91 protein-coding genes, 1 tRNA gene and 1 pseudogene (1 of these 93 cut by a window edge) are annotated in these 100,947 nt (G+C 34.8%); 15 read left to right on the forward strand and 78 right to left on the reverse strand.

Annotated elements, in window-relative coordinates; translation table 11 throughout:
* From tnpA to GON26_RS17485, 5 genes are all read right to left on the reverse strand, one after another.
* Positions 1-344: the 5' portion of an IS200/IS605 family transposase gene (gene tnpA, locus GON26_RS17465; protein ID WP_160376056.1), read on the reverse strand. 118 nt of this gene lie to the left of the window's left edge; the window shows 344 of its 462 coding nt (coding positions 1-344); the start codon lies at positions 342-344; its stop codon lies off the left edge, out of view.
* Positions 345-428: 84 nt separating this feature from the next.
* Positions 429-2,819, reverse strand: coding sequence for a 3-hydroxyacyl-CoA dehydrogenase/enoyl-CoA hydratase family protein (locus tag GON26_RS17470; protein WP_160376057.1), 2,391 nt, complete (start codon positions 2,817-2,819; stop codon positions 429-431).
* A gap of 48 nt (positions 2,820-2,867) precedes the next feature.
* A complete protein-coding gene (locus GON26_RS17475) occupies positions 2,868-3,332 on the reverse strand; it encodes a MarR family winged helix-turn-helix transcriptional regulator (RefSeq protein WP_160376058.1) in 465 nt (154 codons plus the stop codon).
* Between the two features lie 246 nt (positions 3,333-3,578).
* Positions 3,579-4,592 (reverse strand): helix-turn-helix transcriptional regulator, encoded by a 1,014-nt coding sequence (locus GON26_RS17480; RefSeq protein WP_160376059.1) that lies wholly within the window; start codon positions 4,590-4,592, stop codon positions 3,579-3,581.
* Between the two features lie 299 nt (positions 4,593-4,891).
* Complete coding sequence (locus tag GON26_RS17485) at positions 4,892-5,506, reverse strand: HD domain-containing protein (protein WP_160376060.1); 615 nt, start codon at positions 5,504-5,506, stop codon at positions 4,892-4,894.
* A 93-nt stretch (positions 5,507-5,599) separates the two neighbouring features.
* On the opposite strand from GON26_RS17485, the gene GON26_RS17490 reads away from it, so the two are divergent.
* A complete protein-coding gene (locus GON26_RS17490) occupies positions 5,600-7,021 on the forward strand; it encodes an RtcB family protein (protein ID WP_160376061.1) in 1,422 nt (473 codons plus the stop codon).
* Between the two features lie 844 nt (positions 7,022-7,865).
* Complete coding sequence (locus GON26_RS17495) at positions 7,866-9,878, forward strand: AAA family ATPase (RefSeq protein ID WP_160376062.1); 2,013 nt, start codon at positions 7,866-7,868, stop codon at positions 9,876-9,878.
* A gap of 118 nt (positions 9,879-9,996) precedes the next feature.
* Here the strand turns inward: GON26_RS17495 and GON26_RS17500 are convergent, their stop codons facing one another.
* From GON26_RS17500 to GON26_RS17510, 3 genes are all read right to left on the reverse strand, one after another.
* A complete protein-coding gene (locus GON26_RS17500) occupies positions 9,997-10,785 on the reverse strand; it encodes a sensor histidine kinase (protein WP_160376063.1) in 789 nt (262 codons plus the stop codon).
* 637 nt (positions 10,786-11,422) lie between these two features.
* Positions 11,423-12,079 (reverse strand): hypothetical protein, encoded by a 657-nt coding sequence (locus GON26_RS17505; protein WP_160376064.1) that lies wholly within the window; start codon positions 12,077-12,079, stop codon positions 11,423-11,425.
* 4 nt (positions 12,080-12,083) lie between these two features.
* Positions 12,084-12,713: a response regulator transcription factor gene (locus GON26_RS17510; RefSeq protein WP_160376065.1), complete on the reverse strand. Its 630-nt coding sequence runs from the start codon at positions 12,711-12,713 to the stop codon at positions 12,084-12,086.
* A 254-nt stretch (positions 12,714-12,967) separates the two neighbouring features.
* Here GON26_RS17510 and GON26_RS17515 point away from each other — a divergent pair, with 254 nt between their 5' ends.
* Both GON26_RS17515 and GON26_RS17520 read left to right on the forward strand, forming a co-directional pair.
* Positions 12,968-13,180: a hypothetical protein gene (locus GON26_RS17515; protein ID WP_160376066.1), complete on the forward strand. Its 213-nt coding sequence runs from the start codon at positions 12,968-12,970 to the stop codon at positions 13,178-13,180.
* Positions 13,181-14,124: 944 nt separating this feature from the next.
* Positions 14,125-15,222 (forward strand): slipin family protein, encoded by a 1,098-nt coding sequence (locus tag GON26_RS17520; RefSeq protein WP_160376067.1) that lies wholly within the window; start codon positions 14,125-14,127, stop codon positions 15,220-15,222.
* Between the two features lie 54 nt (positions 15,223-15,276).
* Here the strand turns inward: GON26_RS17520 and GON26_RS17525 are convergent, their stop codons facing one another.
* From GON26_RS17525 to GON26_RS17560, 8 genes are all read right to left on the reverse strand, one after another.
* Positions 15,277-17,055 (reverse strand): AMP-dependent synthetase/ligase, encoded by a 1,779-nt coding sequence (locus GON26_RS17525; protein ID WP_160376068.1) that lies wholly within the window; start codon positions 17,053-17,055, stop codon positions 15,277-15,279.
* Between the two features lie 157 nt (positions 17,056-17,212).
* Positions 17,213-17,656: a hypothetical protein gene (locus GON26_RS17530; protein ID WP_160376069.1), complete on the reverse strand. Its 444-nt coding sequence runs from the start codon at positions 17,654-17,656 to the stop codon at positions 17,213-17,215.
* Positions 17,657-17,870: 214 nt separating this feature from the next.
* The gene (locus GON26_RS17535) at positions 17,871-18,491 is read right to left on the reverse strand and encodes a hypothetical protein (protein WP_160376070.1); all 621 of its coding nucleotides are present in this window, start codon (positions 18,489-18,491) and stop codon (positions 17,871-17,873) included.
* Between the two features lie 109 nt (positions 18,492-18,600).
* Positions 18,601-19,356, reverse strand: coding sequence for a LuxR C-terminal-related transcriptional regulator (locus tag GON26_RS17540; protein WP_160376071.1), 756 nt, complete (start codon positions 19,354-19,356; stop codon positions 18,601-18,603).
* An 87-nt stretch (positions 19,357-19,443) separates the two neighbouring features.
* The gene (locus GON26_RS17545; RefSeq protein WP_160376072.1) at positions 19,444-19,905 is read right to left on the reverse strand and encodes a hypothetical protein; all 462 of its coding nucleotides are present in this window, start codon (positions 19,903-19,905) and stop codon (positions 19,444-19,446) included.
* 344 nt (positions 19,906-20,249) lie between these two features.
* On the reverse strand, positions 20,250-23,903 hold the full coding sequence (gene purL / locus GON26_RS17550; RefSeq protein ID WP_160376073.1) for a phosphoribosylformylglycinamidine synthase: 3,654 nt from the start codon (positions 23,901-23,903) through the stop codon (positions 20,250-20,252).
* A gap of 100 nt (positions 23,904-24,003) precedes the next feature.
* Positions 24,004-25,779 (reverse strand): endonuclease, encoded by a 1,776-nt coding sequence (locus GON26_RS17555; protein ID WP_160376074.1) that lies wholly within the window; start codon positions 25,777-25,779, stop codon positions 24,004-24,006.
* 307 nt (positions 25,780-26,086) lie between these two features.
* Positions 26,087-27,601, reverse strand: a complete 1,515-nt coding sequence (locus tag GON26_RS17560) for a hypothetical protein (protein ID WP_160376075.1) — start codon at positions 27,599-27,601, stop codon at positions 26,087-26,089.
* 128 nt (positions 27,602-27,729) lie between these two features.
* Here GON26_RS17560 and GON26_RS17565 point away from each other — a divergent pair, with 128 nt between their 5' ends.
* The 5 genes from GON26_RS17565 (at position 27,730) to GON26_RS17585 (ending at position 32,376) form a co-directional block, all read left to right on the forward strand.
* Positions 27,730-28,158 (forward strand): PaaI family thioesterase, encoded by a 429-nt coding sequence (locus GON26_RS17565; RefSeq protein ID WP_160376076.1) that lies wholly within the window; start codon positions 27,730-27,732, stop codon positions 28,156-28,158.
* Positions 28,159-28,185: 27 nt separating this feature from the next.
* Positions 28,186-30,246: a M48 family metallopeptidase gene (locus GON26_RS17570; RefSeq protein ID WP_160376077.1), complete on the forward strand. Its 2,061-nt coding sequence runs from the start codon at positions 28,186-28,188 to the stop codon at positions 30,244-30,246.
* Positions 30,247-30,291: 45 nt separating this feature from the next.
* Positions 30,292-31,371, forward strand: a complete 1,080-nt coding sequence (locus GON26_RS17575) for a chorismate-binding protein (protein ID WP_160376078.1) — start codon at positions 30,292-30,294, stop codon at positions 31,369-31,371.
* Between the two features lie 149 nt (positions 31,372-31,520).
* On the forward strand, positions 31,521-32,237 hold the full coding sequence (bshB1, locus tag GON26_RS17580) for a bacillithiol biosynthesis deacetylase BshB1 (RefSeq protein ID WP_160376079.1): 717 nt from the start codon (positions 31,521-31,523) through the stop codon (positions 32,235-32,237).
* Between the two features lie 65 nt (positions 32,238-32,302).
* A tRNA-His gene (locus tag GON26_RS17585) sits at positions 32,303-32,376 on the forward strand.
* Between the two features lie 288 nt (positions 32,377-32,664).
* On the opposite strand, the gene ypfJ is transcribed toward GON26_RS17585, so the two are convergent.
* From ypfJ to GON26_RS17620, 7 genes are all read right to left on the reverse strand, one after another.
* Positions 32,665-33,519, reverse strand: a complete 855-nt coding sequence (ypfJ, locus tag GON26_RS17590; RefSeq protein WP_160376080.1) for a KPN_02809 family neutral zinc metallopeptidase — start codon at positions 33,517-33,519, stop codon at positions 32,665-32,667.
* Positions 33,520-33,612: 93 nt separating this feature from the next.
* Positions 33,613-37,656: a PAS domain S-box protein gene (locus GON26_RS17595; protein ID WP_160376081.1), complete on the reverse strand. Its 4,044-nt coding sequence runs from the start codon at positions 37,654-37,656 to the stop codon at positions 33,613-33,615.
* A gap of 76 nt (positions 37,657-37,732) precedes the next feature.
* Positions 37,733-38,524 carry a hypothetical protein gene (locus GON26_RS17600; protein ID WP_160376082.1) on the reverse strand — a complete coding sequence of 264 codons (792 nt, stop codon included), beginning with the start codon at positions 38,522-38,524 and terminating at the stop codon, positions 37,733-37,735.
* Between the two features lie 118 nt (positions 38,525-38,642).
* Complete coding sequence (locus tag GON26_RS17605) at positions 38,643-39,971, reverse strand: aldehyde dehydrogenase (protein ID WP_160376083.1); 1,329 nt, start codon at positions 39,969-39,971, stop codon at positions 38,643-38,645.
* A gap of 75 nt (positions 39,972-40,046) precedes the next feature.
* Entirely contained in the window at positions 40,047-40,742 is a 696-nt protein-coding gene (locus tag GON26_RS17610) for an RluA family pseudouridine synthase (RefSeq protein WP_160376084.1), read from the reverse strand.
* Between the two features lie 345 nt (positions 40,743-41,087).
* Positions 41,088-41,906, reverse strand: coding sequence for a 3-methyl-2-oxobutanoate hydroxymethyltransferase (gene panB / locus GON26_RS17615; protein WP_160376085.1), 819 nt, complete (start codon positions 41,904-41,906; stop codon positions 41,088-41,090).
* A gap of 93 nt (positions 41,907-41,999) precedes the next feature.
* Positions 42,000-43,427: an L-serine ammonia-lyase gene (locus GON26_RS17620; RefSeq protein WP_160376086.1), complete on the reverse strand. Its 1,428-nt coding sequence runs from the start codon at positions 43,425-43,427 to the stop codon at positions 42,000-42,002.
* Positions 43,428-43,747: 320 nt separating this feature from the next.
* Between GON26_RS17620 and GON26_RS17625 the strand changes: the two genes are divergently transcribed.
* Genes GON26_RS17625 through GON26_RS17635 form a run of 3 tightly spaced genes read left to right on the forward strand, consistent with a single transcriptional unit; the run spans position 43,748 to position 46,753 of the window.
* Positions 43,748-45,895: a cation:proton antiporter gene (locus tag GON26_RS17625; protein WP_160376087.1), complete on the forward strand. Its 2,148-nt coding sequence runs from the start codon at positions 43,748-43,750 to the stop codon at positions 45,893-45,895.
* 37 nt (positions 45,896-45,932) lie between these two features.
* Positions 45,933-46,361, forward strand: coding sequence for an SMI1/KNR4 family protein (locus GON26_RS17630; protein ID WP_160376088.1), 429 nt, complete (start codon positions 45,933-45,935; stop codon positions 46,359-46,361).
* Positions 46,362-46,390: 29 nt separating this feature from the next.
* A complete protein-coding gene (locus GON26_RS17635) occupies positions 46,391-46,753 on the forward strand; it encodes a VOC family protein (RefSeq protein WP_160376089.1) in 363 nt (120 codons plus the stop codon).
* 1 nt (position 46,754) lies between these two features.
* Here GON26_RS17635 and GON26_RS17640 read toward each other — a convergent pair whose 3' ends face one another.
* The 45 genes and pseudogenes from GON26_RS17640 to truA all read right to left on the reverse strand — a co-directional run bounded on the left by GON26_RS17640 (position 46,755) and on the right by truA (position 83,326).
* The gene (locus GON26_RS17640) at positions 46,755-47,438 is read right to left on the reverse strand and encodes a 2'-5' RNA ligase family protein (protein ID WP_160376090.1); all 684 of its coding nucleotides are present in this window, start codon (positions 47,436-47,438) and stop codon (positions 46,755-46,757) included.
* Entirely contained in the window at positions 47,439-47,807 is a 369-nt protein-coding gene (locus GON26_RS17645) for an iron chaperone (RefSeq protein WP_160376091.1), read from the reverse strand. It abuts the gene before it with no gap.
* Positions 47,808-47,901: 94 nt separating this feature from the next.
* Positions 47,902-48,366 (reverse strand): SRPBCC family protein, encoded by a 465-nt coding sequence (locus GON26_RS17650; RefSeq protein WP_160376092.1) that lies wholly within the window; start codon positions 48,364-48,366, stop codon positions 47,902-47,904.
* A gap of 27 nt (positions 48,367-48,393) precedes the next feature.
* Positions 48,394-49,071: a DUF2490 domain-containing protein gene (locus tag GON26_RS17655; protein WP_160376093.1), complete on the reverse strand. Its 678-nt coding sequence runs from the start codon at positions 49,069-49,071 to the stop codon at positions 48,394-48,396.
* A gap of 100 nt (positions 49,072-49,171) precedes the next feature.
* Complete coding sequence (locus GON26_RS21585) at positions 49,172-49,753, reverse strand: LOG family protein (protein ID WP_202110898.1); 582 nt, start codon at positions 49,751-49,753, stop codon at positions 49,172-49,174.
* Positions 49,754-49,840: 87 nt separating this feature from the next.
* A pseudogene (locus GON26_RS21590) lies at positions 49,841-50,275 on the reverse strand (GNAT family N-acetyltransferase); the annotation flags it as partial.
* Positions 50,276-50,286: 11 nt separating this feature from the next.
* Complete coding sequence (locus tag GON26_RS17665; RefSeq protein ID WP_160376095.1) at positions 50,287-51,414, reverse strand: lactonase family protein; 1,128 nt, start codon at positions 51,412-51,414, stop codon at positions 50,287-50,289.
* A 10-nt stretch (positions 51,415-51,424) separates the two neighbouring features.
* Positions 51,425-51,757, reverse strand: coding sequence for a DUF6150 family protein (locus GON26_RS17670; RefSeq protein WP_160376096.1), 333 nt, complete (start codon positions 51,755-51,757; stop codon positions 51,425-51,427).
* A 5-nt stretch (positions 51,758-51,762) separates the two neighbouring features.
* The gene (locus tag GON26_RS17675) at positions 51,763-52,287 is read right to left on the reverse strand and encodes a GNAT family N-acetyltransferase (RefSeq protein WP_160376097.1); all 525 of its coding nucleotides are present in this window, start codon (positions 52,285-52,287) and stop codon (positions 51,763-51,765) included.
* Between the two features lie 131 nt (positions 52,288-52,418).
* A complete protein-coding gene (locus GON26_RS17680) occupies positions 52,419-53,165 on the reverse strand; it encodes a hypothetical protein (RefSeq protein ID WP_160376098.1) in 747 nt (248 codons plus the stop codon).
* Between the two features lie 12 nt (positions 53,166-53,177).
* Entirely contained in the window at positions 53,178-54,182 is a 1,005-nt protein-coding gene (locus GON26_RS17685; protein ID WP_160376099.1) for a bestrophin family protein, read from the reverse strand.
* A 238-nt stretch (positions 54,183-54,420) separates the two neighbouring features.
* On the reverse strand, positions 54,421-55,476 hold the full coding sequence (locus tag GON26_RS17690) for a sugar phosphate isomerase/epimerase family protein (RefSeq protein WP_160376100.1): 1,056 nt from the start codon (positions 55,474-55,476) through the stop codon (positions 54,421-54,423).
* 3 nt (positions 55,477-55,479) lie between these two features.
* Positions 55,480-56,637, reverse strand: coding sequence for a Gfo/Idh/MocA family protein (locus GON26_RS17695; protein WP_160376101.1), 1,158 nt, complete (start codon positions 56,635-56,637; stop codon positions 55,480-55,482).
* Positions 56,638-56,664: 27 nt separating this feature from the next.
* Positions 56,665-57,732, reverse strand: a complete 1,068-nt coding sequence (locus tag GON26_RS17700) for a Gfo/Idh/MocA family protein (protein WP_160376102.1) — start codon at positions 57,730-57,732, stop codon at positions 56,665-56,667.
* A 155-nt stretch (positions 57,733-57,887) separates the two neighbouring features.
* Positions 57,888-58,241 (reverse strand): DHCW motif cupin fold protein, encoded by a 354-nt coding sequence (locus GON26_RS17705; RefSeq protein WP_160376103.1) that lies wholly within the window; start codon positions 58,239-58,241, stop codon positions 57,888-57,890.
* A gap of 6 nt (positions 58,242-58,247) precedes the next feature.
* A complete protein-coding gene (locus GON26_RS17710; protein ID WP_160376104.1) occupies positions 58,248-59,351 on the reverse strand; it encodes an MBL fold metallo-hydrolase in 1,104 nt (367 codons plus the stop codon).
* An 8-nt stretch (positions 59,352-59,359) separates the two neighbouring features.
* Complete coding sequence (locus GON26_RS17715; protein WP_202110895.1) at positions 59,360-59,779, reverse strand: DUF1801 domain-containing protein; 420 nt, start codon at positions 59,777-59,779, stop codon at positions 59,360-59,362.
* A gap of 47 nt (positions 59,780-59,826) precedes the next feature.
* Positions 59,827-60,666: an alpha/beta fold hydrolase gene (locus GON26_RS17720; RefSeq protein ID WP_160376105.1), complete on the reverse strand. Its 840-nt coding sequence runs from the start codon at positions 60,664-60,666 to the stop codon at positions 59,827-59,829.
* A gap of 51 nt (positions 60,667-60,717) precedes the next feature.
* Positions 60,718-61,764, reverse strand: a complete 1,047-nt coding sequence (locus GON26_RS17725) for a serine hydrolase domain-containing protein (protein ID WP_160376106.1) — start codon at positions 61,762-61,764, stop codon at positions 60,718-60,720.
* A 93-nt stretch (positions 61,765-61,857) separates the two neighbouring features.
* Positions 61,858-62,226, reverse strand: a complete 369-nt coding sequence (locus GON26_RS17730; protein WP_160376107.1) for a nuclear transport factor 2 family protein — start codon at positions 62,224-62,226, stop codon at positions 61,858-61,860.
* Positions 62,227-62,795: 569 nt separating this feature from the next.
* Complete coding sequence (locus tag GON26_RS17735; RefSeq protein WP_160376108.1) at positions 62,796-63,209, reverse strand: hypothetical protein; 414 nt, start codon at positions 63,207-63,209, stop codon at positions 62,796-62,798.
* A 241-nt stretch (positions 63,210-63,450) separates the two neighbouring features.
* Positions 63,451-64,179 carry a hypothetical protein gene (locus tag GON26_RS17740; RefSeq protein WP_160376109.1) on the reverse strand — a complete coding sequence of 243 codons (729 nt, stop codon included), beginning with the start codon at positions 64,177-64,179 and terminating at the stop codon, positions 63,451-63,453.
* A 123-nt stretch (positions 64,180-64,302) separates the two neighbouring features.
* A complete protein-coding gene (locus tag GON26_RS17745) occupies positions 64,303-64,800 on the reverse strand; it encodes a hypothetical protein (protein WP_160376110.1) in 498 nt (165 codons plus the stop codon).
* A gap of 16 nt (positions 64,801-64,816) precedes the next feature.
* Complete coding sequence (locus GON26_RS17750; protein ID WP_160376111.1) at positions 64,817-65,683, reverse strand: archaemetzincin; 867 nt, start codon at positions 65,681-65,683, stop codon at positions 64,817-64,819.
* A 46-nt stretch (positions 65,684-65,729) separates the two neighbouring features.
* Positions 65,730-66,554: a hypothetical protein gene (locus GON26_RS17755; RefSeq protein ID WP_160376112.1), complete on the reverse strand. Its 825-nt coding sequence runs from the start codon at positions 66,552-66,554 to the stop codon at positions 65,730-65,732.
* 62 nt (positions 66,555-66,616) lie between these two features.
* Positions 66,617-67,054 carry a response regulator gene (locus GON26_RS17760; protein ID WP_160376113.1) on the reverse strand — a complete coding sequence of 146 codons (438 nt, stop codon included), beginning with the start codon at positions 67,052-67,054 and terminating at the stop codon, positions 66,617-66,619.
* A 13-nt stretch (positions 67,055-67,067) separates the two neighbouring features.
* Positions 67,068-68,354 (reverse strand): sensor histidine kinase, encoded by a 1,287-nt coding sequence (locus GON26_RS17765; protein WP_160376114.1) that lies wholly within the window; start codon positions 68,352-68,354, stop codon positions 67,068-67,070.
* Positions 68,355-68,720: 366 nt separating this feature from the next.
* Entirely contained in the window at positions 68,721-69,125 is a 405-nt protein-coding gene (locus tag GON26_RS17770; RefSeq protein ID WP_160376115.1) for a DUF5367 family protein, read from the reverse strand.
* The gene (locus tag GON26_RS17775; protein WP_160376116.1) at positions 69,118-69,945 is read right to left on the reverse strand and encodes an NmrA family NAD(P)-binding protein; all 828 of its coding nucleotides are present in this window, start codon (positions 69,943-69,945) and stop codon (positions 69,118-69,120) included. Before GON26_RS17775 ends, GON26_RS17770 begins: the two co-directional genes overlap by 8 nt.
* A gap of 73 nt (positions 69,946-70,018) precedes the next feature.
* A complete protein-coding gene (locus tag GON26_RS17780; protein ID WP_160376117.1) occupies positions 70,019-70,897 on the reverse strand; it encodes a helix-turn-helix domain-containing protein in 879 nt (292 codons plus the stop codon).
* A gap of 126 nt (positions 70,898-71,023) precedes the next feature.
* Positions 71,024-71,389: a DUF2200 domain-containing protein gene (locus GON26_RS17785; RefSeq protein WP_160376118.1), complete on the reverse strand. Its 366-nt coding sequence runs from the start codon at positions 71,387-71,389 to the stop codon at positions 71,024-71,026.
* Between the two features lies 1 nt (position 71,390).
* Positions 71,391-71,783: a DUF1801 domain-containing protein gene (locus tag GON26_RS17790; protein WP_160376119.1), complete on the reverse strand. Its 393-nt coding sequence runs from the start codon at positions 71,781-71,783 to the stop codon at positions 71,391-71,393.
* A 77-nt stretch (positions 71,784-71,860) separates the two neighbouring features.
* Entirely contained in the window at positions 71,861-72,244 is a 384-nt protein-coding gene (locus GON26_RS17795; protein ID WP_160376120.1) for an MmcQ/YjbR family DNA-binding protein, read from the reverse strand.
* Positions 72,245-72,246: 2 nt separating this feature from the next.
* Positions 72,247-72,633: a VOC family protein gene (locus tag GON26_RS17800; RefSeq protein WP_160376121.1), complete on the reverse strand. Its 387-nt coding sequence runs from the start codon at positions 72,631-72,633 to the stop codon at positions 72,247-72,249.
* 78 nt (positions 72,634-72,711) lie between these two features.
* Positions 72,712-73,197: a hypothetical protein gene (locus GON26_RS17805; RefSeq protein WP_160376122.1), complete on the reverse strand. Its 486-nt coding sequence runs from the start codon at positions 73,195-73,197 to the stop codon at positions 72,712-72,714.
* 215 nt (positions 73,198-73,412) lie between these two features.
* The gene (locus GON26_RS17810) at positions 73,413-73,739 is read right to left on the reverse strand and encodes a hypothetical protein (protein WP_160376123.1); all 327 of its coding nucleotides are present in this window, start codon (positions 73,737-73,739) and stop codon (positions 73,413-73,415) included.
* A gap of 215 nt (positions 73,740-73,954) precedes the next feature.
* Positions 73,955-74,398 carry a GNAT family N-acetyltransferase gene (locus GON26_RS17815; RefSeq protein ID WP_160376124.1) on the reverse strand — a complete coding sequence of 148 codons (444 nt, stop codon included), beginning with the start codon at positions 74,396-74,398 and terminating at the stop codon, positions 73,955-73,957.
* Between the two features lie 158 nt (positions 74,399-74,556).
* A complete protein-coding gene (locus GON26_RS17820) occupies positions 74,557-75,051 on the reverse strand; it encodes a hypothetical protein (protein WP_160376125.1) in 495 nt (164 codons plus the stop codon).
* Between the two features lie 203 nt (positions 75,052-75,254).
* Positions 75,255-75,641, reverse strand: a complete 387-nt coding sequence (locus tag GON26_RS17825) for a hypothetical protein (RefSeq protein WP_160376126.1) — start codon at positions 75,639-75,641, stop codon at positions 75,255-75,257.
* 597 nt (positions 75,642-76,238) lie between these two features.
* Positions 76,239-76,667, reverse strand: coding sequence for a hypothetical protein (locus tag GON26_RS17830; protein ID WP_160376127.1), 429 nt, complete (start codon positions 76,665-76,667; stop codon positions 76,239-76,241).
* A 579-nt stretch (positions 76,668-77,246) separates the two neighbouring features.
* Positions 77,247-77,828: a DUF4145 domain-containing protein gene (locus GON26_RS17835; RefSeq protein ID WP_160376128.1), complete on the reverse strand. Its 582-nt coding sequence runs from the start codon at positions 77,826-77,828 to the stop codon at positions 77,247-77,249.
* Positions 77,829-78,229: 401 nt separating this feature from the next.
* Entirely contained in the window at positions 78,230-79,618 is a 1,389-nt protein-coding gene (gene lpdA / locus GON26_RS17840; protein WP_160376129.1) for a dihydrolipoyl dehydrogenase, read from the reverse strand.
* A gap of 345 nt (positions 79,619-79,963) precedes the next feature.
* Positions 79,964-80,548, reverse strand: a complete 585-nt coding sequence (locus tag GON26_RS17845) for an NUMOD4 domain-containing protein (RefSeq protein ID WP_160376130.1) — start codon at positions 80,546-80,548, stop codon at positions 79,964-79,966.
* A gap of 141 nt (positions 80,549-80,689) precedes the next feature.
* Positions 80,690-82,444: an ABC transporter ATP-binding protein gene (locus GON26_RS17850; RefSeq protein ID WP_160376131.1), complete on the reverse strand. Its 1,755-nt coding sequence runs from the start codon at positions 82,442-82,444 to the stop codon at positions 80,690-80,692.
* Positions 82,445-82,585: 141 nt separating this feature from the next.
* A complete protein-coding gene (gene truA / locus GON26_RS17855) occupies positions 82,586-83,326 on the reverse strand; it encodes a tRNA pseudouridine(38-40) synthase TruA (RefSeq protein WP_160376132.1) in 741 nt (246 codons plus the stop codon).
* Between the two features lie 263 nt (positions 83,327-83,589).
* Here truA and GON26_RS17860 point away from each other — a divergent pair, with 263 nt between their 5' ends.
* Entirely contained in the window at positions 83,590-84,087 is a 498-nt protein-coding gene (locus GON26_RS17860) for a metallophosphoesterase family protein (RefSeq protein WP_160376133.1), read from the forward strand.
* Between the two features lies 1 nt (position 84,088).
* Here GON26_RS17860 and GON26_RS17865 read toward each other — a convergent pair whose 3' ends face one another.
* The 3 genes from GON26_RS17865 to GON26_RS17875 form a co-directional block, all read right to left on the reverse strand.
* Complete coding sequence (locus GON26_RS17865; RefSeq protein ID WP_230407965.1) at positions 84,089-85,702, reverse strand: tetratricopeptide repeat-containing sensor histidine kinase; 1,614 nt, start codon at positions 85,700-85,702, stop codon at positions 84,089-84,091.
* 190 nt (positions 85,703-85,892) lie between these two features.
* Complete coding sequence (locus GON26_RS17870; protein ID WP_160376135.1) at positions 85,893-86,564, reverse strand: response regulator; 672 nt, start codon at positions 86,562-86,564, stop codon at positions 85,893-85,895.
* A 158-nt stretch (positions 86,565-86,722) separates the two neighbouring features.
* Entirely contained in the window at positions 86,723-87,133 is a 411-nt protein-coding gene (locus GON26_RS17875) for a DUF4293 domain-containing protein (RefSeq protein ID WP_160376136.1), read from the reverse strand.
* 185 nt (positions 87,134-87,318) lie between these two features.
* Between GON26_RS17875 and rho the strand changes: the two genes are divergently transcribed.
* On the forward strand, positions 87,319-89,106 hold the full coding sequence (gene rho, locus GON26_RS17880) for a transcription termination factor Rho (protein ID WP_160376137.1): 1,788 nt from the start codon (positions 87,319-87,321) through the stop codon (positions 89,104-89,106).
* Between the two features lie 168 nt (positions 89,107-89,274).
* Here the strand turns inward: rho and GON26_RS17885 are convergent, their stop codons facing one another.
* The 4 genes from GON26_RS17885 to GON26_RS17900 all read right to left on the reverse strand — a co-directional run bounded on the left by GON26_RS17885 (position 89,275) and on the right by GON26_RS17900 (position 92,658).
* Positions 89,275-90,291, reverse strand: a complete 1,017-nt coding sequence (locus GON26_RS17885) for a M28 family peptidase (RefSeq protein WP_160376138.1) — start codon at positions 90,289-90,291, stop codon at positions 89,275-89,277.
* A gap of 7 nt (positions 90,292-90,298) precedes the next feature.
* Complete coding sequence (locus GON26_RS17890; RefSeq protein WP_160376139.1) at positions 90,299-91,318, reverse strand: DUF3667 domain-containing protein; 1,020 nt, start codon at positions 91,316-91,318, stop codon at positions 90,299-90,301.
* A 27-nt stretch (positions 91,319-91,345) separates the two neighbouring features.
* On the reverse strand, positions 91,346-92,119 hold the full coding sequence (locus GON26_RS17895; RefSeq protein WP_160376140.1) for a dienelactone hydrolase family protein: 774 nt from the start codon (positions 92,117-92,119) through the stop codon (positions 91,346-91,348).
* An 86-nt stretch (positions 92,120-92,205) separates the two neighbouring features.
* Positions 92,206-92,658, reverse strand: coding sequence for an Lrp/AsnC family transcriptional regulator (locus tag GON26_RS17900; RefSeq protein WP_160376141.1), 453 nt, complete (start codon positions 92,656-92,658; stop codon positions 92,206-92,208).
* 200 nt (positions 92,659-92,858) lie between these two features.
* On the opposite strand from GON26_RS17900, the gene rocD reads away from it, so the two are divergent.
* Positions 92,859-94,112, forward strand: a complete 1,254-nt coding sequence (rocD, locus tag GON26_RS17905; protein WP_160376142.1) for an ornithine--oxo-acid transaminase — start codon at positions 92,859-92,861, stop codon at positions 94,110-94,112.
* Between the two features lie 183 nt (positions 94,113-94,295).
* On the opposite strand, the gene GON26_RS17910 is transcribed toward rocD, so the two are convergent.
* The 3 genes from GON26_RS17910 to GON26_RS17920 are packed head-to-tail and all read right to left on the reverse strand — an operon-like array spanning position 94,296 to position 100,440.
* Complete coding sequence (locus tag GON26_RS17910) at positions 94,296-95,936, reverse strand: arylsulfatase (RefSeq protein WP_160376143.1); 1,641 nt, start codon at positions 95,934-95,936, stop codon at positions 94,296-94,298.
* A 27-nt stretch (positions 95,937-95,963) separates the two neighbouring features.
* A complete protein-coding gene (locus GON26_RS17915; protein WP_160376144.1) occupies positions 95,964-97,409 on the reverse strand; it encodes a RagB/SusD family nutrient uptake outer membrane protein in 1,446 nt (481 codons plus the stop codon).
* Positions 97,410-97,419: 10 nt separating this feature from the next.
* Positions 97,420-100,440 (reverse strand): SusC/RagA family TonB-linked outer membrane protein, encoded by a 3,021-nt coding sequence (locus GON26_RS17920; RefSeq protein ID WP_202110896.1) that lies wholly within the window; start codon positions 100,438-100,440, stop codon positions 97,420-97,422.
* Between the last annotated feature and the right edge of the window lie 507 nt (positions 100,441-100,947).

The raw sequence follows: 100,947 nt of genomic DNA on the forward strand, positions 1-100,947 counted from the left end.
TATTTAATCACATTCTCTAAATGACTTTTGGAATAAGAGAAAGCTCCATATCCTTCCTGCCAATTAAACTTCATGTTAATCCATTTGCTGTCATTAATAAATTTCGAAGAACCTGCTTTAATATCTCTAACCAAATCTGATATTGAAAGGTTTGGTTTCATTCCGACCAAAATATGAACGTGATCTGGCATAGCGAAAATGGCTAATAATTTTTGTCCTCTATTTGAAATAATACCTGTAATAAATTTGTGCAGTTCTTCACGATTCTCTTTTTTAATTAAATTTTCTCTGCCTTTTACAGCAAAAACGATTTGAATATAAATTTGCGAATACGTATTTGCCATAATTCATTTTTAAACAGGTCGCTCCTCCGGAGCTGAATCAAAAATCATTTCATTTTCTACAAACAGTTAACCTCTCCGAGGTTATTAGTTTCTCAAAGGTTTCCCTTTAGTTAACATATACTGAATTCTTTCCAATGTTTTTCTCTCTGTACAAAGAGATAAGAAAGCTTCACGTTCGATATCTAATAAATATTGTTCAGATACTAAAGTTGCTTCAGATAAATCACCTCCGGCCATTACATAAGCCAGTTTGTTAGCGATTTTTTTATCGTGTTCCGAAATGTATTTTCCAGCTTCCATTTGATCTGTTCCTACTAAGAACATTCCAAGTGCCTGTTTACCTAAAACCTTAACATCGGTTCTTCTGATAGGTTGTGTATAACCCGCTTCAGCCATTAACAACGCATGTTTTTTAGCTTCAGCAATCTGACGATCTTTGTTTACTACGATAACATCTTTTCCATGTTGAAGAAGTCCAGTATCAAAAGCTTCGTAACCCGAAGTAGATACTTTAGCCATAGCGATTGTCAAGAAATATTCCTGAAGAACGTTCAATTCCACATCGTTTTTGCGGAATAAATCAGAAGCTCTTAAAGCCATTTCTTTAGATCCACCACCACCAGGAAGTACACCAACACCAAATTCAACTAATCCCATGTACGTTTCTGCAGCAGCAACCACTTTATCAGCATGTAAGCTCATTTCGCATCCACCACCAAAAGTCATTCCGTGTGGTGCCACTACAACAGGAATAGAAGAGTAACGAACGCGCATCATCGTGTCCTGGAACATTTTGATCGCCATATTCAATTCGTCATATTCCTGCTCAACCGCCATCATAAAAATCATTCCGATATTAGCACCAACAGAGAAATTCGCTGCCTGATTACCAATAACCAAACCTTGATATTCTTTTTCAGATAAGTCGATTGCTTTATTGATAGCCTGAAGTACATCGCCACCAATAGTATTCATTTTAGATTGGAATTCTAAGTTCAAAATTCCATCTCCTAAGTCCTGAATGATGGCACCGCTATTACTCCAAACTTTTTTGCTTTCGCGAATGTTGTTCAGAATAATGAATGAATCTTGTCCAGGTACTTTATTTTGAGATTTTGTTGGAATATTATAGAAATAAGTAGCTCCTTCTTTTACAGAATAGAAACTTTCGCTTCCAGAAGCCAACATTTCAGTAACCCATGCAGCAGGCTCAAGACCTTCTGCTTTCATGATTTCGATTCCGTTGGCAACACCAATTGCATCCCAAATTTCGAATGGACCATTTTCCCATCCAAAACCAGCTTTCATGGCATCATCAATTTTATATAATTCGTCTGAGATTTCAGGAATTCTGTTGGACACATAAGCAAACATTCCGGCGAAACTCTTGCGGTAGAATTCTCCCGCTTTGTCTTTTCCTTTCACCAAAACTTTAAAACGATTGATGGGTTTATCGATAGTTTTAGTTAGTTCAAGTGTAGCAAAATTTGCTTTTTTAGCAGCACGGTATTCTAATGTATCTAAGTCAAGAGAAAGAATATCTCTATCTACTTTTTTGTAAAAACCCTGACCAGTTTTGCTTCCCAACCAATTGTTTTCCATCATTTTTGAAACAAATTCAGGAAGTTTAAACAATTCGTGTTGTTCGTCGTTCGGGCAGTTTTCATAAATACCGTTGGCAACGTGTACCAAAGTATCTAAACCAACCACGTCAACAGTACGGAAAGTAGCCGATTTTGGACGACCAATTACCGGACCAGTCAATTTATCCACTTCTTCAATCGTTAATCCCATTTCTTTAACCAAATGAAACAAACTCTGAATTCCGTAAATACCAATTCTGTTTCCAATAAACGCTGGAGTATCTTTGGCAACAACCGAAGTTTTTCCTAAAAATTTAGATCCGTATTCATTTAAGAAATCCAACACTTCAGTCGAAGTTTTTGGACCAGGAATAATTTCAAATAATTTTAAGTAACGCGCAGGGTTAAAAAAGTGGGTTCCGCAGAAGTGTTGTTGAAAATCTTCGCTTCTTCCTTCGCTCATAAAATGAATCGGAATACCAGAAGTATTAGAAGTAACCAAAGTTCCCGGCTTACGGAATTTCTCAATTTGTTCAAATACTAATTTTTTGATATCCAAACGCTCCACTACAACCTCGATAATCCAATCTACATTGGCAATTTTTGCCATGTCATCGGTCGTATTTCCAGTCGTGATTCTGCTTGCGAATTTCTGACTGTAAATAGGTGATGGTTTCGATTTTAATGAGTTCGCCAAGTGCTCGTTTACCAATCGGTTGCGAACAGCTTTACTTTCAAGCGTTAATCCTTTTTTAGCTTCAGCTTCTGTCAACTCGCGTGGTACGATGTCAAGCAGTAAAACTTCAACACCAATATTGGCAAAATGGCAAGCTATTCCTGAACCCATAATTCCGGATCCAATAACAGCAACTTTTTTAATTGTGCGTTTCATAAGTAGTTAATATTTTGTTTTTTGTTTTAGAATTTGAAATGACTTTGTTTAAGACAATTCATCTTCAATTTTTTCTGTTTGAGTAAATATGTTTTTATCCTGAATCAATTCGTTGATAATTTCTGAGACTTCGATAAAATGTTTTAGCTTTTCGTCCGAAACATGTTTTCTAACGGTTTCATTAAACTTCAACACCGTATTTTTAGATAAATCTCTTTTTTCTTTTCCAAATTCGGTCAGGTAAATCAATACCCCGCGGCCGTCACTCGGATTTTTTTTGCGAACAATCAAACCTTTGTCTTCCATAGATTTTAATGTTCTCGTTAGGCTGGTAGCTTCCATTCCCATTCTTGGTCCCAAGGCTGTAGATGGAGTTCCTTCTTCTTTGTCTATGCTTAAAAGTGCAAATCCTGTGGCCATTGTGGCGTCGTATTTTGCAGCTTCTTCGTTATACATTCTTGATACGGCTTGCCATGTAGCTCTCAAAATATAATCTATTGTTTTGTCTTTCATAAGTAACTATATCGATTTCAAATATAATCAAAAAATACTATGCATGCATATAATTTTTAAATATTTTTTTGGTTAATAAAAAAAGTCCTCTGAAATAGAGGGTTTTATGGTTTAATTTTAATTGAAATATACTATTCTTTTTTGAGATTTTAACAATTTAGACTCCCCAAAAATTGTTTTTTGCTCTTTTATTATGATTTAATTCTGCTTTGTGCAAAAAAACGGATGGTTCTCTGCGAATAAAATTTAGGGCTGATATCTCGAAATGGCACTTTCAAGAATGTTTTTCATCCTTTTCCGAAGGTTTTCAGGACGCAAAACTTCAATTCCGTTACCAAAACCCAACAGGATGCGTTCCATTTCATAATTTGGAGTAAGAAAAAGGTGTATCACGATACTTTTATCTTCGTTTTCTTTTATCAGTCTCTGGCTGTGATGCAACGGTTTCGTTAACACATAAGGCGCGTTTACAGCATCAATCCAAAGCTCAACACGACCCGGACGGGAACCCGTATTAACAGTTACGCCAATAACATTTTTATAAAATAAATCGGCATCAAACTCTTCTTCTATATAAGGTAGGTTAAAATCGTAATCAATACGGATGATGCGGTCCAAAGCCAAATTCGCGATGGGTTGAGAACCTTTTTTCCTGCCTACCAGAAACCAGCGGTTATTAAATTCCTTTAAAATAAAAGGATGAAAATGAAACGTATTTTCGTCCCTCGATTTAAACGATTTATAGGTAATCACCAATACTACTTTCTTAATAATCGCCTGATAGATCTCATCCAGAAAGTGCAGGCCTTTCAGCTTTTCGTTTTTATCCAGATAAATAACCGGTTTGGTATGCGATTTTTCAGCATAGATTTTATCTTCCAGACGCTGCAAAATATCCGAAACATCATTAAACAACGAGAAATCTTTAAACTGTTTCAGCATCGAAACAGTCTCGGTCAAAACATTCATATCGGTTTCCGTCAGCGGAATATCGGTTATCGTAAAATCTTCGTCTTCGTATTTATAATACTTTTTATCGTAAACAATAATCGGTGCATTATAACCCAGTTTTTCACTGCGCATCAGCTGAATATCCATCTGGATGGTGCGTTTGCTAATCGGGTTTTCGCGGCCTTCATATTCAAACAAAGCCTCAGAGCAGCATTCGATCAGGTCTTCCAGAGTCCATTGCCGGTATTTATTCTGCAGGCATTTGTCTATCGTTTTGTAGCGGATTAAGGCATTTTTATTTTGTGACATAAGGTTGGGGTTTTTGCCGCAAAGGCACTAGGGCTCTAAGTTTTTTTTCACGCAGATTTGCTTCGCCTGTTCGCTATCGCTCGGGTCGCAGATTTGGGCAGATTTAATTTAAAATATAATCTGCGGTATCTGCTTTAATCTTTTAAAAATCTGCGTGAAATAAAAATTTTGTAGCTCTGCGTGTTTGCTAGATTAATTCAGCGTTATATATTTGGGCGTGTCCCAAGGGCCGGGCTGTCCACTATATCTTTTGTGGCGAACCCCGCCACAAAAGGATACCGTTCCCATCCCTCACGCGTCTAGGACAATAAGGAAATCTCTTTTTCAATATTAGCTCTGGCTTTCTCTTCATATAAATTCCTGAATTGATCCGTTTGAAAAATAAATTCATTCTCCAGGAAATGTTTTAATGCTTTCGCTCTTCCGGGTTTATAGAGAAAGTCTGGATAAATACGGTATTCTTTTCTAATCTGTTCAAAATAGGTTTTATATCCGTCCCAATCGCGGGCGAGAATTTTCAAATCAAAATCGATCAGCCAGTTTATATCTTCAATTGCATTATGCTGATGTAATTGTGTGGCACAAATCATATCAAAAACCAATTCCGAATTCAGAGTGGTTTCCTTCGGAAGAATTTTTACGGCAAACTCAGCACTTTTCAGTTCATTGTCTTTCCTGCTGCTGCTATAAATGTAGTCGTGATAAAAAATAGCATACAAAACTTCAACAGGAAATTGAAGCTGATCGGCATATTTATCATAACTGCTAATCATATCTTGTATGTGCGTCAGATTATGATAGTGTCTCGATTTCTTGGAATAAGCCTTTTCCAGATCAAGCCAGTTTTGCTGAATCTCATTTGTTCCAAAACCAATCTTCGAGAGTAATTGGGTATATTTATCTTTAAGATTCATGTTGTTTTTTCTCAAAAATAACCAATCTTTTTCTGCTGCGCAAAATAATTGCGTAGTAAGATAAAACCTTTGTACTATCAAAATATAAAAACAATGAAAACACAAATCAACGGATTTGAATTAATGGAATTAGGATTCCCGGAAGGAAAAACAATCGGAATCGCATTAAAAATAAACAATAAAAGACATGGTCTAAAACGCGATGAGATGATAACCAGTTTCAAAAGCGTATTAGAAACACCTGAAAATTATACAGACGATGCTATTTTTAGCAAACTGGCCATCGCCTTAATCGAAAAAGCAAATGAAAAACCGGAAGATTTTATTGTTTTAAACGAAAACCCGAACCCATATTCCGCTTACGGATTAGAACATATCGAGGATGGAGCCAGAAAACAAATGGAAGTGGCTATGCAACTCCCTGTTACGGTTGCCGGAGCGTTAATGCCAGATGCGCATCAGGGTTACGGATTGCCTATTGGCGGTGTTTTAGCAACTAAAAATGCCATTATTCCGTATGGTGTTGGCGTTGATATTGGGTGCAGAATGGCGTTGTCGGTTTATGATATTCCGGAGGATTTTTATTTTGAAAATGAAGCTAAATTCAAAAGAGAATTAGTAGCACATTCTAAGTTTGGTGCGGGTCATGGTTTTCACGGACAGTACAAATCTGATCACGCGATTTTGGAGAATGATACTTTTAATATAAATCCGTTTGTGAAAAATCTAAAAGATAAAGCCTGGTCACAATTGGGTTCTTCGGGTGGAGGTAATCACTTTGTAGAATTCGGAATTATGGAATTTGCCAAAGACGATGCGATATTGAATATTCCGAAAGGAAAATATGTCGCTTTGTTAACGCATTCCGGTTCACGAGGAATGGGCGCCACTATTGCCGGACATTATACCAAAATTGCCAAAGAAGTTTGTAAGCTTCCGGAAGTGGCCAAAAACTTAGCCTATTTAGATATGAATTCGCAACTGGGTCAGGAATATTGGATGGCGATGAATTTGGCTGGAGATTACGCATCGGCTTGTCATGAAATTATCCATAACAAATTAGAGAAAGCTTTGGGCGCAACGGTTTTAGCCAAAGTAGAAAATCACCATAATTTTGCCTGGAAAGAAATCTGGAACGGAGAAGAAGTAATTGTACACCGAAAAGGTGCCACTCCGGCAGGAAAAGGTGTCATGGGAATTATTCCGGGAAGTATGACTGCACCGGGATTTTTGGTAAGAGGAAAAGGAGAGGAGAACGCTATTAACTCGGCTTCGCATGGAGCAGGAAGACAAATGAGCCGGACACAAGCCATAAAAAATATCACTAAAACTGAAATGCAATCTATTCTGAAAGATCATGGCGTTACGCTTATTGGTGCCGGTCTGGATGAAGCCCCAATGGCGTATAAAGACATCAATCAGGTGATGAAAGCACAACAGGATTTGGTTGATGTTGTAGCGAAGTTTACCCCAAAAATGGTTAGAATGGCTGATGACGGAAGTAGAGAGGATTAAGCAAACCTGACAGGTTTTTAAAATCTGTTAGGTTTTTTAGGTTCAAAGAGGTAAAGTTACTGAGATTTTCCTCATTTTATGTCATTTTCGACGAAGGAGAAATCCTCGCGAGAAGCTCGACAAAGATTGGACTTTCGTTGCGGAGTTACTTGCGAGGATTTGCTTCGCCAGTCGCTATCGCTCAAGTCTGCCTCGCCGAATTGACAAAAAGCGCTAAAAAACTTTGTGCCTTCGTCTCTTCCTTCACAGGAACGACAAGATGGTCTGGAAATATAAAAATAGCAAATAATCCAGTGGCTTGTTCATAGCATCCCAGAAGCAGATAGCTGCCGAAACGATTTGAAGCGGCCTTGTTTTCAGGTGTATTATGGAGATTTTTAATACAACCATTATCAACATCAAATGATTGGGTTAAATCACGAAGTGTTTAGGTTCTATTACGAAGTTTTTAGGTTCTGTCATCAAAATTTTAGGTTCTTAACCTAAACGTTTGGGTTCGGAACCGAAACACTTCATGATTTAACCGAAACGTTTGGGTTTGCAACCGAAACACTTCGTGATGTAACCAAAACAGTTGGGTTTAGAACCGAAACACTTTGTGATACAACCCAAACGTTTGGGTTTTTACTTGTAAAAACAGGTGTTTGTACTGGAGTAGGAGGCGATTTATTTTAATTATATTTGGAAAGTAACGATGAGGGATTATAAAGCAAAGAAGGAGTAAGTACCTATAAATCATAGGGATTTATTTATTTGAAGCAGTGAGGTTTAATTTGGGTAAATTGAGGAGAAGATGAATGAGAAGTTGATTTTGTTTTTTTATGAAAATTATAAATTGTAGTATATGAAGAAAATTTATGACTTGATTTTAGATGACAAAGAGTTATTTAAAGACTATTTTTTAAATGACCAAAATGAATCTCTTTCATATTTTCCAAATTTTAATTCTATAAACATTATTATAGGAGCCAATAATTGTGGTAAAAGTAGGTTTATACGAAATTTTATGAAAGTAAATAGATTTGTTGGTGTTGCAGATTTATTAAAATTTAAAGAACAAATTAATAATTATAATATTAAGATAGAAGATGTAAATGTAGAAGGGCGACAATATTTATCCCAATATGATAGAAATAGAATTGCAGGATATAATTCTAATAGGACTACCGAAATTGCTAAAATTATTAGGCAAAACATTTTAGTACAGTTAGATGCAACTAAACCAGAAACTATTTTAGACGTTTTTGATAGCAACAAATTGAAGCTATCTCAATTAAAAGGTAAGTTAGATAGTGTAGAAGCAATAAATTTTGCAAGATTTGATAGCGATTTTTTTTGTCATTATCCCAAATTTAAAAAGTATTATATACCAACTTTACGAACTGCACATTCATTGTTTCAGATAACAAAATTTGGTTCAGAAAAGAGTATAATTGAGCCTGGAAACGATAATTATGAAAAGATAGAAAAAGATGTTTTTCTACATACTTATTTAAAGAATTATAAAATTGATAAAAGTATTGATGTATTCACGGGTTTGCATTTGTACAGAGAAATATTAAATTCTAGAAATTCGGAAAAATCTATTAGGAATCAATTTGAAAAATTTGAAAAATTTTTGAGTGTGAATTTTTTTGACGGCAAACAAGTTGATATAGTAGCCAAATTTGATAAAAATGATAATGAAAAAGGAATTAATGAATCTGAATTAATTCTTATACATGTTGATGGAGATAAAGACACTAGAACATTATATAATCTCGGAGATGGAATTCAAGCATTAATTGTCTTAATGTATAAAATATTTATGGCAGAATCGAATTCCTTTATCTTTATTGATGAACCAGAATTGAATTTACATCCAGGAATGCAACGACTTTTTTTAGAGCAAATAACTACTAATAAAGATTTGCAAAAGAAGCAACTAACTTATATAATTACTACGCATTCTAATCATTTTTTAGATTTAACTATTGAAAAAGACAATGTGTCTATTTATTCTTTTTCACCAAAAAAAATGGATAATGGTGAAAAACAATTTATAATCAAAAATGTAAATAGAGGAGATAATAAATTGCTTCAAGATTTAGGAGTAAATAATTCTTCGGTTTTCATGGCAAATTGCAGTATTTGGGTTGAGGGAATATCAGACAGAAATTATATAAAAGCATTTTTAAAATCGTATTGTGATTCAATTGGAAAACCCTATCCTAAAGAAGATATAGATTTTGCATTTTTTGAATATGCAGGCACTAATATTGATCATTATATTTTTGAAGATGAGATAGAAAAAGAAGATGTAGAAATTGTTATAAAGGATATAAAAGCCTTAGCAATTAGTAATAGAATATTTCTTTTAGCAGACTCAGATGCATCTAAAAAAAATTCTAAAAAAGGGATTAGATTAAAAAAGCTAGAAGATGCAAAGACAGATAATTTTATTCCTAAAGTTATTTGGAATATACGAGAGGTGGAAAACCTTTTGACTAATGAAATGTGGAAGGAAATTCTAATTGAGCTTTGCAATAAAAAGTTAGTTAAGTCTCATGAAGTAGATATTTTATTGAAAATTGACAGAGCATTGTCTGAAGTTGATTATTCAGGTTTTGTGAAAAAATATGTTGGAGAATTTCTAGAAGAAATAAGGAATAAAATAGGAAAGATTTCTTCAACGTTTATTCTTAATCAATCTACTTATGAAGTAAAATCGGATGGTTCATTTGGAACAATAATAAAAAAAAGAGAATTAAGCGAATTAGTTTTTAATAAAAATTTTTCTTGGGAAATTTTATCTAAAAATAAAGAGATTAAAGAGCTAACAATCGAAATATACAATTTCATTACACAAAAGAAATGACCATCCAAACCCTAAAAACCCAATCCCTAATCCTTTTCAAAGTTATTTAAAAACTAAATCATAAAAAAAACGGCTACCTCAAACCAAAGACAGCCGTTTTCTAATTATAATTATACTCTTATAACGGATATTCAAACAACAAAGAAACCCCTTTTTGAAGAGGAATAATTTGGAAAGTTCCGTTTATGCCTTCCATTCGCAAAGTCATATTGGTTATACCGTTTCCTTTTTGCATCGTGTCTGATAATCCAATGCCGTCATCCATGACCGTAATTTTAAAAGCAGTATCCGTTTGCTCAAATAAAATAGAGAGGTTGTATGCCTGACTGTGTTTATAGACATTATGAACGGCTTCTTTGATCACTAAAAAAAGATTTCGCCTTGCTTTTACAGATAATTCGGTTTCCTTATCCAGAATCTTCGAATCGAATTGCGAATGAATGTTGGTTTTATCCAAAAAACGTTTGACATACAAACTGGTGTATTCGATAAAATTGCCAATCGTGTCATTTTGCGAGTTCAGACTCCAAAGAATTTCCCGCATGGCTAAATTCATATCTTCAGAAGTAGTTATGATGGCGTCTAAATCTTCGGAATAACTTTCCTTTGGCATTTTATATTTTAAAAACTCAGCCTGAAGTTTTATAGCCGAAATTCCAGCGCCTAAATCATCGTGCATATCCTGCGAAATTCGTTCTCTTTCTAACTGAATCGCTTTCTGACGCTCTAATTCTTTCTCTAATAACTGGTTTTTGAATTCGCTTTCTTTTATCTGATCTTCCTGCTGCTGAATCAGCTGTTTTTTATTATAAATAAATACGACTACTATTATGAAACCAACAAAAAGCAACATCACAATGATGGCAATAATATAAGTGAGTTTTATTTCATGGGGTAGTTCATTCATTGGTTTTGGATTTTTGCAATTCTTTCGTATTTAAGTAATCCTTTAAAAAATAAAAGATACATAATGCAATTTATGATATAGAGCAATTCTCTCAGTAAAATTAAAAAAACTTTGTCCCGACTATCAAAAAAATGCCTTGGAATTACCCTAAAAATAAAGAAACAACTCCAGAAAAGCAAAGCAGTAGAAATCCAGAAATTGGGATCGTCTGTAATTTTATCTTTGGACGGAAAAGCGATTTTCTGATAAAACCACAACATACTGTATAAAATATAAAACAGCGGTAAGGCAATGATTAATTTTGATTCCAGGTTTTCTCCCAAGAAGTTAGGGAATACCAAAACACCAATCAGAAGAAGGACAGAGAGTATATTGGCTTTCTTTTTAAGACTTGTATCGAATAGACTGGAGTAATAATACCAAAAAAACACAATACAAAAAACACAATAGAAATTATACTGAAAACTCCATTGCGAATCTTTATCTATTAATAACACTATCCAGGAAAAAACCTCTACAAGAAAAGTTACGAGAAGGTATATAACCAAATAGTTTTGGCTGGAAAGATTGTATTTCCTAACCAAAACTATTGATTTTAATAGTGTTAAAAGTAATATTATTTCATAAATGGTATTCATTAAGGTCGCAAGTTGCCTAAATCAGAACCAGGAACTGGATCAAAAGTACTAGAAGCTTCATTAAATAGGGCATGTACACAAAATGAAATTCTTTTATTTCTTATTGTAAACTCTGCCGTAAGTACAGCGTCTTCCTGATCTAAATCAGTAGGGCAATATTGCCACATATTAAATTTTAGGGCATAAACAGTAAGCTTTAACCTCTCCATTTTTGTTAAGTAGTCATTAATATTTTTCAAAGTATAGGCAGTCAAAACATCTTCTTCGCCAGTTTCTTTTTGTAATTGCGCTCCTATGCCTTCTTTAAAAGCTGTTACCATGGCTGCAAAATCGGTATCTTTAATAACGTCACCCTCTAAGGAATAAAAGACATCATCAGTTTTAATTGGACATTGGTCATTATCAGAGAAAGACAAACCGATATGTAAAAAATCATCTTTTTGAAGGTAATAAAACTTACAGTATGCTTTGTTTTGATTGTCTGAAAGTAATTGTTTGAATGTCTTTAGATCTAGTGAAAAACTTTCGGTCAGCCCATTAATTTTCGAGCGTAATTTTTGATATTCTTTGATAAAAAGTGCTTCTATCTCTGGTTTAATTTCTTTTATAAAATTAATTTCATCTATTCCTTTTTCTTGTGATTTTTTTAAATCCATGGTTTTAGTTTTTGTGGTTAAATTTGTTAATTGCTTCGATTTTATTGTTTACTTGTAATTTTCTATAAATATTACCAATGTGTTTTTTGATGGTATCGACGGCTACATTTTTTTTGTCCGCAATTTCTTTGTGGAGTAAACCCTGCGCTACCAGTTCGAGAATTTGTTTTTCGGTTACCGTAAGTAAGGGTAAAGGTTCTACAGGTGCTTTGGATTCCTGAAAATGTTTTAAAACACGTTTGGCAATACCAAAACTCATCGGCGCATCTCCTTTGTGCGCTTCCAGAATGGCCTGAATAATTTTATCCAGCGGATCTCCCTTTACGAGATAACCACTCGCACCTGCCCGCAATGCCGAAAAGATTTTTTCGTCATTTTCGAAAGTGGTACACATTACGAATGTAGTTCGCGGCATTAATTCGGTTAATTTATACACAATATCAATCCCAGATGAATCCTGCAATTGTATATCCATTAAAACCACATCGGGTTCTGTAGCTTCTAGTTTTTGTAAAGCATTTTTACCATTAAAAAATTGAGCGACACATTCCATGTTTTCCTGGAAGTCAATAATATTTTTCAATGCCTGACTGTAATTTTTATCGTCTTCGACTATAGCCACTCTTATTTTCATGATGTTACATTTTCATTACAAAATTGGATATTAAGTATATTATTTGCAATTACCCTTTAGGGTGATATTTGAAATTAAGCGGAACCGGATTTTAAATTTTAACAAAACTTAAACATACAAAAAATATGAGAAAATCAACCGTTGGAGGTAATTAATTTTAACATATAGGAATAGAGGTTTTCACTCTTAAAAAAGGCAATTCAGGCCTAATCAGGATTAGAGAAGAATTTTTTCTATCTTTGTTTTTTAACTGTATGAAAGATGAACTACAAAATATCATTTCAGGAAAGAGCCAGGTTAAGCATGGAACAAATATCCAAGCAGGAGCCCGTTACCTTAGAAAAAGCAAGAGCGCAAGCGGAACGTTTGAGTCAGGCAAGCAAATCAAAAGTGAAGAAAAAGCGTTAATAAAACAATTTTGTGATCGAAATGGTTTTTGGATTACTTCTATAAATATTAAAGAATAATCTTTTCATAAGTTCTCTAAAGAAGAATTTATTACTTCCTGAAATAATAAGTTTATTCATAAAACATTCTAAACGTCTTGATATTCAGGACGTTTTTTTATATACCTAACTTTTTTAACAATAATTTAAAAACTACGCAGAATAACTGCGCACTACAATTTGAATATTTGTCTAAGAAATAAAACAAGTTCTTTTTATAAACTGAAATCAATCAAAGTGCGACTTTGAATACAATATCAAACAAGTCCTGTTGCGTGTTTCTGTATAGCACCATTGTAGTGAACTTTTCGCGAAAGCGTATTATGTTTTTCTATGCAACTTGATTTGGAGGTTTTGGTGGTTTTCCAAAAAATCATCCACTCTATGGGTCATGGGTTCGAATCCCATTCGCAGTAATGCGATAGTTCAGTTGGCAAGAACAATAGAAATTTGCAGGTTCGAATCCTGCACCGATTCATTTCGGTTGGACGAACGGTATGTCAACAGACTCAAAATCTGTATTTCCAGAGACCATCACTCTTAAAAAGATGACCAGGAAAAAAAACTGATTTGTCTTTGTCAGTGAAACCGGATTGCAAAATCTGAATTCCATACTCACGATACAACCAGTGCAAACAGAAATGTATTTTGAAATAGGCTATTTCTTTTCGGTTTGATTGTTTTAGCGATTTTGTATAATCGCTTTTTCAAAATAGAATCGCAAAACAAGTAGCGCAAACAAAAAACAAACTGTTCGTCCGTTTTTATCGGAGGAGAAAGGCAATGAGGTTTTTTATTTAGGAAAGTTGGGAGAGGAAAGTTGGGAGAGGGAAGTTGGGAGATGGATGTAAAATGTAAAATGTAAAATGTAAAATGTAAAATGTAAAATGTTGTGGTTAAGAACCTGAAACCTGAAACAAAGAAAACCTAAAAAAACTTGAAACAAATATTTAAAAAGAAAAGAAATGATTAAAACAATTAAAATCGAAGCGTACCAGGTAGGATTGGTATTCGAAAACAGAAAATTAATAACTGTATTAGAAGAAGGATTGCATTGGATTTTTGGAAACAAAAATGTAATGATTTACGATATGAACGCCTCATTTCAGCCACCATTTGAATTGAATATTTTGTTGCAGAATGAAGTATTAGCGGCTATGTTGGAAATTATTGAGGTAGCGGATAACGAGATTGTTTTGCAATTTGTAAATGGAAATTTTAAAGCTGTTTTACCAGCGGGAAGATTTGCTTTTTGGAAAGGAATTGTAAAAAATGAATTTACGAGAGCTGATATTTCTAAAATTGAAATAGTAGAGAATGTTCCGGTGAATTTGTTAGAGAACGCTCAGTTGCGTTTTTTTACCAGAAAATATGTTGTGTCGAGTAACGACAAAGCTTTGTTGTTTGTAAATGGAACTTTTGCGAAAGAATTGAAAGCCGGAACACACTATTTTTGGAACAACGCCATCACGATAGAAGTTAAAACGGTTGATGCTAGACAACAACAAGTTGAAATTTCCGGTCAGGAATTGTTGACCAAAGATAAAGCGGGATTAAGAATCAACTTTTTTGTGAGATACCAGGTTGTTGATATTATGAAAGCTTTGGTTGACAACAAAGACTTTGAAAAACAATTGTATGTAATGATGCAATTAGCTTTGCGAGCTTTTGTAGGCGGATTGACTTTGGATGAATTGTTGGCAAAAAAAGATGCAATTGCAGAAGCGATTTTGGCTGAAGTTACGACTAAAGTCAACGAATTGGGATTAGTGATTTCGGATGCTGGAATTAGAGATGTGATCTTGCCTGGTGATATGAAAGAGATCATGAATCAGGTTTTGGTTGCCGAGAAAAAAGCACAGGCCAACAGCATCATGCGAAGAGAAGAAACGGCTTCTACCAGAAGTTTGTTGAACACCGCCAAATTGATGGAAGAAAACGAAATGTTATGGAAATTGAAAGAGATGGAATACGTGGAGAAAATTGCTGATAAAATTGGTGAAATCACCATTTCAGGAGGCGGAAACGTGATTACTCAATTGAAAGAAATATTCGTAAAATAAAAACGGCTGTCTAAGTAAAGACAGCCGTTTTCTGGTTATATAAAATCTTGGTAATTAATCGTGACCATAAATTTTAGCGTAAAGATCTTTGTAGATTTCTTTAATGATTTTACGTTTTAGTTTTAGCGTAGGAGTCAGGTGTCCGCCATCGATAGACCAGACATCCGGAGTTAGTTCGAAGCGTTTGATTTTCTCCCAGTTACCAAATTTTTCATTGATTGCTTCTACTTCTTCGTCAATACGTTTTACCACCTGAGGGTTCGAAATAATCTCTTCGTTGGTAACGCCTAAAGTTACTTTGTGAATTTTTGCCCATTCCTTAACAAACTCAAAATTAGGCTGAATAAATGCTGCCGGCATTTTTTCGCCATCACCAACGACCATGATCTGCTCGATAAAGCGAGATTGTTTCATAGCGTTTTCAATCAATTGAGGGGCAATATATTTTCCACCAGAGGTTTTAAACATTTCTTTTTTACGGTCGGTAATTTTAAGGAAACCTTCGCTGTCGATTTCGCCAATATCTCCCGTATGGAAATAACCATCCTGCAAAGCTTCTGCAGTTTTTTCCGGGTCTTTATAGTAGCCTAACATCACGTTTGGTCCTTTGCAAAGGATTTCGCCGTCTGCAGCAATTTTTACTTCTACATTGCGAATTACTTTACCAACCGTTCCAATCTTGAATCCTTTGTTTCTGGTGTCGTTAACGGCAATTACAGGCGATGTTTCAGATAAACCGTAACCTTCCATAACCGGAATCTCAGCAGCAGCAAAAACTCTTGCCAAACGCGGCTGTAATGCAGCACTTCCGGAAACCATCAAGTCTAAGTTTCCTCCCAAACCTTCTTTCCATTTACTGAAAATAAGTTTTCGGGCAATCTTCAGCTGAAATTCATACCAGGCACCATTGGCACCATACGGCTCGTATTTTAAACCTAAATCGATAGCCCAGAAAAATAATTTTTTCTTGATACCGGTTAGTTCGCTTCCTTTTGCGTAAATTTTGTCGTACACTTTCTCTAAAAGTCTAGGAACGGCTGTAATAACCGTTGGACGAACTTCTTTTAGGTTATCACTAATTTTATCAATAGATTCTCCAAAATATACCGAAACACCATAATACTGATAGATGTACAAAATCATTCTTTCGAAAATATGGCAAATAGGCAGGAAGCTCAAAGCAGTGCTTTTTCCTGGTTCAAACGGAATTCTTGGCGCACTGTCTAAAACATTCGAAACAATGTTTTTGTGCGAAAGCATTACGCCCTTAGGTCTTCCTGTAGTTCCTGAGGTATAGATAATGGTAGCTAAATCATCTGTTTTGATACTGTTTTTTCTGGCTTCAACTTCGTTCTGATTGCTTTCGTCTTGCCCTAGTTCCAGTAATTCTGTCCAGTGTTTGCAGCCTTTTATTTCATTAAAAGAATAAACATCTTTTAGAGTAGGTACGTTTTCTTTAATCAGATTTACTTTGCGAAGCACTTCATCATCCGAAACAAAAACATAAGTACTGCCGCTATGGTTCAATATATATTCGTAATCTTCTTCAGAGATAGTGGGGTAAATCGGTACGTTTTGCGCACCGGTCTGCAAAATACCAATATCCATGATATTCCACTCGGTACGGTTGTTCGAAGTGATCAAGGCAATCTTGTCATCTTTCTGAATACCCATACGCAATAATGCTCTCGAAACAGCATTTGCTTTTGCAATATATTCCTGGCTGGAAGTCTTTACCCAGACACCATTTTGTTTGGTAGCCAGAGCAACTTCATTGTTATAAGTTTCTTGTTGATAATAAGGAAAATCAAAAAGTCGTGTGATTGAAACCATTGTATATATATTGAATTTTATCGCAAATTAAATAAAAATTAAGTATAATATTTAATTTTGTGAAATTAAATAAGGAAAATTTTGCCTACAATCTAAAATCAACGAAAACGTTTTCTGATTTGTAGTAAATTTTCGAATAAAGCGCACCCTTATTTATTTATCTGTGATTGGAAAGATCGTTGTAATCCTCGTAATTTTTTACACGCTCGCCCATGATAAACATTTTCTTTTTGTTGAAATGAATCGAAAACTGAGTGTAATTCCACTCTTCTTCGTCATTGGTTTTGTACCAAAGGGTATAAGAAGCGCTATTAAATCCTTCCTTAAAAATAGGAATTCCTTCTTCAGAACATTCGATTCCCCAGGTAATGTTTTTTTTGGATAAATCTTCGTATTGAAAGATGCCGGAAGCATCAGGGTTTAACTGAATCGTAGGCTCAGCTTTTCCTTCGAACAAATAAATACCGTCAACAGGATATCCGATCGTAGTAGTGATAAAATGTTCGTGAGTTTTGAAGGTGATCTGATCTACTTTGATCTGTGCATGAGAGGTTGAAACACTTAATAGAAGTGTAATAAGTAATAAATTTAGGAATTTCATTTATATGTAGGTTTAAAGTTTTTTTGGCTGGCTAAAAATGGGGTTTTTAGCTTTTGGTTATCAGAAGCAAATCTAACCAAAATGTTTTAATTTCAGGAATCAAAATCGTTTTGTATCGTTATTTCTTTTTTATAATAAAGTCAAACAAAAAACCAGAAGCAAACTCTTGTTAAGTTTGTTTCTGGTTGATAAAATAACTTTCTTTTAGGATGTTTTAGTCTTTGCTTGTTCTAATTTTGAAGGCAAAAGTACCGGTTACTTTTTTAGTCGTTTCCGGGCTGTTTACCAGATAGGTTGTCATTTCGTATTTGCATTTTACCCTAAAAACGGCATAATCTTTTTCGCTTTTCAGGTATTTTACTTCTACCAGCTGATTGTATTCATTAGTCGAAAGTCCTTCAGAACTCACAAGTCTTTTCGTGGTATCATCGATACTATTGCGGTCTAAAGGTAATTTTTGCGAAAATTGAAAGGGCTCATCATTGCTGCCAAATTCCATTATTTTGTGTTTAGATAGAATTTCTGCTTTCACGATTTTCGAACTGTCACTTGGGTACGAAAAAAAGAAAGTTTCTCTCGTAGAAGCCGAAGAAGCCGAAACATAAGAAGTAGATTCGTTTATTGATTGCGGAAAAAGATCTAATTGTTCGCAATTAATATATTCTTCCCAATCAGGTGTTTTAAAAGCTAAATGCAATGCATCACTGACAGTGTCTGGATTTTCTGATTCGTTTCCGTCTTTACTGTCCTCACTGCTGCATGAACTGAAAAGAATTACAAGACTGCAAAATAGCAGTTTGCAAATTTTTGATGATGAAAATGAAATGGTTTTCATGTAAATTTTGTTTTTGAGGTGTATGGTTTTGGAACTAATTTTTTGTAAAATTAGAGTATTCCTTAATTAAAAAAAATACTCCTTTTAGCGTATTTTTTTCTTATTCCAGCTAGATTAATCCTTGTAGAATACAGTTTTTTATAAGCTGCGCTGTGTTTTTAGAATTGGATTTGGTCAGGATGTTGTTGCGGTGTTTTTTTACAGTTAAAGCACTGATAAATAGTTTTTCGGCAATTTCATTATTGTTTAGTCCGTCACCAATAAGTTTGATGATATCTATTTCTCTTTTCGAGAATTCAGTAGTGTGTTCATTAGCATCACAGACACTAAGATTCATATAGGAAGGTTCGCCATTAAGTCCGATTAGGGAATATTTATGGGTGTTGAAGGTACTCAGATGGTCAATTCGGGTATGAATGTTTAAGGATTTACCATATTTTCCGTCATCATCAATAGTAAGCATTATGGCCTGATGGTTGAATAAAACATACTCTCCGTTAATCAGCCTGCCTCTCATACAATAATTGATTTTGTAATTTAAGAGTTTATCACTTCCGATTTTATTATTAAAAAAATTGGCAATAGAAGCTTCTGTTTTCATGATATAATCGGTATCATCGGGATGTCCCAAACCCAAAATGTCGTTAAAAGTAACTTCTTCCGGATTAATACCATGAATTTCGAAAATGGATGGGCTTACGTAGGAAATCGACATATCAAAAAAATCTACTATGTAATAATAAAAAGGTCCTGAACTGATAATAGAATTGGTTAAATCATCAAAGGTAATTTGTGGTAATGATGTGGATTGAATTGTTCTGTTGTCAAGCCATACATTATGAAGTTTTTGTATTTCTATATTCATAAAGGAAAAATTTTGATGCTACAAAACTAGTTAAAATTAAGCTAAATTTAACAGTTGTTTAACATTTTAACTTTTGATTCCTTATTCCTATAATTTTGTCCATTGTTGTGCTTTAAGATCTGAGGTACCTTGAAAAAGTCCATTTTCATTTTTGAATTTGTTTAGTTTTTTGATATAAGGAAGATATAGATTTCGCAGTTCCAAAATGATTTTTGAGGCGTCCGTTTTACTGATTCCTGTAAATTTAAAAACCTCTTTATCGTATTCTTCATCGATTAATATTAGCGAATTGTCTTTTATCTGGTAGGCCGAAATTTCGATAAGATTGAAATACGACAGTGATCCTTCAGGCTCTGAATTGTAGAATATCTGGCCTTCATTATAACTGATTTTGTCTAATTTTCCTGACTCCGAGTTGATTACAAAAGTAACCTGGTTATTCTGAATTATTTTATTGATGCTGGCTACATATTCTACATCAGTAAATTCCTGTGCGTTTACAGTTAAACTAAAAAACAGTAATAGACAATAAGTAATTGTTTTTTTCATATCCAAAGTAGGTGTTAGTTTGTTGCAATTTTCAGCAGAACTTAAATGTAATTAAACGTTTTATTTAATTCTAAAAAAAAAAGCCAGGACTTTCGTTTTTTTAATGTTCTTTGAGTATTCATTTTTAATAGATTGGGAATCCTAAAATACTAAAAAAACGATTAACCCGGAAAAACAATTGTTAAAATTCATGCTTTTTGACAAACTTTTTCTTAATGTAAATCTTATCTTTCATTTTAATTTTTTTTTGCAAAAAAATAAAGATTGATTATGCCTTGGATATAATAAAAAAAATGCCTCAGCTAAATAGTATAACTGAGGCATTTTATATTAAAAGTTATATTTTAGATTTTCTCGATCCATTTTATGGCATTCACAAAAGCTTCATGCCAAGGCGAAACCTCGTCATTTCTATCTTTTGGATAATGTGCCCAGTTCCATTGGAAAGTAGAACGTTCGATGTGTGGCATCATTACCAAATGACGACCTGTTGTGTCGCACATCATGGCTGTGTTATAATCAGAACCATTAGGATTTGCAGGATAACCTTCGTAAGCATATTTAGAAACAATGTTGTAGTTTTCTTCGGCCAAAGGCAAGTTGAATTTTCCTTCTCCGTGAGAAACCCAAACTCCTAAAGTGCTTCCTGCTAAACTAGATAACATAACTGAATTATTTTCCTGAACCGTTACCGATGTAAAGATACTTTCGTGTTTATTACTTTCGTTATGCAGCATTTTCCCGTGTACTTCGTGTTCTGGGTTGATGACTTCCAATTCCATAAACAACTGGCATCCGTTACAGATTCCAACAGATAAAGTATCTTTTCTTTTGAAGAAATTATCCAAAGCTGTTTTTGCTTTTTCATTGTATAAAAATGCTCCTGCCCAGCCTTTTGCCGAACCTAAAACATCAGAGTTAGAGAATCCTCCAACGGCACCAATAAACTGAATGTCTTCTAATGTTTCACGCCCCGAAATCAAATCGGTCATGTGAACATCTTTTACATCAAAACCTGCCAGATACATTGCGTTTGCCATTTCGCGTTCAGAATTACTTCCTTTTTCACGAATAATTGCCGCTTTTGGTTTTGGTTTCGAAGCATCGATTACTGGTTTTTTTCCTGTAAAGTGTGCTGGGAAAGTATAATTTAAAACCTGATTTTTATAGTTTTCAAAACGTGCCTGAGCTCTTCCATTTTTAGATTGTTTCTGATCTAATAAATAAGAAGTTTCGAACCAGATATCTCTGTACTTCGCAATATCCAAATTATAAATTCCAAATTCCAAACTTGGAGCGCTTTGAACAGAACCAATTTTGAAGAATTCGATATTGTTTGCTTTCAGTTTTGCTTCAACAGCTGAATCTTTTTTAGCCTGGAAAACGATTCCGATGTTTTCAGCGAAAAGAATTTTTAATAAATCTTTTTCAGCGAAAGCAGAGAAATCAATTTTTGCTCCCAAATTCACATCTGCAAAACACAATTCTAATAAAGTAGTGATTAATCCACCGCTACCGATATCGTGACCTGCTAAAATTTGGCTTTCGCCGATTAATTCCTGAATCGTATTAAAAGCATTTTTAAAGAAAGAAGCGTCTTTTATTGTAGAAGTTTCATTTCCGATTGTATTTCTGATTTGTGCAAAAGACGAACCTCCTAATTTGAAATCATCCTGAGACAAATTGATATAATAAATAGAATCTCCGTTTTTCTGTAAAACAGGTTCCACTACTTTTCTAATGTCTGTACAGTTACCTCCAGCAGAAATAATAACCGTTCCCGGCGCAATTACTTCGTCATTTGGATATTTTTGTTTCATCGAAAGCGAATCTTTTCCTGTCGGAATATTGATTCCTAATTCGATTGCAAATTCAGAACAACCTTCAACTGCAGCGTACAAACGAGCATCTTCTCCTTCATTTTTACAAGCCCACATCCAGTTTGCTGATAATGAAATTCCTTTTAAACCATCTTTAATCGGAGCCCAAACAATATTAGAAAGCGATTCTGCAATAGCATTTCTACTTCCCGCAACTGGGTCAATCAAAGCCGCAATAGGAGCGTGGCCAATAGAAGTTGCAATTCCTTCTTTACCTAAATAATCCAGAGCCATAACCCCAACATTATTCAAAGGCAATTGCAAAGGTCCTGCATTTTGTTGTTTAGCCACTTTTCCTCCAACACAACGGTCAACTTTATTCGTTAACCAGTCTTTTGAGGCAACAGCTTCAAGACGTAAAACATCTTGTAAATATTTTTCGAAATCTGACGCAGTATAAGATACGTCAGCATATTTTCTATCGATAGTTTTATCGGTCATTACCGTTTTAGGAGAACTTCCAAAGAAATCTTCTAAAGCATAATCCATCGGTTTTGAACCATTTGATTTTGATTGAAAAGTAAAACGGTGATCGCCCGTTACATCTCCAACCTGATACATTGGCGAACGCTCTCTGTCGGCAATTCTTTGCAACGTATCAATGTCTTTTTGACCAATAACCAATCCCATTCTTTCCTGAGATTCGTTACCGATAATTTCTTTTGCAGAAAGTGTTGGGTCTCCAACAGGCAATTTGTCTAAATCGATTAAACCTCCTGTTTCTTCTACCAATTCCGAAAGACAGTTTAAGTGACCTCCAGCTCCGTGATCGTGAATCGAAACAATTGGATTGTTGTCGCTTTCTACCAAACCACGAATGGCATTGGCTGCACGTTTTTGCATTTCCGGATTCGAACGCTGAATCGCATTTAATTCAATTCCTGAACCAAAAGCACCAGTATCTGCAGATGAAACCGCAGCACCACCCATCCCGATTCTATAATTTTCTCCTCCAAGAATTACGATTTTATCACCTTCTTGTGGTTTCTTTTTGATAGCCTGATCTAATTTTCCGTAACCAATTCCACCCGCTTGCATGATTACTTTATCGTAACCAATTTTACGGTTATTTTCTTCGTGTTCGAAAGTTAAAACAGAACCCGTAATTAGGGGTTGACCAAATTTATTTCCAAAATCAGAAGCTCCGTTTGAAGCTTTGATTAAAATATCCATAGGTGTCTGGTACAACCATTTTCTTTCTTCAACAGCATTCTCCCATTTTCTGTCGTCATTCAAACGAGAATAAGAAGTCATATAAACTGCAGTTCCTGCTAATGGCAATGAACCTTGTCCTCCAGCCAAACGGTCACGAATTTCTCCTCCGGAACCTGTTGCAGCTCCGTTGAAAGGCTCTACAGTTGTAGGGAAATTGTGTGTTTCTGCTTTTAAAGATAAAACCGAATCAAATTCTTTTATTTCGTAATAATCTGGTTTGTCAGCTGTTTTTGGTGCAAATTGCTGCACTTTTGGTCCTTTTACAAAAGCAACGTTGTCTTTGTAAGCAGATACGATATCGTTAGGATTTTCCTGTGATGTTTTTTTGATTAATTTGAAAAGAGAAGTTTCTTTTTCTTCACCATCAATCACAAATGTTCCGTTGAAGATTTTGTGACGACAGTGCTCTGAATTCGCTTGTGAGAAAGCAAAAATCTCAGAGTCGGTTAATTTTCTGCCTAGTTTTACGGATAAATTATCTAAATAATCTACTTCTTCCTGACTTAAAGCTAAGCCTTCTACTTTATTATAAGTGGCAATATCATCGATTTCCAGAATAGGTTCCGGTTGTACGTTGATGGTGAAAATTTCCTGATCCAATTGCGTAAATTTTTGCGAAAGCATTGGGTCAAAATCAGTAAAATCAGCTGTTGCAGGATGAAACTCTTCAATTCTAATGATTCCTGAAATCCCCATATTCTGAGTGATTTCTACAGCATTAGTACTCCATGGAGTAATCATTGTGGCACGTGGACCAACAAAAAAATCCGTCAAAACGGATTTTTCTATTTTATTAGAGTTTGCAAAAAGCCAGTTAAGTTTTGAAATGTCTTGAGCCGAAATTTCGTTTTGCGTTTGTACGGCAAAAACAGTTTTGCTTTGGTTTTCAAAGAAATGAATCATTTTGTGTGTTTGTTGTATTGAGGTGCAAATTTAGACAATTAACATCAAAAAAAAAAGCGACAAAGAGGTCGCTTTTTAATCTTTTTAAGAATGTAGTTAATTAGTTGATTATTATTTTTTTAATATAAGTTTTTGACTCTTGTGTTATTCGAACGATATAAATACCTTTTGAAAGGTGATTTACCTTAACTGACGAAAGATTGCTATTTTCTTTTTCAAAAACTTTTTGCCCTAAAGTAGAGAATATTTCAATTTTTCCTAATTCATTGGCATTACCAAACTGAATTTTAAAATCGCCATCTGAAGGATTTGGATAAACTGAAAAAGAATCTCTTTCGAATGATTCATTACTTAAATTTGAATAACAAGTCCAGGACAAATCATCAATAGCTACACGGTTAGTTGGTGTGCTGTTGTCGGTAATACTAATTACCACATTCCCTGAAACATTTATACCTGAAATAGTTGTTGTTGTTACAGATGCATTGTATGAAATCAGACCAACAATATTTCCGTTTACCCGAAGATTGAATGTACCGCTTGTTCCAGAAAATTTAAGTTGAGTGGTTACGGTCAGATCTCCAATTCCGTTTGGTGTAGCGGTTGCAGTAAGGGAACCATTTCTTATACCAATTGCTTTTGTGTTGATTGTCTGATCTGTTCGGGCATCTGTTGCTGTCCAGATTAATCCCGCGTCACCAGTCCAGCTTCTTGTTGTGTAAGATGATGAAGTAGCGGTAGGAATGTTTGCAAAACTTTCTTTAGCACAATCTGTCGTTCCTGCCGGAACATCAGTCGTTGTGCCATTTACAGTTGTACTGGGAATTGATAAATTATTTGAAGTGTCTTTTGTAATAACATAAAAAGAGTAAGTTGTTAACGGACTCAAACCAGATAAGGTTGCTGTTGTTCCTGTTGCATTTTGTTTAAAAACATCGTTTACATAAATGGCATAACCTGCAACGGCAACATTATCTGTTGCAGCTGTCCAGCTTAAATTAGCAGAGTTTGAAGTTGTAGCTGTAACAGCTAATCCGGTAACAGCTGTTGGTGGTGTTGTATCATCAGGTTCGGTTGTCCAAACGGCTGCCACATATTCAGGATGGTCAATAAAGGGGTTGCGATTGTTCTGGCGTGCATAAATAGCATTATTTCGGGCTATTTCTCTAGGGCTTACAGGATCTTGATTGTGCCAGGCAATTAGCTGACTTAAAAATGCGGGTGTGAAAACTTTGGTCGAAGTTCCGTTGAACATTGCATAAGGATATCCTGAAACCGTATTTTCATAACGCGTTGCAAAGTAAAAGTACATCCTTGCAATATCTCCTTTAAAAGCATCTATTGGCTCAAAAACGGGCCCTGTGTAACCAGCCGTAGTGCTTTCTCCCAATTTGCTTCCGTTTTGACTCGTAATAGTTGGATTTGCTACCATAGCGTGAGGATAATTAGAACGAATTCCGTTTACTTTTCCATCAGTTGGAGTGATAAAATGGGCATCGTTTCTCATCGGCGAAGCTTCATTAAAAACAGATTGCGGAATAATATGTTCTCTGTTATAACAATCTCCTTCGTTGGTATAATTACCGCACCTTTGGGTTGTTGCGATACTGTAATTATAAGGGTCAGTACCGGCAGGGTTTTCAGAGTACATGTCTAAAACGGAGCCGTCATTTTCATAGAAATTATCAATATCTGATGTTTCATAAGTGGTATATAAACCGCCATAACCATTATCAGTATGACCTTTAATAATGTTGTATAACTGTGTTTTTAGCGCATAACCAGTTCCAGTTGCCGTATCGTAATATCCGGTCGGGATTTGAGAAAACCCTGTTGCGAAAACTAAAAATAAAAGAAAAGAGTAGTAGTTTTTCATAAAAAATAGTTTAAAATTTATGGTCTGACAAATTGTAAAAAAATTAAACTCAAAGCGCTTACTTTAAAGATGTTAATTCTTACAATATATCAAATATACTATTTTTTTGAAAGGAACAGGTTAAGAAAAGATTATTTGTTAGGTATATTTTCTTACTGATTGTTTTTGCCACGAAGGCACAAAGTCGGTAAGGTTTTTTAAATCTGGCAAAAAAGCAGATGCCCTAATGAAATTTCGTAAGTTTTATAAATAAAAATTTGCGCCTTAGCGCCTTCGTGGCAAATTATTTATTTCGTGGCAAATCCTTTTACTTCGGGAAATCTTTACTCTGATACGCCCCCAAATCCGGTGGAGAAGTTCTGGTATTTCCAATGATGTCCAGCGGAATTGCATACGCCTGATTCCCTTTTGCGAAAGCGCTGGAAGTATTATCGATATTGAATTTACTTTTAGAAATGTTATAAAATTTAGGATCCTTATTCAGAATAATTGCTGTGTAATGTTCAGAATCTGTGGCAAATTGATAATCAGGATTACTAGTTGCGGCACTAAATTTTAATAAACAATTATTCAGTTGATAGACAAATTCCGCATTTGTGTTTTTATCCAAATTAAATTCGTTGGCATTCGAACCATAAATAATGCAATTATTGAAAGTTGCTTTTGTCAGATCATGGGTTTCCGGAGTTGCTTCCGCCAATTGGTTGCTTACATTCACTGCAAATTGTGTTCCGCCTGGCCAATTGTTATTAAAAGTACAATGTGTAAACGTATAATTTCCGCCATAAACACATGATAAACTGGCTAAACCTGCATAATCAATAACCAGATTTTCACCATTAATCTGAGCATTTTGCGCCATAATTCCGTATTGGGAACAATTGTAGATTTGTGTATTTTTGATTTGAACCGTTGTTGCATCGTGATTTTTAATCGATAAACCAACAGTTGCATTTTTTAACGTAAGATGATTTATCGAATGATTGGTGCTTTCATCGGCCAGAATAATAGATTTCCATTGTCCGGGAATATCGGAAAAATCTGGTTCGAGACGATCGCCCTCAAAAATAACTTCGTTTTCGAGTTTGTCGGTTGCGGATACAGTTCCATTAATTTGTAAAGAGCTGTTTTTATTAACCAAAAGTCCTGAATTCGCATGAAAATGTACTCTCGCTCCGGCTTCAAAAGTTACGGTTTTGCTTTCTGGAACACTAGCGAAACCATAAATAACATAGGGCTTTTCATTGGTAAAAAGTAACTCATTTCCGTTTACATCGTCATTTTCATCTAAATAAAATCCATCAATTTCTTTTCCGTCAAGCGGAATTGTCTCTGAAGTTCCATCAGCGAATTGTTTTGGATATAAAAAAACAGCATCCTGAATAAGGGTCACCAAAGCTACTTTCTGAAGATTGACGCCACTATCAAATTCAATTTCATCAGTATATAAAAAATCGGCAGGGTTTGCATCTGTAATATCTGCCGTTGTTGCTATAAAAATATACAAACTATCTTTTGCCAAAAGCGTCACATCTTTAAATATTTTGCCATTGTTTCCGCTCGAACCGTCAACAGTCATGCGGTATTTCGAATTTAAACCTTTTTTAAGCTGAATGGTCGGAATCGAGATATCGTCATTACTTCTATTGTAAACTTTGAGTTGGTACGTACTCGATCCGATGTTTTTAAAAACAGTGTCCAGATAAACGGTGTCTTTTGAGAATTTTAAATCTCCAGTACTCGCAACGGTGTCAAAATCAGTTCGGCAGGAACTTACAGCTAATACTAAACCAAGAATGAAGAGTACAAAAGATTGACGCATTTGGATTGTTTTTTTGTAAAAATAGCAAAAAACTAATTCGATTGTAAGATGATTTTTAATTTTAGAAATGTATTTTCGAATTTGTATCTCATCTTTTATTTAATTTTACGATTTTAAAGTCAATTTTAATGAACTATACAAAAGAACAGATTTTAGCCTACTGCAATGAGTTTTCGAAAAACACCTTGATGGAAACCCTGCAAATTGAATATATAGACGCGGGTGAAGATTTTTTAACTGCAAAAATGCCCGTCAATCCAAGGATTCATCAGCCAATGGGATTATTGCACGGCGGTGCTTCTGTGGCTTTGGCAGAAAGTGTAGGCAGCGCTGCATCGCACTTTTTTATTGATGCAAAAGAGCAGGAAGTACGCGGCATCGAGATTTCGGCAAATCACCTAAAAAGCATTCGTGAAGGCGTTGTTTTTGGAACGGCACGCATTATTCATAAAGGAAGAAGCATTCATCTTTGGGAAATTAAAATCACTGACGAAGCCGGGAATTTAATTTCGCTTTGTAAACTGACGAATATTGTTTTGGAGAAAAAGAAAGGCTAATTTTAAATAAATTTATACTCGAAATTGATGAATCAAAAAACTACTACCACGGTTTCTTCGACTTTTAGGAAGATGACCACAAAAGCAATTTTATCTGTTCTGCTATTTTTTATTGTTTATATTTTATTAATTCTTTCTGGAATTGGAATTACGATTTTGGCAGGTTACGCAGGTTTTTTCATTATTGTTGCAAAACCAATGTTTATAACCATTATGATAGGTGCTGGATTGGTTTGTATGGGTATTTTGGTTCTGATTTTTTTATTCAAATTTATCTTTGTAAAACATACTATTGATCGATCTCATTTGGTAGAAATCACCAAAGAGCAAGAGCCTAAACTGTTTGGTTTTATTGAAGAAATTGTAAGTGTTGTAAAAACTGATTTTCCAAAAAAGGTTTATTTATCTTCAGATGTAAATGCTTCGGTATTTTACGATTCTAATTTCTGGAGTATGTTTTTCCCCATAAAAAAGAATCTTCAAATAGGAATAGGTCTTATTAATTCGGTTTCTGAAATCGAACTGAAAGCTATTTTGGCGCACGAATTTGGGCATTTCTCACAGCGAAGTATGAAGGTAGGAAGTTATGTTTACAACGTAAATCAGATTATTCATAATATGCTTTATGATAATGATTCGTATAATTCTATAGCGCAAAGCTGGGGAAGTGTAAATGGCTATTTTTCCTTTTTTGTGAGTTTGGCTGTAAAAATTGTCGAAGGAATTCAATGGGTTTTAAGACAGGTTTATCAGGTTGTAAATCTTAATTATTATGGATTATCAAGGCAAATGGAGTTTCATGCCGATGCAGTTGCGGCTAGTGTTACGGGTTCAGAACCACTTATTACATCGTTGTTGCGTCTGGATTTGGCAGATCATTCATTTAATAAAGTTTTGGATTATTACGGAACTAAAATTCCGGAATCTATCGCGACCAAAAATGTTTACGAGCAGCAAACTCTGGTTATGAATTTTATTGCCCATAAAAGTAAAGTTCAGGTTCAGAATGATTTACCACAATTGACACCTGATTTTTTAAACAGATATAATAAATCAAAACTTCAAATTGAAAATAAGTGGGATACGCACCCAAGTACCGAAGATAGAATTTCGGAATTGAGGAAACTTAACAGTAAAGAATTAGAAGAAAACACTAGGCTGGCTACCAGTTTGTTGAGTAATAAAATTGATTTGCAAAGTAAATTTACAGATAAAATGTTTTCGGCAGTTTCCTATCCGAGCGATATTGTTTATCATGAAAATGAAGATTTTTTTAATGAATTTGAAACAGAATTTTTGTCAAATTCGTTTAATGATATTTTTAATAGTTATTACGACAATAAAAACCCAATTTTTAATGATTCTGAAGTAATTAAAACAGATTCATATGCGGATAAAGGTTTGAATGAACTGTTTAGTAACGCAGCTGTTGATTTGGTTTATAACTCGGTTTCCTTAGAAAATGATCTGAATGTTTTAAGACAAATTCAAAATGGTGATTATAAAATAAAGTTCTTCAACTATGATGGTCATAAAATATTTAGAAAAGATTGTTCTGAATTAATTGAAAGGCTAGAAGCTGAATTAAAGCAAATCAAAGAAGAAATTCTTAAAAATGACCATGACATTTATTTCTACTTTTTAAAACTAGCCAATAATCAAAATAAGAGAGAAGAGTATAAAAAAATGTACAACGACTTTTTTATAATGGATAAAGATTTTGATGTAAATTTTGAATATTATGTCAAAATGATTGATGCTTGCGAATTTATGCATCATGTAAATTCTTTTGAAATAATCGAAAGAAATATGGTTTTGTTGAAACACGAAGAAGATCGTTTTAAGGCTCAAATAGAAAAAATACTGAGTAATAAAATGTACAGTGCAGCTATAACAATTGAAATGAGAGAAGTTTTTGGGAAGTATTTATCTGAAGACTGGAAGTATTTTAGCCGTAACGAATACTTAAATGAAGTTTTAGAAATCCTGAACAAATCAGTAACGAATTATCAGTTTATTTTATCAAAAACTTATTTTCAAACTAAAAAAGAGTTGTTAACATATAAAATTCAACTCTTAAACAATTAAAAATAGCAATGTCTTTTTAGAGATATCTTGTTAGAAATACAAATCATGAATTCATTTTTTTCTAAAATTAAAAATCAAAAAGAGCAAAATTTGCCCTTTGTATTGTATTCGAAACCCAATTCTAACGGAATTGTTGCGCTTTTGCAACAAGACGACACATTGTATAAAGTTTTAAATTATACTGAGAAAGGTTTTGTTTTTGCCTCTTTTGATGAAAAACAACTGATTTTGATTCCAGAAAGCAAATCTGAAATCCTGACTTTCGAACAAGAAAGAATTGTTTTTGATTCGATTGAAACTGAGGATTTGAGTTTTGATGAGAAAGCTAAAAATCAATTTGAAAATTTAGTTTCAAAAGGAATTCAGGCCATCAAAAATGAAGAATTTAAAAAAGTAGTTTTGTCTCGAAATGAAGTTGTGGAATTGTCTGAATTTGATTTTGTCGAAACTTTTCAGCATCTTAAACAATTGTATCCAACAACTTTTGTGTATTGTTTCTATCATCCTAAAATTGGTTTTTGGATGGGCGCAACGCCAGAACAATTATTGAAAGCAAACGGAAACGTCTTTGAAACCACAGCTTTGGCAGGAACGCAAAAAGCCAATTTGGAAGCGGAAATTCTTTGGCAGCAAAAAGAAAAAGACGAACAGCAATATGTTACCGATTTTATTGTAAAAAGACTGCGGGAAGTAGCCAATTCGGTTATGGTAACAGAACCTTACAGTATAAAAGCAGGCTCCATCTGGCACATTAAAACAGATATTTCCGGAGTTTTAAATGATAATTCAACGCTGGAAGAAGTGATAGATACTTTGCATCCTACACCTGCGGTTTGCGGTTTACCAAAAAAGAAAGCAAAAGCATTCATTATAGAAAACGAAAAGTACGACAGGACTTTTTACACCGGTTTTTTAGGTGAACTGAACAGCAGTTTTGCGCATAATGCCATAAGTTCTGATTTGTTTGTAAATTTACGCAGCATGCAGATTCTCGATAAAAAAGCAATTTTGTACATGGGCTGCGGAATCACCAAAGAAAGTATTCCTGAAAAAGAGTGGGAGGAAAGCGTGAATAAATCCATGACGATGAAGAGAGTTCTTCGAATTGTGAGTTGTGAGATGTGAGATGTGAGATGTGAGATGTGAGTTGAATTTGAGATAATTAAAAAAAGTTTCAGGTTTCAGGTTGACAGCGGAGCCTGGCACGAGGCTTTATCAGAATTGGCGAAGCAAACTTGAAACCTGAAACAAAAAAAACTTGAAACAAAAAACATATGAAACTAGATATATTAGCCTTTGGTGCGCATCCTGATGATGTAGAATTGGGTTGTGCAGGAACTATTTTAAAAGAAGTATCACTTGGTAAAAAAGTTGGTATTGTCGATTTGACGCGTGGCGAATTAGGGACCCGTGGGAGTGCGGAAATTAGAGATGAGGAAGCAAAAGACGCCGCAAAGATTTTAGGCGTTCTGGTTCGTGAAAATTTAGCCTTTCGTGATGGTTTTTTTGTAAACGACGAAAAACATCAGTTAGAGGTCATAAAAATGATTCGGAAATACAAACCTGAAATTGTTTTATGTAATGCAATTGACGACCGCCATATCGATCACGGAAGAGGAAGTAAATTGGTTTCGGATGCTTGTTTTTTATCAGGTCTGATGAAAATTGAAACTGCTATTGATGGTGAAAAACAAGAAGCATGGAGACCAAGAGTAGTTTATCATTATATTCAGTGGAAAAATATAGAACCTGATTTCGTAGTGGATATCACAGGTTTCGAAAAGAAGAAGGTAGAATCGATTTTGGCCTATAAAACCCAATTTTATGACCCAGATTCAGAAGAACCGGCTACGCCGATAACGAGTAAAAACTTTTTAGAAAGCCTAAATTATCGTGCCCAGGACTTAGGAAGGCTAGTTGGAGTAGAATTTGCAGAAGGTTTCACTGTCGAAAGGTGTTTGGCAGTCAATAGCTTAGAAAATTTGATGTAATTTTTTTAATTTTTTCTTTGTAGAAGTAAACCTTTGTTGTATATTTGCAACCGCAAAGAAAAATGGTGGTTGTAGCTCAGCTGGTTAGAGTATTGGTTTGTGGTGCCGAGGGTCGCCGGTTCGAACCCGGTCAGCCACCCAGGATTTTGAAAGCCTTGAAGAAATTCAAGGCTTTTTTTGTACGCCTAATTTTGATATTTAGCCACCAAGACGCGAAGACACAAAGTTTTGGAGAATTATATTGAAAAGTCTTAAATTGTGTAAAAAAAATAATTTAATTAGTTGTAAATCTTGTGCAATCCGTTTCCTTCGTAGTTCATTTTCATATACAAAAATTTGTGTCTTTGTGCCTTCGTGGCAAACAAACAAAAAAAAGCATGAAGCGTAAACTTCATGCTCATTTGGTTAACTATATTTGGTTTATGTATTATCGTATTTCTTTAAAGGTATTTCCCTGATTGATATCACCCGTATCAAAACCTTTTTTAAACCAGTACATTCTTTGTTCAGAACTTCCGTGTGTAAACGAATCCGGAACTACATGACCTTGCATTTTGCTTTGAATAGCGTCGTCACCAACAGCGTTTGCAGCACTCAATGCTTCTTCAATATCACCAATATCTAAGTTTTCTTTATTGTAATGTGTCCAGACTCCGGCATAAAAATCGGCTTGCAGTTCCAGCGCTACAGATAGTTTGTTAGCCTCTGCTTCACTTTTGCCTTGCTGTTCTTCACGCATTTTTGCTGATGTACCCAATAAAGTTTGGATGTGATGCCCAATTTCGTGCGCTATAACATACGCAATTGCAAAATCGCCACCCTTGGCTCCAAATTTTGTTTTAAGCTCTTCAAAGAAGCCTAAATCCATATATACTTTTTGATCACCCGGACAATAAAAAGGTCCGGAAGCTGATGAAGCACCACCACAGGCAGTTTGTACTGATCCCTTAAAAAGTACTAAAGTTGGTTTTTTATAGGTCATGCCATTTTCGGCAAATATTTTGCTCCAGATGTCTTCGTTATCGGCCAGGATGACTCTTACAAAGTCTCCCATTTCCTGATCTTCTTTACTTAACGGAACGGCAGTCTCGGTTTGATTGCCTTGTGAGCCTTGCATTTGCTCCAGAATAGGGGTTATCATTTGGGCATTTTCGCCTCCAAAAACATTTACTAATAAGATAATAATACCTATAAGTCCGCCTCCTACGATGGTTTTTCCTCCGGAGGACATTCCTCTTCTGTCTTCAACATTGTCACTTTGTCTTCTGCCTAGCCATTTCATAGGGTGTTGTTTTTGTGTTGATTGTGGATTATCTTAATACGAATTTATATATTTTTTTGTAATAAGCGATCATAGAATGCCATTTACTTTAAATTATTTTAACCAGTTAAAAAGTGCTTCTTCTACAGTTCCTTTAATAATTGGTTTAGAAATATAATCATTCATACCGGCAGCTAAACATTTATTTCGTTCTTCTTTTTCTGCACCGGCGGTTACGGCTATTATCGGAACAATTTTTCCGGTTGTTGTGTTACGAATAGCTTTCGTAGCTTCATAGCCATTCATAATAGGCATCTGAATGTCCATGAAAATTATATCAGGATTTGTGCTTTCAAATTGTTTTACGGCTTCATATCCGTTTTCACATTCATAGATAAAAGCATTTTGATATAAATTCTTAATGATGGTTTTTAAAAGCAACATATTGACCCTGTTGTCCTCGGCAATTAAAAAAGTTACTTTTTTTGCCTTGTTGTTTAATGTTAAATCAGAATTTGCGCTGTTAAGCTCGGCTTTGTATTTTTCAGTAAGGATAACATTGCTGGTTTTTAAACTTAAATCAAAATAAAAGTTACTTCCAATATCTATTTTGCTCTGAAGCTGTAAACGGCTTTCCATTAAAGCCAGTAATTGATTTGAAATGGTAAGTCCTAAACCTGTTCCTCCGAACTTTCTTGTTGTTGAACTGTCTTCCTGAGAGAAAGCTTTGAAAATCTTTTTCTGGTTTTTTTCGAGTATTCCGATTCCGGTATCAATTACAGCAAAACGAATAACATGATGGTTTTCGCTGTTTTTTTCCTGAATAGAAACATTTAATTTAATAGATCCTTTATTAGTGAATTTTACAGCATTTGAGAGCAGATTGATTAAAATTTGCTTCAATCGCACAATATCTGTCCATATAAATTTGGGTACATCCGGATCTACATTCAGTTCTAAAAGCAGGTCTTTTTGATTGGATTCGTAAACAATCAAATCAAAGATCTGTCCTAATACTTTTTTGATATCATATAAATCAATGTAAAGCTCTAATTTACCGGCTTCGATTTTAGAAAAATCCAGAATATCATTTATGATTTCAAGTAAAGAATGTGCCGATTGATTTATCGTGGTCATGTATTTTTCCTGAATTTCCTGAAGATCTGTTTTCATTAATAAATCGGTAAAACCTATAATTCCGTTCAGCGGAGTCCTGATTTCGTGGGACATATTGGCTAAGAAATCGGATTTTGATTTGTTGGCCGCTTCCGCTAATTGTTTGGCTTTAATGGCATCTTCGGTTTCTTTTTTGTTGGTAATATCAAAATAAATTCCACCAACAAATTCAATTGTATCTCCTTTTTTAATAACATCTCCAAACTCTTCAATCCAGATATATTCGCCGGTTTTTCGTTTGATGCGATACACATTATGCAAAGGATCTCCGTTTTGTAAATCAATAATCTGACTATTTACAACCTCGTCTTTATCATCAGGATGTATGAGTGATAAAAAGGACAAATTGTTTTCGATAAATTCGGTTTTTGAATATCCAGTTAAATTGATGATTTCGTCATTCAAAAATATCTTGGTTGACAGCTCATCAAATTTTGAAAGATAAACAGTACCCGGAATATTATTGGCAATAAGCTTAAACTTTTCCTCGCTCTCCTGAATTTTGGATAAATTTTGATTACGCTCTAATACGGATGAAATGTTATTGGCTAATGTCTGAAAGATATAAATTTCATCTTCGGTCCATTTTTTTTCTTTTGTACAATCATCAAAACCGATAAAACCTGTAAAGTCATCATTAATAAATAATGGTAAAATCAAGATGGATTTAATTTCGTTGTCTACCAGTAATTTTTTAAAAAAGGTATCCTTTAGATTTTTGGTTAAAGTATTTAAAACCTTCTTTTTCTTAGCATGGAAAAATATTTCACTTAAATTATCTTCAGTAAACTGGCGTAATGTAGTTATCTGATGCGGAACTCCATCTTTTGACCATTTGTATTTTTGGCTGATAGTATTGTTTTCGAAATCCTTTTCATAATAAAACATATGATCTACTTTGGCTGCTTTTCCAATTATTTCATAGGTTTCTTCAAACATTTCCTGAATGTTTTTACTTAATAGAAACTTCTCAGTACAAAGCGCCAATGCAGATAGTAATTCACTTTTTAGTTCCAGTTTTTTCTCAGCTTTCAAACGCATTTGCGAAGAAATTGCCAACGAAATAATATCAGCGATGGTTCTGGAGTAATTGATATCTTCGTTGTCCCACTCTCTCTTTTCTACAGTACTTTCAAAACAAACTACACCGGTTAATTCTCCACTTAAAAAAACAGGTACATCAAGCATAGACTGAATGCTGTTTTTTTGAAAATAACTTTTTTTAAACTCTGACATTTCCAGTTTGTCTAAAACATCAGGAGCGTTGATTATAGCTTTGTTTTTTAATGTTTCGAAGTAAATAGGGTAGGCTTCAATATTTAAAATATTTTTGTCTGCAAGACTTTGATTGTCTGAGCTGTATATGTTTTTGCAGGTAATGCTCTCATTTGTATATTTCCAGAAACTAACACGGTTTACTTTAGAGACAGTGGCAGCCTCTTCTATAATCAGGTTGATTACGATGTTTAATTTATCGTATAAACTAAAATTGGTTGTCGATAGTTTTCTAGCCGAATTGTTGTAATCTTCAATTTTCCTGCGTCTGCTCGTTTTCTCGTTTTCTATATTTTTTAATTGCGTGATATCTCTGGCAATACCTGCATAACCAGTGGTTTGTCCTAAATCATTTTTACGGATAATTACTTTTTGCGAGATCCATAATTCTTCTCCGTTTTTCTTGATAACAGGAATTTCAATCATGGGATAATTGTTTACTTCGAGTTCTAAATCTTCATAAAAAGCAACAGCACTCGTAATATAATCGGCTCGTATGAATTTAGAATAATGTTGTCCTACAATTTCAGATTCGGTGTAGCCTAAAATAGAAAAAGCAAATTCATTTATAAAAGTAAAATAGCCATCATCATTGATTTCAAAAATAATATCTGTAGCGGTCTGAATTAGGTTTTTATACTGGTCCTGAACAATGATTTGCTCCGTTACATCCTGCCCGATACTGATAATCAGGTCCTCTGAAAATTTTTTGTCTTTCCACTGGATGTATTTGTATTCTCCGTTTTTACCTTTTAATTTCCGGATATATAGTTTGTTGTCTTCATGATTTAAGCGATACTTTTCGTCAATAAATTCGGTGTCTTTAGTAAGCTTCCAGAAATTCATTCCCATTACTTCATTGGGCTGATACCCTAAAATATTGGTAATGGTTTCACTGCAAAAAAGAATTTCCCCCTTTTTATTAGAGGCCACAGTTAGCGAATTTCCTTTATGTACAATTTCATTGGTAAATCTGAAATTATCTTTAGTGTTTAATAATACGGCATGTTTGACATGATTAATAACAAATATCAAAATGCAATAATTAGCCAGTAAAATAGAAGTTTTTATAGGTATTAAATGAAAAACAATTGTGGCGACCAGATATGCAAAGACAAGGGCGATAAAGGTCCAGTAAACTTTTACAGGTTTTAAAATGCTATACGAAAAATAATATGCAATTAAAAAGGCAATTAAAGGAATAATATCTCCTTTTAAAAAAATAATGTTTTTGGATATATATATAAAATAGGATAGGAAGAGGGTAATAAAGATATACGGAATCTTTTTTCGAAGAAACTTAATTTTATCTGTGACAAGGTAAAAGACCAACACAAATATTCCAATTCCGATATTTACATACAACTGACTTTTAGGCCGGACTTTAAAAATTTCATTAATGATTTCTATGGCAATAATAGCAAGGCCCAGAAATAAAAGATACAATTGATATTCTTTAACATTGGTGTCAGTTTCTTTGTTTTTTTCTATAAAATAACCGATTCGCGTCTTTATTTTGAAAAACTGGTAAACTAATAAAGCAATAAGGCCTGTAAGAGACAATCCTAAAATAATGAGTTTAGGATTGTTGTAGAAAATAATGTCAGAGTTTAGAACAAACCAGTTGGAGCCAAGAGATTCCTGAGCCAGTCTAATTAAAAACTGTCCCCGAATAACGTCTGAAAATAAACTATAGCATCCGACCATAGTACAGATTTGGGTTGTGGTATCTTTATGTTTTCTAAACAGAGGAGGTTAGACTCTGTTCTGGTTTTTATGTTTTTTATTCTAAATCTTTTCCAATAGAATCTATTGAATCTTCTTTTTCTTCTACTCCTAAAATGGCATTATACATAGCATATTTTACCGAATATGTAATCGGAATTGTAAAAACAATACCAATACAACAGCCAATAAAACCAACCATCGAAGCCAGACCGGCAACTACAAACAAAAGAATAATGGTTATAGGTTGCTTGGTTACGATTACCGAACTTGATTTAATTGCGTCTAAAGCATTTAAATTTCCAAAAATAATTAATGGAATGGTTAGGGATGTGAAAAAGGCAATGGCAAGATTAATAATGCCATCAATAATAACAATTTCTAATAGATTAAAGACAATAGAAATTAATCCTGTAAGTAATGCGATAAGTAAAGAAGCAATAAAAAGCTGCGTAAAATAATGTGCTTTGTAATAGGTGAAAATTGTTGAAACATTAAATTCAATGTCTTTATCTGCACAATCTGCCATTTTTAAAAAACCAGCAGTAAACGGACTTAAAATTGCTGTGGCAAATGCAATAACAATAGTGTATATAATTAAGGTGGAAGGCAAATAATCCTGGTCTTTTAAGCCATCGAAAAACTCTTTATTAAAATGCTCAATTCCATATAATGAGATCAATATACCACCTCCGGCAAATGAAGCTAAAATTCCGAAGACTAACAAAATGAGCCCGGCATACAATGCAATTTTTTTATAATTTTCGAAAGCATGGTTAAAAACATTCGAAAAATCTAAGTCGTAACCGTGATTTTTAATGTCCTCGATTTGGTCTAATGTAGATTTCATTTGGAGTAAAGTTATAGTATATACTTCTTAATTTAATTAAATAATAAGTCGTAAATATAATATTTTAAATCAATTCCGTATCAAAATCTATAAAATAGTACGAAACGGCTTTATTGCCTTACATCCAGTCTAATAATCTTTTTATTGTAGGCAGTTTATCTTTGTAAGGTGCATATCGCATGGGCAAATCCAGCCAGTTTCCTTTTTTAACAACCCCTTTGTGATGCGAGAAAACATCAAAACTCAACTGTCCGTGATAGGCGCCAATGCCACTATGCCCAACTCCTCCAAACGGAAGTCTTTTGTTTGAAAAGTGAATGACCGTATCATTGATACAGCCTCCGCCAAATGAATAGTTTTTGATTAGTTTTTTAGCAAAAGTAGGATTATCACTAAAGATATAAAAGGCTAAAGGTTTTTCGTAACGTTTGATGATGTTCGCAATATCTCCCTCGGTTTCATAAGTAAGAATGGGTAATATTGGACCAAAAATTTCTTCCTGCATTACTGGACTATCCAAATTGGGTTCTTCGATAAGTGTTGGAGCGATATAATGTGTTTCGGCATTCATTTCTCCCCCAAAAATAACTTTTTCGTTCTGAATCATATTGGTGAGTCTCACCCAGTTTTTGGTATTGATAATACGGGCAAAATCTGGGGATTTGTCCATTTTTTTTCCGTATGATTTTGTGATTTCTTCCATTAGATACGTAATGAAATTAATCTTCATGTCTTTTTGAATCAAAATATAATCAGGAGCAATGCAAGTTTGTCCTGCATTGATGAATTTTCCCCAAACGATTCGTTTTGCCGCCAATTTTAAGTTGGCAGTTTCATCAATAAGACACGGATTTTTTCCGCCTAATTCTAATGTAACAGGTGTTAAATGCTCGGCAGCAGCCTTGGCTACGATTTTCCCAACGGCAACACTTCCGGTAAAAAAAATATAATCCCAGCGTTGTGCTAATAATTTATTTGAAACTTCGACACCGCCCTGAATGACTTCTACATGATTAACATGAAAAGCTTTTTCGATGATTTTTGCTATAATAGCGGAGGTGTTTGGTGCAAGCTCAGAAGGTTTTAGAACCACTTTATTTCCCGCAGCAACGGCAGCAATCAAAGGACAAAGCGCTAATTGAAAAGGATAATTCCAGGGTGAAATAACTAATACATTTCCGTAAGGCTCTTTGTAAATATAATCAGTAGAAGGAAAGTTGAGGATTGAGGGAAAAACGCGTTTTCGTCGGGCCCATTTATGAATGTTTTTGATGGTATCTTTCAGTTCCGAAATAACATAATTGGTTTCGGTTAAAACAGCTTCAAATTCAGGCTTTTTAAAATCATCGTATAAAGTTTTTACAATTAAATCTTCGCTTTTCTGAATATTATACAATAATTTTTTAAGCGTTTCTCTACGGTATCCGATGTCGTTTTTATAGTCCATTTTATAGCCAACTTGATTTTTGTCTATGCAAGTTAAATTATAAAAATTAAAATTTTAACAATTAAATCATAAAAATCACAAAGCATTCCAAATCGTTTCGTCTGGTGTAGGCGCTACAATGGTAATGTTTTCTTTGGAAACGGGATGAATAAAAGTCAATTTTCTGGCATGCAGATGAATGCCTCCATCAGGATTGCTTCGGTCAAAACCATATTTCAAATCGCCTTTTATGGGAGAACCAATTGCAGATAATTGCGCACGAATCTGGTGATGGCGGCCTGTGTGCAGATTGATTTCCAGTGCCACATAATTATGAAGTTCTTTAAAAACGGTATAATCCAAACTAGCAATTTTACTGTCTGGAACTTCTTTTATATGGGCTTTTGAAGTATTGTTTTTTTCGTTTCTTTTGAGGTAATGAACCAATTTGGCAGTTGTTTCCTGAGGTTTATTCTTCACAACTGCCCAATAGGTTTTTTGTGTTTCGCGATTACTGAACATTTCGTTCATTCGCGTTAATGCTTTACTGGTTCTGGCAAAAACGACAATTCCGGTTGTGGGTCTGTCCAAACGGTGAATCACACCCAGAAAAACGTCGCCAGGTTTATTGTATTTGTCTTTAATGTATTCTTTTACAACATCAGACAACGGTTTATCACCCGTTTTATCACCCTGTACAATATCGCCTACACGCTTGTTTACGACAATGATATGATTGTCTTCGTGTAAAACCTGAAGGTTCTTTTTATCTGAAATTATTTTATTAGACATCTTAGATTGTTAGTGTGAAAGAGATTTGGCTAAAGCCCTTTTGATAAATTTAAAAATGTCCCCAGCTAAAGCTGGAGGCTATTCAATTTAAAATTCTTATTTGCTTTGAACCTTTGTTTCAAAAAAAACTTAGAATCTCCGCAACTCAGAACCTTAGTATCTTTAAAAAAAACCTTTGACCCTTTGTAGCTTTGACCCTTTGAACCTAAAAAAACTCAGAATATCAGCAACTTAGAACCTCAGTATCTTTAAAAAAAGCCTTTGAAACTTTGTAACTTTGATCCTTTGAAACTAAAAAAAACTCAGAATCTCCGCAACTTAGAACCTTAGAATCTTTAAAAAAAATTAATATTGCTCTTTTTCGTTCGGGAAATCACTAGACTTCACATCGGTTACGTACTGACCAATAGCACCTGTCATTTCCTGATATAAATTGAGATAACGGCGTAAAAATCTAGGGCTAAACTCGTTGTTCATTCCTAACATATCGTGAATAACTAAAACTTGTCCGTCAACGCCGCCACCGGCACCAATTCCGATTACTGGAATCGAGATACTTTTAGCCACTTTTTCAGCAAGATGTGCTGGAATTTTTTCTAAAACAACCGCAAAACATCCCACTTTTTCAAGCATTTTAGCATCTTCCATTAGTTTTTCAGCTTCTTCATCTTCTTTGGCACGTACGCTGTAAGTTCCGAATTTATAGATAGATTGAGGCGTAAGACCCAAATGCCCCATTACTGGAATTCCGGCATTTAATATTTTTTTGATCGACTCTTTAATTTCTTTTCCGCCTTCCAGTTTCACTGCGTGACCACCGCTTTCTTTCATGATCCTGATCGCAGATCGCAATGCTTCTTTAGGGTCAGACTGGTAACTTCCAAAAGGCAAATCAACTACCACCAAAGCTCTTTCGATAGCGCGAACTACAGACGAAGCGTGGTAAATCATTTGATCTAAGGTAATAGGCAATGTTGTTTCGTGACCAGCCATCACATTTGAAGCTGAATCGCCTACTAAAATCACATCGACTCCAGCGGTATCCACAATTTTTGCCATGGTATAATCGTAAGCCGTCAGCATAGAGATTTTCTCTCCATTGCTTTTCATTTCGATTAACGATTTTGTAGTGATTCTTTTATAATCTTTTTTTGCAACTGACATTATAAGTGAGTTTTAAGTTTTTTTTGAATGGTTTTAAAAGTGAAATTTACTCTTAAAACGAAAATTTTGAATGCAAAATTACACAATATTATGCTAACAATCGGCCATATTTACGGCAATTGCTAATCCGCCTTCAGAGGTTTCTTTATATTTAGAATTCATATCTTTTGCGGTTTGCCACATCGTATTGATTACCTTATCCAAAGGCACTTTTGCGTTTTTAGAATCGGTTTCAAGAGCCAGTTCGGCTGCGTTTATGGCTTTTATGGCGCCCATTGTATTTCTTTCGATACAAGGAATCTGAACCAAACCGCCAATCGGGTCGCAGGTTAAACCAAGGTGATGTTCCATAGCAATTTCGGCAGCCATTAAAACCTGAGCTGGAGTTCCGCCCATCAATTCGCACAGTGCAGCAGCCGCCATCGCAGACGAAACGCCAATTTCGGCCTGACAACCACCCATTGCAGCAGAAATGGTAGCGCCTTTTTTGAAGATACTTCCAATTTCGCCGGCTACCATCAAAAATTGTTTGATTTCTTTTTCGGTTGCATCATGGTTTTCAATTACCATATAATACATCAAAACAGCAGGAATTACACCCGCACTTCCATTCGTAGGAGCCGTAACTACACGGCCTAAAGATGCGTTTACTTCATTCACGGCAAGTGCAAAACAACTTACCCATTTTAAGATTTGGCGAAATTTAACCTCGGTTTTTCTAATCTCTTCTAACCAGGTTTGTGGCGAATTATAATTGGATAAACCAATTAAATTCTGGTGCATATCAAAAGCTCTTCGGCGCACATTCAAACCACCCGGAAGAATTCCTTCGGAGTGACAGCCAATGTACATACATTCGAGCATCGTGTTCCAGATACGCATTAATTCTGAATGAATTTCAGCTTCAGGACGCATCGATTTTTCGTTTTCATAAACGATTTCCGAAACCGATTTGTTCTGAGAAATGGTATATTCTAAAAGTTCAGCGGCATTTTGGATAGGGTAGGGAAAAGCACATTTTATAGCTAATTTTTCCTTTGCATTGGTACGTTCTTCTTTCACCACAAATCCACCACCAATTGAGTAAAAAGTAGATTCGTACTCAGAACTATCGTTTTTAAAAGCAGTAAATTTTAGGCCATTGGCATGGAAAGGAAGAAACTCTTTATTGAAAACAATGTCCTGAAGAAAATAAAACGGAATCGTAACTTGATTAGCCAAAATGATTTCGTTTGAAGTTTCGATATTTTTGATAATTCCCGCAATATTCTCAACCGGAATGTATTCAGGATCCTGACCGCTTAATCCTAACATAACAGATAAATCGGTTGCGTGCCCTTTTCCTGTCAAGGAAAGTGAGCCATACAGATCGACTTTTACCCGTGTGATCTGATCTAAAATGGCTTCATTTTTTAATTCTTCTAAAAAACGTTCGGCAGCACGCCAGGGACCAAGAGTGTGCGAGCTTGAGGGCCCAACACCAATTTTAAGCATATCAAAAACAGAGATACATTCTTCCATTGTTCAATTTTTATTAAGACAAAGATAATTGAATAATGCAACGAAAATGTTATTCGAATGGTAAATCTTGCGTATTTGTTAAAATAAATATTGAATTTTAATAATTTGATAACGAAATAATTTTTGTTACATAATAAAGGCCAAGCGTAAAGAGTTAAGGTTTTTTAGGTATTTTTGTAAAAGAACAGTTTGCTGGAATAAAACCGATTTTTAGTTTAAAAAAGATAAAATCGAAGTAAACTAAATTTTTAGGTATTTCGTTATAATGGAGAAAAGTTTTTTCGAAAATTTGAATACCACAAAGAAGATAAAAATACACTATGATAGAATTTTTCAAGCATTTATTACACGAATTCGAATTACCTCTTAGCAACCCAGTATTGATTTTCTCATTGATACTTTTCATTATTCTCTTGTCCCCAATTTTACTAAAGAAAATCAATATTCCAGGCATTATTGGTTTAATTATTTCCGGTGTTGTAATTGGTCCTCACGGATTGAATATTCTGGAAAAAAACTCAGCAGTCGATTTATTTTCTACCATCGGCTTACTTTACATCATGTTTATTGCAGGTCTGGAATTGGATATGAATGAGTTTAAAGCCAACCGAAATAAAAGTTTATTGTTTGGATTTTTTACTTTCATTTTACCGCTTACCATTGGTTTTCCAGTATGTTATTATTTATTACAATACGATTTTAATGCCAGTTTTTTAACCGCAAGTATGTTTGCTACACACACTTTGGTAGCGTATCCAATTGTGAGTAAACTAGGAATTGCTAAAAATCAGGCGGTGGCCATAACAGTAGGAGGAACGATTCTTACCGATACAGCCGTTTTGATCATTCTGGCCGTTATTATGGGAAGTAATCAGGGAAATCTAAATCAGGCTTTTTGGATTAAACTGACGGTTTCTCTAGCTATTTTTTCAGCGATTATGTTTCTTTTGATTCCGAGAATAGCCAAATGGTTTTTCAAGAAATTAGAAAGTGAGAAACACGCGCATTATATTTTTGTGCTTTCGGTGGTTTTCTTCGCCGCCTTTTTGGCCGAAGTAGCAGGAGTAGAACCCATTATTGGAGCGTTCGTTGCAGGTTTGGCATTAAATCCTTTAATTCCGCATTCATCAGCTTTAATGAACAGAATTGAGTTTATCGGAAACTCTTTGTTCATTCCGTTTTTCCTGATTTCTGTTGGAATGCTGGTTGATTTGAAAGTAGTTTTGAGCGGTACTACCGCTTTGATAGTTGCCGGAACTTTGAGTGTTGTGGCTATTTTCGGAAAATGGTTTGCTGCTTTTATTACGCAAATTGTTTTTAAATACAGTAAAACCGAAAGACAGCTTATTTTTGGTTTAAGCAGTTCGCATGCCGCTGCAACCCTGGCTATTATTTTGGTTGGATTTAAAGCTAAAATATTAGATGAAAACATTTTAAACGGAACGATTATTCTAATTTTGATTACCTGTATTGTGGCTTCGTTTGTAACTGAAAAAGCCGCTAAAAAGATTGCGATTTGCGAAGAAGAAGTGTCATTGAGCGATGCAGATAAAGAAGATATTTTAGACGAACATATTTTGATTCCGTTAGCGAAAACCTCTTCAACCGAAAGTTTATTAGATTTTGCTTTTTTAATTAAAGAAAAAAAATCATCTAATCCAGTGACTTTATTGACGGTTGTACCCAATAATGATGCAGCTGAAATTAATATTAGAAAATATCGAAAAGCACTGGATAAATTCATCATTCAGGGCTCAGCTTCCGAAATAAAAATCAATACAATCGCCAGAATTGACCACAATCCTGCGAGCGGAATCGCAAGAACGGCCAAAGAAATCATGTCGGATATTGTGATTATTGGATGGCCAAGAAAAACAGGTTTCTTAGATAAAATCTTTGGAGAAAATGTAGATTCGATCATTAATAACGTCGATAAAAGTTTGTTTATCTGCCGATTCGAAAAAACATTTATCGAAGAAAAAAGATTAGTTTTTATCTGTCCGCCATTTTCGGAAAGAGGAATTGGTTTTCATGTTTTGATGCAAAAAATGGCAAGATTGTCACAAGAATTAAGTATTCCGATTGTGATTTATGCCGAATATAAAACACATCAGGCGATTCAGCAAATCGCAAACAATTTGAAAGTAAATGCAAAATTAGGTTTCAAAAGCATCCTGGATTGGGAAGATTTTGATGCCATTTCAGACGAAATTAAACCAACCGATTTGATTGTTTTCAATTTATCCAGAAAAGGTTCCATTTCGTATCAGTCTATATTTGATAAACTGCCTCAAAAATTTGAAAAATCTTTTGCTACTAACAATCTTATTTTGGTTTATCCACAAGACGACAACAAAGTGACTTCTATGGATGCTTACGAAGATTTTACGGCAACACCGCTTACCAAAGGTATTGAAGCTATTGAGCAAATTGGTAGAGGTTTAGGGAATATTTTGAAGAAGGGGTAAAAAATATTACTTTAAAAAGTAGTTTATAAATAGCAAGATGACAGAACATTTAGAAGAGATTGTTAAAAAATACAGTTTTCCAAAAAGAGCTATAAATGCTTCAGTTGAAATTGCAGAAATTGAATCTTATTCAAAGTTAAAACTTCCCAAAGACTATGTTTTTTTTCTCGAAAACTATTTCGGTATTGATCAATTTATTGGTTTTGAATTTATAAAACTTTGGAATTTAGAGGAAATTATTGAATTCAATAAAAATTATAATATCATTGAACAATTACCTCATACTATTGGAATTGGATCAAATGGAAGCGGAGAATTCATCGGAATTAAATTCGACCAAGATGAAAATATCAAAATAATACTTTCTCCTTTTATTGATTTAGATAGTAAATATAATATTGAAATCGGGACATCTTTTACAGATTTTCTTGTCCGTCTTGACAATGGAATTGATTGGTTCCCTTGATTTTAAATCAAAATTTTTAATTCTATAAAATGAAAAACAAAGCAAAATCAATAAGACCCTTCATAGGTTCCAAAAATTTCGAAATCTCCAGAAGTTTCTATCGGGATTTAGGTTTTCAAGAAACGGTTTTAGCACCTAATTTGTCTGTTTTTAAAACCAATGAAATTGCCTTTTATCTGCAGGATGCTTACGTGAAAGACTGGATAGATAATACTATGATTTTTGTAGAAGTGGAGGACGCGAAACGTTATTATGATGAATTGCAGGAGCTGAATCTTTTTGCTAAATATGAAAATGTAAAACTTATTCCGGTACGTGAACTCGATTGGGGAAGCGAATGTTTCCTGCACGATCCATCAGGGATTTTGTGGCATTTTGGAACTTTTAAATGATTTACCTCAAATGAAAGTCACATAAATCGATTGTTTTTGTTTCTCTCTGATACCAATCATTATAAACCAATTCCAGTTTCTCAACATCAAATTTTCCAAAATCATAATCACGATATTCTTCCATAATTTCAATTAATTTCTTCGAATTTTGTAGTTTTTCCTGAAATCGCATTACAGTTGAATGTGCTGCTGAAATACTATATCGGCTATCAATACTTTGCTTTAAATCGGAGTTTTTAAAATTTTCACGAAGGGTATTTCGCAAATTATTCAGCGTTTCATCAGGTAGAAAACCCTGAATCATAATAGCTGAAGGAGAAGCAGTAACGCCGCGAAATTCGATTTTTATTTTACCTAAATCCGTTAAACTTTGATTAATAACCGTAATATAATCTTCGACATTAATTTGATCCAAAGTAAATCCTTCATAACACGAAATAATACCCAATACCGTAATATGAATATCAGAATCTGGATAATAATATTGGGAAGATTCCACTTTTTTCAATTCGTTTAAAAAAGCCTGAATTTCAGCTTTAATTTTTTGGTCTGGGCGAATAATTAATGTTAGTCCAAAACGATTATCCTGTCTGTTTTTGATTTCTAAATCTAAGGCGTATTCTTCGGCTAAAATTAATTTAGCAGCATTGTGATAGAGTTGATTGTAATGTTCAGCGAGATTCATTTATTTCTTTTTCGCTTTAGCTAAATTTTCTTCCACTCTAAATTTTACAATTCGGGTAATCAATTCCAATGGCATGGGTTTGTCCAGAGGAAATTGTACCGAACCTTTTCCTGATTTATATTGTGAAAGTGCTTCCTTGAAAGCTTCGTGGCCACTTGGCAAAGCATAAAGTCCAATATGATTTTTGAAGGCGGCAAAATAAACTACGATTCCGTTTTGCTCAAAAGCAGGCATCGAATAACTAATTTTTTCTTTGGCATCCGGTGCAGCGTTTTGAATCGTAAACCGAATTTCTTCTAAAATTTCCTGAACATCATTAGGGAACATTCCTATGTATGCATCAATATTGGCGGGTTTTTTTGTTTCCATGTTTTTTTTGTTTCAGGTTTCAGGTTTCAAGTTTGCTTCGCCAACTCGGCTAAAGCCTCGTGTCAGGTTCCGTAGAGAACTTGAAACAACTTTTTTAAGCTAGTCCTTTCGGGAATCTGTCTAAAACTAGATTCAACTGGATTTGATGTTCCAGATATGCTTTGGCTCCAGCCAAAACCAATGTAAAACCTTCGGTTGAATTTCTGACTTCCTCGATTATTTTGTCAATGTCACCTTTTAAGCCAGAATTGGTGATGCTCACAAAAGTCTCATTTTCGCTTAAAGAAGTAAAAATCCATTCGACAATTGTTTCTTCGCCCGTATTTCCCCATTCGATGACAATCTTTTTATTTTCCTCTAAAACTTTAGTAAAAACAGAAAGTGAAAAACCATACATTTCCCAGGTCCATTCGGTCGTTTTTCCAGGTTCTAATAATCCGGAACCTTTTGTAAACCAAAATTTAGACGTGATTTCAGGATTTACAAATGCCTGAAAAACTTCCGAAACAGGTTTTCTAATTAGCATTTCTGCTTTTGCAAAATTGTTTTCTGTTGTCATAAATTTAGATTTTAAATGTTCTAAAAATTACTTAGCACTCTTAAACGGAATGTTATTATAAATCACAATCTGAAATTGATTTCGTCCTGTTTTTTCCTGAATCTGACGCATAAATCCTGCTTCGACTCTAAAATTTTTATTGATAACATATCCTAAAGCGCCATATAAACGATCTCTGTCAAACGTAGGCGATTCTGCATTAAGAAAAATTTCATTGTATGCCGATAAATAGAAGGCTTTGTCTTCCATTTTGGGCTTATTAATAGGAACATTCAAAGCCAAAAAGTAACGAAAACGTACCTGAAAATCGTTTTCTAAAAAGCGTTCTTCAACACGGTAACGATGCTGCAGATAAATTCTGCCAAAGTTTTGTCGCGTTATAAATTGCTGGTAAATTCGATGCTCATGATTGGCTAATTTGTTATCTGTACCCGGAATATAGTTTTCAGAATTAATAAAGCCATAACCCAGCAAAATATTATTGTTGTTCTCAGTCAGATTGTAGCCAATACCAGTTCTTAATAACAATTGCTGCATATCGCCTGCAAAGTTGTAATTACGGTATTGCACTTCGTTGTGCCAATTCCATTTTTTGTTAATGGCTTGATTTCCAAAATAAATAAACCAGTTTCCCGTGTCTGAATCTTGGGCGTGTGCGAAATTTAAACTTAAAAAGAAAGTAAAGGCGAGTAGTAATTGTTTCATTTTATAATACTTTGTAGCTTCGGATAAAATTGTTTTTTTTGAAGTGCCAATTTAAGAAAGAATTATTAGAATTTGTGTTAAAAGTAAAGCTTAGAACTTTTTAGACTTTATCTTTATCAATCCATTTTCCAACACTCGGCGGGACATAATTTTTCATTTTATCAAGTAAATCTTCGATGTCATCGCTTACCAAAAGCATTTTTTGATTGGCTTCTTTCAATAAACCTTTATCCGTCATAGTTTGAATCATTTCTATGAGAGGATCATAAAAACCATTGATGTTCAGGATCGCAATTGGTTTTTTATGTAAACCCAATTGTGCCCAGGTCAGCATTTCAAAAAGTTCTTCGAATGTGCCAAAACCACCCGGAAGCGCAATAACACCATCACACAATTCGTTCATTTTGGTTTTTCTTTCGTGCATACTTTCTACCAAAATCAATTCGGTTAAGCCCTGATGAGCGATTTCTTTCGACCTTAAAAAATCAGGAAGCACTCCAATTGCTTTTCCACCTTCACTTAAAATTCCATCAGCAACAGCGCCCATCAATCCTACATTTGCACCACCATAAACGAGTTCGATATTTTGTTGTGCCAATGTTTTTCCGAGTGCAATAGCTTGTGATTGATAAATAGCTTCGGTTCCAAAACTGGATCCGCAAAAAACTGTTATTCTTTTCATTTTATTGTTTTTTAATTCATATTCAAAATGCAGTATTCCATCATTAGGCGGAAAAAGCATTTCGTTTATTTTTACTGCGCCTAATTTTAAAACTGCTTTTTGAGAACGGATGTTTTCTGCTCCAATATGAAATAGTATCGAATCTACATTTTGAAAAGCATAATCTATCAGTAATTTTTTTGATGATTTATTGAATGTTCCTCCCCAATATTTTCGGGCAATAAAAGTAAAACCAATTGCAACTTTTGATTTTTCGTTATCATAATCATAGAATCGGGTAGTGCCCATTACTTCATCAGTTTTTTTATCTAAAATCAAAAAAGCACCTTTAGCATTTATAGCTCCATCAAAAAAAGCTTTAAAAACTTCTATTTTGTAACGATCTTTTATTGGATGTTGCTCCCAGATCAAAGGATCAGAAGCTACTTTATAAAGTTCCTCAAAATGATTTTCCTGCAACGGAATCAATTTGGTTATTTCATCTTCTAATACTTCAGGCTGCAGATTAAAATTTGTTGTCATCTTTTATCAAATTAGAGTTCGTTATATTGTTTTATTTTAACACAGGAAACATTCGGAATTTTAATTTCCCTACCTGTTTTTTTTAATAATCCTGTTACTGGATTTCGTTTGAAAACGACAACATTTCCTGTAATTACGTTGGTGGCAATCAGAAATTTTCCGCTTTCATCGATTGCAAAAATTCTGGGATGTTTCCCTAAAGTAGATTGGTATCCAATGTTTTTTAAGGTCCCGTCATTTTCAATTGAAAAAATAGCAATATTATTTTCGTTTCCGCGGTTAGAGGCATACAAAAATTTTCCGTCTGGCGAAATATGAATATCCGAACTTTCAAAACCTTCTTTGATGGTGTCTGGGTGTGTATAGATTTTTTGAATGGTTTTCAAATTTCCATTATCGTATTCATAAACACTTATCGCTCCGGCCATTTCTTCGATGCAATAGCCGAATTTTTTATTTGGATGAAAGATAAAATGCCGCGGACCACTTTCTAAATTAGTTTTTACAAAAGGTGTTTGTGCTTCTTGCAGAGGCATTTTTGAATTTTCATTAAATAGATAACTTCTTATTTTATCGGCTCCTAAATCCGGTAAAAATAAATAATCAAAGTCCGGTGAAAATATCGTAGAGTGAATATGTGAACGTGTTTGGCGCTCTTTGTTTAGACTTCCGTCTGTGTATTGAAAATTTTGCGCAATCGAATCGATTTTTCCGTTTTCTAAAAGTGGATAGACTGAAACGCTGCCTTCGGTATAATTGCCATTTACCAGCCATTTTCCGTTTTTGTGAACCGAAACATAAACGGGGTTTTCACCACCGCTTTTTTGCTTGTTTAAAAAAGTTAAGGTTTTATTTTTTGAATTAAATTCGAAACTGCTCACGCTTCCTCCGTTGGGAGTTTTACTTTCAGTACAGGCATAAACAAATTTTCCGTTAGGAGAAACGGTCAAATAGGAGGGATTAATCAGATTTTTAGCAGCCGTTATCTTAGTTAGTTTTCCGTTTAAAGGATCTAATTGGTACACAAAAAGCGATTCAGCCGATTTATCTTTATTATATGAACCTAAAAACACATAGGTTTTTTGGGCATATAAATGGATTGCAAAAAGGAACAGTAGGAGGGTAAGTAGTGATTTCAAGGATAGGTTTTTAGTACATTAAATGTTTTTTTGCGTTATTTCTCCATCCTGCACGGCTTGAAAATTCAACAAAAAATATTTTTAAATCAGCTTGGCTTTCTGTGTCTACAAAAAAAATCTTTTTGTCGGCTCGGCTTTCAAATTCTTCAAAAAACCACTTGCCGTCGTTTTTACCTGCCTGGCTGGAATTATCAACTTTAAAAACCTTCAGGTCAGCCCGGGTTTCAAATTCAACCACAAAAACTTTCACTTGAGCACGGGAACTAAATTCTGTCGAAAAAACTTTTTGCGAAAAACTTTCATTTACCAATAATGTAAAAAGTAAAATAATTAATGCTTTCATATTCTTTATTTAAGTTTTAGTCTAAAACCATAAACGGTCATTTGTCCCTGAGGAAAATCCAAATCTTCAGATCTTTCAAAACCTAAAGCATCATACATTTTCCAGGCGTTTTTCATCGCCAATGTCGAATGAATAATCATTTGGTTTAAGTTACTTTCGGTAGCTTTCTTAATACATTCTGTCGATAGCAAATAGCCAATTCCTTTTCCTCTGGCGTTGTTTGAAACAGCCAATAATCTAAAACCAGCTGTGTTTTGTTCCAAAGTTGCGATTCCGCCAGAACCATAATTTGTCATATCATCAAAATAAACAACAGCTCCCACAATGGTTTCGTCTTCAATAGCAACCAAAAGTTCCGAGCTGGTTTGAATTGTAAATTCACCAACATTTTCTAGCATTTTGTAATAAGAAGGCATTTCGTTTTCTTTTGGAAAACCATCCAGTTGCGAATAAACGTCGATTAATAATTTCCCTATTTCTGAAAATTCTGACGGATTGGCCTTTCTAATAAGGTATGCTGAGCTATTCATTTCTTCTTTTTGAACACGCAATTTACGGATTTCTTTTTTTTGCTTTTAAATTTTAAAAATAAAAAAGCCAGACTTGGTTTTTAATTCAGGTCTGGCTTAATCGCGGTTTTTTGGTTCTTTTATTTTTAGTCTTATTTGTTGAAAATAGGCAATAAATCTTTACGATTATTAGTGGCTAAATCTAGTACATCAAAACGTTTTATAGTGGTATATGAACCCATATCGGAATCACTATTGATCAATATTGCACCTAACAAAATCACGTATTTGCAATTGTAAGTAGTCTTTTCTACCAATTCATTAATGCGTTCATCAATTGCCTCATAAATTACTTCGGTTGCTTCGTGCAAATTGTTTTCTGATGAAAGGATTCTTTCTTTTTGTTTGAATAAAATTTGTTCAATAATATTCATCTGATGATCTATTTCGGTAATATTACCTTCGATGATTTGATTGTTTTGTAATTTGCCCAGAGCGCCTTTTGCAGCACCGCAACAGCCCGAATTTTTGGTTTGACCAAAACGATGAATTTCGCCAATAACACCTTCTTTCGAGATTCCGATATGTGGTCCGTAATAAATATAAACGGCTCCTTCGTCAGGAACATGGCTGGCAAAAGCACCCATTCCGGTAAGCCCGGTAAACGGAAAACCATCTAAACCTCCTAATTTAAATGGGCCTAAAAACTCATGCGCTCTTGCAGGGTATTGGATGCTGTTTACATCATCGCTGCAAATACTGTCAGCAACCATGATTTGGCCTGGCTCCAGATCAAGATCGTCTTCTACATAATCAATTAAGGTATTGACACAATCTATAGTGGTAATGGCATGTGGATACCATTTTCTGATGATGGCTAGTTTTTCTCTTTTTTTCATTAGTAATAATGTTTATAAAATAATATTATTCTTTGGCTGAAGCGCAGGAGGCAGGTCGGTTTCGCCCAACATCTCTCTTAAATCAATTTCTATCGTACGGCTCATTTGCGAAATAGGAACGTCATTGGAACTTCCTTCAAATGGGTTTTCGGTACTTTCTCCAACCTGTTCTAATGAAGTGTAAACCCAGGAAATTAGTACACTAAACGGAATCACCAGCCACACCATATTTCCGTTCATTAATCCTTCGATACCTTCGTTTAGTTTGTCAAATTCTTTCAGCATTCCAAAAGGCAGCATCAAACCAAAAAGTTTTATAAAAAAAGAATTGATGGTGGCAAATTGTCTGGGATAAGGAAAGTTTTTTATGCGCTCGCTTTTTCCCTGTTGGTCAAAAAAATCACGTACCATTTTTTCTAGTTCAACAAACTGATAACTATCAATTTCTTTATTATTGAAAAGTTCTTTTAAGGTTTTCGATTGCAAACTCATTAATTGAGCGGCTCTGTTTTTGGTAGATAAAATGTATTTTAATTCTTCAGCACTTAGATATTTTGCTAATTCTTCTTCAAGCGGTGTTTCTTTTTCAGGAATAGTATAAAATTTCTGATATTCGATAAAAGATTTGCTTTTATCCTCCCATGCCCGAGCATCACGCATTTGATAGCGTAAAGCAGTCAACCACGCAAAATGACGATAAACCAGTTCTTTTGTTTTTTCTGGATTATTGATAAAGTCACGGCTCATTGTTCCCCATGAACGGCTAGAGTTTAAAATGGCTCCCCAAATCTGGCGGGCTTCCCAGGTACGATTATACGTTTGTGTATTTTTAAAACCGACGACAAATGCTGTTGCAGTTCCTAAAAGCGCAACCACTGTCCACGGAATTGCAATCCATTTTAGCTCTAAAACCTGGTATAAAACTGTTGGAACAATTCCGATGATTAGTGCCATATAAATATTACGGCGTGTCCAGACTAAAAATTCGGGAAGTTTGTATGAGGTACCTGAATGCATAATTAATTGTTATTTGTTTTTGATGAAAATTTGCAGAATACAATTCTTCTTATAAGCTTAGAACTTATGTAGGTAAAATGATATTTTTTTGAAAATTTTGAATAGAATCCGAAGTAAAATAGTTGCATAACTTTTACTTAAAAGGGTGGTATTGTAAGTAACAATGAAGTGCAGGGAAAATTATAACAAAACTAGTATTCTTAACTTCATTAGGATCAGAATACTAGTTAAAGCTAGTTTAGTCCAAACCCAGAATTTTTTTATTGAATTCAGAATCCGAATTGGTTTCTGCAAAATCATCAAAGGCTTTTTCGGTCACTCTGATAATGTGTTTTTTTATAAAATCGACACCTTCTTTTGCACCATCTTCGGGATGTTTAAGGCAGCATTCCCATTCCATGACAGCCCAGCCCTTATAATCATATTGAGTCAATTTGCTAAAAATGGTTTTAAAATCAATCTGACCATCACCAGGACTTCTGTATCTTCCGGCACGATTAATCCAACTCTGATATCCGCCAAAAGTTCCCTGTTTTCCGGTTGCGTTAAATTCGGCATCTTTTACATGAAAGGCTTTAATTCGTTCATGATAAAAATCGATATATTGTTTGTAATCCAGTTGCTGTAGTACAAAGTGGGAGGGATCGTATAAAAGACAGGCACGCTCATGATTGTTTACTTTCTCCAGAAACATTTCGTAAGTGATACCATCAAATAAATCTTCGCCGGGATGTATTTCATAACAAATATCAACACCGCATTCGTCAAAGTAATTTAGAATAGGCAGCCATCTTTTGGCCAGTTCCGTAAAGCCGTCTTCAACCAATCCTGCCGGACGTTGCGGCCACGGATGAAAAGTGTGCCATAATAAAGAGCCGCTAAAGGTTGCATGAGCATTTAAACCTAAATTTTGCGAAGCTTTTGCGCCATATTTTAATTGCTGAACCGCCCATTTTGTTCTTTCGGAATAATTTCCCTGAACGCTTTTGGGTGCAAAACCATCAAACATCGTATTATAAGCAGGATTTACTGCTACCAATTGTCCTTGCAGGTGGGTGCTGAGTTCCGTAATCTCTAAGCCACAGCTGTTAACTAATCCTTTAATTTCATCTGCATAGGTTTTACTTTCGGCGGCTTTTTGCAAATCGATAAAACGATCGGTCCATGTAGGAACCTGAACACCGGTATAACCAAGGTTTTTCGCCCAGTTACAAATGTTTTCGAGTGTATTAAAAGGAGCTTCATCTCCCATAAACTGCGCTAAAAAAATACCAGGACCTTTTATTGTTTGCATAATTTAGATTTTAAAATCGAACCATTTTTGATTACTTTCAGAGGAGGCGACTATATTCTCAATAAAGGCCATTCCCCTTATTCCTTCTTTGATGCCCGGAAAATCGAGCCATTCTTTTTCAGGATTTTGATTGTTTATTTTAGCATCCAGCGTTAAAGCAAAATTGCGGTACAAATTTGCAAAAGCTTCTAAATAGCCTTCGGGATGACCTGCCGGAATTCGGGTATTGTGTGACGCAAAAGTACCATTGCCAGCGCCTCCGGTTCTGTAAATTTCGTTGGGTTTGTCGAGCCATTTTACCAATAATGAATTTGCGTCATCCTGTTTCCATTCGATACCGCCTTTTTCGCCGTAAACTCTTATACGGATATAGTTTTCTTCACCAGCAGCAATTTGCGTAGCGGTTAAAACTCCGGTTGCATCATTATTGAATTTTAGAAAAGCCGCTCCATCATCATCCAGCATTCTGCCTTCGACTACGGTGTTTAGGGTCGAACAGATTTGTGTTACTTCTAATCCTGTTATATATTCAGCAAGATTAAAAGCATGAGTACCAATGTCACCCATACAACCTGCTTTTCCGCTTTTTTCAGGATTGGTTCGCCAGCTTGCCTGTGTTTGTCCGGTATTTTCTAAAAAAGTACTCAGCCAGCCCTGAGTATATTCAGCATATATCTTTCTGATTTTACCTAAAGTATGGTTTGCAAGTAATTCTTTGGCTTGTTTAATCATTGGGTAGCCAGTGTAGGTGTGGCATAACATTAAATTTAACCCCGTTGTTTTTAACTTTTCTTCTATTTTTTTAGCTTCATCAAGGGTCAAAGTAATGGGTTTCTCCAATACAACATTAAAACCTTTATCAAGTGCCATCATTGCAGGTTCAAAATGGGCAAAATTAGGGGTAACGATACTCACAAAATCGATTCTTTTGTCAGCAGGCATTGCTGCTTCTTTTTCGAGCATTGATTTATAATCCGGATAAATTCTTTCTTCGTCCAGGAATAAGGTTTTTCCAGACTCAAGTCCTTTTTCAGGATTACTGCTAAAAGAACCTGCTACAAGTTCAATCAGTCCGTCCATGTTTAAGGCTAATCGGTGTACTGCACCTATGAAAGCATCTTTTCCGCCACCAATCATAGCCATTCGTAGTTTTCTTTGCATGTTATACGATATGTTTAGGATTTAAATTTAAGAAAAAAGAATTGTTTTTCCTTCCTGTGAAGCTTTTTTTGCTGCTTCAAGAATCTCAACTACGGTAACATTCACAGCTAATCCGTATTGATCGTATTTGTCTAATGTTAAGTTTCCGGAAATCACTTCGGCCATGACTGAAAATGGGTCTGTAAAAGGTTCAGGTCTTGGTTCCAGTTCGAATGAAATTTCAGGTAAAGATTCTTCTAAGCGTTCTCTAATGTGTGTCGGGTTTACGGCTATCACATATCCTTTTGTACCATAAACTTCCATATCTTTTCGGTTAAAAGGCCAGTTCCAGGAACCCTGAATAACACATTGCATTTTTGGATATTGCAAAATGATGGTGGCTTCATCTTCTACTTTAGAATAAATTTCAGGTTTGTTTTGATGTAAAACAGCCGTAACACTAAGCGGTTTTTCTCCTTTTAAAAGCCAGGTCATTAAATTGGCACCATAACATCCAAAATCAATTAATGCACCGCCTCCGTTTAAAACAGGATCGGTGATAAAGTCGAAAAATTCATCGCTCACACCAATTTCTTTCGGGCCTTTATTGCCATCATTGACCATTATCTTACGGATAGTTCCCAGTTTTTCTCCATCAACTAAATCTTTGATATATTGATTGCTGGCGTACCAGGAAGTTTCAAAGTTAGTTAGAACCTCAATGTTGTGTTTATTGGCCAAATCCTGAATTTCGACCGCATCTTTATAATTGGTAGCCAAAGGTTTTTCGACCATTACATGAATATTCTTAGGTGCACAGGCTCTCACGATTTCAACATGCGCTTTTATAGATCCAAAGGCAAAAACGGCTTGAGGCTTTACTTCTTCCAGCATTTGATTTAAATCAGTGTAGAAGATTTTGGGGTCTAAATTGTATTTTTTGATGAATTGATGCTGTAACGAAAGGTCTTTTTCGTAAATACCAATAATCTCTATGTCGGTTTTATGGGGACGTTCAAAAATCCACCAAATGTGTCCATGACTGAGTTCAGCTATGGCCACTTTGATAGGTTTTGAATCTGTTTTTTGTGAAGAAGTTGTAGTGTTCTGAAACATTTTTTTACAATTTAGAATAAGTTTTACCGCTGTTACATTTTCCTTTACGGTGGTAAATAAAGGAAATGGTAATTAATTAGACTAAATTGTTTTTGTATTTCTACGGGTGCAAATATAAGTAAAAACTTAAGTTTTGAAAGTACTGATTTATACTTTTATTTAGTAATTTTTAATTGTAAGAAATCACCATCAATTATAAGTAGTTTTACACCCTCTTTTGAAACGGAACGATGTGAACTTAAATCATCCGAAACTATATAAGTCATGCCTTTTTTTAATACAAAAGCTTCGCCAGTTTCGAGTTCGCTTATCACTTCGCCTTCCAGGCAATGTACAATATGTCCTTTCTGACACCAGTGATCCGCGAGATAACCCGCCGAATATTCTACTATTCTGGTTCGGAGTCCTTCGTGCTGAACCGTTTGCCAAAATGCAGTTCCTGTTTCTCCTTTATGTTCTGTTTTAGGAATAGTATCCCAGTCAATTGTCTGAAACGGTATGTTGCTCATGTCTTTTTACTTTATTTCTTTCCACCATTCTTTAAATTCCTGATTATCTTTTTTTAGATAAACCAATTCACCAATCAGGGGAGTTACTAATGGTATTGGATTTTTCTCTTTTTTATTCAGTTCTGCTACTCTTTTTAAAGGTTCATCCCAGGAGTGATTAGCCAATGCAAACTTAGAGGAATGCACAGGCAATAAACGTTTTGCCTTCAGATCTTTTGCAGCCTGAATAACATCTTCGGGAAGGTTATGAATGTATTTCCATTTGATATCATACTGGCCGTTATCGATGATTGCCATATCAAAAGGACCGAATTGATTGCCAATGTCAGCAAAATGGGTGTCGTAACCACTATCTCCGCCCAAATACATTTGATAATCCGGTGTTTGTAAAACATACGACGTCCATAATGTGTTGCAACGTTTGAATCCTCTTCCGGAAAAATGTCTTGCAGGCGTTGTAAACAGTGTTATCTGGTCGTCAAGTTCTATTTTTTCAAACCAGTCCTTTTCGATTATACTATTTGTATTAAAACCCCAATGTTCAAAATGGGAACCAACACCCAAAGGACAAATTATCTGTTTGGTTTTTGGTTTTAATTGCAGAATTGTTTTATAATCCAGGTGGTCGTAATGATCGTGGGTAAGGAGTAAATAATCGATTTGAGGGAGATCTTCAACGGTATAAATGTCTGCTCCGTTAAAGGACTTTGTAGTTCCGGCAACAGGAGACGCATTTCCGCTAAAGACAGGATCTACCAAAATACGTTTGCCTACTATCTGAATAAAATAAGAAGAATGTCCAAACCACACTAAAACTGTTTCTTCAACAGGAAGTTCATGCAAGTTGGTTTTGACAGACGGAATAGTACTTGTGGGTTTTTTACGCTCAGTTTTTTTAAAAATAAATTCAGAGAGTACTTCAAAATAGCCGTAGCCTTCTGTTAATTCAGGAGTAAAATTCTGGTTTTCGAATCTTCCGTTTTTATATTGCGGCGATTTTTGCATCAGCAGCAGTCTTTCGCCGGCAGGTGCTTTTCCAAACCTTGGATGTTGCAAAAAAAGATAAAGAGCGGCTGCTAAAAAAGCAATAATACCAAGTGTAATGATCATATATAAGATTAATTTGTAGTATATTTTTTGAGAAGATATGCAACAGAAGCCGACACCATTGTCTTTAGGACTTCAACATCGATGTCTGTTATTTTTTTGATGTAAATGCAGCCTTTACCTGTTTTATGTTTTCCTAATTTTGTCAAAAGTGCTTCTTTATCTTCAAAAGAAGGATAGAGATAAAGTGAGATTGCTGCTTTTCTGGGCGAAAACCCCACAAGAGGAGCGTCGCCTTCGTGACCACTATCATATTTATAATGATAACTGCCAAAACCTATAATGCTGGATCCCCACATTTTAGGTTCAAAACCCGTTTGCTGCTGCATCAGTTTAATCAATTCAAAAGCATCGCTGCGCTTTGTCGTGTCTTCGATTGTATTGACAAAGTGGGTTACACTGTTTTCGGTTTCTGTAGTTTTATTGGCCATGATAACTGCTTTTATTGTATTATCTTCAGACTATTATTTGATAAGTATTACTTTTTCGTCATTTTTTCGAAGGTTGATATTTTAGTAAAAGGCTTCGTAAAAAAGTCCATCAAAATCATATTGAAAAGATCCGGCTTTTCATACGAACCAAAGTGAGTTGCTCCGGGCATTACAAAGAGGTTTGCATTTTCTATATTATCAAATATTTTGATGGTGTGCTCTAACCTGATCGCATCACGGTCCCCTGACATTAAGAGTACCGGGCATTTTATTTTCTTCAGATCTTTTTCGGTAATGTTGGGCTGATAGGCTAAAAGGTTGTATAATTTTATTGTTTTGGGGTCTTTGGTTACCTTAACGGTATCCATTACCATTTTGTCTAATTCGTCATAAATGGCTTTTTTACCCGGAAAAATATTAGCACCAAAGGCCGCTAGCTTCGATACCTTTTGAGGATATTTACTGGCGAGTATCAATCCGAGGATTCCACCATCGCTTTGCCCCCAAACATAAGCACTATCAATTTTTATAGAGTCCATTAGTACTTTAATGTCATCTGCCATTTGTACATACGTCAGTTCCGGATTGTTATCATCAACAGATTTTCCGTGTGCACGGCTGTCTATCGCAATTACCTGAAAGTTTTTTTTGAAATATTCGATTCTGTTTCTGTGTGAGCGTATTGATCCGCCATTGCCATGAAGCAATAACAACGGTTTGCCGCTGCCATAGGTTTCGTAATAAAGCTGTATTCCGTTGATGCTTTTGAAATTTCCGGCTTCTTTGTTATCTCCGTATTTGATGGTGCTGGCTTCCTGTGCAATTGCAGCACTAATGGTTAAACAGAAGAATAGAATACTAAGTACTTTTGAGGTTTTTTGATTCATTGGGTTTGATTATTAAGTATAATGATATAAGACGAACGTAATACAGAAATGTTACCTGTTACGGTCGGCTATATTGCTTTTTAGGAGGTTGTTTTTTATTTTTATTTCATTTATATAAAACAATTCGTGGTTAGTAAACATTTGGTTTTCCAGAATAATCAAACTCATATCGCCTTCAGGAAAGTAGAGGTTTACTGTTGAGAAGCCGTCTCCCAGTCCTGTATGCCCCAGATACATTTCTGATTCTTTTTCGATAATTCTTATGCCATATCCGTAGCCTTCTTTTTGTTTTCCGAAGAAATTATGCTGGGATGTTGTATTGTATTTCAGCATTAAAGCATAGGTTTCCGGTTTTAAAATCTTTCCTTTATGAAGGTTGTCGTTCCAAATGGCTAAGTCTCCTGCTGTCGATACAACACCATCTGCACCTAAGGTTTCGTTTGTAATCTGTGAGTTCTGCACTCGCTCGAATACATTATTATCATTGATATATCCTGAAACTACATTTTGAACTTTATCTCTGGAATAACAATAGGTTTTTTTCATATTCAGTTTTAAGAATAAGGCATTAGCTACTTCGTCGTATTTTTTCCTGGTTGAAAATTCTACAATCTTACCTAACAGACTAAAACTAAGATTCCCGTATTTAAAGTCGGTTCCGGGTTTAAAGATGAGGGGTTTTTCCAAAGCAATGATTCCGTGTGTATGGTTCATTAACTGATGAACGGTAACCGAGTCTGCCCATGTTTGGGTAAGCTCAGGCAAATATTTTTTGATAGGAGCCTGTAAGCTAATGCGGCCCAGTTCTACTTCTTTCAGAATCAAAACTGCGGCAATTTGTTTGCTGTTTGACATGATTTCGAACTGACTATCGACTTGTATTGGGGTTTTGGTTTCAAAATTAGCATAACCATTTGCTTTGCTGTAAACGGTTTTTCCGTTTTTTGAAATCAGTACAACACCATTAAAAGTAGGTTTCGAAAGGGATACGATACTATCTATTACAGGGTAGGAATCTTTTTTTTGTGCTGTTACTATACTATTGGATACCAAAAAAAGAATAGAAAAGAGGGCAGATAATTTTAAAGTTGCGTTCATTAGTATTGGGGAGTTTTTTGTAGTTTATGGTTTTTTGTTTATGGTTTTTTGTTTGTAGTTTTTTGTTTTGGGTATAAAACATTAATTGCTTTATTAGAACATTCCGTTTTCGTTGATGCTTTCCTGCGGTATGGGTTGTCCTAAATCCCAGAGCTCGATTATTTTTTCTTCTTTAAATTTAAAGAGGTGTACAACAGCAGCACCCAGATCGGTTTCGTTTTGCTGTACGTGCGAATGTACCGCTACCAAATCGTTATCTTCCAGGATATGATGAATGGTGAAAATCTTGTCTGGATTTTTTTCTGCCGATTCTTCCATGGCTTTGATGAGGGTTTCGCCATCGCCTTTAAAGTACACATTATGATGTTTAAAGCTGTCTCCTGCATATAATATAAAGGCTTGTCTTGAAGCTCCTCTGGCAGCTCTTTGCAAAAAGTCCTGCGTTATTTCTTTCTTTGTCATGGTGTACCCAATTTATATTCAGCAAACTAAGTTAAGGAAAAGAGATGAATAGGAGAATCGAAATTAAAATAATTAAACCCATTGACTGAAATTATTTTTCATGACTGTCTGCTAAGCGGACTAATTAAAAAATAGGCCACAGATGACACTGATTGAACAGATATTAACGGGTTTTTCATAGCTCTTTGTAAATCACTAGGAGCGTTAATCTGTTAAAATCAGTTTAATCTGTGTGCCATTCTCAATGGTTGGTATAAGAAACGGATAATCATATTATTTTTAACACATTCAAAAAACATAGCTTGTTGAACTCAAAAAAGGCGTTTCTTTTTATTTACTTTTTCAAAATCATAAAATGGATGTTTGTGTTTAAGTAAATTTTTATTCATTATACTCAACGAGTACGATACTTATTCTTTTTAAATCTTCTTTTTACATTGAAGTTTCTCAAATGCAGAGGCTTCTTTATGAAAAGCGCTACCGGGTTTTTTAAAGGAAATACCTTCTTTCTACAAACATATTGGCAGTTTTATAAAGGCAGCAGCTCGTTTCAGGAAACACTTTCCCGGTTATACAGTTGCAGTTCTCTCTTTTTGAAAATACATAGACTGTTTTATACATGCAGACGCTTCATTTATAAAACACGTCGGCAGTTTCATAAACGGAGGAGGTCTAACGCCAAATGTTTTTGCTTGTTTTATAAATGGAGGAGGCCTAACGCCAAATGTTTTCGCTTGTTTTATAAATGGAGGAGGTCTAACGCCAAATGTTTTTGCTTGTTTTATAAATGGAGGAGGTCTAACGCTAAATGTTTTCGCTTGTTTTATAAATGGAGAAGGTCTAACGATAAATGTTTTCAGTTGTTTTATAAATGGAGGAGGTCTAACGCCAAATGTTTTCGCTTGTTTTATAAACGGAGGAGGTCTAACGCTAAAACACATAGCGAGTTTTATAAATGCAGAAGCTTCATTTTGAAAATACACAGCGAGTTTTATAAATGCAGAAGCAAACTATTTAAATGATTCCCCTTGTTTTTGAAAAGATGTAGCAACATATATAAATAATGTAGCTGGTTTTTGAAATGAAGACTTCAAAAATGAAAATGAAGCACTGTGTTATCAAAAGTGGGATAAGAATATCGTAGGTAAGGAGCGTAGTTCTTTAAATTTGGATATGATATTTTAGAATGACGCTCCTTGTTTATGGAATTGTTTTAGGAGTTATTTATTTTTTCTCTTTCATAAAATAAATCCCTCTTACCTGTGCGTATTGCGGACTTGTAAATCCGTAAAGGGCCTGGATGTATTTTTTAACCATAGCCGCTCTGTATATCAAACCAGTGTCTGGTGCATATAAGATTTCGTTTCTTGCGATTCGGGCATTGCTAAGTTCGGTGTAGGTTAGGGTGACATTGGTGTTTTTCTGAATTAAACTTTTTTGAAATGCCAGTATTGTACTGAGTTTAAGATCATTTTCGAAGACATCATAACTAGGTTCTGATTGTAGTAGGGCAATTAAGTTAGCCAAATGCTGCAATTGATGATGGTAGGACTGCTGACTTTTGAATTTTTTAGGTAATCCGGTAACGGGGTCGTTTTTTGTTTTGCCGGACTGTGTTTTTTTACCCAGCATTTTACGTTGTAAAACTATGGCATCGGCTATTTTTTCTGCTGATGCTTCTGTTAGGTAAAAGCAGTTGATGATTCTGTTAAATAAAAGCTCTAATTCTTTATGGGCCTGCTTTCTTTCGTTTATCGCATTCTGATGTGCCGTATTTTTTACGATTACTTCGGCTAACTGCTGTTGTGCTTTTGAAGCCAGAATATGTAATTGTTCCGGCATTAAGTGTGTAGAGGCAGGATTGTAGTGTTCTGCGTATTCTATTACGTATTTTATTAGTTTATGAAAATTTGAAACATTGATTACATGTCCGTATTTTGCCGTTGATGCCATTCTTTATTGATTTACTTTGTGAGTTTATTCTCAAAAATAAATAAAAAATTGTTTCAGTTGTGTTTCTTTTCTTATAAAATAAAATATTTTTGTTTACGGTTTTTAAACTTTCAGCATAAGACGTTAACTTACTTCATGTGCTTCAAACAAAGACTGAAAAAAGGCCTTTGATTTTTTGGTTTCATACTTAAAACCTCCCATTGTCATTGCATAGCCAAAAAACAACATACCAAACGGAATAAGTATGGCAGGATGAAACGGAGCGCCATTGGCTAATGCAACGATTACGGCTACACATGAAATAGCAACAATACCCATCCAGATACACATAAAGACCATAGCAAAAGTGTGCAATTGCATTTTGATTTCTATACGAGTACCACTCAAATCGGGAATTATTTTTCCTTTGATTATGGGTTGAAACGAGTTTCTGTACGAGAGTATTCTTTTAATTTCGAAGTGATTCGTGTCTATCTTTCCTTTATAAGGTTTGCTGTTGTTCGTATTAGTTCTCCACAAATTTTTAGATTCTGGTTCTATAGTATTCGTAAGCAGAACGAGGAGTTCTTCTTTAGTACGTTTTGATTGGTATGTGATGATTTCTATTGGTAATAATTTCATTTGCTGAATTGTTTTTTTAGGGAATGCTTTTGATGTCTTTCTGAATCCAGTTTAATTCGGATTTTAGATTGTTCTTCCTGAAATAATCTGCCAGTTCGAGGAGTCGTTTTTTGTTGTTGTACTGAATACCGGACTGTAGTTTTCTTTGACAGGTGGAGCATAAACGAATCGTGTGCTCATCTGTTTCGGGTACACTGTTGGTTCCGTTCATCACACAGTTGGCCACAATACAATGATGCATTCCAAACATGTGACCTATCTCGTGCGAACTTGTTTTTAGGAGTCTTGTGAGACAAAGATTGAAGTTTTCGGGTGTCTTTTCCTCTTCCTGAAATCGGTACATCGAGGTTACGCCTACTTTGTCGCGGTACGAAGCCAGACCAAAGACAAAATTCCAGCTGGGCTGCGGGTACAAATCTTTTTCTGTCAGTCCCATCAATGCAATCTGTTTGTTAGGTTTGTCTTTTTTCAGGATACTGTCCAGAATATAGCCCGCCAATAATTGTTCGTTGCCATCAGCGCCAATTCGGCGTTTGTTTTCCGGCACCACATCGTTTGAAATGGTTTCTAACGAAATGGTTTCTAACTGAAAGAAAATCTGCAGGTACTCACGAACCAGTTCGACCTGTTTTTTTTGCAGGGTATCAAAAGTACCAATAGGCCTGATATATACAATGTTTGCCTCAGGCGAAGGAACAATGTGTCTGGAGGATTGAAACTGTTCGAAAGTCTGTCCTTTTTCCTTATGCGCATAAAGCCAGTCGCCTGCAACAGGTTCAGCAAGTGCTATATCATTTTTTGCTATCGGATCAAAATAAGGATCTTTTTTTTTACTGGTACAAGACACTAAAATGATAAGAAGTAAAAGGCATTGTTTTTTCATGTAGGTGCCGTTTTATAGTTTAGACTTTAGGATTTTAGTGGCTGCTTTAGTTCTTTTCGTTTTGATGCTTTGCTATTTTCTCCAGAGCTTCTGTTTTCATCACAAAAAGTTCATCTGTCGTGCAATTCCAGATCGAAGTATATTTTTTTGATACCACCAGATGGTTTTTCCATTGGGCAAACTTCTCATACAACATCAAAGTACAAATATCTGTAGCAGTAATAAAGTCTCCTGTTTCAGGTAAATGACTGTGTATGGATTCCGCATCTTTATCTTCAGGTTTATAGTAGATGGGTATGATGTTTTTATGCAGTTGTTTTTTGCTTTTTACTTTATTTTGTTTGTCGAAAATGATTTCGTAATCGTTACCGAAAAGCACAACACCGTGTTCCTTTGGACCACATAAAACATATACTTTTTTTACTCCATTTGAAATTAAAGGAATGAGGTTTAAACTGCTGTTTTCATAATGTTTAAAAAAAGTATCCGTGGCTATTAGATTTTGAGATTCTTTTCGTAACACATAAAGCTCTTTTTCATTAGCAGTAAAATCTCTTTCTTCTAAATTAGTATTGGCAGTTTTAGTATCAAAAGTAAAATCGAATTTGATAGTCCCGATTACTTTAGGACTGGTATCTCTGGAGAAGAACACACAAGTAGCCTTTTCGTCATCAGAATAAGAAAAATAGCCTCCAATGTTTTCTTTCTGGGTGTAATTTGCAATAAAAAGATCGGTTCCGTACCAGGAAGCCATTTCGGATTTATAAAGCTTTTTACCTTCCTCTACAATCGGTTTTGTTAGTTTTTCAGTGTTTTGAGAAAAACTATTTACACTTAATAATATAGTAAAAAACAGGAGGGTACTTTTCATTTTTTATTAGTTATAATTAAAAAAAAATAAGGCCGTAATTTTGATATTATAAAAAACCAGCTCTAATTCTCTCTATTGGTTAAAGGGAATTCTTCCTGAATCATGATAAGCTTTTCTTTGTCGATGGGTTTGTTGAGGAAACGGATGACCAGCGGATTACTCTCGGCCCTTTCGAGATCATTAGGATGGAGCGAGGTCGTAATCATCATGATGATACAATTGATTTTGATGGTTTCGGACAGTTTAGAATACTCATCAAGAAATTCGTAGCCGTTCATACCCGGCATGTTGATGTCGAGAAAAATAAACTGCGGCAATAGATGTGGTGTTGCTTCTAAGGATATGATATATTCCAGGGCTTCGACAGCAGATTCGTGCAAAACGATTTCTTCGGCAAAATGATATTTTTCAGCCATTCGCTTCGCAATATAACGATCTGTGGCATTGTCATCGATTACGAGAATTTTTTTGAAAGGCGGTTTGGTGTAATTTTCTTCCATGGGTAAATTGGTGTTATTTTTTTGGTATTGTTATAGAGAATGTGGTGCCTTGCCCTACATTAGATTGCATTTTTATTTCGCCTTCGAGTTTGCTGACTGCTTCCTTCACAATGTATAATCCGAGACCTGAACCTACCGAATCACGGGAGATTCTGAAGAACATATCGAATATTTTCGGCTGTAATTCTTCTGGAATCCCAATACCGTTATCGCTAATCTTAATCGTAGTTTCGGTTGCAGTAGTGTTTATATTGACTGCCACAAAGGGATCCTGAATTTTTGGGTTTTGGTATCGGATTGCATTTGAAATCAGATTGTTTAGTATGTTTTCGAGACGGGTTTTATCAGAATGAAAAGCGGTTTCGCCTGTTATGTTTACCTTAAAATCGACCATTCGGTTGTTGTCTCCCATAAACTTCAAATTTTGCTCAATGTCGTGTATGAGTTCTTTAAAGCAGATAAGTTCGCTCACCACCTCGGTACGGGAATTTCTGGAGTAATCGAGGATATCACAAATAAAACCATCGAGTTTCCTGGCATTGCCTTTTAGCATTTTAAGGTGCTGCAGCATGAGTTCTTCGGTAGTGTCATCTTCTGCAATATCAATAAGCCCCAACATAGAATTTAGGGGAGCCCTAAGATCGTGAGAAGTGCTGTACACAAACCGGTCCAGCTCATAATTGGCTCTTTTAAGCTCCTGGTTTTCGATTTCTTTTTTAAGGAAAGTCAGTTCGATGTGTTTTTCGCTGTATTTTTTGAATTGATACGCCCATAAGCCGCAAATAGAAAAAATTACGGTTGCAAGCACTATATGAAATACAAAAGTTTGGAGCGACATATACTCTAATTGTGTAAAAAAGATGTCATTAGGCCCCAAATATTGCAAATAGGCAAATAAGGCATGGTGAAAGATGACCAGCAGGATGAGTGGAATTTGTAATTTCCAGTTTTGATACGTAATGAGAATGGCACTTGCCACAAAAGCAGTAAAATGCATCTCGAACATACCGTGCATCTGATAGATGAACTGCGCCATGAAGAGTCCTAAGACGAGACTTAGGACGTATTGGTAGAAATCGGAATGAGGTAAGATTATTTTTGCCGAAAAGTAGGCGACTAATAATAAACTGCCAACACCTATCGCAATTTGCCAAGTGTCATAAAAAAAAGCAAGAAAGAGACCGAAAATAAAGTAACTGATGACGAAGTAATTCATCAGATTGTCTGATTTTGTCTTAATGGCTGTTAAAAATTCCTGAATAGGTAATGACTGATCTAGGTTCTCTTGTTTTTGGTTCATTTATTATTTCTCGCAATTTGAGGGTTACTGTGCGTATAATAGTTTCCAATTGGTAAGGTTGGAAATTTTTTAAATTTAGTATTTTCTTTTTAACTAAAATAGAAATAATAAAAGAATAAATATGTTAAACTTGCGAAGTAATCTTTCTTTTTTTTGAGGTGCTGAGAAGTAGTCTATTACGGGTAATTTTATTGTTTTTGCTTTTTAAAATGATTTAGAACCCGTTGGTGTAATTAATTAAATTCACCCAACGAGTATTTAGATTTTTTTTTTTCACATTGAATCTAATTTGTTTGAGGTTTATTAGAGGGTTATAACTAATACAGTAGAGACGCACAGCAGTGCGTCTCTATAGATACTAATTATTTATTTCATCACTTTACGCTTCCAATACAAGTGTACCGTTATGACATTGATTACAGTTAAAATCCATAAAAAAGGATTGGTCAGAAAGCTTTGGTAACTGCTCCCTTTGGGTATTTCGACAAAAGGGATTGTTATTAGAAGGTCTAATGCGAGTGCCGTGAGCGACATGATGATACCAACGGGAAGTCCTCTGGTTTTATCTCCGTTTTTATAATAAAATTGTGCTGCGACCCTGGCATATATCACAATTAAAAGACCTACTAGTATGGCTTGTATATTCATTGACAGGTTTAGGAGCGGAATGTTTTCCAAAACAAAAAAACTAATAACCACTCCCGTCCAAACGATTGTTCCTGATGCTATTGCTCTTAGATAATTCATCTTGATCGTTTGTTTTTTAGACATTCCAAATGCCTGTTTGGGCAGTTTGCTGTACATAGTCTGCAAAGTCTTTGGCTTTTTGTCCGGTTACTTTTTCAATATCATGGGTAATACTGGAATTTCGGCCGTCCAGTACTTCTGAAAAAAGATAGTTTACCAGCCAGATGACGTCTTCCGGAACCTGATAGTCACGCAGCATGGTTATGTATTCGTCCAAAGAAAGAGATTGGAACGTAATTTCCCTACCAGTTGTTTTTGCTATTTCGGTTACCGCTTCTTTAAAAGTGAGTAGTCTCGGGCCTGTAAGTTCGTATGTCTGACCGTTGTGTTTTTCGTCTAAAAGTGCTTCGACAACTACGGCAGCAATATCATCGGCATCTGTAAAAGGTTCTAAAGCCTCTGCTCTGGGCAATGCTACATGACCTGATAAAAGGGGTTCCAGAAAAATACTTTCGCTAAAGTTCTGACTGAACCAGCTTGCTCTTACAATCGTCCATTCTTTGGCTGTAGCCTTTACAATCTCCTCACAAGCCTGTGCTTCTTTTTCGCCTCTGCCGGACAGCAATACTATTTTCTGTACCCCATTTTGAACAGCAAGAGTGGTAAACTTCCTAATCGTTTCAGGCGCCGACGGAATCGCTAAATCAGGCTGGAATGTGATATAAACACTATGAATATCTTTTATGACTTCCGGCCAGGTTTCGGGGTTTTCCCAATCAAAAGCAGGAGTTTCGTTTCGGGAACCGATGCTCACTTCGATAGCTGTGTTGTTTTTTAGTAATTGTACGACTCTGCGGCCGGTTTTTCCGTTGCCGCCCAATACTAAGATTTTCTTTTTTTCCATGATATAAATGTTTTTTGATTAATGATACTACAAAGTTGCAGTGGTCTTATCTAAAACACTTGTCTCAAAGGAATTAAGATTTGTTTGAAAAGAATTGTTTTTTGACTTCGTTGGGTCTTGATCCAAATTTTTTCTGAAAAGCATTCGAAAAAGAACTTAGACTTTCATAGCCAACTTCCCAGGCGGTTTCCTGTACTGTTTTTTCGGAATTACAAAGGAGTTCGTAGGCTTTATTCAGGCGTTCTTCCTGAATGTACTTGAAAACCGGAATCCCGAACAGCTCTTTGAAGTTCTTTTTGAGTTTGGTACTATTGAGTCCGATTAGTTTAGAAAGTTCCGTTATAGTTGGTGGTTTGGAGAAATTATCACTTACGATTTCTTTGGCCTGAAAGAGTTTTTTCTTGTCGGTTTCGTTGAGTTCATTTTTTTTATCAGAAGATAAAAGAGCAAAGTAATGTGCCAGTAATTCATTGACCTGACTTTTTAAAAAGAGCAGTCTTGTATTGCCGGAATAGTTTGTGTTGAAGATTTTTTGAACGGCGAGCTGCATATCAATAGTCATAAAAAATGTAGGCCCTTTTACGAAGTTTTCTTCCGGATTTAATAAATAGGGCAACTGCTTTTCGAAAATTTCTTTTTCGACCTGAGGCAGCGTGTGCAGGTTTTTAAGTTTGGTAAAGATGCTTATGGACTGCAGGGGTTTATTGGGAGCAATTTTATGTGCAAATTCGACTTTTTGGTTGCCAAAAAAAGAAATAGCCAAACCGGTAGTATTCGTTAAATATTTTACCTGATTGTTGTGTTTTATTTCCAGTTCGACATTTCCGGAACCATAAAAAGCAAAGCCAACAGCGTCTCCATCAATTTCGCATTTCTGAACAAAAGTTTTCGCTGCATTAGATTGCTCTATCAGTACGATGAAATTGTGTAATTCGATGATGTCAGTAGTCATTTTACGAATTCAGGATTTTGTTGGGTTGATAGTGTTTTTGGTCCGTTTCAAAGATACAAAAGAATGATGTTGAAAGATTTTTAAGTTTGATTTTCAGTGTAATAAAGTCTTTTTGTTATGAGACTATTATGCTTCACGTAAAATCTTTTCCATTTTGCGTCCTTTGGCCAATTCATCTACGAGTTTGTCTAAATAACGTACCTGCTGTGTTAATGGAGTTTGGATTTCTTCTATTCTATATCCGCAGATGAGACCCTTTATAAGATGTGCATTAGGGTTTAGTGCCGCATGCTGAAAGAATTTTTCGAAAGTTACTTTTTCGGCAATAAGTTCCTTTAGTTTTTTTTCGTCATAACCCGTTAGCCAGGTTATTACCTGATGCAGTTCTGCTATGGTTCTGTTTTTCTTCTCCACTTTCGTAACATAATGTGGATATACTGAAGCGAATGTCATTTTAGCAATACGCTCATCGTGTTCAGGAGTTGTGTTCATGTTATTTAAGTCTTTCTAATTGTCCTTTTCTTTTTACAATGTTTTTGTAGTCCCATTGTATTGCTCTTGATTTTTTCAGCCAGCGCTGCAGGTCAGAGATTTCGATTTCGGTTGTATTGTTGTAGAAAACCGAAGCATCTTTGAATTTCGCTCCTTTTACGTTTAAATTATCTTCTTCAAAATCGGCACCGCTCCAAAACATAAGCCTGATTCCTTTTTTTTGTTTGCTATATCCCACAATTTGATTACCATCTAAAAACCATACCGGATGTGCATGCCAAATTTTGCTTTCGGCTTCGGTTAAAGAACCGTCAATAGTCTGGGCAAGCAAGTCGCAGATTGCCTTATCATCAGCAGTTTGTTTTTCGTTGTATGTTTTTATTTCCTCGTTCATGGAGAGTGATTTTAGAAGGATTATTTTTGTTGAAATTTGGAATCAGAGTGCATTACAAATAGCGAAAAAAAACTTTTTTAGCCATTCGGAACTTTCTTTTCTTCAAACTCTTTTAGTTGTTTTTTGGTAGCAAGTCCTCTCCAGCTTAGTTCCAGAATTTCTTTTAAAAGGTTTTTGTCGTGATTGTGTATCCACATACAAATATAAGGATAGGATTTGAAGTGGTCAGGCAAATGAAAAAATTCGGGGTAGCGATCCAGATATTTATCCCTGATTTCGAAGTCAAGCCGGATAGGGATAAATTCTCCGCTGTCATGAAGTCGGCACATTAGTTTTCCGCGAACTTTGACAGAAGGAGTTCCTTCATGTGAAATGCTTTCTTCAGTGTCGGGAAAGGTTAAAGCAATATTCTTAACCAGATCAAAGTCGGCATAGTTAAAGAGTATTGCTTTCTTTTTCATCATCAAAAAGTTTGTGTACTTACGGCCCAATAATTTCCTGCATAGTCATAAAATGAACCTCTTGTATCGGGGTCACCGTCTTTATTAATGGGTTTTTCGATGAGCTCACAACCGTTTTCAATGGCTTTATCAAAAGTTTTAAAAACATCCGGTACGTAAATATGAAGCATTGTTTTGTTGGCACCATAATTTTCCGTGCTGTCGCTTATCATGATTACGGTGTCATCGAGTTTTAGTTCGATATGGGCAATTTTTCCGTTTTCGTGATCAAATCTTCTTAGTGTTTCAGCGTCAAAAATTACAGTCAATAAGTCAACCAGTTTTTGAGCGTTGTCCACGATGAGATAGGGGGAAAGGGAGTTGTAATTGTCGGGTTTATATGTTTTCATTTTGAAGTGTTTTGTTGAATGGTTTTTATTTTGTGAAAAACAATGATCAATTAGCATTTATTGGGGCTGTGCACAATTTTAAAACGGTTCAGCGTAAATATGTTGAAGATTTCCATCAGAAATGGTGACCTCATTTCCTTCCAGTATTGCGGTTCCAGAAAACGTTGCGCTGATACAGTTATTCTTGTTCACAGTAACTTTGCTTTGCAATTCACTTTGAAGAAAATCACCCTCGGTAGAAGTTGTGCCTTCAACCCGCAGATAATTTATTTCTTCCATAATGTTATCACCCACTTTTTTATAAGGCATTTTTAAAGTAACCGAGTAAGAATCCTGTTGAGGTGAAAATACCCCTACGGTTAATTGTATGTCCAGCGTATGTCCTGTTCCGTCGTTATCTAAGTTGATTCCCCAGCCTGAAACGACAAATTGTTTTTCTTCGCCATTGATTTTCATTGTTGCAATTTCATTTTCAGGACAATTTTGTTCGTCCGAATCGTTGGAACAAGAATTTAAAATGAATAGACTGGTTAAGATAAGTAGTAGGTATTTGATGTTTTTCATTTGTTGTTTTTAGGATTACGGTCAATTTTGGGGATAGGTAATCAACGTTTCATACTTAAACCCATTTTACTACAGATTTAAGAATAGCTCATCACATATTACTGTTTACCAAATATATAAATTAAGATTTTAAAAAATGGATAAAAAAAAATCAAAGCCTGTTTATTGTTCGTACTACGCACGCAACGAAACTCTGACTTTTTAGGCAATGTTTTTTAATTTTTTATCACTTCTAATTGGTTATAAACAAAAATTTTCGCTGCTTTCGGTTTGCCTTTGGTTGTAAAACTTTTCGGAATTCCTTTTCCATCTTTAAATTTTCCTTTTAAAGAAATTTTAAAGGGTAATGTTTTTCCGTCCCAAAGTTTATTTACGTCTTGTAGTTTTTCATTTTCTCTTTCCAAATAAATATTTTCCTTTTCGCCTTCAACTTTCCACTGTGCACAAGGGCAAGATATTGCAGAGTAATACGCAACTATTTTTATCGGTTCGTCAAAACTTAAAAGCAATATAAACGATATGAATGTAATTAATTTTGTCATTTAGATTCAGTTTTGAAATGTCGCCTAACTTGTATGTATGCAATCAACTTTCATACATAAACCCATTTTACTACAGATTTAAGAATAGCTCATCACATATTACTGTTTACCAAATATATAAATTAAGATTTTAAAAAATGGATAAAAAAAAATCAAAGCCTGTTTGTTGTTTGTAATAAGCACGTAACGAACATCCAGTCGTTATGAAGTTGTTTTTATTTTTTTAATACCATGTGTAAAGTAGGGTATGGTTTTCCAGAAGAATCTATTTCAGAACGTTTTATTGTTTCAAATCCGCAATGTTTGTAAAATCCAACAGCTTGTTCATTTTGTTCATTCACGTCAACTTTTGTCACGTTTAATTTATCAATTGAATAATCCAATAACGTTTTTCCTATTCTTTTTCCTCTATAATCAGGATGGATAAATAACATTTCTAAATTTTGTTCAGCCACTCCAAGAAAACCAACTATTTTTTTATCATTATTCCTCATACATTTTAATTCAACCGCATCTAAATAGGTATTTAAAATTAGTGGTTTAAAATATTCGATATCCTCTTCTTTTAAAAAGTGATGTGTTGCTCTAACAGAAGCTTCCCAAAGTTCAACCACTTCTGTGTATTCTTTTTTTTCTATATTATCTATGTTTGGCATCATTATTTTTTAATTCTAATTAAAGTTCTGCTACTACAGCTGGTTTGGGACTAAATTAAACTCTATTTTCGGATTAGCTAAATCATCCCAAATCCAAAACCAAATTTCTATTAGGCTAATTGTTCAAGTCCGTTGTAGTGGGTGATATGCGTTCGGTTTTTTTATTCATTTTGTTTTCCGATTAGTTCAATTTCGCTTTTCGTTTCTTCAGCTTCTTTTCGTGTAAATAAAAATGGGAATATTAAACCTAAAATAATGAAAAATAAAGAATATTGCTTAAATGGTTCTACTCGTAAATATTCTGGAAACAACGGGTTTTCTGATGGACTTCCAATTTTTGAATTCAATATGAATAAACCAATACAAAAAGTTAAAACGCAACTTAAACAAATAATCAAGTTGTATTTTAGAATTTCGGATAAATTTTTCCGTTTTCTTTTTTCCGTTAATATTAAACTGCAAATTGGAATTGATGAGATTAAAAGATAATCGAAAGTATTTATGTCAACTCCGAAAAAGTATCCAGTTTTATTTTGTATAAATTTTGCTAGACCAAAAACAGAAGTTGGGCCTAAAATGAAGTTCAGGAATATGAATAACGCAACTGAAATTGAGATTGATAAATAAAGATATTTTTTATTTAAATTATCTAACATTGATTAATTAATTTTCTGTTTCACTTCTGATTTTCTGCGCTCCGTCAAACTGACGCACAAAATCTTGGCACTACAGCGGGTTTGGGACTAAATTAAACTCATTATTCGGATTTGCCAAATGATGCTAAACGCAAAAACAACGTTTTATTAAGGTAATTGCCCAAGTAGGTTGTAGTAGCTTTTATGCGTCAGCTTTTTGGTTATTAATTAGATTCGCTGTAAAATTGAAACAATCGTTGGTAAAGTTCTCTTGTTTTAGATAACATCATTTTTTTAATTAATTCTCTTGTTTCTTTTTCTTTAACTTCCATAATTGTCACCAAAAAATCTGAGTATATAAGTGATGTAACTCTCTCATCATAAACTTCTAGACATGATTCAAGATAGTCAAAGAAATTTTGGGAATCTTCTACTTTATTATTTGATGTCCAAAGTATTATTTCTTCTGCTAATTCGGACATTATTATTGAGTTTTCACAACCGTCAATACTCCAATTATATTTATTCCAAGTTTTCAATTCTTTTATCTTCCGAAAACGGTTTTTCAAATCGATATAGAATTCTTCAATATTCTTTTTCTTATCTAACATATTTCTTAATGAATGGTAAGTTGTTTTTAGTAATATTTGGTAAGCTGATACACACAACGTCTTGCTACTACAGCGGTTTTGGGACTAAATTAAACTCATTATTCGGATTTGCCATTAAGCTATAGCGAACAGGCGAAGCAAATCATTCCAAATATAGAAATTAACATTTTAAAATACTGAAAAAAAATATTTCAAAATCTACTTAAAGAATAGTTTCATTTGTGAGATCTCCTTAACGCAAAAGCGTAACTATTTTAATACTCTATTTTTATGTTGTTACCACTAAATTTTGTTGTGAAAATTGTGTCAAAATAAATAGAATAAAATTTTTTGACACACTTTTTGTGTCAAAAAAAAAATAAAAAATAAATTTGAGACATATTTTGTGGCAAAAAATTAAAAGAAAAAAAATTGACACAATAATGATTTGTATTAACCGATAGAGTGTGAAGAATAAAAAAAGAGGCGTAATAGCCTCTTGAAATTCATATGCACATTTATCGAAAAACCCATGAGGTTGGATATAGAGCGGTTCCATTCAATAGGAGTTTCAGTGTTGGCTTTTCAAGCCCAAAGAAAGTCTAGCTGTTGGGGTAGTTATGTAATTTCTTTTTCTAAGTCTTTTTCGTTATCATCGTTTATTTTTTCCAATAATCCAGTGTAACTCGCAATAACAAATAGAGTAAATAAGCTGCATAGTAAAAATATAGTTCCGAGTATCCAATTGAAGTTAAAGAAAACTGCCCCAATTCCGACAATTGATAGAAGACAACCAAAAAAATTGCAAATCCATAAATACCAAATGTGAGCTCTAATTTTATATAACTTTTCTAAATAAAGCGCAGCTATGCTCCCAACCAACAGAGGAATTGATATTGCGAAACAATATAATGCAATTGTAAGTTGAAGAGAATTTAATTTCTCATTAATAAGTTGTATTGTAATTATCATTGACATACTTATCAACGCAGTAGTAATAAATAGGTTTTCTTGTTGATGTTTTTCTTTTACGTAATATTTTTTCATGTTTAGTTAGTGACATAATTTAAATTGAATATGATGCTCTGATACTCCAGCGGGTTTGATACTAAATTTAGTTTATCATTCGGATTTGTGCCATAATTTTGCTGATGTTTATTGAGCTAATATAGGAAAAACTTTTATAAATTTTCGGAAGAATTTTATTTGTGAGATAAGAGAAAACCATTTATTTCTTGTGACAAAAAAAATAATTTTTTAAAAATATCACAATAATTGCAACAAAATAAAATTTTTAGAAAAAATTGCCACACTTTCTGTAGCAAAATGAAAAGTATAATAAAATTTGCTACACTTTCAGTAGCAAAATAAAAAATTAAATAAAATTCGTTACAACAATAAACGTAATCACTAATGAATTGTGAGTGATAAAAAATGGGAGAACAATTGTAATCTGATAGTCCAGTATTCAATTTGTAGGTATAAGTATTTGGTAGTTTCTCTAAATAAAAAAAGCTAGAAGAAATTATTTTCTTCTAACTTTTTTTATGTTTGTATTGTGACTTATTGTAGTGGGTAGGGATTGCAAATTCGCGATATCTGGGAAAAACGCTTATTATGCCTAGTTTATTTTTCTATTCTTTCATTACGCAAATGCTTTACAGAAGGTTCAAATACTCTAAATGCACTTATTGTATTTAAGCATATAGATTTAAATCTCTTTCTTAAAATATCTTCTTTTTTTTCATATTGATAGTCACCTTCATATTCAGTAGTTAAGTATAAAAGTTTATCAACAGTTTTTTTCTTTCGATCATTTGGCAATGAATTTAAATCTTCTAGATTAACCATATTAATCTCATGCGCAAATTCGTTTCTAATGTTATTAATACATCTAGCAGCTTCAAATATTTGCTTTGGTAGCAGTTTAAATGAATCTAATAAGTTTATTTTTAAACTTATCGGACTTTTTGAGATACCAATTAAACTATCAAAATCAGGCATTAGTATTTCAACCATTTTATTTACATGATACTCAACAAATAATGCAAAATAGATTACTGCATTTCTATCTTCTGTGTACAAATTAAAATTCTCAACGTGTTTAGGAACTTCTTGGTTCCAATTTTTTGTAATTTCATTAGAATTTTCGAAATCCCATTCTTTCAAAACACATGAATTATTGTGGTCATTGAAGAAATTTTTCATAATTATATTTTTATTAAATTACTAATAATTAGTATAGATACGAAACAAACCTTCGCCAATAAACCCAAAATAGGTTCCATTCTCGAAGGTGTGTTTCGTATATTCTTTTCTCAAATATATTTATTTATTCTTACAAATCATCAAAGGACTTTTTATTCCCTTCTGAAAACGAGTGCCGCGTGAAGGATAGAGGCGGTATCTCCCGATTTAGAAAAACAAGGCTTTTTCAGCCGTAGTTTTTGTTAATCGGGAATATAGCCGAAAGCCTGACCCGGAGGGACACGCCCAAATAATTCTAATAAAAAAAAATCCGACTTGTTTGCACAAATCGGATTTTGATATTTTATATTGTTACACCTCTGTAGAGAGGCACTGCAGTGCCTCTTACGATATATTGGTATTTATAGGTGAATTACTTCGCCGTAAGCATCAGCAACGGCTTCCATAACTGCCTCGCTCATGGTTGGGTGAGGGTGAATCGATTTTAGGATTTCGTGACCTGTAGTTTCCAGTTTACGCGCTACAACTGCCTCAGCAATCATATCGGTAACTCCGGCACCAATCATGTGGCATCCTAACCATTCGCCGTATTTTGCGTCGAAGATTACTTTTACAAATCCGTCAGCAGCACCGGCAGCTTTTGCTTTTCCTGAAGCTGAGAATGGGAATTTACCAATTTTAAGATCGTATCCTTTTTCTTTTGCCTGTTTCTCTGTCAAACCTACAGAAGCGATTTCTGGTGTTGCATACGTACAACCAGGAACGTTTCCGTAATCGATAGGATCTACGTGTAAACCAGCGATTTTCTCCACACAGTTGATTCCTTCAGCCGAGGCTACGTGAGCCAAAGCTTGCCCTGGAGTAACGTCTCCAATTGCGTAGTAACCTGGAATATTAGTTGCGTTGTAAGCGTTTACCAGAATTTTGTCACGGTCAACGGCAATACCTACTTCTTCTAAACCAATATTTTCGATGTTTGTTTTGATTCCAACTGCCGAAAGAACGATGTCAGCTTCCAGAATTTCTTCTCCTTTGGCTGTTTTTACAGTTGCTTTTACACCAGTTCCAGAAGTATCAATTTTCTCAACAGAAGCGTTGGTCATGATTTTTACGCCCGCTTTTTTCATCGAACGCTCCATTTGTTTCGAAATGTCTTCGTCTTCTACAGGAACGATGTTTGGCATAAATTCTACAATAGTAACTTCTGTTCCCATTGAGTTATAAAAGTGCGCAAACTCAACTCCAATGGCTCCAGAACCTACAATAATCATCGATTTTGGTTGTGTTGGCAATGTCATTGCCTGACGATACCCAATTACTTTTTCGCCATCTTGTGGTAAGTTTGGCAACTCACGAGAGCGTGCTCCTGTAGCAATGATAATGTGGTCTGCGCTATATTCGGTAACTTTATTGTCTTTGTCTGTAACGTCCAGCTTTTTACCTGGTTTTAGTTTTCCAAAACCTTCGATAACGTCAATTTTGTTTTTTTTCATCAGGAACTGAACACCTTTGCTCATTCCGTCTGCAACTCCACGGCTGCGTTGTACTACTGCCGAGAAATCTTTATCAAATTCAGAAACTGTCAATCCGTAATCTGAAGCGTGTTTTAAATAATCAAAAACCTGAGCTGATTTTAGTAAAGCTTTTGTTGGGATACATCCCCAGTTTAAACATACACCACCTAGGTTTTCTTTTTCAACTACAGCTACTTTAAAGCCTAATTGTGAAGCTCTAATAGCTGTTACATATCCGCCAGGACCACTTCCTAAAACAATAACGTCGTATTTCATTTTTTGCTTATTTATTTGTTATTTGTAAAAAATGCAGTCGGCAAAAGCCTCGTGTCATTTTAAAGTTTTTTAGTATTTAATACCGAAAATGAGGATTATTTTTCCGAAACTCATTCTCGATTTTTTGTTTTTTTATTTGTGCTTGCGAATTTAAGGATTTATTTTAAAAAAATAGTAAGATGTTTGATGTAAAAAGTGAGATGTTTGGATGTGAGATGTGAAATGTGAAAAGTTAGATGTGAAATGTTAGATGTTAGATGTAATATGTGAAAAGTGAAATATGAAATGTTACTTTTTATTCGTACACTTCACATCTCACTTTTCACATATTACTTCTTACTATATTTACACTTTCACATGTCCCCAGTTTTCACCGCTGGCAATACGTCTGATTTGCATTTCGCTTACGCCAAATTGTTTGGCTATCATTTTAAGACGTGTTTTTTGGTCCGGTCTCGCCAATATTTTCTTGATTAACATCACTTTTGTAGTGGTCAGTTTTCGGCCATCGGCTTTTAGGTTATGCTCGATCAGATTCTTTTTGGCCTGAATAACACGTGGACTTTTGCGGCTGTGCGCCATCATTTCGGCTTTGGTAGCCCAACGCAAATTGCTGACGTCGTCGTTATTTCGAACATAATCAAGATGCAGCACATAGGTTTGCTCTTCTGATTGTTTCGGAAGAAAATATTGCGCTACTAATTTGTATAAAAACAGGTATTTGTTGACAATGGTATCGTCTTTTTTTACTTTGAAACGAAAGGTAGGATACCCATCGCTTAAACCTCCTTTAAGGATTCTTCCGTTTTCAATTTCATCAGTAAAACTTACTAACCGCCCTTTGTTTGATATTGCGTATCTAAGTTGCAATGAGGCGTTTACTTCTATTTCTTTAAACTCTTCGTTAGGATAAATTCTGAATTGTGGCATTTTCATTTACATTTGAATTTCTTAATCTCAAAGATAAATGATAAAAAAAAGAATACTGTTAAAGGACTGGTAACGAACTCTAATTTTATGATTTTTATAACGCTCTTTTAACGTTTAAAAGTGTTTTTGTCAGCCAAAACATTAATTTGCAACCGAAAATTGCGAATCATATAGGTTTTTGTAAAACCCTTCCTGTTTGTTTATGAGTTCCTGATGCGTACCTTCTTCGACAATCAGACCTTTATCCATGACCACAATTTTATCGGCATTAACGATTGTTGCCAAACGATGCGCAATAATAATCGAAGTTCTGCCTTTGGTAATGGTTTCCGTCGCACGCTGAATCAGTTCTTCAGAATAGGTGTCGATTGACGAAGTTGCTTCATCCAAAATCAAAATGCTAGGATTACTAACATACGAACGTAAAAAAGCAATCAATTGTCTCTGTCCTGACGACAGCATTACCCCGCGTTCTTTTACATCAAAATCATAATTGTCAGGCAAACTCATGATAAAATCGTGCACGCCTATTTTTTTGGCAGCAGCCAAAACCTGTTCTCGGCTAATCTCCGGATTGTTAAGGGTAATATTGTTATAAATCGTATCGGCAAACAAAAACACATCCTGCAAAACCACCGCAATTTGTTTTCGCAGCGAAGCCAAAGTGTAATTTTCGATATTATGTCCGTCAATAAAAATCGTTCCGCTATTGATTTCGTAAAAACGATTCAGCAAGTTGATAATAGTAGATTTTCCAGCTCCTGTAGAACCTACAATCGCAATGGTTTGCCCCGAAGCAACCGATAAATCAATGCCTTTTATCACTTCTTCCTCCGGAATATAACTAAAACGAACGTCCTTAAATTCGATACTTCCATCAAAAACGGGCGCTTCCAAAGTTCCTGTATCCTGTATGTGATCCTGAGTATCAATAATATCAAAAACACGATTGGCAGCAATCATTCCTAATTGCATCTCGTTGAATTTATCCGCAATCTGACGCAACGGATTGAATAACATTCCGATGAACATTGTATAGGAGAATAAATCTCCAAAAGTCGTAAAATGATCGCCATTTAAAATCTTAAACCCGCCATAAACGACTACCAATCCTAAGGTTATCGATGAAATAATATCGGCAATCGGAAAGAAAATCGAGTTGTACAAAATCGTTTTTATCCAGGCAACACGGTGTTTGTCATTGATTTTTCTGAAATTTTCGGCTTCAATTTTCTCACGGTTAAAAAGCTGTACGATTTTCATTCCCGTAACACGTTCCTGCACAAAGGAGTTCATATTCGCAATTTGCGTACGAACTTCCTCAAAAGCCACCTGCATTTTTCGCTGAAAAACACGGGTTACAAAAACCAAAATTGGCATTGCCACCACCACTATCCAGGTGAGTTTCCAATTCATGTAAAACATAAAAATCAGCACCACCAGCATTTTCATCAAATCGCTGATAATCATAAACAAACCCTGGCTAAAAATACGCGCAATCGACTCAATATCAGATACCGAACGCGTTACTAATTGCCCCACCGGAACCAGGTCAAAATACTTCATTCGAAAACTCAAAATGTGCTTAAAAAGTTTTGTACGAATATCTTTTACAATATCCTGCCCGAGCCAATTCGCCCAATAAACGAAGTAAAACTGAGAGAAAACCTCACATATAAGCACAATTCCCATCAAAACAATATACATCAGCAAACCTTCTTTGTCATGGGTTTTGATGTAGCCATCCACAGTTTGTTTCAGTAAATAGGGGCGAAGTGCCGCAAAAATCGACAAGGAAACCGCAAAAACTATCACGCCATAATAACGTGCTTTATAAGGCTTGGTGTATTTTAGTATTCGTTTGAATAATCGGGTATCAAATGCTTTTGCTTTCATTTATTTATTTTAGTCCTTAGCCGTTAGTCTTTAGTCCTTAGTCCTTAGTTCTTAGTCCTTAGTTCTTAGTCCTTAGTTCTTAGTCCTTAGAACCTAGTTCTTATTTTTTATTTGTGAAATAGATTTACTAAGAACTAGGTACTAATCATCTAAATAGGGATATTCAATTTTAGTTAAGTATAATCCGTGTGCCGGAACCGAAAATCCTGCTTTTTCCCTGCTTTTACTGGCAATAATGTTTTCGAAATCGGCTAGCGAAATTTTATGTAAACCAATATTAATCAAAGTTCCCACAATCGAACGCACCATATTTCTCAAAAACCGATTGGCCGAAATCGTGAAAATTAATTTGTTCTTTTCCTTCTTCCAATACGCCTCAAAAATCGTGCAGTCAAAAGTATTTACATCCGTATTCACTTTCGAAAAACATTGAAAATCGGTATGATTCAGTAATATTCCAGCCGCCTCATTCATCAAATCTACATCTAATTTTTGATTAAAGTACCAACTCAATTCTTCCGAAAACGGATTTTTAACCGTATTGATATGGTATTCGTAGGTTCTTTTTGTAGCATCAAATCGGCAATGTGCGTCATCATGAACCAGAAAAATAGCAAATACGGCAATGTCTTTGGGTAAATACGAATTGAGTTTGTGAATGAAATTTGGAATATCAATTTCTTTTTCAAAATCAAAATGCGCGTACATTTCCTCTGCATGAACGCCAGTATCAGTTCGTCCGGCTCCCATTGTATTGATAGTAGTATTCAGCAAAACCGAAAGTCCTTTGTTTAAAGTTTCCTGTACAGAAGCGGCATTAGGCTGAAATTGCCAGCCGTGATAATGGGTTCCGTTATATGCAAATCGAATAAAATATCTCAAGGTAAAGTTTCAAAGGTTCAGAGTGGCAAAGGTACAAAGGTTTTTTTTAAAAGTTGTTAAGGTTCTGAGGTACTAAGGTTCTAAGTTTTTTACATTTTATATTGTAGAGACGCACAGCAGTGCGTCTAACACGAAGTTGAAAAACCGATTGGGTTTTTTGTTCAAAAACGAGCCAGAACCATGCAAAAGCCGCACTGCGGTGCGTCTCTACGGAAAAACCTTTGTACCTTTGAACCTTTGCCACTCTGAACCTTAAAAAAAGAATGAAAAAAATCCTTCTCCTTTCCGATACTCACAGTCATATTGACGATACTATTTTAAAATATGTACATCAGGCCGATGAGGTTTGGCATGCCGGAGATATTGGCGATTTGAGTGTTACGGATACCATTAAAAAACTAAAACCACTACGTTGTGTGTACGGAAATATAGACAACACAGAAGCCCGATTAGAATTTCCGCTTCATAATCGTTTTTTATGCGAAAATGTTTCGGTTTGGATTACGCATATTGGCGGTTATCCCGGTAAATACAATCCTGCGATTAGAGAAGAAATGCTTTTGAATCCCCCAAAGTTATTCATTTGTGGACATTCGCACATTTTAAAAGTAATGTTTGATAAAAAGCATAATTTGTTACACATGAATCCTGGTGCTGCCGGAAAAAGTGGTTTTCATCAGGTACGAACGATGTTACGATTTGTAATTGAGGATGATAAAATAAAAGATTTGGAGATTATCGAAATAGACAAACGCGTTTAATTTATTTGTTTGGAAAAGGGATTTTTATCTTAGTGACAGTGCCTTCATCCGGTTTAGATTTGATGCTAAAGGTGCCTTTGAGTTTTTTAATTCGGGCACGTATTCTATTTAAGCCAAAACCTTCGGTAATATTAAATTTTGAAGTATCAAAGCCTTTTCCGTTATCCCGAATACTGATGTTCAGTTTTCCATCGGTTTCATTTAAAATAATAATGGCTTTATCTGCCTGACTGTGTTTGATAATGTTGTTAAATAATTCCGAAAGGATAAAATAAATCCGAATTTCAAATTTTTCGGTATATCTTTTTTTTATCGGAATGTTACTCGAAAATTCAAAGTGAATCAGTGAATTGGAGTTTTTTTCGCATAAATCCTCAATAGCATATAATAATCCAAAACGAACTAACAGTGTGGGTAAAAGTTCATGCGACAAATCCCTAACTTTATCGTGAGCCGTTTTTAAAATTTCTTTGGTTTTAATAATTTCCTCAGATTGGATTTCGTTATGTTTTAAAAACGCATTCAGATGTAAGCCAGCAGAGGATAACATCGCACTAATATTGTCGTGCAAAAAAGTTGCAATTTTTTTTCGTTCAGATTCCTGCCCGTCAATACTGGCATTAATCATATTTAGCTGGATCTTTCTTTGGATGTCATTTAGTTTATTTTCCTGCTTCAGTTTGTTGTTCTGGTAGTAAAAGTAGAGTAAAATAAAAACAATGATAAAAATCAAAAGCATCAGGCTTACAACCCTTTTATTACGGGATTGCTCCATTTCGAGCAATTGTTGTTTCATTTTATACTCAGTACCAATTTTATCAATTTGTCTTTTGTATTCATCTACATGCAGATTCATACCGGCTAAATTCACCGTTTTTTCTTTTTCTATTTGATTTAACTGATCAACAACATTGTTGTAAAGTCGTAATGTTTCATAAGCTTTTTTGTAGTTGTCTGTTTGGCAAAAAAACTGAATATATTCCTGATAGGCGAAACGTAAATCTAATTTTTCATCTTCTTTTATACCTAATTCTATGGCTTTTTTGAAATAGTCTTCTGCTTTTTCAAAGTCTTTATTATGCGTGTAGTACATGCCGTTTAAGGTATAAACGACTATGGTATTAGTTTTGTCTTTTTTTTCAGGTTTGTAGTATTGGTTTACGTATGATAAATAGGGAAAACCTTGGTCATATTCTCCACTTGCAAAATAGGCCCAGATAATATTAATCTTGGTTAATGCAATTTCATGCGTGTCTTTCTTATCTATATAGGAAATAGATTTTAAATAGTGCGATATCCCTTTTTTATAGGCTCCTTTATTGAAATAATAAAGATTACCCAGATTGTTATGGATAGAATTTTTAATGTCATTACGATTCGTTTTTTGAGCAAACGACAAAGCTTTTTCAAAAAAAAGAAGTGCATTGTCAATGTCATTCATTTCAAAAAAAACACTTGCAATATTGTTATAAGCTTTTGCAGTGTAATAATCATCTTTATTAGCAATAGCATTATTGAGAAGTATTCTCGATTTTACAAGAGATTTTTCATATAATCCTTTATTGCCATCGATGATTGCTTCTTCGGCTTGTTTGGCAAGTTCCTCTTTTGTCATTTTTTTTTGCTGACAAAAGACATTGCTTCCCTGTAATTGAATGATAAAAAAAAGAAGAAACAGTGTTTTCGAAATAGACATAAAAAAAGAGTATTAAAAATAGAAGAGACTTTTTTAGATCATAAAGTGTAATGGCTGTTGGTTAAGTTTTGTGTTTAAGAATTGGGTTATTTCTTTTAAAAGCAATGATTTATTTTATTAAATTATGTTTGAGTGCATATTTTACCAAACCAATGGTGTTTTTAGTGTTTAATTTTTTCATGATATTTTTCCGATGTGTTTCGACTGTATTCATAGAAATAAAAAGCATTTCACTAATTTCTTTACCACTGTATTCAAGTGCAATTAAAGTTATAATTTCAATCTCTCTGGGACTCAAAAGCAAAAGTTCTTTAGGTTTGCGTTTAATTCTTGGTTTTACCAATTTAGGATTGTTTTGAGTAAAGGTGCTGAAAATTTTTTCCCTCACAGAATCGTCAAAATATTCTTCTCCACGACTTACAGCTTCAATTGCTTCGATGATATTTTCGCCGGCACATTTTTTTGTCAGGTATCCACTGGCACCAAGTATCATCACTTCTTTTATGATTTTCAGATCATCATAACTTGATAAAAGAATTACGCTGCAGGGAAAACCTTTGGTATGAAATTCCTTCAGGACTTCAATACCATCTTTTTTGGGCATACTAATATCCAGAATCAATATACTGGCATTGTTTTCTATGACATCTTCGTAAATATTCTGACCATTTAAAGAAGTTCCTACCACATAAAAATTAGGTACGGTCTCTAATAGATTGGTCAGACCATCTATAAGGACCTGATGATCATCAGCCAAATGTATGCGTATGAGTTGTGTCATTTTTGTTTTGGAAAAGTCTTTTTTCAAAATTATGAAAAAAACATCTTACAAAATCATTTATCTGTTTTATTTTTTATGACAACAAAGATGTTTTATACAAAAAAACCCGAATTAAAAAAATTCGGGTTCTCTTCGCGCAATAAATTAAGTTTATAGGTTTATCTCAAACGATCAACAGATTTTACAAGATCTTCATCCTTTTTGATGGCCTTATTAGCTAAAACTAATAATACGATAGCAACAATCGGTAGAAACATCCCAATACCTTTCTCAGAAACTTCCGTCTCTCCAGATAAATTTAGCGAACGATATACAAATAATCCTAATAAAATTAAATTTAATATGATATTCAGTCTGCCCATCACAAACTGATTTTGTCTCTTTTTATATGAAATAATGCTAATAATAGTAAGCATTGTACTTAATCCTAATAAAATAGTATAGAATTGGTCTTGCATAAAATAAAAGGCCTTACCCGTGTTTGATGTCCAAAGCGGAATAAAAAACAGTAAAACCCCTGTAACAACAAAGGTAAGAAGTAAATATATGGTCTGAATTCTTTGTATCATCTTCTGAAAATTGTTTTACAAAAATATATTTTCTTTTTTATAAATACTATTGTATGATTAAATTTTATTCGTATTATTGCATCATAATACCGTAAGCACTTCATACTGCGGTCAATTCAAAAATAATATCTACCTATTTTTTTTACAGTATTTCCTTTAAAAATAATTAAATTCATAGAACATTCATGTTTGATATTTCTGCATTAAAAGAAATGAAGCTTTCTGAGCTTCAAGAAATAGCTAAATTAGCTAAAACTATAAAGTTTAATGGTGTCAAAAAAGAGGCTTTAATTAGCCAGATTTTAGCACATCAGGAAACAACTTTGGCACCACCTGCGAAAGCTGTTGCAGAGATTGAAAAAGTAGAGGATGAGAAACCTAAAAGAGCCAGAATTGCTCCTGTAAAAAAAGCAGCAATTTCAAAAAACAATCCAGTTTTGGAGTTTGAAACACCAGCTGAAGCTCCGGTAAAAGAAGAAATTCCGGTAGTTTCTAAAGCTAAACCAGAACAGGAACCAGCTGAAGAAAATAAAGTTGTGGAGAAAAAAGGACCTAAAATCGTAAAGTTTAATAAATCAGCTTACGAGAAAAAAGTGGCCTTACAAAAAGAAAAAGAAGTTTCGAAAGAAGAAGCTCCTGCTGCAGAAGGTGAGGTTGTTATAGAAACTGCCACTGCTGAAAAAACAGAAGCGCCAGTTCAGGCCAAAAAAGTCAATCCGAACCAAAATAAAAACCCAAACCAAAATCAAAACCCGAATCAGAATCCAAATCCAAACGGGAATGGAAACGGGAATAACGGTAACCAAAATCCTAATCATAAAAATAAAAAAAGTAATTTCAGAGATTCTGATTTTGAATTCGACGGAATTATTGAAAGTGAAGGTGTTCTGGAAATGATGCCGGACGGATACGGATTTTTACGTTCATCAGATTATAATTATTTAGCATCACCAGATGACATTTATTTGTCAACTTCGCAAATTAGATTATTTGGTCTTAAAACGGGAGATACAGTAAAAGGTGTCGTTCGTCCTCCAAAAGAAGGAGAAAAATTCTTCCCATTAGTTCGTGTACTTAAAATCAATGGTCACGATCCGCAAGTAGTTCGTGACAGAGTTTCTTTCGAACACTTAACTCCGGTTTTCCCTTCAGAAAAATTTAAATTAGCCGAAAAAGGAAGTTCTATTTCTACCCGTATTATCGATTTGTTTTCTCCTATCGGGAAAGGACAGCGTGGTATGATAGTCGCACAACCAAAAACGGGTAAAACAATGTTATTAAAAGACATTGCAAATGCAATTGCAGCCAATCACCCAGAAGTTTATATGATTGTTCTTTTGATTGATGAGCGTCCTGAAGAGGTGACGGATATGCAGCGTAGTGTACGTGGGGAAGTTATTGCTTCGACATTCGACAGAGAGCCGCAAGAACACGTGAAAATTGCGAATATTGTACTTGAAAAAGCAAAACGTTTGGTAGAATGTGGTCACGATGTAGTGATTTTATTAGATTCAATCACTCGTTTGGCCAGAGCTTATAATACAGTTCAGCCAGCATCCGGAAAAGTATTGAGTGGAGGTGTGGATGCGAATGCGTTACAAAAGCCAAAACGTTTCTTTGGAGCTGCCAGAAATGTTGAAAACGGTGGTTCATTGAGCATCATCGCAACAGCATTAACAGAAACGGGTTCTAAAATGGATGAAGTTATCTTTGAAGAGTTTAAAGGTACCGGTAATATGGAACTTCAGTTAGACCGTAAAATTGCCAACAGAAGAATCTTCCCTGCTATCGATTTGACTTCTTCAAGCACACGTCGTGACGATTTATTATTAGACGAAAAAACATTACAAAGAATGTGGATTTTAAGAAAATACCTTTCAGATATGAATCCGGTAGAATCTATGGATACCATTAACGATAAAATCAAGAAAACCAGAAACAATGATGAGTTTTTGATTTCTATGAATGATTAACTAAAGGTTATAAGTGTCTAAGATGCTAAGTTTCTGAGGTTTTATCTTTGAAATTTTCAAACGAAAATGATATAAAAAAGGGATGAGTTTTTAAAACTCATCCCTTTTTATTTTTTAAGTCTAGTGTGAAAAAAACTTAGAACCTTAGCAACTCAGTACCTCAGGACCTTATTTCTTATCCACTACAGGTCTGTTTTCTCTGTTAGCCAATTCCCAGGCGGTTACAAAAGCCAATTGTGTTCTTTTTGTCAAAGCATCATATTCAATTTTTTCTGGTTCGTCACCTTTTCCGTGATAATCTTCGTGTACACCATTAAAAAAGAAAACAGCTGGAATTCCGTGTTTTGCAAAGTTGTAATGATCTGAACGCTCATAAAAATGATTAGGATCTTTTGGATCATTGAATCTGAAATCCAAATCTAATTTGGTGTATTTTTCGTTTTGAGCTACAGTGATGTTGTGAAGGTCTGTAGATAATCTGTCAGCGCCAATCACATAAACATAATTATTCGTTTTAGCATGCTCTAAATCGCGACGCCCAATCATATCGATATTAATATCAGTGATGGTGTTTGCAATCGGGAATAAAGGGTTTTCAGAATAATAACGGGAACCGTGTAAACCGTGCTCTTCGCCAGTAACGTGCAGGAATAAAATAGAACGTTTTGGTCCGTGTCCGTCTTTTTTAGCTTTAGCAAATGCTTTGGCAATTTCCATAACCGCTACAGTTCCGGAACCATCATCATCAGCTCCATTATAAATTTCGCCATTTTCGATTCCAACGTGGTCATAATGAGCTGAAATCACCAAAACTTCGTCTGGCTTTTCAGAACCTTCTATATAAGCCCAGATGTTTTCAGAATCCGGTAAGTTTTCGTTGCGTTTTGCATTCAAAAATGCAGCAGGAACCGGTTGATAATAGTCTTTTGCTCCTTTAGGAAAAGGAATATTATTTTCTTTGTATTGTTCAATCATATAAAGACCGGCTTTTTTTTGTCCTTTCGAGCCAGTTTCGCGACCTTCCATTTCGTCAGACGCTACAATGTATAACATTGTTTTTAAATCTTTTTCAGTAATCAAATTCATGTATTTGGTAGGGTCTGAGTTGTCTTTTGAAGCAACTGACTGCGCATTTTTACATGAAAAAGCTGAAGCAATTAGTAATAAAACTACAATTTTTTTCATTTTTAGTTTAGTGTAAGTTAATGAATATGTATAAAACATAGAAAACCAGTAAAAATAGAATAAAAATGGAGTTTATAAAAAATAATGTTACACTTTTAACAAAAGATACGATGCGGGATTCACCGTAAAAACGATGATGTGCGGGATAAAAATAATAGGACATCCATATAAACCCAACAAAATCAGTGATATCTGAAATAAAAAGAAGCGGATTGTCTTCTCCAAATGCTCCAATTGTTTTTCTTATAAGGAATAAAATCAGGAATATTAATAGTAGAAAAGAGAAATAATGCAGGGTAAAAATGCCATGATCAAAATAATACCATTTCTTTTTGTTGTGAAAAAGCCATAAAAAGAAAGCAAAAAATGGCATGATGATAAAGAGGATTTTAGGAATATTATGAAAAAAAGATTCTAAAAACTTCTCTAGCATTTCTTTTTGGGTATAATGTTCGGAAACGGTCAGAATCCTTTTGATAGCCCAATATTCAAATTCATTATATTTATCGTTTGGTTTTCCATATTTCTGAACAGAGTCTAATTCCCTGACAGAACTCAAGTCCATAATGATACTTTTGGGAGCTTTTTCATGGACTTTTTCATTAATTTTTTCATTGATTTTTTTATTGACTTTGTCATAGTAAGCTTTGTTTTCGACTGGAATTTCTTTGGCAATTTCAGCTTGACTTTTGTTTATGGCTTCATTTACGTTGCTTGGAAAAAATGCCAACAATAGAAAAGTGATAAAACTTATAAATATGTAAAGCCGAACGGGTGCTAAGTACGAGAGTCTTTTTCCTGAAAGATATTCTTTAGTTAAAGTAGAAGGTTTGAAAAGTAAATTGCGAATGGTTTTCCAAAAAGCATTTTCGTAATGGGTCAAATCTTCAAAGAAATGGATGAATAAGTGATGAAACGTTTTTCTGGAATCTGTATTTTCCTGTCCGCAGTTGGGGCAATATTTTTGTTCCACAACGTGTCTGCAATTCAGGCAGGTCTTGTCTTCTCTAATTGGGCTATGTGACATTGATTTGGTTTTGGTCTTTTATTAGGTTTATTTTTTTAGGACTTCATTCAGGAAAAGCTGCAAATGTTCAAACGATCTTTTTGCTGCTTTTTCGTTGTAAGCAGCCCCTTTAGAATTGTCGTTTCCTGCTTCTGGATTGGTAAAAGAATGTACAGAATCTGAATAATAAATCATTTGCCAATCGGCTTTGGTATCGCGCATTTCTTGCTGAAAAGCAGTAATTTCATCTTTCGAAACAAAAGGATCATCGGCACCATGACAAACCAGTACTTTAGTTGTAATGGGCTCTACAGGGCGACTAGCATCAAAGCCCAAACCACCGTGAAAAGAGGCTACACCTTTAACATTCAAATGTCCTCGTGCGGCTTCCAGAACTCCAGTTCCGCCAAAGCAATAACCAATAGCTACAATATTATCTTTATCTGCTCCTGATTTGATCAATTCGTCTAAGGCTAACTGAATACGTTTTTGATAGGCTGCGAAATTAGTTTTGTAAAAACCGGCTTGTTTGCCTGCTTCTCCCGTATTTTTAGGATAATTTCCTTCGCCATAAATATCAGCGATAAAAACATGGTAACCGAGTTTTGATAAATTTTCGGCAATCTGCTTAGAAGCATTATCAATTCCTAACCAGGCCGGAAGCAATAAAATGCCCGGATTCTGACTGCTTTTTTTAGCAGCTTTTATGGATAGTCCATTTAAAACCTGAGAACCATCAGCGTATTTTACAGGTTTTAGCTGTGCATTTATGGTATTGGAAAACAACATAGTAGCGAAAATGATAAGTGAGACTTTTTTCATGATTTTACAATTTGTAACAAATATCTGAAATAATATGGTACAAAAAAACCTCTAAAGCTTTTTCTTGAGAGGTTTCAATTTTAAGTTTATAACGTTACATTTCTCTTAAAAGCACAGCCCAGTTCAATCATAGAATCGGTTTTGGCTATGCCCGGAATATTATCGATTTGTTCGTATAATATTTTTCGCATGTGTTCGTGATTTTTGGCAGTAATTTTAAGGTACAGGGTAAAAGAACCCGTAACAAAATAACATTCTGTAACTTCAGGAATTCCTTTTAAAGCTTCAATTATTCCAGCAGAATCGGAATCTTTATTGAGTGTGATTCCTGTAAAAGAAGCCCAGTCGTACCCCATTTGTTTTTCGTTTAAAACCGGTTTGATTCCCGCAATTATACCCGATTCAAAAAGACGATTAATACGCTGATGCACCATTGTATTTGAAATTTTTAAATTGGAAGCAATAGTCGAGTAGGCAACCCTACCGTCTTTTTCTAATTCCTTAATGATTTTTATGTCGAATTCATCTAAAATTTCCATGAAAGTATTTTTTGTGTTTAAAAATATAAAGATATAAATAAGTATGTATTATTTTGTTTTTTATTAATGAAAATTGACTTTTAAAATTGTATTAATTTATAAAATTGACTTTTTTTAAAACTTTTGCATTAATAATTATTTATTTTTAATGTCAAATAAATAAATTTTATATTTTTGTATTCATTTTAAAATAAAACAGCATGGGACATCATCAGGAAATACTTTCATCAAAATCTGAGATTTTAATTGAAAAAGAGAATAAATACGGCGCACATAATTATCATCCGCTTCCAGTGGTTTTAGAAAAAGGAGAAGGTGTGTATGTTTGGGATGTTGACGGAAAAAAGTATTATGATTTCTTGTCGGCGTACTCTGCGGTTAACCAGGGACATTGTCACCCGAAAATTGTGGGAGCAATGGTAGAACAAGCACAAAAACTGACGTTGACTTCACGTGCTTTTTACAATGATAAATTAGGAAATTACGAAGAATACATCACCAATTATTTTGGATTTGATAAAGTATTACCAATGAATACAGGTGCTGAAGCGGTAGAAACAGCTTTGAAACTGTGTAGAAAATGGGCGTACGAGGTAAAAGGAATTCATGAAAATTTAGCTCAAATTATTGTTTGTGAGAATAATTTTCACGGAAGAACAACTACGATAATTTCTTTTTCGAATGATGAAACGGCGCGTAAAAGTTTCGGACCTTTTACAGAAGGATTTATTAAAATCGAATATGATAATCTGCAAGCGTTAGAAAAAGTTCTGGAATCATCAAAAAATATAGCTGGATTTTTGGTAGAACCAATTCAGGGAGAAGCGGGAGTTTATGTGCCAAGTGAAGGATATTTAGCGAAAGCAAAAGCATTGTGCGAAAAACATAATGTATTGTTTATTGCTGATGAGGTTCAGACCGGAATTGCGCGTACCGGAAAATTATTGGCGGTTCACCATGAAAATGTACAACCCGATATTTTGATTTTAGGAAAAGCGATTTCGGGAGGCGTTTACCCAGTTTCGGCAGTTTTAGCCAATAACGAAATCATGAATGTGATAAAACCAGGACAACACGGATCGACTTTTGGAGGAAATCCTGTTGCTGCAGCAGTTGCGATTGCTGCACTCGAAGTGGTTAAAGATGAAAAATTAGCCGAAAATGCAGAACGTTTAGGAATTATTTTAAGAAAAGGCTTAAACGAAATTGCGGAACGTAATAACTTGATTACACTTGTTCGAGGAAAAGGTTTACTGAACGCTATTGTTATTAATTGCGGAGAAGATTCGGATTTGGCTTGGGAAATTTGCTTAAAATTTAGAGACAACGGATTATTGGCAAAACCAACTCACGGAAACAAAATACGTCTGGCGCCACCATTGGTTATGACAGAAGCTCAAATTGGGGAGTGTCTTGAAATTATTGAAAAATCTTTGAATCATTTTCGTTCTTAGTAATTTTATGCCCTAGCCCTGATTGCAACGAAAATCCTTTTTTGTTTTATCTTTAAAAACAAAAAAGATTGTAGTGGAAAGCAGGAAATTGCTCCTAAAAAAATGTAACTTAAAAATAGAAAAGGCGATCGCATAAAACGATCGCCTTCTGTTTATAATTGCTTAAAATATCAAAAAAAGCAATTATTTTTTCGCAGCAGCACCAGGAATCAGTTCATTCTTTTGTTTGAATTTGCTGTACTCTACAACTCCGGTTTTGTCGGCCCAATCGAAATATTTGGCTGAAAGGTCATTTACAATACCTGGGTTTTGTTGTGCGAGGTTGTTTGTTTCGCCTCTGTCATTTTCTAAATTATAAAGTTCCCACTGATAGGATGGAGCAATAGAAACCAGTTTCCATTTCCCTTCTCTAACAGCTCTGTTTCCAGCTCTTTCCCAGAAAATAGGAGCACCACGATTTACCTCTGAAGCACCATCAATTAAAACAGGTAACAAACTTTTTCCCGGTAACGGATTTGATTTTACACCATTTAATTCTTTAGGATATTCAATTCCGGCCAACTCGTAAAAAGTAGGAGCAAGGTCAATTAAATGTCCGCTACCTTTATCAATTCTTCCCGCTTTGATTTTTGATGGAAACCAAGCAATGAATGGTGAACTGAAACCACCTTCGTGCATATTGTTTTTATAATCCTGTAATGGTGTATTCGACAAATATGCCCAGTTTTGTTCCTGATAATCAAATGATCCTGAAGTTCCTATTGGTCCGTCATTTTTTACCAGTCCTCTTTTTAAAGGATTGTACGTATTGAAACCGCCCTGCGCTCCGTTATCTGAAATAAAAACAATCAAGGTGTTTTTGTCTTTCTTTAAAGCTTTTAATTTCTCTAAAACTTTCCCCACATTCTGGTCCATGTTGTCAACCATGGCAGCGTAAACTTCCATTTTGGCTTTCCAGAATTGTTTTTCGTCATAGGTTAGTTTATTCCATTCCGGTACCTCAGGATCTCTTGGAGCTACAGTCTGGTCTGCTAACAAAATGCCGTTTTCTTTTAATTTTTTAATTCTTTTTTCTCTTAAAACATCCCAGCCTTCATCAAATTTCCCTCTGTATTTCGCAATGTCAACTGGTTTTGCCTGTAATGGCCAGTGTGGTGCTGTAAAGGCTAAATACAAAAAGAAAGGTTTGTTTTCTTTGTTTTGCTCGTCTAAGAAAGTCACGGCATTATTCCCGATTTCATCTGTAAAATAATACGAATCTGCTTTAGGATGCAGTTCTTCGTTATTGCGGATCAATGCTACAGGATAAGGGCTTTTGCCAAAAGGCAATCCATCGGTGTTGAAATAATTAGAAGCCCCTTTCAGGATTCCGTAAAATTTATCAAAACCTCTCTGATTTGGCCATTGCGCTTTATCTTCAGAACCTACGTGCCATTTTCCGGACAATAAAGTGCTGTAACCACCTGAACGGAAAACTTCTCCCAGAGTCAAAGATTCTTTGTTTAGATATCCCTGATAAGCAGGCAATCCTAAATTGACATCAAAATAACCCACTCCGGCTTTGTGCTGGTATTGTCCTGTAAGCAAAGAAGCTCTTGTAGGCGCACAAATGGAGTTATTGTAAAATTCGCGTAAGCGTGTTCCTTCGGTCGCTAATCTGTCCAGGTTTGGTGTTTTGATTTCGGAACCATAATTCCCTAAATCAGAGTAGCCCATATCATCTACCATTATCAAAATTACGTTTGGTTTTGATGCATTGGTTTGGGCCTGACTTACTAATCCAATCGTTAAGAGAAGGTTTAGGGTTATAAATGTTTTTTTCATTTTAATTAATTTAATAGTTTATAGATTTTATCTCCACTCAGGAACTTGTTTTAAATTTTTATTCAGATCCAGTTCTCGCTGCGGAATAGGGAAATGAACGTGTTTGGGCTGTGCATTGTTTTTTCCGGCTGCTTTTAGTTTTGCTACAAAATATTCCGGTCCTCTTCTGGCAAGGTCAAACCAGCGTTGGTATTCAAAAACCAGTTCTTTTCTTCTTTCCTCAAAAACAGCTTCTCTAAAATCATCTTTGCTGATCGTTGGCGAAGTAACCGATAGCAACGGAACACCGGCTCTGGTTCTCACGCGGTCTATTCCTGTAAAAGCTTCAGTAGTTGGACCACTTTGTTCGTTTACCGCTTCAGAATATATTAATAAGACTTCCGCAAAGCGAATGATAGGCGTGTTTTTTGAAGACTGTCCTGGCGAAGCAGGCGTTGTTGGATCAAAATATTTATTAAAATGCGGAGCAGTTTGGTAGGTTTTTCCATCAGTCGGGCTTACATATTCTACTCCAAAAGTCACATATTTACGTGTATCATCTTCGGCGAAAGCCTGAAAAAGACCTCCAGCAGTATGCAAAGCATCGGCCTGATCTCCTGCAATTCCTGGTACTGAATTAGGTGCAGAGGTTGAAGCCAGCATATTTCCGTTCCAATTCGTAAGTCCTTTAAATTGTGCCGAAAAAATATGCTCTTTACCGTTTTTTGTAGCTACATTAAAAACATCCGCATAGTTTTCGAACAAATCATATACTTTACTATCAATTACTTCTTTACTTTTTTCAGCTGCTTTTTGCCATTTTTTTTCGGTCAAGTATACTTTCGATAATAAACTTTTTGCTGCACCTGCTGTTATTTTGCCTTTTATTTTTTGTACTACCGGCAATGCTTCAGCAGCAATCAGATCGGCTTCAATTTGAGCATAAACCTGAGCTTCTGGGGTGTTGGAAACATTGAGTTCTCCAGCAGATAAACTTCCGGTTTCATGTAAAATCAGCGGTACATCACCAAACCATCTTACGATATTAAAATACAAAACGGCTCTTAAAAACTTAGCTTCATTCACCAAATCATTTACTTTTTGAGTTTCCAAATTTGGAATCGTCGGAATTTTATCAATTGCAATATTAGCTCTGTTGATTCCGTCATAACTCTGTCTCCAAAGTTCCAGCATACGGTCATTAGAAGCATCATGCGTTAAGTTTGAAAGTGCTCTAACGTGTGCATTTCTGGCTCTTGGACCTGCTTCATAATCGTCAGTTGCCATTTCTGTCGAAATCTGGATTAATCGGTTATAAAGTGTATGCGTTGTGCTGTTGATGGCGTTATGTACCGCTATTACAGCAGCTTCTGCATCGGCAGGTGTTTTATAAAAATTGGTAGTTGCAATTACTGCTTTCGGATCTTCATCCAATGAATTACAAGCACTGAATGCGAAAAGAATGAGTAAACTATAAAGTGTTATTTTTTTCATGATGTCTCTTTTAAAGTATAATGTTTAAACCGCCTGAAATCGTTTTGGATGCCGGATAAATTCCAGTGTCTGTTCCGGGAGAAATGTTACTTCCGCTTGTTACTTCAGGGTCATAACCACTGTAGTCGGTAAACGTGAACGGGTTTTCACCGATTATTCTGAATTTCACCGCTGTTAATCGTAGTTTTTCTGAGATTCTTTTTGGTAAATTATAACTAAAAGTGATGTTTTTAATTCTCACAAAAGAACCATCCTCAACAAAACGATTAGAGAAAATAGGAGCAGGGTCCAGCTTTGCACGAGGTGTTGTAGTACTTGGATTTGTTGGTGTCCAGGCATCCAGAGCACTTTTAGAAGCATTTTGCTGTCCGTTGTATAATTCTAATGCCTGCGCGTTTCCGTTCAGGATATCATTGCCAATAGAACCATTTATAAGTATGGCCAATTCGAAATCTTTGTAAGTGAAATTATTGGTAAAACCAAAGTTGAAATCAGGCTGCGCATTGCCAATGGTGGTTCTGTCAGCAGCAGTCGTAAAAGTGCCATCGCCATTGATATCTTTGTACAAACGATCACCCGCTTTTGGAGCTGCATTTCCTGTAAATTTTCCTTTAGTCGCAATATCTGCCGTTTGCAAAATTCCATCTGTTACAGCTCCGTAGAAAGTTCCTAATGGCTGGCCAACCTGTAGAATATAGTTTCCGAAAGTGTAAAATTCGGCACCATTTCCTAAAGCGATAATTTTGTTATCATTGAATGCAATATTGAAATTGGATGTCCATGAAAAGTTTGTATTTCCTAAAGAAGTATTAAGTCCAAACTCGATTCCCTGATTTTGTACCGAACCAAAATTCTGTAATGATGAAGTATAACCACTGGTGTATGGAATCTGAACATCAAGCAATAAATCTTTGGTTGTTTTGCGGTAAACATCAACCGTAAGATTCAATTTATCATTAAAGAAACCTACGTCAAGACCAGCATCAAACTGATTGGTAAGTTCCCAGCCTAAATCATTGTTCGCAATTCTTGTGGGTGTAAAACCAGTATAGATCTGGTCACCAAAAAGATATTTTACACTTGTTAAAGTCGATAAAGACTGATACTCTCCAATTTCCTGATTACCTGTTGCACCATAACTGGTTCTTAGTTTCAAACTATTGATTACATCACTTACTGGTGCAAAAAAGTCTTCTTTGTTAACCTGCCATGCCAAAGCAACAGACGGGAAGTAACCCCATTTATTGTCTTTTCCGAATCTGGAAGAACCATCGGCTCTTAAACTCGCAGTGAAATAATATTTAGAATCATAATTATAGTTTACACGAGATAAATACGAATTTAATGCCCATTGACTTTCTCCCGAAGTAGGCATTAGCGCTACGCTTCCGCTTTGAAGATTGTTGTAACCGGTAACATCATTTACGAATTGCTGAGAACCTGCCGTAACAAACTCACGAACCGAATTTTGCTGTGTATAACCTACCAAAACATTCAAATTATGCTTTTCAGCAAAAAGTTTAGAATACGTTAAAGTATTTTCGTTTAGCCAGGTTCTTGAAGTTGCGTTACCAATTTTCCCTTCGCCGTTGGTAATCGATCCTTCATAAATAGATGCAGGCAGATAACTTTTTTCCTGATTCGAAATTTTATCAAGACCAAAAGAAACTTTAAAAACTAAATTTTTAAAAATATCATATTCACCATAAACGGTTCCTAAAACACGGTTGCTAACAGCTTCATTTTGACGCTCGTTTAGGGTTGCGATTGGGTTTGCAAAGATGTTCTCGAAAGGATTTCTTAGCGTATAACTTCCGTCCGGTTCATAAATAGTAGCTGTTGGAGGCATAACCAGCAATGAAGTAATTAAACCTGAAGGTGCTACTTTCGATGTCGTTTCAGCAAGCGTAAGGTTTACACCAAATCTTGATTTTGAAGTTAGTTTTGAAGTTAAATTTACACGTCCGCTTAATCTTTCGAAACCGGTATTTTTGATGATTCCTTCCTGATTAAAATAATTTCCGGAGACTGCATATTTGGTTTGGTTGTTTCCGCCGGAAATGCTCAACTGATGATTTTGTGTAATCCCTTTCTGGAAAGCTTCTGCCTGCCAGTCGACACCTTTGCCTAATTGTGCAATTTGTGCAGCACTTAAATATTGGTTAGTTCCTAAAGCCGGATTGGCATCAAATAAAGCAGCATTCCTAAGATTAGCATAACCGGTAGCATCCAAAACATCTATTTTTTCGCGAACTTCCTGCTGCCCTAAAGTAAAATCGTAATTGACAGTTAGCAGATTAGAAGAACCTTTTTTGGTTGTAATGATCACAACTCCATTCGCACCGCGGGAACCATAAATTGCTGTTGATGAAGCATCTTTAAGCACTGTAATCGATTCAATATCTGCTGGATTTATAGACGATAGCGGGTTGGTAGGTGTACCGCTCAAAACCCCTGATGTTACATCCGAATTGTAAATTGGGAATCCGTCAATTACATACAGAGGCTCATTTCCTCCCTGAATAGAACTTCCTCCACGAATACGAATACTCAGTCCGGCTCCCGGCTGTCCTGAAGTCTGCGTTACATTTACACCCGCTACAGAACCCTGCAAAGCGCTTTCTAGTGTGCGTTGTGTACTTTTTAAAGCAGTTGAAGAAACCGTTTCAGCGGCACCTGTATAATCTTTTTTGGTAGTCGATCCGTACCCGATAATTACAAGTTCGTCCAATTCTTTGATGTCTTCTTTTAATGATATCTGAACAAAGGCGTTGGTTGCAATGTGTTCCTGTGTTACATAGCCAATATAGCTGATAACAAGAGTATAAGGAAATATCTGACCAGTCTGAAAATAAAATTTTCCATCTAAATCGGTGATGGCGTTGTGTGTTGTTCCTTTTATTTGAACATTAACTCCCGGAATGGGTTGATTGGTAACCTGATCGATTACGGTTCCGTTTAGGGTTGAGTTGATTAAAGGCTGTGAATTTTGGGCTTTAATTCCGACTGAAATCTGTAAGAGGAATAGCAAAGTGCATATGTTTAATTTTTTTTTCATTTCTTTGTAATGGTTTTAAGTAATAAACAAGGAGCTCTGAAAGTTGATTTTTCAACTCTCTAATTGTTCCTTTTATTTAGCGATAAATGTTCTTTAAGCCTCGCCATTTCTGTTGCCGCAGAAATGGCTTTTTTTATTATTTACAGCAACGGTGGTACATTTTTTTTATTTTTTGTTAATAGTTGAACTTTCTTTGTTAATAGATATAGTTTCAGTGCTCTATTGGTTACAATTAGCTTGTATCAAATAGATTTTGAAATTTTCAATAAGAATATTTATTTGGTATTTTTTATAAAGATTCGTTTTTAAGTATCGATTGATTTTATAGTAATAACCGATTAAAATCGAATAAAATTGCCGTGAGTATTAGCAACAGAAACACATATAACAATAAGTGTTATAGTTATATTTTTTAAGAAGAAAATAAAAAATTGTGTTTTCGGTTGTTTTCAAAATCTAGTTTGTTTGGTTTTAAATATG

This window comes from Flavobacterium hydrocarbonoxydans (assembly GCF_009789235.1).
GTDB classification, from domain to species: domain Bacteria; phylum Bacteroidota; class Bacteroidia; order Flavobacteriales; family Flavobacteriaceae; genus Flavobacterium; species Flavobacterium hydrocarbonoxydans.

Coding starts and splice junctions, on each gene's coding strand:
- GON26_RS17470 (WP_160376057.1), bottom strand. CDS start 2,819: ATGAAACGCACAATTAAAAAAGTTGCTGTTATTGGATCCGGAATTATG.
- GON26_RS17475 (WP_160376058.1), bottom strand. CDS start 3,332: ATGAAAGACAAAACAATAGATTATATTTTGAGAGCTACATGGCAAGCC.
- GON26_RS17480 (WP_160376059.1), bottom strand. CDS start 4,592: ATGTCACAAAATAAAAATGCCTTAATCCGCTACAAAACGATAGACAAA.
- GON26_RS17485 (WP_160376060.1), bottom strand. CDS start 5,506: ATGAATCTTAAAGATAAATATACCCAATTACTCTCGAAGATTGGTTTT.
- GON26_RS17490 (WP_160376061.1), top strand. CDS start 5,600: ATGAAAACACAAATCAACGGATTTGAATTAATGGAATTAGGATTCCCG.
- GON26_RS17495 (WP_160376062.1), top strand. CDS start 7,866: ATGAAGAAAATTTATGACTTGATTTTAGATGACAAAGAGTTATTTAAA.
- GON26_RS17500 (WP_160376063.1), bottom strand. CDS start 10,785: ATGAATGAACTACCCCATGAAATAAAACTCACTTATATTATTGCCATC.
- GON26_RS17505 (WP_160376064.1), bottom strand. CDS start 12,079: ATGGATTTAAAAAAATCACAAGAAAAAGGAATAGATGAAATTAATTTT.
- GON26_RS17510 (WP_160376065.1), bottom strand. CDS start 12,713: ATGAAAATAAGAGTGGCTATAGTCGAAGACGATAAAAATTACAGTCAG.
- GON26_RS17515 (WP_160376066.1), top strand. CDS start 12,968: ATGAAAGATGAACTACAAAATATCATTTCAGGAAAGAGCCAGGTTAAG.
- GON26_RS17520 (WP_160376067.1), top strand. CDS start 14,125: ATGATTAAAACAATTAAAATCGAAGCGTACCAGGTAGGATTGGTATTC.
- GON26_RS17525 (WP_160376068.1), bottom strand. CDS start 17,055: ATGGTTTCAATCACACGACTTTTTGATTTTCCTTATTATCAACAAGAA.
- GON26_RS17530 (WP_160376069.1), bottom strand. CDS start 17,656: ATGAAATTCCTAAATTTATTACTTATTACACTTCTATTAAGTGTTTCA.
- GON26_RS17535 (WP_160376070.1), bottom strand. CDS start 18,491: ATGAAAACCATTTCATTTTCATCATCAAAAATTTGCAAACTGCTATTT.
- GON26_RS17540 (WP_160376071.1), bottom strand. CDS start 19,356: ATGAATATAGAAATACAAAAACTTCATAATGTATGGCTTGACAACAGA.
- GON26_RS17545 (WP_160376072.1), bottom strand. CDS start 19,905: ATGAAAAAAACAATTACTTATTGTCTATTACTGTTTTTTAGTTTAACT.
- purL (WP_160376073.1), bottom strand. CDS start 23,903: ATGATTCATTTCTTTGAAAACCAAAGCAAAACTGTTTTTGCCGTACAA.
- GON26_RS17555 (WP_160376074.1), bottom strand. CDS start 25,779: ATGAAAAACTACTACTCTTTTCTTTTATTTTTAGTTTTCGCAACAGGG.
- GON26_RS17560 (WP_160376075.1), bottom strand. CDS start 27,601: ATGCGTCAATCTTTTGTACTCTTCATTCTTGGTTTAGTATTAGCTGTA.
- GON26_RS17565 (WP_160376076.1), top strand. CDS start 27,730: ATGAACTATACAAAAGAACAGATTTTAGCCTACTGCAATGAGTTTTCG.
- GON26_RS17570 (WP_160376077.1), top strand. CDS start 28,186: ATGAATCAAAAAACTACTACCACGGTTTCTTCGACTTTTAGGAAGATG.
- GON26_RS17575 (WP_160376078.1), top strand. CDS start 30,292: ATGAATTCATTTTTTTCTAAAATTAAAAATCAAAAAGAGCAAAATTTG.
- bshB1 (WP_160376079.1), top strand. CDS start 31,521: ATGAAACTAGATATATTAGCCTTTGGTGCGCATCCTGATGATGTAGAA.
- ypfJ (WP_160376080.1), bottom strand. CDS start 33,519: ATGAAATGGCTAGGCAGAAGACAAAGTGACAATGTTGAAGACAGAAGA.
- GON26_RS17595 (WP_160376081.1), bottom strand. CDS start 37,656: ATGGTCGGATGCTATAGTTTATTTTCAGACGTTATTCGGGGACAGTTT.
- GON26_RS17600 (WP_160376082.1), bottom strand. CDS start 38,524: ATGAAATCTACATTAGACCAAATCGAGGACATTAAAAATCACGGTTAC.
- GON26_RS17605 (WP_160376083.1), bottom strand. CDS start 39,971: ATGGACTATAAAAACGACATCGGATACCGTAGAGAAACGCTTAAAAAA.
- GON26_RS17610 (WP_160376084.1), bottom strand. CDS start 40,742: ATGTCTAATAAAATAATTTCAGATAAAAAGAACCTTCAGGTTTTACAC.
- panB (WP_160376085.1), bottom strand. CDS start 41,906: ATGTCAGTTGCAAAAAAAGATTATAAAAGAATCACTACAAAATCGTTA.
- GON26_RS17620 (WP_160376086.1), bottom strand. CDS start 43,427: ATGGAAGAATGTATCTCTGTTTTTGATATGCTTAAAATTGGTGTTGGG.
- GON26_RS17625 (WP_160376087.1), top strand. CDS start 43,748: ATGATAGAATTTTTCAAGCATTTATTACACGAATTCGAATTACCTCTT.
- GON26_RS17630 (WP_160376088.1), top strand. CDS start 45,933: ATGACAGAACATTTAGAAGAGATTGTTAAAAAATACAGTTTTCCAAAA.
- GON26_RS17635 (WP_160376089.1), top strand. CDS start 46,391: ATGAAAAACAAAGCAAAATCAATAAGACCCTTCATAGGTTCCAAAAAT.
- GON26_RS17640 (WP_160376090.1), bottom strand. CDS start 47,438: ATGAATCTCGCTGAACATTACAATCAACTCTATCACAATGCTGCTAAA.
- GON26_RS17645 (WP_160376091.1), bottom strand. CDS start 47,807: ATGGAAACAAAAAAACCCGCCAATATTGATGCATACATAGGAATGTTC.
- GON26_RS17650 (WP_160376092.1), bottom strand. CDS start 48,366: ATGACAACAGAAAACAATTTTGCAAAAGCAGAAATGCTAATTAGAAAA.
- GON26_RS17655 (WP_160376093.1), bottom strand. CDS start 49,071: ATGAAACAATTACTACTCGCCTTTACTTTCTTTTTAAGTTTAAATTTC.
- GON26_RS21585 (WP_202110898.1), bottom strand. CDS start 49,753: ATGAAAAGAATAACAGTTTTTTGCGGATCCAGTTTTGGAACCGAAGCT.
- GON26_RS17670 (WP_160376096.1), bottom strand. CDS start 51,757: ATGAAAGCATTAATTATTTTACTTTTTACATTATTGGTAAATGAAAGT.
- GON26_RS17675 (WP_160376097.1), bottom strand. CDS start 52,287: ATGAATAGCTCAGCATACCTTATTAGAAAGGCCAATCCGTCAGAATTT.
- GON26_RS17680 (WP_160376098.1), bottom strand. CDS start 53,165: ATGAAAAAAAGAGAAAAACTAGCCATCATCAGAAAATGGTATCCACAT.
- GON26_RS17685 (WP_160376099.1), bottom strand. CDS start 54,182: ATGCATTCAGGTACCTCATACAAACTTCCCGAATTTTTAGTCTGGACA.
- GON26_RS17690 (WP_160376100.1), bottom strand. CDS start 55,476: ATGCAAACAATAAAAGGTCCTGGTATTTTTTTAGCGCAGTTTATGGGA.
- GON26_RS17695 (WP_160376101.1), bottom strand. CDS start 56,637: ATGCAAAGAAAACTACGAATGGCTATGATTGGTGGCGGAAAAGATGCT.
- GON26_RS17700 (WP_160376102.1), bottom strand. CDS start 57,732: ATGTTTCAGAACACTACAACTTCTTCACAAAAAACAGATTCAAAACCT.
- GON26_RS17705 (WP_160376103.1), bottom strand. CDS start 58,241: ATGAGCAACATACCGTTTCAGACAATTGACTGGGATACTATTCCTAAA.
- GON26_RS17710 (WP_160376104.1), bottom strand. CDS start 59,351: ATGATCATTACACTTGGTATTATTGCTTTTTTAGCAGCCGCTCTTTAT.
- GON26_RS17715 (WP_202110895.1), bottom strand. CDS start 59,779: ATGGCCAATAAAACTACAGAAACCGAAAACAGTGTAACCCACTTTGTC.
- GON26_RS17720 (WP_160376105.1), bottom strand. CDS start 60,666: ATGAATCAAAAAACCTCAAAAGTACTTAGTATTCTATTCTTCTGTTTA.
- GON26_RS17725 (WP_160376106.1), bottom strand. CDS start 61,764: ATGAACGCAACTTTAAAATTATCTGCCCTCTTTTCTATTCTTTTTTTG.
- GON26_RS17730 (WP_160376107.1), bottom strand. CDS start 62,226: ATGACAAAGAAAGAAATAACGCAGGACTTTTTGCAAAGAGCTGCCAGA.
- GON26_RS17740 (WP_160376109.1), bottom strand. CDS start 64,179: ATGGCATCAACGGCAAAATACGGACATGTAATCAATGTTTCAAATTTT.
- GON26_RS17745 (WP_160376110.1), bottom strand. CDS start 64,800: ATGAAATTATTACCAATAGAAATCATCACATACCAATCAAAACGTACT.
- GON26_RS17750 (WP_160376111.1), bottom strand. CDS start 65,683: ATGAAAAAACAATGCCTTTTACTTCTTATCATTTTAGTGTCTTGTACC.
- GON26_RS17755 (WP_160376112.1), bottom strand. CDS start 66,554: ATGAAAAGTACCCTCCTGTTTTTTACTATATTATTAAGTGTAAATAGT.
- GON26_RS17760 (WP_160376113.1), bottom strand. CDS start 67,054: ATGGAAGAAAATTACACCAAACCGCCTTTCAAAAAAATTCTCGTAATC.
- GON26_RS17765 (WP_160376114.1), bottom strand. CDS start 68,354: ATGAACCAAAAACAAGAGAACCTAGATCAGTCATTACCTATTCAGGAA.
- GON26_RS17770 (WP_160376115.1), bottom strand. CDS start 69,125: ATGTCTAAAAAACAAACGATCAAGATGAATTATCTAAGAGCAATAGCA.
- GON26_RS17775 (WP_160376116.1), bottom strand. CDS start 69,945: ATGGAAAAAAAGAAAATCTTAGTATTGGGCGGCAACGGAAAAACCGGC.
- GON26_RS17780 (WP_160376117.1), bottom strand. CDS start 70,897: ATGACTACTGACATCATCGAATTACACAATTTCATCGTACTGATAGAG.
- GON26_RS17785 (WP_160376118.1), bottom strand. CDS start 71,389: ATGAACACAACTCCTGAACACGATGAGCGTATTGCTAAAATGACATTC.
- GON26_RS17790 (WP_160376119.1), bottom strand. CDS start 71,783: ATGAACGAGGAAATAAAAACATACAACGAAAAACAAACTGCTGATGAT.
- GON26_RS17795 (WP_160376120.1), bottom strand. CDS start 72,244: ATGAAAAAGAAAGCAATACTCTTTAACTATGCCGACTTTGATCTGGTT.
- GON26_RS17800 (WP_160376121.1), bottom strand. CDS start 72,633: ATGAAAACATATAAACCCGACAATTACAACTCCCTTTCCCCCTATCTC.
- GON26_RS17805 (WP_160376122.1), bottom strand. CDS start 73,197: ATGAAAAACATCAAATACCTACTACTTATCTTAACCAGTCTATTCATT.
- GON26_RS17810 (WP_160376123.1), bottom strand. CDS start 73,739: ATGACAAAATTAATTACATTCATATCGTTTATATTGCTTTTAAGTTTT.
- GON26_RS17815 (WP_160376124.1), bottom strand. CDS start 74,398: ATGATGCCAAACATAGATAATATAGAAAAAAAAGAATACACAGAAGTG.
- GON26_RS17820 (WP_160376125.1), bottom strand. CDS start 75,051: ATGTTAGATAATTTAAATAAAAAATATCTTTATTTATCAATCTCAATT.
- GON26_RS17825 (WP_160376126.1), bottom strand. CDS start 75,641: ATGTTAGATAAGAAAAAGAATATTGAAGAATTCTATATCGATTTGAAA.
- GON26_RS17830 (WP_160376127.1), bottom strand. CDS start 76,667: ATGAAAAAATATTACGTAAAAGAAAAACATCAACAAGAAAACCTATTT.
- GON26_RS17835 (WP_160376128.1), bottom strand. CDS start 77,828: ATGAAAAATTTCTTCAATGACCACAATAATTCATGTGTTTTGAAAGAA.
- lpdA (WP_160376129.1), bottom strand. CDS start 79,618: ATGAAATACGACGTTATTGTTTTAGGAAGTGGTCCTGGCGGATATGTA.
- GON26_RS17845 (WP_160376130.1), bottom strand. CDS start 80,548: ATGCCACAATTCAGAATTTATCCTAACGAAGAGTTTAAAGAAATAGAA.
- GON26_RS17850 (WP_160376131.1), bottom strand. CDS start 82,444: ATGAAAGCAAAAGCATTTGATACCCGATTATTCAAACGAATACTAAAA.
- GON26_RS17860 (WP_160376133.1), top strand. CDS start 83,590: ATGAAAAAAATCCTTCTCCTTTCCGATACTCACAGTCATATTGACGAT.
- GON26_RS17865 (WP_230407965.1), bottom strand. CDS start 85,702: ATGACAAAAGAGGAACTTGCCAAACAAGCCGAAGAAGCAATCATCGAT.
- GON26_RS17870 (WP_160376135.1), bottom strand. CDS start 86,564: ATGACACAACTCATACGCATACATTTGGCTGATGATCATCAGGTCCTT.
- GON26_RS17875 (WP_160376136.1), bottom strand. CDS start 87,133: ATGATACAAAGAATTCAGACCATATATTTACTTCTTACCTTTGTTGTT.
- rho (WP_160376137.1), top strand. CDS start 87,319: ATGTTTGATATTTCTGCATTAAAAGAAATGAAGCTTTCTGAGCTTCAA.
- GON26_RS17885 (WP_160376138.1), bottom strand. CDS start 90,291: ATGAAAAAAATTGTAGTTTTATTACTAATTGCTTCAGCTTTTTCATGT.
- GON26_RS17890 (WP_160376139.1), bottom strand. CDS start 91,318: ATGTCACATAGCCCAATTAGAGAAGACAAGACCTGCCTGAATTGCAGA.
- GON26_RS17895 (WP_160376140.1), bottom strand. CDS start 92,119: ATGAAAAAAGTCTCACTTATCATTTTCGCTACTATGTTGTTTTCCAAT.
- GON26_RS17900 (WP_160376141.1), bottom strand. CDS start 92,658: ATGGAAATTTTAGATGAATTCGACATAAAAATCATTAAGGAATTAGAA.
- rocD (WP_160376142.1), top strand. CDS start 92,859: ATGGGACATCATCAGGAAATACTTTCATCAAAATCTGAGATTTTAATT.
- GON26_RS17910 (WP_160376143.1), bottom strand. CDS start 95,936: ATGAAAAAAACATTTATAACCCTAAACCTTCTCTTAACGATTGGATTA.
- GON26_RS17915 (WP_160376144.1), bottom strand. CDS start 97,409: ATGAAAAAAATAACACTTTATAGTTTACTCATTCTTTTCGCATTCAGT.